Here is a 110073-nt window from a genome sequence, read left to right on the forward strand (position 1 = left end):
GATCTTCGTGGCGCGCTCGCGGCTGCTCGCGTTATTTGCGCTCGGTTATGTGGCGGTGTTCTTCCTGTCCGCTGGCGACAAGGTATATTTGTTCCTGTTGCTTTTGCTGTTGGCCTTCCAGTGGTTGCGCGGCGGCCGGCACGCAGTCGCGCAGATACTGTTCGCGTTCATCGCGCTGTTCTTCACGGCGGTGTTGCTGGACTCGCTGTGGCTCGGGTTCATCGTCAATCGCTTCGTGATTCTCCCGATCGATATCGCTTACCGCTACGCGTGGCATTTCGCCGGCCAGCAGTTGTGGTACGGCTACAGTTTCCTGTCCGCCTTCGTCAGCTATCCTTACGACGGCGCGCCGTCCCAGATCATCGGCGACATCTACTATCTGCGGGGCGATGGCGCCAACGTGAATTTTCTTGCGGATGGCTACGTCAACTTGGGCTGGCCCGCGTTGCTACCATTGCTGACATTCTTCGTGGGACTGAGGGCGGTGTTCCGCCGCTCCCGCTATTTGATCCTGCTCTGTCCACTGCTGATCCAGTTGATGAACGCGCCCTTGCCGACGGTCATGCAGACCGGGGGCGGCATTCTGATGGTGGCGGCATCCCTGCTGTTGTCCTGGCGGGGCGGGAAGGTTTCCGCGAGAGAAAAAGTGCTGGCATGAGCATGACGATCTCTCTTTTCACAGAATTACGATCAGGCCGTCAGGCAGTCTCGGAAGCCATGGACCATCCGCTCATCTCCGTTATCGTCCCGTGCTACAACCACGCCGCCTATGTCGACAAGGCGATCGACAGCGTATTGAAGCAAACCTATCTGAATGTCGAGTTGGTCGTCATCGATGACGGCTCGCGCGACGAGTCGGTACGCATTTTGGAGGCGCTGTCGGCGAGACACGGTTTCCGCTTTGTCTCGCAAACCAATCGCGGGGTATGCAAGACTTTGAACCGCGCTATCCAGGAATTTTCCACCGGCCAGTACATTGCACTACTGGCTTCGGACGATTACTGGGACGTGACCAAGCTGGCCAGGCAGATGGAGGCGCTCGCCATCCGCCCAGGTGCGGAATTCTGTTACACCCAGGCGCGTGAGTTTAGCGATCATGGGCAGACCGGGCCGGTGTTTCCGGCCCGACCGCCGTCCGGGAAGGTGACCGGACGGGTATTCCTACGGCAGGGTGTGCCCGCCGGCTCCATGCTGTTCTCGCGACGTCTTTATGACAAGCTTGGCGGATTCGATGAGAACCTGCGCGAGGAGGACTGGGACTTCGTGATCCGTTGTTCGGCGGAAACCGAATTCGTGGTGGTCCGGGACGCGCTGTTCCATTACCGCGCGCATCCTGGCAATACGATGCGAACGCGCGCCCGCGCAGAGATCTTCCGTCAGAAAGCACTTATTCTGTCGAAGAATTTTCATCTGGTCTCGCCGTACCGCTGGTTCCTCTCGCTTTTCATTCATTTTGCGCACGACATCGTGCTGTCGCGCTGGCTGGGTAAATAGCCCAAGGCTCCGACGACGTGCGCATACAACGCAAAGACAGGTGAATATGAAAGGCATCGTCCTCGCCGGAGGTTCCGGTACTCGCCTTTACCCGGCGACGCTTGGCGTCTCCAAGCAATTGCTGCCGGTCTATGACAAGCCGATGATCTACTACCCGATCTCGGTGCTGTTGCTCGCCGGTATCCGGGACATCCTGATTATCTCCACGCCGCTCGACCTGCCACAGTATCAGCGTGTGCTAGGGACGGGGGAGAAATTCGGCGTGCGTTTCAGTTATGCGGTACAGCCGAGCCCCGACGGCCTCGCGCAGGCGTTTTTAATTGGCGAGGATTTCATAGGAGGCGATGGTGTCTGCCTGGTTCTTGGCGACAATATCTTCTACGGACAGGGATTCCGCCCAATCCTGCATGCGGCGGCGGCGCGCACCGAAGGTGCAACCGTGTTCGGCTACAAGGTCAAGGACCCGGAACGCTTTGGTGTCGTGGAGTTCGACGAGGCTGGGCGGGCACTTTCGCTCGAGGAAAAGCCGGTGCGGCCAAGATCCCACTACGCGGTGACCGGGCTGTATTTTTATGACAATGCGGTCATCGATATCGCCAAGAGCGTCAAACCGTCGCCGCGCGGGGAGCTCGAGATAACGAGCGTCAACCAGGCGTACCTGGAGCGCAATCGCCTAAGCGTGGACGTGCTTGGGCGGGGGTTTGCCTGGCTCGATACGGGGACGCACGCGAGCCTGTTGGAGGCGGCACATTTCGTGGAGACCGTCGAAAACCGCCAGGGCTACAAGATCGCCTGTCTAGAGGAGATCGCCTGGCGCAACGGCTGGCTGGATTCCGATGCGCTCCGTGCGGCGGGCAACCAACTTCACAAGACCGACTATGGTGCCTATTTACTGGCGCTGGCGGAGGAATCATGAGTGTCTTCATTCATCACAGCGCCGACGTTGCGGCAGGCGCCGAGATTGGCGACGGCTCGCGCGTGTGGCAGTACGTGGTTATTCTCGCCGGCGCGAGAATTGGTCGAGAGGCCAATATCTGCTCGCATACGCTGATTGAATCCGACGTCATAGTGGGTGACCGTGTGACGGTCAAATCCGGCGTGCAGTTGTGGGACGGTCTGCGGCTCGAGGACGACGTGTTCATAGGGCCGAACGTCACCTTTACCAACGACATGTTTCCGCGCAGCAAGCACTACTTTGGCAGTTTCCTGCCGACAGTGATCCGGCAGGGCGCATCCATCGGCGGTGGCGCGGTGATCCTGCCCGGAGTGACTATTGGTGTCCGGGCCATGATCGGTGCCGGCGCGGTCGTGACACGTTCGGTACCCGACGAGGCGGTCGTGGTGGGTAATCCTGCTAGAATTGTCGGCACTGTGGCGGAGTATGCCGACCGTCAGTTGCCAAAAGAATGAAGATCGGGAGGCCGCGCCTGTTCGCGCCGGCCTGACGAGTTCCACATAAGATTTCGATGTCGATAGAACACTGCAGGACTATCTCGTTGCCGAGAATCGACGATTCGCGAGGCAGTCTCTCGTTCGTCGAAGGCGGTCACCATGTTCCGTTCGCGATTGAACGGATTTACTATCTCTACGAACTTCGTGAAGGAGCCGAGCGTGGCGCGCATGCCCACAGAGCACTTCAGCAATTGATGGTGCCGATAGCCGGCAGCTTCGAGGTCACGCTCGACGACGGTCATGCGCAACGCACGTTCGTTCTCGATAGACCCGAGAAGGCGCTGTATGTCTGTCCGATGATGTGGCGCGAACTCGGCAGTTTCTCCCCCGGTGCGGTATGCCTGGTGCTGGCTTCGGCCAAGTACGATGAGAAAGATTATTTCAGAAACTATGATGAGTTTCTGAGCGCGGTTATAGGTGAAAAGTAAATGGTGCAATTTCTCGATCTCAAGGCCATCGCACAGCAGCAGCGCGAGGAATTGTTGCAGGCGATGACGCGGGCGCTCGATTCGGGCTGGTACATCCTCGGTGAAGAACTGAAGGCGTTCGAGGCGTCATTCGCGGCTTATTGTGGGGCCACGCATTGCATAGGTGTGGCGAACGGTCTCGATGCGCTGACATTGACGCTGCGCGCCTGGAAAGAAATGGGCCGCCTCAAGGAGGGTGATGAGGTGATCGTGCCAGGAAACACCTATATCGCGAGCGTGCTGGCGATCACCGAGAATCGACTCGTACCGGTGCTGGTGGAGCCTTCCGACGAGACATTCAACCTCGACCCAAGCCGTATCGAAGCCGCCGTGACCTCGCGCACGCGTGTGATCCTGCCCGTGCACCTGTACGGCCGGCTGGCTGACATGCCGGAGATAATGGAACTGGCCTTGCGTCGCGACCTGCTGGTGCTCGAGGATGCCGCGCAGGCTCATGGCGCGGGCCTCCAGGGGCGTCGTGCCGGCAGTTGGGGCAATGCGGCGGGGTTTAGCTTCTATCCGGGCAAGAACCTTGGTGCGCTTGGCGATGGGGGCGCCGTGACAACCAGCGACGACGAACTCGCTGGCACGCTGCGAGCGTTGCGCAACTATGGCTCGCATGAGAAGTACAAAAACCTCTTCCGGGGCGTCAATAGCCGCCTCGATGAAGTGCAGGCAGCGGTACTCGGTGTGCGTTTGCGCCATCTCGATGCGCAAACGGCGCGGCGCCGTGCGGTGGCCGCTCAGTATCTCGAGGCGATCGACAATCCTCTTGTCACGCTCCCGAAGTTGGGTGCTCCTGAGCAGCACGTCTGGCATCTGTTTGTGGTGCGCTGCCCTGCGCGCGACGCGCTGCAGGCGCATCTGGCGTTGAACGGCGTGCAGACACTGGTGCACTATCCAATCCCGCCGCACCGACAGCAAGCTTATGCCGCGTATGCGGGGCAGCAACTGCCGATCACTGAACAAATGCACGACGAGGTCCTCAGCCTGCCGATCTCGCCGGTGATGACCGACGAGGAAGTCGAAATCGTGGTGAAGCAAGTCAACGCGTTCCAAGGATAAGCGCACCATTATGCAAAAGAAGGTCTGCCATTTCAGCTCCGTCCACCGGCTGAATGACATCCGTGTCTTCCACAAAGAATGCCGTACGCTCGCCGCGGGGCCATATGACGTGTCGCTGGTCGCGTGTCCGGCCGACACGCCGGCAGGGTCCGGCGTCTCGATCATTCCCCTGCATGCTACTGGGGGCCGGCTGCGGCGCATGGTGGCGCGTGCGCGTCAGGCCTATCGCATGGCAAGGTCGCAGAAGGCTGATGTCTATCATTTTCACGATCCCGAACTGCTGCCTTATGGTCTGTTGCTCAAGAAGCTGACCGGGGCGAAAGTCATTTACGATTCACACGAGTGCTATCCCGACGATATCCTGACCAAGGAGTGGATTCCGCTGCCGCTGCGCAAGATCGTTTCGGTGACGTTCCGCGTACTGGAGGATTTCGTTGTCAAGCGGCTCGACTTGGTTGTCACCGCTACTCCGCATATCGAGGAACGTTTCAAGCTGGTGGCGCGCCGGACCGTGACCATCAACAACTATCCACTGTTACAGGAATTCGTGCCGGCTACCAACGTCGAGGCGACGAAAGATGGCTTCTGCTACGTTGGTGCGATTAGCATGGTGCGCGGCGTTTTGCCACTGATGGACGCGCTCGAATACGTCGATCCCGATGTCCGCTTCTACCTCGCCGGCACCTTCGCCGGGGCCGACATCGAGGCTGCGGTCAAGAGCCATCGTTATTGGCACCGTGTCACATACCTGGGGCAGGTTAGCCGCAAGGAAATCTCTGAGATCTACGGCAAGTCGTTCGCCGGCATCGTTAATTTCCTGCCGGCACCCAACCATATCTTTTCCCAGCCCAACAAGTTGTTTGAGTACATGTCCGCAGGCATTCCGGTGATTTGCTCTGACTTCGAATTGTGGCGGCAGGTCGTGGATGCCGGAAAGGCAGGTATCTGCGTTAATCCTGGGTCTGCGCGACAGATCGCCGATGCTATCAACAGCATTCACCGCGACAGTGCGCTGTGGGAAACCTGCTCGCGCAACGGGCGCCGACTGATCGAGGAAAAATACTCGTGGGACCGCGAGGGTCAGAGGTTGCTGGCCTCGTATAAAGAGGTCCTGGCCCAATGAGGCTGGCGCCCGCCACGCAGGCCGATCTGGCGCACTTGGCTTCGGTGCATCGGCGCGCTTACTCCGACGCGCATTTCACGTCGCGCTTCCCGCACGATCTGCTGGAGCGCTACTACGGTCATTTTCTGGGCTCCGACTGCTTCATCACCAAAGCCGTGCCCAGCGAGGATCCAGCCGATGCGCCGGTCGGCTTCGTGGTGAGTGGCCTGCGCATCGGTGCCCGCATCGCGGTTTTCAAGCAAAACTGTCGCGGCGCGATCGTGCGGACCGTCCTGTCGCATCCGGCGGCCGCGGCGCGCAAGATCGTCTCCGACATTTACTTCCGATTCCTCGATGCGCCGCATGCTTTCGAAGAATGTCCTTATCTGATCCTGTCCATCGCCAGCGATCGGTCGCTTCCGGGCATCGGCGCGGCTCTGCTGGAATCGGCCCGGGCCTCGGCGAGCAAGATTGGCTGCGATGCCGTCGGTCTCTATGTGCGCGTAAGCAATATCAACGCGATCCGTTTTTACTTGGCTCACGGGTTCCTCGTCAAGGGATACGTGGCGGGCCAGTTCTATCTCGAGACTTCGACCTCATGAGCCAACAACCATCGTTCATCCCGTTCGCGCTGCCTCATATTGGCGATGAGGAAATTGCCGCCGTAACCGAGGCGCTTCGCTCTGGCTGGGTCACCACGGGACCCAAGACTAAGGCATTCGAGCAGGCTTTCAGCGAATACCTCGGCGGCGGCCTGGAGAGCATCGCCGTCAATTCTGCAACTGCCGGTCTGCACTTGGCGCTCGAGGCGCTGAAGATCGGCCCTGGCGACGAGGTGATTGCCCCGACGCTCACGTTCACCGCCACCACGGAAGTGGTGCGCTACATGGGGGCCGACCCGGTGCTAGTGGATGTGGATGCCTGCACGCTCAATATTGACCCGGCTAAGATCCGCGCTGCCATCACGCCGCGCACCAAGGCGATCATGCCCGTGCATTACGGCGGCTTGGCTTGCGACATGGAAGCGATATTCGCCATCGCGCAGGAGCATGGACTCAAGATTGTCGAGGATGCCGCGCATGCGCTGCCGACCACGGTTGGCGGGGTCAAGGTCGGACAATTGCGCTCCGACGCGGCGGTGTTCAGTTTCTATGCGAACAAGACCATGACGACCGGCGAGGGCGGCATGGTGGTGACGCGCGATCCCGAGTTGGCGCGTCGCATGAAGGTTATGCGCCTGCACGGCATCAACCGCGACGCATTCGACCGTTTTGTATCGAAGACGCCCGCCTGGTACTACGAGGTGGTCGCGCCCGGCTTCAAGTACAACCTGACCGATATCGCTTCTGCGCTCGGCCTCGTGCAGCTTACGCGCCTGCCAGCGTTCCTCGAGCGCCGTCAGGCGCTTGCCGCGCGCTATGCCGTGGAACTCGCGGACTTGCCGCTGGTGTTGCCGGCCGACGCACCGGCAGGTGACACTCATTCCTGGCACCTGTACGTGATTCGCCTGGCCGATGCTGCGGTGGCGCACGGCATCACGCGCGACGGTGTCATCCAGCAACTGTCGGAGCGTGGTATCGGCACCAGTGTCCACTATGTACCGCTGCACCGCCAGCCGTACTGGCGCGACCGCTATGAGCTGGAGCCGGAGATGTTCCCGATTGCCGACAAGGCATACCAGACGATGCTCAGCATTCCGCTGTACACGATGATGTCCGACGATGACCAAACGCGTGTCATTCTGGCCCTGCGTGAGATCCTGGCGTAGATGACGAAGCGTCTGTTCGATCTGATCTGCGCCGGGCTTGGCCTGGCAGTATTGTCGCCCCTATTGCTGCTGTTGGCGATCGCCATTCGCGCGGAGTCGACGGGTCCGGTTTTCTTTAGGCAAGAGCGTGTGGGGCGGTTCGGCAAGACGTTCCGTATCCACAAATTCCGCACGATGGTGATCGATGCCGAGCGGAAAGGTCCGCAGATCACCGTCGGCGCGGATCGCCGGGTCACGCGCGTCGGTCATCTGTTACGCAAGTACAAGTTCGACGAATTGCCCCAGTTGCTGGATGTACTGATTGGGGACATGAGCCTGGTCGGCCCGCGCCCGGAGGTGCCTCGCTACGTCGCACGGTATCCCGATGACCTGCGGGCGCGCGTGCTCTCGGTGCGTCCGGGTATCACTGATCGGGCCTCGATCGAGTTCAAGGATGAGAACCTGATTCTTGGCCGGGCCGCCGATCCGGAGCGTGCGTATATCGAAGAAGTGCTGCCCGTCAAGCTGCGGTATTACCTCGATTACGTCGAGAACCGCTCGCTGTGGGAAGACTTCAAGATCATATTGTCGACCTTCGTTGCGCTGGTCAGGTAAGCTGCCGGGCTGCGGGGCTCCACATCGCGGAAAAGGCCGGCTAGCGCAGGAGCTGCTCCCAAAGTCCGGCGGCGTAGCCAGGGTCCGCAGCACGCGCGTCGTCTCGTGCTTGTGCGCCCAACGTGTCGCGCAGCGTGGCATCGGACATCAGGTGATCCAATGCCCGGGCAAGTGCATCAGGATCGTTCACAGGTGCTAGCAGACCGTTTTCCTGATCACGGATCAGTTCGCGTGGACCGGTTTCACATGCGGTGGAAACTACGGCCAGGCCGAAGGCCATGGCCTCGATCAGTGCGAGCCCGAATCCCTCATAGCGCGAACTGAGGCAGAAGATGGTGCTGTCTCGGTAGACTGTCTCCATATCGGTAAGCACGCCAGGCAAGCTGACACAAGCATGCAGTCCGAGGCGTTTCACTTTTGCCTCGAGCGCGGCACGCTCTTCCCCTTCTCCGACGATCCGCAGGTGCCAGGAAGGATGGCGCATGTGCGCACGTGCCCAGGCATCGAGCAGAACGTCAAAGCCCTTTGCTGGAACCAGCCGGCCTACCGCAAGCACTGTGGCAGTATCGCGAGGCGCCGCCATCGTGGGCAGTGGGAAGGGCAAGGGGTTGCCGATGGTGACGAGCTTCGCGCGTTGGAAGAACACAGATTCCCATCGCACACGGTCTCGCGTGGTCAGCACCACAATGGCTTCGTTAGTGAGTGCCGCCAGCCGGCGGGCCACATGTCGCGCCTTGCTGCCGAGATCCTCCTCAAAATGGCAATGTTCCCAAGCGATCCGGCGTACCTCCATGCCGGTAGTGGCCGGCAGTGTGAACAACGTCAGCATCGTATCGACTTCGATCAGCGCATCCACTTGATGCTCGCGGACGAAGCGTCGAATGCCGCGCACCGTCGCCAGGTACTCGCGCTTGAACGACGGCCGCGCCGCGAACAAGGCATGATGCCGCACGTCGGGATGTAGTGGAAACACACTGGCTTCATCCCATAAACTGAGCACAAGCACCCGATACCCGCGCTCCGCCAACGCACTGGCGATCACCGCCGTCATGCGCTCGGCCCCGGCGAATTCGTTCAGCGTGCCGGTCAGGAAACAGACGCAGGGCAGGGGGGCGGTCATGCGGACACCATCTCCCGCACGGGTCGCTTGCGCCACCACAGCGCCATGCCGACGATCACCGCGACGCTGTTGCCCAGGACATAGCCAGCAATCGCGCCCCAGTTGCCGAACCGGGGGATGACCGCCAAATCGAAGGCGAGCGTCGTCGCCAGCACCAGCGCCCACTTCATCGCCACCCAGCGCGGCCGGCGCAGGTAGACCGCCAGCAGGGTCAGAGCGACGTCCGCGAAGACGAGCGCCGACGCCACGGCGGCCACCCGCAGCAGCGTCACCGTGGCCTCGAAGGCGCTGCCATAGAGCAGGCGGACGATCCACGGCGCGCACGCGGCAATCGCCAGGCCACCGACCAGCCCGAGCGCGCCCAGCGCCGCCGCAATCCGGCCGATGTTCGCGTGAGCCTCCGCAAACGCCGTGCGCGCATAGACGAAGCTGGGGGCGATGCCCGCTACGAGGATGGTCGCGAGCATCGAAAAATTATCCAGCAGCTGCATGCACGCCGCATAGGCGCCGAAGTCCGCCGCCGGCACCGTCGGTTGGAGCACGAGCTGGTCAACCCGGCGCGCGCCCATCATCAGGATGAAGCTGACCCAGAACAATGCGCCCGCCGAGAACAGCTCGTGCGCCTGACTCGCCTGCCACACGGGGCGTTGCCGGGGTGTCCGGGTCAGGTAGTAGGCCGCGAGCAGCGCGGCCAGAAGCACGGCCTCGAGCGCGAACGCCGTGGCGTAGCCCGGCACCGCGGTTATGCCCGTAGCGAACAGCCCGCCGACCAGCGCCGCCTTGACGGACAGCGCGGCGAGGCTCGCCAAGGCGCCGGGCCGATTGTTGGTATGGGCCTGCATCCAGGCATTGACCACGCCGAAGGGCTCGCGCAGCAGGATGGCCACGCCGAGCCACAGCGCCGCGTGCCAGACTTCCTGCGTGGGGGATGTCAGCGCCAGATACACGCACATCAGCAAGTACCCCGCCACACCGCCCGCAAGACGCAGCACAAACGCATGGTCGATGATGCGGGCCTGGGCCTCGGGCGCCGCCGCCACGAGCCGTGGCACCACCACCTCCGCACCGCACACCAGCGCCAGCGAAGCGGCAATCAGCACCACTGACTGGGCGTACTGGAAATGCGCGAACCCGGCTGGCCCGAGCGCGCGCGCCAGCATGGCCACCACGCCGATCCCGATGCCTACCTGCAGGCCGCGCTCGGCCAGCATCCACAGCACATTGCCCGCGATGCGCCGATGCATCACGCGGTTTCCGCCGGGATGACGCGCGCGGCGTGCGTCAGGCTGGTGTAGTGCGCCAGCCAGCGTCGGGCGATGGCGTCGATCGAGAACGCGGCCAGCACGCGCTCTCGACGCGCCGCTTCCTGCGCTGGGGTGCCGCGACCCGCGCGCAAGGCGTCGGCCATCGCGCCGGCAAGGGCCGCTGCGTCGCCGCGCGGCACGATGACGCCCTGATCGCGCAGGACTTCGGCCACGCCGGGCGCGTCGGTCGACACCACCGGGCATCCGCACGCCAGCGCCTCCACCAGCACCATGGGCAGCCCTTCGATATTCGATGACAGGACGAACAAGTCGGCCGCGTTGAGCAGGGCAGGGATGTCGTCACGTGGGCCGAGGAGGGTGACTGACGATGTGAGCCCCTGCGTTGCGATCTGCCGGGCCAGCGCCTCGGTGAGCGCGCCGCCGCCCGCGATCAGCAGGTGCGCCCGCGCGGCGGGCGGCAGCTGGCCAAACGCACGGATCAGTAGATCCTGGGCCTTCTCGGGTGCCAGCCGGCCAACGTTGAGCACCACCCGCGCATCGGGCGCAATGCCCAGACTGGCGCGCGCGGCGTCGCGCAGGGCTGGGTCCGGCCGAAATCGCTCGACATCGATCCCGTTGGGCATGACGACAATGCGGTCATCCGGCACGCCCCCGGCGGCGATCATGCCGGTGCGGCCGTCCTGGCTGACGTGGGTGGTCAGCGACGCCCATCGGTCGGTCAGCCGGTAGGCCAGCATCCGCATCGTGCCGCCTTCGCGGAAGCTGTGCGCGGTGCAGACCAGCGGCGGGCTATCGACCAGCCGCGTCAGCAGCCGGGCGAACAGGTTGGCGTGGACCATGTGGGCGTGCATGACGTCGGGGCGCCATGCCTTGACCAGCGCACGCGCCTGCGCCAACGCGGCGGCCATGCCGCCGGGCGTCTTCCGCATGTTCAGTTCGAAGACCTCGGCGCCGGCAGGCGTGTCGATCTCCCGCCCCGGTGACAGGCTCAGGATCGCCACCGCGTGCCCGAGCGCCAGGAAGGCCCGGGCCAGCGCCACGACCTGATGCTCGGCACCGCCCACCTTGAGGCCAGTGGTGATCAGCAGGATCCGCATGGTGGCCGGCGCCATTAGCGGGCCCCGTAGCCGGTTAGCAGCGTGCGCAGCGTCTTGACCACGATCAACAAATCGAGCGCGAACGAACAGTGCTTGACGTAGTACAAGTCGTAGCTCAACTTGGTGACGGTTTCCTCATGGGTGCCGACGTAGCCCTGCTGCACTTGCGCCCAGCCGGACAACCCCGGGCGCACGAGGTGCCGGTACGGATAGTAGGCGATCGTCTCGGCGAAGGTGTCGACCATCGGCACCTGCTCGGGGCGCGGGCCGATCAGGCTCATGTCGCCCATCAGCACGTTCCACAACTGCGGCAGCTCGTCCAGTCGATACTTGCGGATCACGCGGCCCACGCGCGTGACGCGGGCATCCTGGCGCGCCGCGAAGCGCGCCGTGGCATCGGACTGGACGCTCATGCTGCGGAACTTCAGCATCGTGAACGCCTCGCCGAAGCGGCCGACGCGGGCCTGCCGGAACAGCACCGGCCCCGGCTGCTCGAGGCGGATAGCCAGCGCGGTGAGCGCCGAAAGCGGCAGGGCGAGCGGCACAAGGCACAGCACGGCGGCAATGTCGAGCAGACGCTTCACAAAGCCGTATAGATAGTGGCGCGCGTAGTCGTCCAGGAAGTTTTCGTCGATATGGTCAAGCCCCACGCGGCCGGTCAGCATCTCGCCGATCCGCTCCACCGAATACAGGCGGACGTGGCTCATCTTCAGCCGCGCCAGCGTGCGCGTGCGCTCGGGGTCGGCGGTGCCCGAGCGGTCGAGCATCAGGCCGTCGCAAAACACGGCATCCTCGATCGAACGGATGAAATCGAAGCGGATCCGTGCCGGCGGACTGGCGCCGGGCATGGCGAGGATCGCCTCGAGCTGTTCCAGCGCGCGCGGGTCCGTGTAGCCGATCACCGGCACATAGTTCTGCACGAAGCGCCGGTAGCCGATGCCGCTCCAGACCAGCGTGGTGAGGTAGCCGAGCAGTAGCGCGCCGCGTGAGTACTCGATATGCCAGCCGGCGAAGACGAACAGCAACAGGGCAAACGGCAGCGTGGCCGAGATGCCGACCAGGCTGTTGCCCTCGATTGGCGGCAGATGAAGCGAGCGGTGCAGCAGCAGGAACGTGCACAGGTAGGGCACGATGCCCCAGAGCAGCGTACGCGTGAAGACGTAGGTGACGATGCCCGCGTGGTGTAGGGTCTCCGCCGCGATCGTGTTGAGCCCGAACAGCGCGAGCCCGAACGCGGCCCATGACAGCATGCGGCTGGCCCGGCGGATGGTCTCGGAGGCGCGGCTGGCCGTCGTGGCGCGCGACGCGCTGGCGAGTCGGGCGGCTTCCTTGTTTGCGCTCATGTCAGGCACGCTCCGTGGGCATGGGCTCGCTCACCCGCCGTCCCAGTGCCTGTCGATAGACCGCCCAGGTGGCGTCCGCCATGGGCGCGATCCCAAACGCCTGCTCCCATCGGGCGCGAGACAGCTGGCCGAGGGCGGCCCGGCGCGCGCTGTCGCCTGCCAGCATCGACAGATGCCGGGCCAGCGTGGCGTCATCGCCCTCAGCCATCAGCAACGCGTCTGGCATGTCTCCAAACTGCTCACGGATGCCGGGCAGGTCGGACGCCACCACCGGTAGGCCGGCCCGCATCGCTTCCAGTACAGAGAGCGGCAAGCCTTCGTGATCGGAGGCCAGTACGAATACCTGCGCTGATGCGAGCAAGGCGGGTATGTCTGCCACGTTGCCCGGGAGGCGTACCCGGCCGGGCGCGACGGCGTCGGCCAACGCCTGCATGGCGCCGCGCATCGGTCCCGCGCCGGCGATCACGAGTTCGCAATCGCCCAGCTTCGCCTGCCCGAAGGCCCGGATGACTGTATCGGGCCGCTTCGGCGCGGCCAGTCGCGCCACCATCACGATCCGCGTGAGCTGCGCTGCCGGCTGCGCCCGCGCGGCGGCGTCGGGGATACCGTTGTGAATCACGCTGATACGTGACGCGGGGATCGGCAGGCTGCGCGCCAGTTCTCGCTCCGCATCCGCCACGCAGATCAGGCGCGCGGCCAGCGGTGCCAGGCACCATTCGGCAACGCGCGATGCCAACCGGCGTGCCAGCGGCGCGGCGGGTTTGAATCCGAAACCGTGTACCGTGTAGACGACCGGGATGCCGAGCAGCCACCCGGCCAGCCTGCCGAGCGCGCCGGCCTTGGCGCTGTGAACGTGAATCAGGTCGGGTGCGGCATGGCGCAGCGCGGCCATCAGTTCGCGCAGGGTCTTCAGGGCGCGCAGCGGCGACATGGCGTTGTCGAGCAGGGCCAGCCGCGCCGTCTGTGCCCCGGCGGCCTGCGCGGTGGCGAAGAGTGGTCCCTCACCGCCCGCCAGCACCGTGGCGTCGATGCGGCCCCGCAGCGCGCGCACGAGGTCGGCGACGTGCGATTGGGCGCCGCCGATCTCGGAATTCGTGATGACAAAGGCGACGCGAGGCCGGGAAGGAGGCAAGTTCTGCACGAACGCGGAAGAGAGTTGGATGGGCGGCACGGAATCGCGCGAGAAATGCCGGTTTGCAGACGGTTTGCGGGTAGCCCGGTGATTATAAACTGGCGCGGTTTGCACAATCCGGCAAAATACACCTTTTTGGCGCCCTGCCCGCGCCCTGCCCAGGCCAGTCTCCGGGCGGTATCGCACCATGAACTCGTACACGGGAAGCCACATGAAACTTGACCCCTCAATCTTCAAGGCCTATGACATCCGCGGCATCGTCGGCAAGACGTTGACGCCCGAGGTCGCCCGCCAGATCGGCCTGTCCTTTGGCTCCGCCGCCGTCGAACTTGGCGAGAAAACCGTCGTCGTGGGCCGTGACGGGCGCTTGTCCGGCCCGGATCTGCTCGGCGGACTCGTGGAAGGGCTGCGCGCTGCCGGTGTCGATGTGATCGACCTCGGCATGGTTGCCACCCCGATGGTCTACTTCGGCACCAATATCGAGCTGGACGGCCGCCGCGCCGGGTCCGGCATCATGGTCACCGGCAGCCACAATCCGCCCGACTACAACGGTTTCAAGATGGTGCTCGGCGGCAAGGCCATCTACGGCGACCAGATCCAGGCGCTGCACCAGCGCATCGAGGCCGCCAAGTACACGCAGGGCAGTGGCGGATACAAACTAGTCGATATCCGACAACAGTACCTCGACCGTATCGTCAGCGACGTCAAGCTGGCCCGCCCGATGAAAATCGCCCTGGACGCCGGTAACGGCGTGGCTGGCGCCTTCGTCGGCGACCTGTTCCGGGCGCTCGGCTGCGAGGTCGTCGAGCTGTTTTGCGATGTCGACGGCCATTTCCCGAACCATCATCCGGACCCGGCCCACGTCGAGAACCTGCAGGACCTGATGCAGTGCCTGCGCGACACCGACTGCGAGCTGGGCCTGGCCTTCGACGGCGACGGCGACCGCCTCGGCGTGGTCACCAAGGATGGCGAGGTCATCTTCCCGGACCGCCAGCTGATGCTGTTCGCCGAGGAAATCCTCTCGCGCAACCCGGGCGCGCAGGTCATCTACGACGTCAAGTGCACCGGCAAGCTGGCGCCGTGGATTCGCGACCACGGCGGCGAGCCGCTGATGTGGAAGACCGGCCATTCGCTGGTCAAGGCCAAGCTCAAGGAAACCGGCGCGCCGATCGCCGGGGAGATGAGCGGCCACGTGTTCTTCAAGGACCGCTGGTACGGTTTCGACGATGGCCTCTACACGGGCGCGCGCCTGCTGGAAATCCTGTCGCGCCACGCCGACCCGAGCGCCGTGCTGAACGCGCTGCCGAACTCCAACTGCACGCCCGAATTGCAACTGAAGTGTGCCGAAGGCGAGGCGTTCACGCTGCTCGACAAGATCCGCGCCAATGCGAAGTTCGAGGGCGCGCGCGAAGTCATCACGATCGACGGCGTGCGCGTGGAGTACCCCGATGGCTTCGGCCTGGCGCGTCCGTCCAACACCACGCCGGTGGTTGTCATGCGTTTCGAAGCCGATAACGATGCCGCGCTGGCGCGCATCCAGGCCGAGTTCAAGCGCGTGATCCTGGCCGAGAAGCCGGATGCAAAGCTCCCGTTCTGAAGTGGGGCAGCCGGCCGGCGCCGCAACGTCGAACCAGGCCGCGCCGCTCGCCGTGGCCGCGCCGTTCGCGTTGCCGGCCCCGCCGCGCATCCTGGTCGTCAAGGTCTCGTCGCTGGGCGATGTGGTGCATAACATGCCCCTCATCCACGACCTGCGCGCGCGCTGGCCCGATGCCGAGATCGACTGGGTGGTGGAAGAGGGCTATGTCGATCTGGTGCGGCTGCTGCCGGACGTCCATCGCGTGATTCCGTTCGCGCTGCGGCGCTGGCGCAAGCGCTTCTGGCAGGGCGACACCTGGGCCGAAGTCGGCGCGCTGCGCGACGCGATCCGGGCGCGGCCCTATGACGCGGTGCTGGAGACCCAGGGCCTGCTGAAGACCGCCATCGTGGCGCGCACCGCCGCGCGCACGGCCGGCGCGCCCGTGATCGGGCTCGGCAATGCCACGCAGGGTTCCGGCTACGAGCCAGCATCACGCCTGTTCTATACCGCGCCGGTCAAGGTGCCGCGCCAGACCCATTCGGTGCGGCGCTCGCGCCTGCTTGGTGCCGCGCTCACGGGTGGCACGCCACCGGAGCCGCCGCGCTTCTTCGGTCCTGCGGCGACCTCGCTGCATGTCGATGATCCGCTCTGGGCTGGGCTGCCGCCTCGGTACGCGGTCTGTTTCCATGCCACGGCCGGCGCGAAGAAGCGCTGGCCCGTGGCGAACTGGCATGCCCTCGGTCAGAAGTTGCATGCCGAGGGCCTGACCGTGCTGCTGCCCTGGGGCAGCGAATCCGAACGCCGCGATGCCGAGGCGCTCGCCGCCGGCATGCCCGGCGCGCAGGTGCTGCCGCGCTTCTCGGTCATGCAGGGCTTCGGCCTGATCAATCGGGCCGAGGTCGTCATTGGCGTGGACACCGGCCTCGTGCACATCGCCGCCGCGCTGTGCCGGCCCACCGTCGAGATCTACACCGCCACCTGGCGCTGGAAGACCGAAGGCTACTGGTCCGACCGCATCGCCAATGTGGGCGACGACGGCATCGTGCCGTCCGTCGATGAGGTCTACGCCGCCGCCGTGCGGGTACGCGGAGTGCCTGCCTGATGCTTCGTCTGGTTTACACGTTGTTGTGGGGGGTGATCCTCCCACTGGCGCTGCTGCGTCTGGTCTGGCGGTCGCGCAAGGAACCTGGCTATCGCCGCCACATCGGGGAGCGGCTTGGCCGATATCGCGGGCTGCCGGCCAACGGGCCGTGGCTCTGGGTCCATGCGGTGTCCGTCGGCGAGACGCGCGCCGCGCAGCCGCTGCTCGACGCCTTGCTGGCCGCGTATCCCCGCCATCGTATTTTGCTGACCCATATGACGCCGACCGGCCGCCAGACTGGCCAGCAGCTCTATGGCGACAACCCACGCGTGCAGCAGTGCTACCTGCCGTACGACGTGCCGGCGCTGGTGCGCCGCTTCCTCGCGTATTTCCGGCCCGAGGCAGGGCTGATCATGGAGACCGAGGTCTGGCCCAATCTGGTCCACGTCACGCGCCGGGTAGGTGTGCCGCTGTTCCTGGTCAATGCCCGACTGTCGCCGCGCAGCTATCGACGGACGGCGCGCTTCGGCGGTGCGGCGGCCTCGCTATATAACGATTTCACGGCGGTGCTGGCCCAAACGGCTGGCGATGCCGAGCGCTATCGCGCGCTCGGCGTGAAAGCCGTGCAGGTGACCGGCAATCTCAAGTTCGACATGCAGCCGCCGGAGGCCGGCGTCACGCGTGGCCAGACCCTGCGCAGGGCGTTCGGCGCCCGCCACGTGCTGGCCGCCGCGAGCACGCGTGAAGGGGAGGAGCCGCTGATCCTGGAGGCCTTCGCGCGCTGGCCCGGCGCGGCGCGTCCCGCGCTACTGCTGGTACCGCGCCATCCGCAACGGTTCGACGAGGTGGCGGCGCTGGCCACACGCGCCGGCTTCAGCGTGCAGCGCCGCAGCCAGTTGGACGTGGAAACCCTGGACACGCCGATCACCGCCGACATCGTGCTCGGCGACTCCATGGGCGAGATGGCGATGTACTACGCCGCCTCGGATATCGCCTATATCGGCGGTAGCCTGATCCCGCTCGGCGGACAGAATTTGATCGAGTCCTGCGCCGTCGGCACGCCGGTGCTGATGGGCCTGCACACGTTCAACTTCGCCCAGGCCACGGAAGATGCCATCGCCGCCGGCGCCTGCCTGCGCGTGGCCGACGCCGACGCCCTGATGGCCGCCGCCTCGGCCGTGCTCGCCGATGAAGCGCGTCTGGCCGACATGCGCGCCCATGCGCTGACGTTCGCCGGCCTGCATCGGGGTGCCACGCAGCGCACATTGGCAGCCGTCGCGCCAGTGTTGCGCTGACATACAGCCGCCACGCGGGCGTCTACACTGGTTGCATAGTGAGGAAAGTGCAACATCCGCCGCTTAATCGCGGCATGCGCAACCAGGAGCTCGATCGATGCAACATCCCTTCTCCATGCGTGGTGTTTTCGCCACATTGATGCTGGGCGCCGTGGCGGCAATGGCCGGCTGCGCCACCGGCCCGGCGCCCGACCAGCCATCGGCCAGCGCCAGCCTCAACGAGACCCGCTCCGGCGGTCCGAGCCGCTGGGAACTGATCCGCTGGCAGAACGCCGATGGCACAGTCCGTGACATTCCGCATGGCGACAACGGCCAGCCGGTCATCTTCGAATTCAATGACGGCATTGATGCCTCCCAAGGCACCGTGAGCGGCACCAGCGGCTGTAACCGCTTCACCGGCGGCTATGGCAAGACCAGCGCCGGCATCCGCTTCGATCGCATCGCCGGCACGCGGATGGCCTGCACGGGCGTGCGGATGGAGGTGGAGGGCGCGCTGCTGAAGGCCATGCACTCGCCCTTTACGACGGTCGGCACGCAGCCGTCCGCCGGCGCCACGGGGCGCCAGATCATCTGGAAGACGGCTGACGGCGATCTGTTGCAATTCGTCGAACGGGAAGGCGTGGGCCGGCGCGGCGCCAAGGCGGACGCCGCAGCGGGGCACGAGAAGATCGTCTATATCGACTCCCAGCGCGTGGAGTGCTCGGGCGTGGGCCGCATGCAGTGCTACCGCTGGCGCGAAGCGCCCGATGCCCCGTGGCAGCTATGGTACGGGCCGATCGAGGGGCTGGACTTCGAATCCGGCGTGAGCTACAAGCTGCGCGTGCGCGAGTACCAGGTGCCGAATCCGCCCGCCGACGCGTCGGCCATCCGCTGGCAGCTGTTGAGCGTGGAGGAGCGCAAGCGCGGGGGTTGACCTAGTCGATCGTTTAGAATGCCGGGTTACTTCGTCGGCGGGCAGAGATCCGCGGCGGAGGTGCCAATGTCTTTTCGCAGGCTTTTTATGATTGATCGAAAGAATCGGTTGTGCACGATGGCCGACATCCTCGTGTTTGCATTTCCGGTGCTGATTCTGTGCGTGCCGCGCGGGGCCGGGGTGTTTCTTGCCGGGGTCGGGCTGTTGATGCTGGCTGGCTGGCGCCAGATGCTGCCGGCCTGGCGCGAGCATGCCCCAGTTTTGCGGCCGCTGGCCTTGTCCGTGCTCGCGTTCGTGGCCGTCTTTCTGGTCTCGAAATTTCTGCACGACACGCCGTGGGACGTGCTCGACAATCCCTCTCGTGTGATTCTTTCGGTACTTACGTGCTGGTTGATTGTCCGGACGGCTCCTAATCCCGCCATGCTTTGGCGGGGTATCACGATCGCGCTGGTCCTGGCCCTGCTGATCGTGGCTTACCAGAAGTTCGCGCTGGGCCAGCTTCGTCCGGCGGCCTGGACGCAGGCGATTGCGTTCGCCAATATGGTCGCTGCGATCGGCCTTGCCGGCTTCGCCCGCCCGGGTGAGAGCCGCCTCACGCATGCCACGGCATGGTTCAATGTGCTGTGCGCCACCGCCATCCTGATGCTCAACGGCACGCGCGGGGCGGTCGTGGCGATGCTCCTTACCGTGGTGCCGATGCTGATCATCCGGTATCGCCGCTTCACGACCCGCATGTTCGCCATCGCCATTGCCACCGTTGTGGTGCTGGCGGTCGGAGTGTATTCGATCCCTGGCAGTCCGGTTTCCCAGCGTGTTGACCAGGCTGTGGCCGAAATTCAGCAGTTCGAGCAAGGCAATATCGAAACCTCAGTCGGTGTCCGCCTGAAGATCTGGCACATCGGCATGCAGTACTTCAGCGAGCATCCGTGGACCGGCGCCGGGGTTGGGCAGTTCGCCCGCATCCTGCATGCCACGCCGTTCTGCAAGCAGACGAAATCGCTCGCCTGTGTGCTTGAACACGCACATAGCGACTTGGTCGAAGCCGCAGCGACAACTGGGCTGCCCGGCCTGCTGACGATGCTTGGGCTGTTTCTGGTGCCGGCGGGGCTTTTCTTTCGGGCAATGCTGGCGTGCAATGCCGCGCATAACGACCGGGGGGTCAGCCTGGCGGGCGCCGGGCTGGGAGTGGTCATGGCCTCCCTGATCTCGGGCATGACGCAGGTGACGATGGCGCATCAGGCCAACGTGGTGTTTTATGCGGGTTTCATCGGCCTGCTGCTGGGATTGGCGGCGCACGAAGCGTTCGAAAGCAAAAACGCTGTGAACACTCTCAAAAGTGCGCAAAGAATATCATCGGTCCTTTCAGACCAGTCCGAAACGCGAACAAAAGTTGCGCCAGTTTGAGGATGTTTCTCATGATGGCTGTCCTTGCGGCGATAGTGCGCATGATGGCTGTCCTTGCGGCGATAGTGCGCATGATAGCGACGTATCGGTACGGTGTTGGAGGGGAGGGCGGTGGCAGCTGACAAAAATCGGGAGCGACTGCGCGATTTTATTTTTTCGATTTGGCACGACGATTCATTCCTTGAATACGGCTTACCGATTTTTTCTGACCCAATTTGACTTTGTGAACAAGACGGCATACGCGGATCATTCGATGGTCTATTTGTGGTTCATGGATGTGCTCAACATGATCAGCGCCACTTTCCGGCATTGCTTGCCATGTTCAATCTGACCACGATCACCCAGGTGTCGGTTAACCCGGCGTACCCACAATTCGATCTTTCAACCGGTCGTGCAGGATGACGGGGGCGGCAAGAATGAAGAAGGTTGCAATTCTGCAGTCTAACTATATTCCTTGGAAGGGTTATTTCGAAATTATTGCTGCTGTCGACGAATTTATCCTCTACGACGACATGCAGTTTACCAAGAACGACTGGAGAAACCGCAACCGGATCAAGACGCCAACTGGTACGCAGTGGCTGAGTATTCCAGTGGGCAGCACTATTCGCCGTCGGATTCGCGATGTTCGGTTGCCTGCTTCCGCATGGGCGGAGCAACATTGGAAAACACTATCGTTCAATTATCGTGCCGCGCCATATTTTGACGAAATAGCGCAGTGGCTTGCACCGATATATCTGGAAAACCACTGCACTGATCTGTCGTCATTTAACCGGAGCTTAATAGAGGCGGTTTGCAGCTATCTTGGCATTGACACTGTGCTCCGCAATTCCTGGGACTACGCGCTATCGGAAGGCAAGACGGAGCGGTTGGTAGATCTTTGTCGTCAGGCCGGAGGTTCGGTATATGTGTCCGGTCCTTCTGCGTGCGGGTACCTGGATGAGTCCCTATTTCGGGCAGCGGGCATCTCAGTGGAATGGATGCGGTATGGACCTTACCCGGAGTACTCTCAATTGTGGGGGCCATTTTCCCACCAGGTATCAATAATCGACCTACTGTTCAATTGTGGCAGAGACGCTGCTCGATACATGAATTGCATTCGACCGTGAAACTCTCGATCGTCACTACCCTCTATCGATCCCGCACCTACTTGCGTGAGTTTTATGAACGCGCGACGGCGGCAGCGCAGGGTTTCGCATCGGACGACTACGAAATTGTCGTTGTCAACGATGGTTCTCCGGACGACAGCCTTGAACTTGCAATAGAAATGGCTGGCCACGACCCGCATCTGTTGGTTGTGGATCTCTCCCGCAATTTCGGACACCACAAGGCCATGATGACAGGCCTCGCCCACGCCAGTGGCCAGCTTGTTTTCTTGATTGACAGCGATCTAGAGGAGTCGCCTGAGTGGCTCGAAAACTTCGCAAGGCAACTGGAGGAGACGCAGTGTGACGTCGTCTATGGCGTGCAGGAACAGCGCAAAGGCGATTGGTTCGAGCGTATGTCCGGCCAGTGGTTCTGGACGCTTTTCAATGCCCTGACCGACATGTCACTTCCCGCGAATATCGTAACCGCCCGCCTGATGACGCGTCGGTATGTTGATGCGTTGCTGCAGCATCAGGAGCGCGAGGTCTTTATGGCCGGCCTGTGGCACATCACTGGATTTTGGCAAGTCGCGCAAACGGTGCGAAAGCTCAGCAATGCCACTTCGACCTACACGTTTCGTAGAAAGGTTTCGTTGTTCGTCAACTCCATTACCGCCTTCAGTAATACGCCGCTTATTGGAATATTCTACCTCGGGTTGTGCATCTCTCTACTGGCCCTTACTTACGTCTGCTGGCTGCTCGTGCACTGGTTGTTCTTTAATCGGCCTCCGACGGGTTGGACTTCTGTTATGGCATCAATCTGGCTGATAGGTGGGTTGCTGATGTCCTGCGTCGGCATTATTGGTATCTATCTTTCCAAAATATTCTCCGAGACAAAGCGCCGGCCCTACACGATCGTGCGACAAATCTATCGGCGCCAATCATGACGCAACGCATTGTTTTCTTGTGTTCGGGGGGGGGCGGAAACCTGCGCTTTATCGTGCAGGCGCTGGCCTTGGGGACATTGGATGCGGCGGTCTGCGCTGTTTTCACGGATCGAGAATGCCTTGCCAACCGATTTGCCCGCGAACACGGTATCACGACAGCCGTGCTGGATTTCGCGGGAGGGCAGGCAGCCGTGATTGCTGCGCTCAATGACGTTGGCGCGGACATCGTTGTGACCAACGTCCACAGGATCCTGTCGGAGCCGATAGTCGTTGCGTATCGTGGGCGCTTGGTGAATCTTCACTATTCACTGTTGCCCGCCTATGGTGGCGTGATTGGTACACGCCCGATCGAGATGGCGCTTGCCGATGGCGTCAAGTTCATCGGCGTCACATCGCACCACGTGGATGTGGCGGTCGACGCCGGTCGTCCTATTGCACAGGCGGTAATTCCGGTCGCTCCAGAAGACACGGTTGAAGACCTTATGGACACTGTCTTTCAAAGTGGCTGCCTCTCGCTGCTTGAGGCGCTACGGGCGGCCGCTGCGCCTGTTGCCGGCGGTTGCACGGAGAGCATGTGCATTCATGGTAGGGAAATTCGATTCAATCCGCCTTTATCATTCGACCTGGACGTGTTTGACCCAGGATTTTGGCGACGTTTGGCTGACTATCCCGCGCGGCCCGATGCGATGTCGGCTTTATCGTGAACTGGGATCCCATTGAAGTGGAATACGCCTGATGGCTCAGATTACTAGCGGAATACGTGCGGCCTTGTCCCACCCGATCATCTACTCGGCATTTCAGAGTTTCATGGGAGCGACCAGAGATCGTGATACCTACGTCAGCCAATTCCTGTTGCCGCAGACTGGCATGCGTATTCTGGATATTGGTTGCGGGCCGGCTGACATTCTGGTGCATTTGCCAGACGTGGAGTATTTTGGGTTCGACATCAGCGAACGGTACATTCAAAAGGCGCGCAGACAGTTTGTTGACCGCAATGCGCATTTCCGATGCAAGCTCATGTCGCCTGGCGACCTTGCGGTCCTGCCGCGATTCGATCGAATCATTGCCATCGGGCTGCTACATCATCTGAGCGATGAACAGGCTGTGGATGTGATGCACATGGTTTCTGCCCGACTGGCGCCAGGCGGTCGCATGGTCACACTCGACCCCTGTCTGAGCGTGGATCAAAATCCCATCGCCCGGTGGTTGGTGAAGAGTGATCGCGGTCAGAATGTGCGCACTTGCGAGGGCTACGCGTCGATTGCACGGTGCGCGTTCGACAGCGTCAGCGCGACGGTTCATCACAAAACCTGGATCCCTTATACCCATTGCTATGTCGTCTGTGAGAACAAAGATGTCACTGACAGCGAATTTGCCGGCAAGGCAGCGGAGAAACCATGATAAGCGATGATATCGAGTTCAATCGTCCATATATGACGGGCAAGGAGCTTCAGTACATCGGCGAAGCTAACCAGGGACACCGTCTCGCTGGCGATGGACCTTTTACGAAGCGTTGCCACCAATGGCTCGAGAGTCATACAGGCACGCGAAAGGCACTGTTAACTCATTCCTGTACCGCAGCGCTGGAAATGTCTGCGCTGTTGTTGGACATAGCACCCGGCGACGAGGTCATCATGCCCTCGTACACGTTTGTTTCCACAGCTAACGCGTTTGTGCTGCGGGGTGGCATACCCGTTTTTGTCGATATTCGCGATGACACTCTGAACCTTGATGAGACACTGGTCGAACAGGCCATCACGGCGCGCACGCGGGCCATTGTTCCGGTGCACTATGCTGGCGTGTCATGCGAAATGGATGCCATCATGGAAACTGCGAACAGGCATGGGATTGCGGTCGTGGAGGACGCGGCGCAGGGTGTCGAATCGACCTATAAAGGTCGTAAACTGGGTAGCATAGGAACATTAGGCGCCCTCAGTTTCCACGAAACCAAGAACGTCATTTCCGGCGAGGGCGGGGCACTGTTGGTCAACGATCCGGCATATGCCGCGAGAGCGGAGATCATTCGTGAGAAGGGGACGGATCGCAGCCAGTTCTTTCGGGGTGAGGTGGATAAATATACCTGGCAGGAGGTGGGATCCTCATTTCTGCCCGGTGAACTGATCGCAGCCTTTCTTTGGGCGCAATTCGAGCATTCGGACGGAATATTGGAGACTCGTCTCGCCACTTGGGCGCACTACCACGAGTTGCTCGCGCCGCTCGAAGCGAACGGCGTCTTGCGCAGACCGTACATTCCCGACCACTGCGGGCACAACGCGCATATGTACTACGTGCTGCTTTCGCCTGACATTGACCGACAAGCCGTGCTCGGCGCACTCAGGGCGAGTGGTGTCCAGTCCGTATTTCATTACGTTCCGCTGCATTCCTCTCCGGGAGGGCGCCGGTATGGCAAGATGCACGGTAGCCTGGAGGTCACGGATCGACAATCCGACAGGCTGGTTCGATTACCGCTTTGGGTCGGCCTAACCCCGGCGCAGCAGGAACGAATCGTCTCCGCCCTTTACGCGGCGTGTCGGGCCTAATGTTGCGATGATAACTTACCTGCTAATTTTTCCGGTAGCGACCCTCGTTGCCTACAGCCAACTGATGGTCAAGTGGCGCGCCGCGTCGACGCCCGTGCAAGCGAGCGTAACTGGCAAGCTCGCTGTGATGCTCGCGGACCCGATGATTTTGTCCGCATACGCTGCCGCGCTTGCCGCATCGATTGCGTGGCTCTTCGTCGTGACAAAACTGCCACTGACAGTTGCGTTCCCTGTGTACATTGGCGTTACGTTCGTGATGGTGGCTACGGGGGGCTCTTTGCTGCTGGGCGAACCCATGCCCCTCTCAAAACTCGTCGCGATTGCAATGATTCTTGCGGGTATCGCCATAGGCGTTTCGTCTAGCTCATGAACAAGCCCGTGGATCGCCGCTTAGGAATCGACAATTGGCTGGATGCCTTAGCAGAGCGTATTGATCGGGATGCGCCGGATTTGCGCTCGCTGTTCGATGTGTACGCCGAAGAAGCACGCTTTGGGCGCCAGTTCCTCTCCGACGAGTTGATGCGATTGCCGCATGGTGCTACCGTGCTCGAGGTCGGTGCAGGTGCATATTTGCTTAGTTGCCAGCTGGTACGTGAGGGTTTCGGTGTTACGGCACTGGAACCTATTGGCGACGGATTCTCACATTTTCACAGGATGCAAGCGATCGTCGTCCAACTCGCCGACGAGATGCATTGCTTGCCGCGCATCGTGGCGTTTCCGGCCGAAGAACTCAAAGAGCGGGGCGCTTTCGATTTCGCGTTCTCAATAAACGTGATGGAGCACGTCCGCGATGTTGGCGCCGTCATCAGTCGCGTGGCGGACAGCTTGCGGAGGGGGGCATCGTATCGTTTCACTTGCCCTAATTACGCATTTCCATACGAACCGCATTTCAACATGCCGACGCTGTTCAGCAAGCGACTGACTGAGCGGTGGATGGCTAAGCGCATATTCAACTGGGACAAGCTCGAAGATCCCGAGGGGACTTGGAGTTCACTGAACTGGATCGATGTCGGGCAGGTCAGGCGTGTCCTGCGAGCGCACCCCGAATTGCGCTTCCAGTTTGATCGCAGCGCGCTGACCAAAGCGCTGGAGCGGATGGTACGAGATCCGCAGTATGCGGCTCGCCGTCCGGCCGCCCTGCGTTTTTGCATCGACGGACTTGTACGTACGGGCCTGCACAAGCTTGCTTCCGCATTACCGCCTGCGGTGCTTCCAATTATCGACTGCCGAATCCAAAAGGTTGCGTAGCGCCAAGTCTCCCTCTTGAAGCGGTGCCTAAATCGGGCCGACCGTATGCAACTACCGGACGTTAGCGGTACGTCTGACAGGCGATATGTTCCTGAACCGACCTGATAGGTCGTATACGTTCCCCGAATTGCGAAGGAACTTAGCGCCGTCGGCATTGATGGAGAGGCCACCTTGATTCATAGGCTGTCTGTTCCTGGTCACGCTTGTCCGATCCCAGTTCCCAGCTCAGCCAGGTCTCATCTGGTCGATGCCAATCGGATTGGATACACACATCTGTCGATGTGTCCTGGATTCGCACATCGCTGGGGGCGGGTGGACAGTGATGCGGCACGCCGCGACAGAAAAATCACAAGCGGAAGAAGCACAATTGCCGAGATAGCGAGCAACCTTCCAATTTTCATTGTCACTTCTTTGCGGGACTTTCGGCACGCACAGAATACGGCCACTTTGGGATGGCCGCTGACAAGACGATGCGGCATGGTCAAGACGACGGCTTCGAGCCGGCGATGCCCATGGCACGTGGGTTGAGCTTGACGCGCGAAGGTGCAGCGGGCGAGATTATGCCGACGCTGTCTCGCGTTGGTAACTTATACATCGCCCCCGGCACCGACGTCAGCAGCGTATTGATCTGCACGACGTCTTCCTCGCTGAGCACCGCCGTCGATGCCTTCAAGCGCAGCCCGTTCATGATCGTGTCGTAGCGGGCCTTGGCCAGGTCGCGGCGGGTCGAGAACAGCTGCGCCTCGGCATTCAGCACATCGATATTGATGCGCACACCCACCTCGTAGCCCAACTGGTTCGATTCCACCGCGCTCTGTGCCGAGCGTTCGGCCGCTTCGAGCGCCTTGACCTGCGCCAGCCCGTTGGACACCCCCGAGTACGTCTGCCGCGCAGTCTGCGCAGCCGTGCGGCGCGCGAATTCGAGGTCGCTGGCGGCCTTGTCGGCCAGCGCCAGCGTCTCCCGCACGCGCGACTGGATCTGTCCGCCGGCGTAGATCGGAATGCTCAGTTGCACGCCCACCACGCCCGAGTTGTAGCGGCTGCCGACATTGCTGAGCTGGGTCGCCGTGCCCTGCGCATTGGTATAGCCATACGACGCGACGAGGTCGACGGACGGCAGGTGGCCGGCCCGGGCCTTGTTCGATTCCCGCTGGGCGGTCTCGAGGTTGTAGCCGGCAACGCCGACCTGAAGATTGGTCTGCTCCGCCTGCGAGGCCCAGGCGTTCACGTCGGCGGGCATCGGGCCCGGAATGGCGGCCTCGGCGCGCAGCCCCATCAATTCGTCGACCGGCTTGCCAGTGATCTGCTGCAACGACGCGCGTGCCACTTCGAGCGCGCTACGGGCCGAAATCTCGGTGGCCGTGGCCAGGTCGTACCGCGCCTGGGCGTCGTTGGCGTCGGTAATGGTGGCCGTGCCCACCTCGAAATTGCGCTTGGCCTGCTCGAGCTGCTCGCCGATGGCCTTCTTCTGGGCGCCGGCCAGGTACAGGTTGTCCTGCGCGGCCAGCACGTCGAAATAGGCCTGGGAGGCCCGCGTGATCAGGTCGAGCTGCGCCTGCTGGAACGTGACTTCGCCGGCCAGCGTGGCCAGTTCGCCCTGCTTGTACGTTTCCCAGCGATCCCAGCGGAACAGCGGCTGCGTCAGTTGCAGCGCCCAGGTGTTGGCGTTGAAGTAGCGCGTGACGTCCACGGGCGAGCTGTAGTCGGCCATGGTGCGCTGCACGCCGGCCGTGCCGAGCACCTGCGGCAGCAGGCCGGCGCGGGCCTGGGGCAGGCGCTCGCGCGTGGCCAGCAGTTGTGAGCGGGCGCTCGCGAACTGGGCGTCATTGGCTTGCGCATCGCGGTAGACCTGGAGCAGGTCCGCCCCCGCAGCGGCCGGAACATGCAGCAGGGCCAGCAGGGACACGGCGAGCGCCAGGGGTTTCCTGGCTGCACCGGGCACGGCGAGAAGCGCGAAACTCATGACATCTCCAGCTCGGCCAGCGCGCGCGCGGCCATCGTTCTTGTTGGTCTACGGGTGATACTGCTGAGGCGAGCGACTTCGGGACTTCGGGATTCAGCGTGACGGCGGGGCCCGGACATCGCCCGGGCCGCCTCCCTCAATACTGCGGAACGGACGGGTCCACCTGCGTGGACCACGCGTGGATGCCACCGGTCAGGTTGTAGACGTTGGCGTAGCCCTGGCGCTCCAGGAAGCTGGCCACCTGCATGCTGCGCGCACCGTGGTGGCAGATGCAGACGATCTGCGCTTCATCGTCGAGTTCGCCGAGGCGGGCCGGGATCTGGCCCATCGGGATGTGGGTGATGCCGGGCATCGCGGCGGTGCGGATCTCGAGATCCTCGCGCACATCGAGCAGCACCGGCTTGGCGCGGCCGGCGTCAGCCAGCCATTGCGCGAGTTCGGGGGCAGTAATGACCTGCATGGCGGCTCCCGGCGGCTCAGAACTGGAACCGCGACGGCTGGGCAGCGCCTTGCAGCGGCTTGACCAGCGTCTCGAACAGGTTCACCGACTGGTAGCCGGATTCCGAGGTGCGCGTGATGATGCGCGCTTCCATCACCGGCGCGTCACCGACGATGACCGCGATGCGGCCGCCCACCTTGACCTGCGACAGCAGCGCCTGCGGAATCTCGGGCACCGAGCCCGACACGCAGATCACATCGTACGGCGCGGCGGCAGCCCAGCCCTCCGCGCCATTGCCTTCGGCCACTTCGGCGTTGCTCACGCCGGCGGCGGCCAGGTTCTGGCGGGCCAGTTCGGCCAGCTCGGGCACGATTTCCACGGTCAGCACGTGGCGGGCGCGGTTGGCCAGCAGGGCGGCCATGTAGCCGGAGCCGGCGCCGATTTCCAGAACATTCTCATGCTTGCGCACGTTCAGGTCCTGCAGCAGGCGGGCTTCCACGCGCGGGGCCAGCATGTTCTGGCCGGCCGGCAGCGGGATCTCCATGTCGACGAAAGCCAGCGCGGCGTATGCCTGCGGCACGAACTGCTCGCGCTTGACCACGGCCAGCAGGTCCAGGATTTCCTGGTCCAGCACGTCCCACGGACGAATTTGCTGTTCGATCATGTTGAAGCGGGCTTTTTCGAGATCCATCTTGCCTTTTCCTTCCAATTCCAGTGCTTGCGGAGAGCCCGCCATTTTACCCCTGCGGACTGCCGCAGGATGTTTACAGATTATTGGCAACGACTTGCGCGGGGCCAGTTGTTGCGCGTTGGCACAGGGCCGGCGCTCAGCTGTCCTCGCCGCCAGCCCGGTCGGCCGCCTGGGCGGCCAGCATTTCATCCCGGATCTGTTCCCAGACCCAGGGGCCGGACTTCGCCGGCAGCGGCGTGTCCCGGGCCGGTCCCGTGGTCAGGCCGAACAGCAGCATCTGGATCAACTGGTCCACGAACGCCGCCGGATCGATCTCCTGCACCGCCACCTGGCTGAACGCGCGCTGCCACAGCATCAGGAAGACCAGCGGGGCGCAGATCAGCGTGGTGGCGGGGTTTGCCGGGGTCTCACGGAACTCCCCGCGCGCCGCGCCCCGGGCCAGCACACGGGCGAACAACTCGTCGCCGGGGCCCATCACTTCGTCCTGGTAAAACTGGGCGATGTCCGGAAAATTGCCCGATTCGGCCATGATCAGCTTGGTCAGCCCGGCGGCGCGCGTGGCGCCGATCAGGCCCCACCAGCCCAGCAGCAGTTCGCGCAACAGTTCGGGCGTGGACCCTTCGTAGGTCTCGACCAGATCGATTCCCCGGGCCAGCGCCGGCACCATGTTCTCGCGCACGACGGTCTTGAACAGCTCTTCCTTGTTCGCGAAGTACAGGTAAACAGTGCCTTTCGAGACACCTGCGGCGGCGGCAACGTCCTCGAGCCGGGTCGCGGCGTAGCCGCGCTCCACGAACAATTCCAGCGCGGCCGCCACCAGCTCCTGCGGGCGCGCGGCCTTGCGCCGGTGCCACCGGCGCGCGTCGGGATCTTTCTTGGGCGAGAGTTCGGTCACAGGGCAGGGATACGCGAGACGGCGGCGCACGTCCGCGTGGCGGCGCCGCATCGAAATTAAATAACTTGTGGGTCAGTAATGTAGAGGAGCGGTCTTGAGCGGTCAAGCCAGCACCATCCCGCATTGTGACGCATCCGGCGCAGGTTGCGCTTTGTTGCAGGTTGGACGGGACGGCTCAGGCAGAATGACGCCTTTCGCGTACCTTTCCCGATGTCTTGCATGACGACATCTGCGCCTGAACCTTGAGCATGGCCTGCCAGTCTGACTTTTCCTGCCGCGATGGTTGCGGCGCCTGCTGCATCGCGCCGTCCATCACGTCGCCCCTGCCGGGCATGCCGCACGGCAAGCCGGCGGGGCAGCCCTGCGCGCAGTTGCTGCCCGACATGCGCTGCGCGGTGTTCGGCCAGTCGGAGCGCCCGGCGTTCTGCGGCGGGCTGCGCCCTTCGGCCGAGATGTGTGGCAACTCCCGCGAGGCGGCGCTGCACTGGCTGACCCGGCTCGAGGCGCTGACCGCGCCATCCACCGTTGCCGCCTGACTGGCATCAGGCCGCAGCCCGTCTTTTGGAGGTTCTACGATGATCGCGATGACACGCCGGCGCTGGCTGGCGGCCGCAGGCATCGCCACGGCAACTGCCGCCACCGCCTGGCTGGCGGCCTGCAGCGGGTTCATGAACGAATACACGTTCTCGCAAAGCCAGCTTCAGTCGGCGCTTGAACGCAAGTTTCCGTTCAACAAGCGCTATATGGAGTTGTTCGATATCCAGCTCGCCAACCCGCAGTTGGCGCTGGACCCCACGCGCAACCGCGTGACCGTGCAGTTCGACGCCACCATCGACAACCGGCTGTTCTTCCGCCAGCCGCTGACCGGCCGTTTCGCGCTGGACAGCGCGTTGCGCTACGACCCGCCGTCACACTCGCTGGTGCTACAGGACCCCGAGGTGCGCCAGTTCGACGTGCAGGGCATGCCGGCACAGTTCTCGCGTCAGCTCAATGCGCTGGGCGGGATCCTGTCCGAGCAGCTGTTGCAGGGCTACCCGCTGTATACGTTCAAGCCGGAGCAGTTGCGGCTGGCTGGCGCGCCGGCGGAGCCCGGTACAATCACGGTCCTGCCGGACGGTATCAACGTCAAGATTAATCGTCCGTAAACACGGTTTCCCAATAATAATGCCGAGGGTTCGCGCATCCCCGCGCGGACCGAACCGCGCCTGACCTCTCCTGAATCCGCATGGATATCGCACTTGCCCTGAAAGCCGTGATCCTCGGCATCGTCGAAGGACTGACCGAGTTTCTCCCCATCTCCAGTACCGGCCACCTGATTCTTGCCGGCCAGTTGCTCGATTTCAACGACGAGAAGGGCAAGATCTTCGAAATCGTGATTCAGTTCGGTGCGATTCTGGCGGTGTGCTGGGAATTCCGGCGCAGGATTGGTGCGGTGGTCAGCGGCCTCGGTTCCGATCCGAAAGCCCAGCGGTTTGCGATCAACGTCATTGTGGCCAGCGTGCCGGCCATCGTGCTGGCGCTGATCTTCGGCAAGTGGATCAAGGCCCATTTGTTCAATCCGATGAGCGTGGCCATGGCGTTTATCGTCGGCGGCGTGGTGATTTTGCTCGCCGAATGGCGCGACGCACGCCGGGGTACGGTTTCGCATCCGCAGGGCAATGCGCTGCTGGAAGCGGCCAAGGCCGGGGCGCCGCGCATCGAATCGGTGGATGACCTGAACTGGCGCGACGCGCTGAAGGTCGGCCTGGCGCAGTGCTGCGCGCTGGTGCCCGGCACGTCCCGCTCCGGCGCTACGATTATCGGCGGCATGCTGTTTGGCCTGTCGCGCCAGGTGGCGACCGAGTTCTCGTTCTTCCTGGCCATTCCGGTGATTTTCGGCGCCACGGTCTACGAGCTGTACAAGGCACGCGCGCTGCTCTCCGCCGACGACCTGGGGATTTTCGGCATCGGCTTTGTCTTCGCGTTCCTGTCGGCGTTCCTGTGCGTGCGCTGGCTGTTGCGCTTCGTTGCCACGCACGATTTCAAGCCATTCGCGTGGTACCGGATTGTCTTCGGGATTATCGTGCTGGCCACGGCGTGGACCGGGATGGTGTCCTGGCACGCTTGAGGTAAGCGGAGCAAATAAAAAAGGCGTGGTCTCTATCGGCCACGCCTTTTTTGTTTCTGCTGGTGCCCCAGCGATCAACGCTTGCGGAACACCACGTCCCAGACGCCGTGTCCGAGCCGGACGCCGCGCTTCTCGAATTTGGTCACGGGCCGGTAATCGGGCCGCTCGGCAAAACCGCCCTCGGCCTGCGAGGTATTTTCCAGGGCCGGTTCGCCCGACAGTACTTCCACCATCTGGTAGGCATACTCCTCCCAGTCCGTGGCGCAGTGGAGATAACCACCGGGCTTCAGGCGGCTGGCCAGCAGCTTGACCAGCGGCGGCTGCACCAGCCGGCGCTTGTTGTGCTTCTTCTTGTGCCAGGGGTCGGGGAAGAAGATATGCACGCCATCGAGACAATTCTCAGTCAGCATGTGTGCGATGACCTCGACCGCATCGTGCTGCATGATGCGAACATTCTCAATGCCGCGCTCACCGGCCAGCTTCAGCAGGGCGCCAACGCCGGGCTCGTGCACCTCGCAGCCCAGGAAGTTGTCCTGCGGACGCAACTGGGCGATATGCGCGGTGGTCTCGCCCATGCCGAAGCCGATCTCGAGGATGGCCGGGCCCGAACGGCCGAAGGTGGCCGTCCAGTCGAGCGGCGTGGGCGCATAAGGCACGATGAAGCGCGGGCCAAGGTCGTCGATGGCGCGCTGCTGCCCGGTGGAGGTGCGCCCGGCGCGCCGCACGAACGAGCGGATGCGGCGCGGATGCGCAACGTCATCGCCGGGTTGGCGCGGGGCATCTGACGTGGCCTCGGCGTCGTCGGCCGGCTTCGGTTCGGTACTGGCGTCTTGGGGGAGCATGGCAACAAAAAGCCGCCGGGCGGAGTGCCGATCGGACTATCGACCGGGTGCCAGAGGCGGCTTGTTCAATCAGGGGTGGAGCGGGCGATGGGAATCGAACCCACGTCTTTAGCTTGGGAAGCTAAGGTAATGGCCATTATACGACGCCCGCTATGGCTACAGGGGCAGGATTGTAGCACGGTTGGGGGATTCGTCCTGCCTCCGGGTTGCTCCTGATGCGTTGGTGAGCATGTCGTGCCTGCCCCATCGACAGGCCAGACTGGCTGTTCGCCGCGCGTGCCAATTGATGGAAAAATAAGGGCAAGCCGCAAGGCCGAAATACCGAAGGAGAGCGAGGTAGAATGCGTCACTTTGGTAGTGGACGGTGATAAAGAAGAATGGATAAACAAACGCAGAAGTTGTTCCTTTTGGCGGTTTTCCTGGCATTTGTGGCGCGGGCGTCAGCATTTGTCAGTCCGACTTTCAATGTCGACGATTTGTGGTATTGGGCGAGAGATTTTGATTTCGTCACAAGTACGGTCGCATTTCGGGAAGGCCGTTTTTTCGGGCCCTGGCTGTATGAATTCCAATATGCGCTCGGCGTGAATGCGCCGCGCGCTTTCGCCTTTTCCGCAGCCTTTTTGACGGCATGCCTTGCCGTGACTTCCACAATGGTCTGCCGCATTTGGAAGATTGAAGGCAATGCCATGGCCTCTGTCCTGGCCGTGGCAGTCCTGACCTTGCATCCGTATCAGACCGACTTATATACATGGAAGCTCGCCATGCTGAGTGGCGGCATTCCATTCGTGATGACGATGTGGGCGCTAATCATCGCGCCCCGAGGTGCCCTGCAATTTGCCGGCGCGCTTTTCTTGATCGTATTGGCATTCGGGATCCATCAGATTCCGCTGGAATATGCCGCCGCCGCCCTGGTGTTGGCTGTGCCGATCCATTTGGCCCGAGGCAATTTCGTCTTGCGGGAATGGCTGCGAATGGTGGCAGCCCTGACGGTCGGGACGATCTTGTATGTCATCGTGGCCAAGCTCACGATTTACTACACCACCCATTTCGAGAGTGTCGGTCGGGATAGTTTGATTGTGCTGTCCGATCCGATGCTAGTGGTGGATCGTGTCGAAGAACTGGTAGGGATGTTCCTCCTGAATGACCCGCTCACCGGATGGCTGACGCGCGTCATTCTGGGCGTGCTGCTGTTGACGGGTTGCGTTGGCGTGTTCTGTGCGCCGGGAACGCCGATCGGCCGCAAATTTCTCGTACTGTTTTGTCTGATCGCAAGCCTTGCTATCGCTTTCCTATGCGTAGTTGCGTTGACGGTCGTGCCCACTGCCTGGATGCCCGCGTTTCGTAATTTGATGTCGGCCAATCTGCTCTGGGCTGCGGTTATTGTCGTTGCGTATCTATTGAGTGCCGTCCGTATCAGGAAGGTGGTTGTCGGATTGGTTTGCCTCGTGCTTTTCGGATTTATGGGAACAAACGGGGAAATCCTGAGCGATCAACAACGCGCGAACAGCCGCGATGTTGTGCTGATGAGCCGCATCAGCAGCGATATAGAGAAGCTGCCTGATTTCGCCAGGATCAAGGCGCTGGCCTTTGTCGGGACGAATACCGCGCCGCTCAAGAATCTCAGGACCGGCTCCGATTTCTCTGTCGGCTGGTATAACTACGGCACCACGCTGTCGGTCTTCTCGGTATGGTGGCCGGGTTATCTGGTGGCGCTCTACAACGAAGTGAATGGCTCAGGCATGGCGTACGTCCAGAGTGAAGCCGCCCTGACCACCGCCTATCAATATTGCGCAGCCAACAAGATATGGCCTGGACAAGGCGCAATCAAATCGATGGGGGACTGGGTGATCGTATGTGTGGGCCCTTACAGGGAACCCGAACCCGGGCGCTTTGAGCCAGAGTCAGAATCAGAATAAGCGTGATGCACGATCAACCGCCGCGCTCGCGGAAAGGCATCTCAATCAGGCGGTAGCGCAATGCCGCCAGGGGCGACACTGACGGGGCTTACCATCCCGTCAGACCAGGCGCAGAATGTCATCCATTATCCGCATCCGGATTTCGCCGTGCACCTCGCCCCCGCCCAGCGCTTCAATGCCGAATTCCTGCCGCGCATCATCGCGCGCATTCACGCGTTGTCTCGCGGCACGCTTCAGACCGAGGTGCGGCCGGCCGATCGCCCGCATTTGCCGGCCTGCCTGCGGGTCTCCGGGGCCGCGCGGGCCGGCGGCGGGCGCTATGCGCATCCGCTGGACATCACGCTGTCATGGGATGGCTACGAGGTGGAGCGGCTGTTCGAGATCGGCGGCGAAACGCGCTTTGCCGCCTACCTGGAGGCGCTGCCTGCCAAGCTCGATGCCTGGCAGGATGCCCGCCAGCTCGATCTGAACACCCGCACCCAGGCCGATCCGGCGGTGTTGATCGGCGGGCTCGATTTCGAGCATCTGGTTCGCTAGCCCGCGCGGGGGCTCAGATGACCAGCCGGCAGACGGCCGATTCGGCCTTGCCTGGCGCCAGCCACCGCAGCCCCTCTCCATGCCCGATCGCGTTGGGCAACCCCAGCCACGGCTCCACGCAGTAAAAGTCAGAATCTTCTCGCTCGGACCACGTCGTGATCGCGTGCCATGGCGCGCGCCCCGGGACGTTGAGAACGAAGTCGATCTCGCGCGCCGGCATTTGCAGCCGCAACGTGCCCGGCCCGCGCAGGATGTGGAAGGTGTCCTGCAGCCGGGCGTCATCCAGTCGATAGGTGCGCTCGGCCGGTTCGGCGCCGGTCAGGCCGCCGTCCGGGGTCTGTCGCACGCGGTCTGCGGGCGGCAGGGACAGGCGGGTTGCCGATCGCTGCGCGTGGGGCAGCGCGAAGTAGAAATGATGGCCGGCGTACCACGGCAGCGGCGCCGAGCCCGTGTTCCTGACTTCTAGCTCGACCTCCAGCCCTTCGGGCACGAGCCGGTAGGTGGCCGTGAAGACAAAGGCGAACGGATAGCCCGCCTGCGTCGCCTCGGACGATGTCAGCGTCATGCTCACCGCAGACTCGGAGAAATCCGATACCTCGAACGCCATGTCGCGGGCAAAGCCGTGCTGCGGAAGCTCGCGCACCACGCCGTCGGTATCGCGCCATTTCCCCGGTTCGCCGTCGACGAAATGCCGGCCGATGAATGGGAACAGCAGCGGGTTGCCGCCGCGCACCTTGGCCACGCGGGACCAGTCGGCATCGTCCGGCCAGTAAAGGATGTCCTGGCCGCGATGGACCCATCGCACCAGCCGGCCGCCATGCGCCGGTGCCAGCAGCAGGTAGTTGTCACCCGTGCCAATGCGCACCAGATCCTGCCCTTGAAAACGTTCCATGCCGACCTGCGCCATGCGTCTGTCTCCCGCCGAAATTCGGAAAACCACGAGGGTATCGCATCTTGCCGCCTGCTCACGCAGCGCCGCTATTCGGCCATGTAGATCGTCTCGCGCACCAGCGGATACACCTGCGACTCCCAGTGCTTGCCGTTGAACACGCCGTAGTGGCCCACGCCGGTCTGGATGTGATGCATCCGCATGTAGGGCCGCACGTTCGTGCACAACTCCTGCGCCGCCATGGTCTGGCCGATGGCGCAGATGTCGTCGCGCTCGCCCTCCACGGTGAGTAGCGCGGTGCGGCGGATGGCCTGCGTCGCCACGCGCCGGCCGGCCACGTCGAGCAGGCCCTGCGCGAGCAGAAATCGCTGGAATACGAGGCTCACGGTCTCAAGGTAGAACTCGGCCGTGAGGTCCATCGTGGCGAAGTACTCGGCGTAGAAGGTCTGGATGGCATCGGCCTTGTCGTGCTCGCCGCGTGCGCGCAGGTCGTAGAGATCGCGCAGGGCCTGCTCGTGGCGCTCCCGGTTCATGCTCATGAATGCGATCAACTGCACGAAGCCCGGATACACGCGGCGCGTGGCGCCCGGAAAGCGCCACGGCACGTAGCCGATCAGCGTCGATTCGAACCATTCGATGGGCCGGCTCATGGCCAACTCGTTGACCTTGGTCGGATTCACGCGCGCGTCGATCGGGCCGGCCATCAGCGTCAGGCTCGGCGGCTGCGCCGGGTCGCCGTCCTCGGCCATCAGCGCCACTGCGGCCAGCGCTGCCACGGTGGGCTGGCACACGGCCATCAGGTGGGTATGGCCGCCCAGCGCGTGCAGGAAGGTGATCAGGTGCTGCACGTATTCATCGAAGCCAAACCGTCCGTACAGCACCGGGACGTCGCGCGGGTTGTGCCAGTCCGTAATGTAGACGTCATGGTCGCGGAGCATGGTTTCCACCGTGCCGCGCAGCAGCGTGGCGAAGTGGCCGGACATCGGCGCCACCAGCAGCACGCGCGGCTGCGCGGGCGCGCCTTCGCGGCGGAAACGCAGCAGGGTGCAAAACGGCGTGCGCGTGACGATTTCCTCGACCACCGGTACCTCGCCGCCATTCACGCGCACGCTATGGATGGCGAATGGCGGCCGGTAGTGCGTCAGGCGGGCCAGCGCCAGCACCTCGCAGGCGGCGCGGACGGATCTCAATGGTTCGCATTCGTCGGCGCCCTGATAGCCGGCGATCAACGTGGCAGCGATATCGGCCAGGGAGCAGGCCGGCTGCATCATGTCCGCGTAGGTCTGGTAGGCCTGATAGAGCATTGCTCGTTTTCCTCCGCGGCATGGCGCCTCGCCTGATGTAAGCGTAGTGCGCCGCAATATATATGCCACCGATAATTGAACTTGGCACGCCGCTTGCGCGTGGCGAGTGGCATGACAAGCAGGAAGGAGGGAGTGCGGCAAGGGGCGCTTCCGCAGGCCATGCGCCACATCCGGTGGCGAGATACGGCCTCGGACTGGTGCCGCGCCGCGCACCGCACGGGTGCTTGGCGATGCGGCATCCGCCACCGATACTGCAAACGATGCATCGCGCACTGGCCCGGGGGGCCGAGGAGGCATGATGGCGAAGACGACGCTGACCATCAGCAGCAAGACCTATTCGTCCTGGTCGCTGCGCGGCTGGTTGCTGGCCCGGTTCGCGGGCCTGGAGTTCGAGGAAGTGCTGGTGTCGCCCGAAGATCCGGCGGCGCGTGCCGAAATCCTGCTGCTGTCGCCGTCGATCCTCGTACCCTGCCTGCGCCATCAGGGCGTGACGGTCTGGGACACGCTGGCGATCGCCGAATACCTCAATGAGATTCGTCCCAAGGCGGGACTATTGCCCGACGATCTCGTCGCGCGCGCCCACTGCCGCGCCATCTGCGGCGAGATGCATTCCGGTTTCGCGGCGATGCGCGCCGCCTTGCCGATGAACCTCAAGGGGCATTTCCCCGGGCTCAAGGTCTGGTCGCGCGCCCAGGCCGACATCGACCGGATCGTCGCGATCTGGACCGAGTGCCTGACCCGCTACGGCGGCCCATTCCTGTTCGGCGAGCGCCGCACGATGGCGGACGCGATGTACGCGCCCGTGGTCACGCGCTTCGTCACCTACGGCGTGATGCTCGATCCTGAGCCGGTGGCCTACTGCAAGGCCATCCTCGCCATGCCCGAGATGCAGGAGTGGATCAGCGCCGCGCGCGAGGAGCCCGACGAGATCAGCGAACTCGATGTCGAATTCTGACCCTCTCTGATCCTTCCCCTAGACCTAGGCGGCCGCCGTCCTCGCCAGATAGGTGGCCGCGTAGGCAAAGTACCAATCCAGGCAGTCCGGATTGGCCATCGCGTCGCGGTTGGCAATCTGCTCCGGCGGATGGCCGAGYAGCAGCTTCTTGATCGGCACCTCCATCTTCTTGCCGGACAGCGTGCGCGGCACGCCGGGCACCTGCACGATGTCATTCGGCACATGACGCGATGACAGCCCGGCGCGAATCCGCGCCCGCAGGGTATCGCGCAGCGCCTCATCGAGCACACTCCCCTCGCGCAGCACCACGAAGAGCGGCATGTACGACTCGCGGCCAAGGTATTCGAGGTCGACCACCATGCTGTCGAGTACCTCAGGCAGTTCCTCCACCACGCGATACAGCTCGCTGGTGCCCATGCGGATGCCATGCCGGTTGATCGTGGCGTCTGAGCGGCCGTAGATGATGGCGCCCCCGCGCGGCGTGATGCGGATCCAGTCGCCGTGGCGCCAGGCGTTCGGATAGGTGTCGAAGTAGCTGTCGCGGTAGCGCTTGCCGTCGGCATCGCCCCAGAGGTAGAGCGGCATCGACGGCATCGGCTCGGTACAGACCAGCTCGCCCACCGCGTCGATCACCGCCCGGCCTTCTTCGTCGAAGGCTTCCACCTTGGCGCCCAGGCAGCGGCACTGCATCTCGCCCGCGTACACCGGTAGCAGCGGACAGCCCGCCACGAACGAGCCGGCGAAGTCGGTGCCGCCGGACATCGGCGCGAGCCAGATGTCGGCGCGCACGTGGCGATAAATCCACTCATAGGCCTCTTCGGGCAGCGGCGAGCCGGTGGAGCCCAGCCCGCGCAGCCGGGACACATCGGCAAAGGCGGCCGGCTCCAGCCCGGCTTTCATGCAGTTGGTGAAAAACGCGGCGCCGGCGCCGAACATCGTCACGCGCGCTTCATCGACAAAGCGCCACAGCACGCCGGCGTCCGGCCAGGCGGGGTTGCCGTCGTAGAGCGCCACGGTGGTGCCGAGCAGCAGGCCGCCCACCTGCGCGTTCCACATGATCCAGCCGCTGCTGCTGTACCAGTGGAAGACGTCGTCCGGGCCGAGGTTGTTGTGGAACGCCAGGAGCTTGAGTTGCTCGATGACGATGCCGCCGTGGCCATGGACGATCGGCTTGGGCATGCCGGTGGTGCCGGACGAGTAGACGATCCACAGCGGATGGTCGAACGGCACCGGCTCGATCCGCAGCGGCACCGCGTGCGCCAGCACGTCCGCCCAGTCGTGGCGGCGGACCGGGCCGGCGGTGTCGATCTCACTGCCGATGGCCGGAATCAGCACGAGGTCGGTCAGCGAGGGCAGGGCGGCGACCAGGTCGGCGATCACCGGCGCGCGGTCGTAGGTCTTGCCGCCGTAGCGGTAGCCGTCGACGGCAATCAGCACCTTGGGCGCGATCTGGCGGAAGCGGTCGATCACGGCCACCTGGCCCATGTCCGGCGCGCAGCCGGACCAGACCGCGCCCACGCTGGCCGTGGCCAGGAAGGCGACGATCGTCGCCGGCACGTTGGGCAGGTAGCCGGCCACGCGGTCGCCCGGCGTCACGCCCATCGCGCGCAGGGCATGGGCGAGGGAGGCCACCTGGGCTTCCAGGGCATCCCAGCTCACATCGGCCAGCGGCTGGGCTTCGCCGGCATGGCGGATGGCCGGGCGCTGGCGCGCCTCACCGGTGCCGGCGTGGCGGAAGACCTGCTGGACGTAATTGAGCGTGGCGCCTTCGAACCAGCGCGCACCGGGCATGGTGCGGCGGTCCAGCACGCGCTCGGCGGGGGTATCGAAATGGACGTCGAAGTAGACGCGGATGGCGTCCCAGAACGCCTCGATGTCGGTGACCGACCAGCGCCAGAGGCTGTCGTAGTCATCGAAGGCGAGGCCGCGCTCGCGGCGCAGCCATGTGATGAAAGCGGCCAGCTGGCTGCTCTCGGCAAAGTTGGCGGACGGCGTCCACATCAGCTTTCCGGATGCCACGGTCATGCCTGTCTCCTCCTCGACCCGTCTGCGCGGGGGTTTGGGGTGCGCCGCGGGTTTGTCGCTGGTGCGTCGACAGAAGCCGGCGCGGCGCGATGCGAGGTCACATGATAACCGTCTCCGAGATCACCTGGCGGCGCCCCCCGATTCGAACAGCGTGCCCCACATTTCGTCCACGCGCGCCTTGACGGCGGGATCCATCGAGATGGTCCGGCCCCATTCGCGTGTGGTTTCGCCGGGCCACTTGTCGGTGGCGTCGATGCCCATCTTCGAGCCCAGGCCGGAGACCGGCGAGGCGAAGTCGAGATAGTCGATGGGCGTGTTGTCGACCAACACCGTGTCGCGGCTCGGATCGACCCGGGTGGTGATGGCCCAGATGACCTCCTTCCAGTCGCGCACGTCCACATCGTCATCGACCACGACGATGAACTTCGTATACATGAACTGGCGCAGGAAGCTCCAGACCCCAAACATCACCCGTTTGGCGTGGCCGGCGTACTGCTTCTTCATGCGCACCACCGCCATGCGGTAGCTGCACCCCTCGGGCGGCAGGTAGAAATCGGTGATTTCCGGGAACTGCTTCTGGAGCAGCGGCACGAAGACCTCGTTCAGCGCCACGCCCAGCACGGCGGGCTCATCGGGCGGCTTGCCGGTGTAGGTGGAGTGGTAGATCGGGTCGCGCCGCATGGTGATGCGGTCGATCGTGAAGACCGGGAACCAGTCCTGCTCGTTGTAGTAGCCGGTGTGGTCGCCGTAGGGCCCCTCCAGCGCATGCTGGTAGCCGGACGGGTGGGCCGGATCGGGCTGGATGTGGCCTTCGAGGATGATCTCTGCCGAGGCCGGCACGGACAATTCGGACAAGGTCGGCGTCAGGCAGCCGGCCAGCGCGGTGCGGCTGCCGCGCAGCAGGCCGGCGAACTGGTATTCGGAGAGCGTGTCGGGCACCGGCGTCACGGCGCCGAGGATGGTGGCCGGGTCGGCGCCCAGCGCCACGGCGATCGGGAAGGGCTTGCCGGGGTTGGCCAGCGCGTGCTCGCGGAAGTCCAGCGCGCCGCCGCGATGCGCCAGCCAGCGCATGATCACCTGATTGCGGCTGATGACCTGCTGGCGGTAGATGCCCAGGTTTTGGCGCTTCTTGTGCGGGCCCTTGGTGACCACCAGGCCCCAGGTGATCAGCGGGGCGGCGTCGCCGGGCCAGCAGGTCTGGATCGGCAGGCGGCCCAGGTCCACGTCGTTGCCTTCCCACACGATCTCCTGGCAGGACGGGCTGCTCACGCGCTTCGGCGCCATGTCCCACACGGACTTGGCCAGCGTGAACAGCTTGCCGGCCTCGCGCAGGCCGCGCGGCGGCTCGGGCTCCTTGAGCGCCGAGAGCACGCGGCCGATGTCGCGCAAGTCCTCGAGTGAGTTCGCGCCCATGCCCATCGCCACCCTGCGTGTCGTGCCGAACAGATTGGCGAGCACCGGCACCTTATAGATAGCGTCATGGCCCGCGCCTGCATCGTTCCGAGATTGCACGCTCGGTTTCTCGAAGAGCACGGCGGGACCTTCCGCGCGCAGCAGGCGGTCGCAAATCTCCGTCATTTCGAGATTGGGCGAGACCGGCGTGGCGATCCGTTTCAGCTCGCCAAGCTGCTCCAGTTGGCCGATGAAATCGCGCAAGTCTTTGTATTGCATAGTGAAATCTGTGAAGGTTGCCGCGCTGCGCCAATCCATGGCGTGCCTTGGCGAGGTGTGTGACGATACACATCAGCGTCCGGCGGTGCAAAAAAATCGTGTCGGAAGCGTACGAGAAATGTAAATTTTTTGCGGTGTAGACCGGTCCTCAAAGGAAGGGTAACCCTAGGCCAGTCCTACGATCCCGAGCCGCCGGGTGATGTAGCCGCCGCTTAAATAACGCCGTTACATATTTCTAAAAGTAGTGACTTGTACATTCGTTATGCTTGACGGGTTATAAAAGGGTTCCTACAATCCGGTCTGCTCTGTGGGGTGTTGCGCCGCAACATGGCTTGAGGCTTCTGTCAAGAGGCGCTCTTTAAAAAAGCCAGCGTGACCACACCTCCTTTGATCTTGATCGCGATACGTGTAGCAAGCGTGCGCGGCGGGGTCCTCCGGCGGGATGCCGGAGCGTGAGAGTCTTTTAGTGGCAGGGTGCGTTTCCCCAAGAGCGTACCCTGTTTCTCGTTGGGCGCATGGGGAGCGCCCGCCAACAGGTGCTGGACACCCCTGCTAGGTGGCGCAGCATCCTTACTTGAGTACGTTGAGATCGGGCACGCGTGGCAATTGGCACGCGCGCAGCGGGCAGCGGATGGAGGTAAGTATGAGCGGTTGGAAAACCCTTCATCTTCCCGGTGTCGGGCGGGCGTTGCAGGTCCGCTTTAGACAACCGGTTCCCGGTGTGAACCGCGCGCTGCAAATGCGCCTGGCCCACCCGGTGGCAGGTCGCGCCTTGCTGCGCGGCAGCCGTACCACCTTGAAGTACACCCTGAACAGCCTGGGCGTGCTTTCTGTGGCCGCAGCAGTCACCTTGACGGTCAGCCAGCAATGGCGGACGTCGCTCGCTGGGGCGCTGGCGGGCAAGGAAGCACCCACGGTACTGCTCGGCGCTGCCCTGCCGGCTACCACGGCCCATGCCAGCACTGGCGTGCCGCCGGTCTCGGCCGACGTGGCCGCCGCGCGTCTGGCGCATGCCACCAACGGCTTGCCGACGGTGTCTGGCGTGGACGAGTGGAGTGTGTCGGCCGCGGGCAAGGTCCCGTCGGTGGCGCACCTGGCCGCGCAGATCCCGGTGCAGCGCGTGGCGCTGGACGCCCGCAACACGACGGCGCTCGGCTCCGCACGTGAGCAGGCGGCCGTGGCGGACTACATCGCCCGCAAGTACCGCGTGGCGGCGCAGGCCACCGGGCAACTGGTGAAGGCCGCGTACATGACGGGCCGCGAGGTCGGCATCGACCCGCTGCTGATCCTCGGCGTGATCGCCATCGAGTCCAGCTTCAACCCGTACGCCGAAAGCGGCGTGGGTGCGCAGGGCCTGATGCAGGTCATGACCAAGGTCCACCAGGACAAGTACGAAGCCGTGGGCGGCGTGTCCGCCGCACTGAACCCGTACGCCAACATCAAGATCGGCGCGCTGGTGCTGAAGGATTGCATCGCCCGTGCCGGTTCGCTGGAAGGCGGCCTGAAGTACTACGTGGGTGCGGCCACGACCAACACCGATGGCGGCTACGGCGCCAAGGTGCTGGCCGAGCGCGCCCGCCTGCGCCAGTTGCTGGGCCTGCCCGCCAACGACGCGGGGAAGCCCGCCGACGCCAAGCCGACGACCGCCGAGAAGCTGGAAGCGGCCACGGCCACGGCCCAGGCGGCCTGATCGTCAGGCTGCGGAAGAAAAAGAGCACCCCTCGGGGTGCTCTTTTCGTTTGCGCTGTATCTATATAGATGGCGATGGCCGGCCCGGATCCTCAGCGCAGGAAATGGTGGAGCCGCTGCATCGCTTCCTCGATGTTCTCCATGGCCGTTGCGTACGAAATGCGGATGTAGTCGCGCGCCGTATGCGGGCCGAAGTCCGTGCCGGGCACCATCACCACACCGGCGTCATGCAGAATGGCCTGCGTCAGCTTGTCGGCATCGCCCGCATGGGGGTGGTTCACGTGGCGGCAGTCGGCATAGACATAGAAGGCACCGTCCGGCTTCACCGGCACGCGCAGCCCCAGCGCCTCCAGCGCCGGCACGATGGCGTCGCGGCGGCGGCGGAATTCGGCCTTGCGCTCGTCGTAGATCGCCAGCGCCTCGGGCGTGAAGCAGGCCAGCGCCGCGTGCTGCGCCACCGCCGACGCGCAGATGAACAGGTTCTGCGCGACCTTCTCGAAGGCCGGCACCAGCGCGTCCGGCACCACCAGCCAGCCCAGGCGCCATCCCGTCATATTGAAATACTTCGAGAAGCTGTTCACGGTGATCACGTTGTCGTCCAGCGACAGCGCGGACACCGGCGGGGCATCGTACGACAGGCCCTGGTAGATCTCGTCGAGGATGGCGAAGCCGTTGCGGCGGCGGACTTCGGCGAGGATGCCGCGCAGCTCGTCCGGCAGGATCGACGTGCCGGTGGGATTGCTCGGCGACGCCAGCAGCACCCCGCGCGTGTCCGGCCCCCAGTTGGCGGCCACCTGGGCGGCGGTGAGCTGGAAGCGCTCGGCCGGCCCGCTCGGCACCATGCGCGCCCGGCCGTCGAAGGCGGCCACGAAATGGCGATTGCAGGGGTAGCTCGGATCGGGCATCAGCACTTCGGCGCCAATCTCTACCAGTACCGCGCAGGCCAGCAGCAGCGCGCCGGAAGCGCCGGCGGTCACGATCACGCGGCGCTCGGGAATATCGATCCCATAGGCGGTCTTGTAGTAGCCAGCGATGGCCTCGCGCAGCGCGTGGATGCCCAGCGCCCCGGTGTACTGCGTCACGCCCCGGCGCATGGCCGCCTCCGCGGCATGCACGACCGGCGCGGCGGCGGTGAAGTCCGGCTCGCCAATCCCCATGTGGATGATGTGGCGCCCGGCCCGTTCGAGTTCGGCGGCCTGCTTGGCCAGTTCCATGACGTGGAAGGCGTCGATATTGGCGAGGCGGGAGGCAGTGGCAAGGCGCTGGAGGTCCATGGCGGTCAGGATGGGCAGAGGGCTGGGGTGGCTTGAGGGTAAGGGTAGGCAGCGCGGCGTGGATCCCAAAGGATCACGCGATGCGCGGAAATATGGCGCCGAAACAAAAACACCCGCCGGGGCGGGTGCTCTGGGCTGGTGTCAGCCAGCAGTGACGGGAGGCTTAGCGGCGCGCAGCGACTTCCGGCGCGCGAACCTGGGCGGCGAGCTTGTCCAGCACGCCATTGACGTACTTGTAGCCTTCCACGCCGCCGAAGGTCTTGGTCAGTTCCACGGCCTCGTTGATGACGACCTTGTAGGGAATGTCCAGACAATGCACGAGTTCGAAGCTGCCAACCAGCAGCGCGGCGCGCTCCACGGGCGACAGTTCGGCCACGGGGCGATCCAGGAACGGTTCGAACGCGGCGGTCAGGCGCGCTTCCTCGCGCACGGCGCCGTTGAGCAGGGCGTCGAAGTGCTCGCTGTCGGCCTTGTTGAAGCCTTGCGCGTCATGCAGGTGGGCTTGAATCGCACCAATATCGTTACGATTCAGCAGCCATTGATAGAGGCCCTGCAGTGCCAGCTCGCGCGACCGGCGGCGCGCGCTCTTCGGCGGGGCCTTGGGCTCGGTGCGGGCCGGCTTGGCGCCGCCCGGCTTGCCGGCGTCGCCGGTGTCGGTGGCGTCACTCGTCATGCTTCCTCGTCTTCATCTTCGTCGTTCTGGCCGCTGCGCAGGGAGTCCAGCGCGACTACCAGGTTCGCCATTTCCACGGCGGCGCGGGCGCAGTCGCGGCCCTTCTCGCGCGTGCGGGCGTGCGCTTGCGCGTCGGTATCCACGGTCAGGATGCCGTTGGCGATGGGCACGTTGAAGTCCAGGCCCACGCGCGTGATGCCGGCGCCGGACTCGTTCGAGACCAGCTCGAAGTGGTAGGTCTCGCCGCGCACCACGGCGCCGAGCGCGATCAGCGCGTCGAACTGGCCGCTTTCGGCCATCTTCTGCAGCGCCAGCGAAATTTCCAGCGCGCCGGGCACCGTCACGACCAGCGTGTCTTCGCCTTCCACGCCGAGTTTTTCGAGTTCGGCCACGCAGGCCTCGCGCAGCTCGTCGCAGACGGGCTCGTTGAAGCGACCCTGCACGATGCCGATGCGCAGGCCTTCACCTTCGAGGTTGCTGGGGTAGAAGCCGTGATCCATTGTCAGTTCTCCAATTGTTCGGGGAAGGGTGGCTGGCCGCGCCGGAAGGGCGCTGGCCGCCATCGATATTCGTGATTATTCGTTCGTCTTAGTCGCAGTTCGCTTCGCCGTGCATCGGCTGGCAGCCTGTCACTTCGAGATCGTAGCCGGTCATGCTCGGCATCTTCTGGGGCGAGCCCAGCACGCGCATCTTGCCCACGCCGAGGTCGCGCAGGATCTGGGCGCCCATGCCGTAGGTGCGCAGGTCCGGCTTGCGGCGCGGACGGTCTTGCGGGGCGTCCAGCGCGGCGAACTGCGAAAACAGCTGCTCGGGCGAATCGCCCACGTTCAGCAGCACCATCACGCCTTGCTCGGCGCCGTGCAGTACCTCCAGCGCGGCCGGCAGGCTCCACGAGTGCGTGGTGCGGGCCGATTCCAGCAGGTCGAGCACCGAAAGCGGCTCGTGCACGCGCACCAGCGTCTCGGTGTCCGGGCGCGGCTGGCCCTTGACCAGCGCCAGGTGGGCGCGGCCGGTGGGCTTGTCGCGGTAGATCACGCCCTGGAAGGTGCCCCACGGCGTCTGCATGGTGCGCTCGCCCGCACGCTCGATGATGCTTTCGGTGCGGCTGCGGTAGTGGATCAGGTCGGCGATGGTGCCGATCTTGAGATCGTGCTCGCGCGCGAACTCGACCAGATCCGGCAGGCGCGCCATGGTGCCGTCGTCCTTCATGATCTCGCAGATCACGGCCGCCGGCGTCAGGCCGGCCAGGGCGCCGAGGTCGCAACCGGCTTCGGTATGGCCGGCGCGGATCAGCACGCCGCCGGGCTGGGCCGTCAGCGGGAAGATGTGGCCGGGCTGCACGAGGTCGCTGGCCTTGGCGTCGCGGGCCACGGCGGCCTGCACGGTGCGCGAGCGGTCGGCGGCGGAGATGCCGGTGGTCACGCCTTCGGCGGCCTCGATCGACACCGTGAAGTTCGTGCCGTGCACCGTGCCGTTGCGCGACACCATCGGATACAGCTCCAACTGGCGGCAGCGTTCGGCGGTCAGCGTCAGACAGATCAGGCCGCGCCCGTACTTCGCCATGAAGTTGATGGCTTCCGGCGTGACGAAGTCGGCCGCCAGGACCAGGTCGCCTTCATTTTCGCGGTCTTCCTCGTCAACGAGGATGACCATGCGGCCGGCGCGAATGTCGGCAATGATGTCTTCGGTACGGGCGATAGTCATGGCTGGGGCAACGTCAGGGAATACAGCGGGTGGCAGTAGGCGGGCAGGGCCGGAGGCAGGTGCAACAAAGCCGGCGAAATCAAGCCCGCTATTGTACGCCAAGCGGCCGGGTTCGGTCCCGCACTAGGCTGGCTCTAATATGGCTCATTAGGCACTTATGGGCTGCGGTGTGACGGACGACAGTTACGGACGCGGCTGCCCGCTTATCATGTCACTCACTGGATACGTATCGGGAGCCTGCCGCATGACCTTGCCGCTGATGGGAATTCGTGTCGTTGAGTTCGAGGGGATTGGCCCCGGTCCGCTGGCGGGCCGGATGCTGGCCGACATGGGGGCGGAGGTCATCGTCATCGCGCGCCAGCAGAAAGTGGCCGTGGCGGCGCAACTTGGTGGCGATAAGGAGAGTCCGCTGCGGCGGGGCAAGACCATCGTGCCGCTCGACCTGAAGAACCCGGCGGGGCTGGCGGAAGCGCTCGCGCTGGTGGCCGGCGCCGATGCCTTGATCGAGGGCAACCGCCCCGGCGTGATGGAGCGGCTGGGACTTGGCCCCGCCGACTGCGCCGCGCGCAACCCGCGTCTGGTCTATGGCCGCATGACCGGTTGGGGGCAGGCCGGGCCGCTGGCCCAATCGGCCGGACATGATCTCAACTACGTGGCGCTCACGGGCATGCTGTCGCTGTCCGCGCGGCCCGGCGAGACGCCCGCCATCCCGCCGACCGTGGTGGGCGACGCCGGCGGGGCGCTGGGCCTCGCCTTCGGCATCGCCTGCGCGCTGGTCGATGCGCGCGCCAGCGGCCGGGGGCGCGTGGTGGACGGCGCCATCGTCGACATGGTGGCCATGCTGGGCGGTATCGCGCTATGGGTGCGCAACAACGGCCAGATCGACGGCCCCACGCCAAGCCCCTTCCATCAATCGCCGTTTTACGATGTTTATGCCTGCGCGGACGGTGGGCATATCACCATCGGCGCGCTGGAACCGCAGTTCTACGCGCTGCTGCTCGCCAAACTAGGCATGACCGATGTGGATCCCGCTGCGCAGTACGACCACACGACGTGGCCGACGCTGAAATCGCGATTCGCCGACTTGTTCCGCAGCCAGCCGCGTGCCCACTGGGATGCGCTGCTCGGCGGCACCGATGTCTGCTACGCGCCCGTGCTGAGCGTGGCGGAGGCCGCGAGGCATCCGCACAACGTCGCGCGCGGCATTTTCATCGAGCGCCCGGACGGCACGCTCGACGTGGCCGGAGCGCCGAGGTTCTCGGACGCGTCGCCGTCAGAGCAGTGAGACGGACTCGCCCTGCGAGGCCGACAGCATCCGCTCCACGTACCGCGCGATCAAGTCGATCTCGAGGTTGACGCGCGCGCCAGCCTTGAGTTCGTTCAGCGTGGTCACTTCCACAGTGTGCGGGATCAGGTTGATCGAGAACTCGCAGCCTTCGGCCACGTCGCTGACGCTGTTCACGGTCAGCGAGACGCCGTTCACCACGACCGAACCCTTGTAGGCCAGATAGCGGCCCAACTCGCGCGGGGCGCGGATGCGCAGCTCGTGCGATTCGCCCACCGGGGCAAAGCGCACGACATCGCCGAGCCCATCGACGTGACCGGACACGAGATGACCGCCCAGCCGGTCGGCCAGCCGCAGTGCCTTCTCGAGATTGACGCGGCCCGGCTTGTCGAGGCCCACGGTCTTGTCGAGTGATTCTCGGGAAACGTCTACGTCGAACTGGCCGTCCTGCAGGGCCACGACGGTCATGCAGGCGCCCTGGATGGCGATGCTGTCGCCGATGATCACATCGGTCAGGTCCAGTTCGCCAGCGGCGATGCGCAGGCGTACGCCGGCGTCGGCGTTGCCCAGCGGGGAGACGGTGTCGATGCGGCCAACGGCCGCCACAATGCCAGTAAACATGCTTGCCTCGGAATGCGTAGGGTCTGTCTGTTCAGGGGGATGTCAGTGCTTGCTGTCGCCACGGCGGGCAATCAGCCGGAGGTCGTCGCCGATCTGGCGCACCTCGTGCCAATGGAAGTCGACGGCGTCTTCGAGCCTGGCCAGCGGCGGCAGGTTGAACATGCCCTGCGCATCGCCCAGCAGCCGGGGCGCAAGGTAGATCAGCAGCTCGTCGGCGCAGCCCTCGCGGATCAGGGATCCGTTGAGCTTGAAGCCGGCTTCCACATGCAATTCGTTGATGCCGCGCTTGCCCAGTTCCTGCAACATGCGGCGAAGTTCGACCTTGCCGTGCGGATTGGGCAGCACCACCACCTCGGCGCCGCGCGCCTCCAGCGCACGCTGCCGCGCGGCGTCTTCCACGGCGCAGAAGACCAGCACGGGCTTGGCGAAATCCCCGGTGTCGCGGTTCAGGATCTGCGCGTCGAGCGATACCTCGAGGCGGGAGTCCACCAGCACGCGCTGCGGCTGGCGCGGCGTGGGAATGGCGCGCACGGTCAGCGCGGGATTGTCGTCCCGCACGGTGCCGATGCCGGTGAGGATGGCGCAGGCCCGGGCGCGCCAGGCGTGGCCATCGTCGCGCGCGGGTTTGCCGGTGATCCACTGGCTGGTGCCGTCATGCAGCGCGGTGCCGCCATCGAGGGAAGCGGCCACTTTCACGCGCACCCACGGCAGGCCGCGCGTCATGCGCGAGACGAAGCCGATGTTGAGATCGCGCGCTTCTTTTTCCAGCAGGCCGCAGCGTACGTCGATGCCGGCATCGCGCAGCCGTTGCAGGCCGCGCCCGGACACCGCCGGGTTGGGGTCTTCCATGGCGGCCACCACGCGGGCGATGCCCGCACGCACCAGCGCCTCTGCGCACGGCGGCGTGCGGCCGAAGTGGCTGCACGGCTCCAGCGTGACATAGGCGGTGGAGCCGGCGGGATCGTGGCCGCGCGAGAGGGCGTCCTTCATCGCCTGGATCTCGGCATGGTCCTGACCGGCCGGCTGGGTATAGCCCTGCCCGATGATCTCGCCATGCTTCATCAGCACGCAGCCAACGCGCGGGTTGGGCGTGGTGGTGAACATGCCCCGCGCGGCGAGCGCGAGGGCCAGTTCCATGGCGGTATGGTCGGAGTCGGAAAACATGGCGAGGCAGGCTGTGCCGTTAGGTGAGAAAGCAGGGCGATCAGTCGCAGTCGGCATCGGGGCCGGCGCCGCAGATCCGGATGCGCCCCTGGGCGCCGAGCCTGACCTGCCGCTGCGCACCGCGGCATCGCACATGGAACGTGGCCGCGTAGAAACCGCCGCGTTCCGATCGAGAGTATCCCACAGGTGTCAAGCGGAGCGCAGGCGGTCCCTTGGCGCCATCGGTGCCGCGCAGGGTCACGCGCAGGCAGGCGGCATCCAGCGCCGTCACGGCGATGGGCGGCCCGGTGGTCGCCTGGGGTGCCACCGGTGCGAGCTGCCATCCGCCATCGAGCGTGGTGGCGCCCGGCAAGGGCCCGAGCCGGATTTCGACGCGCCGGTTGGCCGCCGTGGTGCGTGCCATGGCCAGCGATGCCGCCAGCCGGTCTGCGGCGTAGGTCACGGTGTGCTCGGCCAGCATGTGGCGCAGGGCGGGCAGGGCGATGGCCGCGAGGATGGCGGCAACGGCCAGCGACACCAGGAGTTCGGTCAGCGTCATGCCGCTGCACCGGCGGACGTGCGCGATTGCGGTCTGTTGCATTTCAGCACCCTTCGGGCAGTCGAGCGGGCGGATTCGCCGCGGTGAGCAGGGAAAGCCACTCGCCCGTGCTCCGCAGCACGAGGGTGCCGCAGCGCGTATCGACAAAAGTGGGCGTGGCGCGGACTTCGACGCAGCGGGACAGGTCAAGTCCGGCGCAACTGGTGGCCGTCAGCAAGTGCCGGACCGGGGCGGGCGGCGCGGGCACGGGGCGGGGCCAATGGCCGGCCGGGGCGGTTGCGTCTAGGGCGCTCGCAAACGTCGACGCGCTGAGGGCATGCCGCTCGAGCGCCAGCATCGCGGTGACCGCTTCGGCACGTGCCTGCATGCGCCACGCCCGGTGGAAATGCTGCCGCCATGCCGGTAGCGCCATGGCGGCGAGGATCACGACGATCATCAGGGTGATCATCAACTCGACGAGGCTGAAGCCGCTGCTTTGGGTGCGCGGCAGGCAGGGTCGGTGCGTCATGGCGATGCTCATAGCGGTGTCCGGATCAGTTCGCGCCAGCCCAGCCGACCGCGCCGGCGTGTCAGGTAGGCGTGTTGTTGCAGGTAGGCGCCGTCGCCATCGACCTGCCACAGGGCAAGGGAATGGACATCGCGCCGGGAGATGCCGGGCGCCGGAGCGGCACCTTCGATGACCGGGGAGAGGCTGACGAACGGACCACCGAAGGCCGGATCGAACGGCAACCCTGTGATGGCGGCGCCGGGTTTGCCATCGGCCTGCAGGACGGTGACCGACTCCCCGGTAGCGGCGTCGATCAGGTAGCTCCGCGCGCGGCCATCGGGCGCCAGCGTGGTGAAGGCGAGATGGGCAGGGCTGGCGGCGTCCAGTGTCTCGATCTGTTCGCCCGGATGGGGCAGCGCAAGCGTCCATCCTGTCGTGCCGGGTGGGTCCGACGAGGGGACGGCACGCAGCACCACGCCGTTACCGCTCGGGATTGCGCGGATCTGGCGTGGGTTGGCTGGCTTTTCGGTGTGGTCCGGAATGGCGGACACGGCGTTGCCGGTGCCGTAGACAATAAGCGGGGAAGCACCGGTGTACGTGATCACGGGTGGTTCGACACTGCCACGTCTGCTGGCGGTCTGGCGATGCAGGCATGTTGCGGGTGGCGTATCGGCGCCAAGGGCGTCGAGGGGGAACCGCCAGAGGCGGCCTACATCGTCGATGGCGTACGCGGCGCGGGCGGCGCCACTGGCATCGCTCCGCACCGTGACGGCGAGGAGTTGCGTGGTGGCCGTCTTGCTGTCGCAGCCTTGTTCAGGTAGCGGCAGTCGCGGAACACGGCCGGTGGTCGCCCAGGCGCCTGCCGGCCGGTCCAGCGGAAGCAGCGCCAAGGCCGCCCGTGCACCCGCCGGCGTGCCCGGCGCGAGGATGCCGACGGCGAACCAGCGCCGCTCGTTGTGGACCCTGAGCATGGCGGCGCGTAGCGGGCCACTGCCGGTCAGTGGCAAGGCGTCGCTTCCCGTCACTTCCCAGATCAGTTGGATGGGTGTGTCGGCGTCCGGAGTGGATACGTCGAGGACGAATGCGGTGCCGGGCGTGCGCGCCGTAGCGGGTGTGGCGCAAAGGAGAAGGGTGCGCCAGCGGCCGTTTGGGTCAGCATCCACGCTATGGGGCCTTGGGCACGGCGGGGCCGGCACCCGCGTGCCCACGGCGGTTAGGGCGGCGGCTTCGGCCAGTGCGGCGCGCGGTAGGTAGCCCGTGAGTTCCTGTCCCGTGACCGCGTGGAAGCCGTGGAGGATGCCATCGCGCGTGCCCAGCCAGACGGTGGTTGGCCGCAGTGCGTGTGCGTTGCGGAAGGCGGTGTGGCCTGGTTGCATGGGCTGCCACGCGGGCGGCGCCACCACGTGCACACGCGCGCCGGTGGCGCTGGCAAGCCGGGTGTCGCGTGGGCGCATGGGTGGGATAAGGCGGTTGCCACGCAGCCAGGAGAGCCGGTCTGGGCCTTGGATGTCGGGTTGTCCGATGGTGGGATCGATGTTGAGGCTGTGCTTGGCCTCGGCATCGATGGCCTGCCACCGCAGGGGTGTCAGCCGCGCTCCGCCCAGATAGAGGCGACGCGTGTCCGTGGCGCGTTGGTCCAGTAAATCGCCCGCTTCCCAGAGGTGCAGTACCCCACGCCGGTTGGCATCGGCGGTGGTGCGGAAGCCGATGGCATGGAGGCGGCCCGTCCAAGGATAGGCGGCAGGTGCCACGCGGTAGCCCATCGGCAAATGGCCGGCCTCGCTGGCAACGGCGCTGGCGCACAGCCCTAGCACCATCGCCACGCACCCCATGACAAGGCGGATCATGGCTGGAACTCCGTCTGCAGCAGGACGCGCACGGACGGATCGCGTCCAAAACCGAGTGCGGTAATGCGGAAGCGCGGCCACTGGGCTGTGCCGGCCAGTGTCTGGAGGGTCTGGTGGTGGTCGAGGACTTCGATGAGGTAGCGGGGCGGATGCGTCGCCCCGGCAACGCCTTCGGGCAGATCGGGCAGGCGCACCCTGGTGAACGCGCCGATCGACAGGGCAGGCACGCTCTCGGGCGGGCTGCCCTCGATCCAAGGCCACCAGGCCGGCTGGCCGGTGCCCGTTCGACAGATGCCGCGCTGGGCCTCCACGCCGCAATGGCCCGGGTCCGGCCACGACGCCAGCCGAGCATGCGGCGACGCGGCAGCCGCGAGCAGATCCGCCTCCGCATCGAGCAAGGCCGCCTCCGCCGCGCGGAACGCGATCTCGCGGTCCAGTTGCAGCCCTGCCAGTTGACGGCCGGCGTGGAGGAAGTGCATCGCTGCGGCGCAGACGCTGGCCGTGAGCACCAGCATCGTCGTGACGAAAGCGAGAACGGCGATGCCATCCTGCGTGCGGCGGGTCAGCATAGGGCCTCCAGGCAGGGCGAAGGGTTGCGCAGGCGGAAGGTGGTGGTGAAGACGCGCCGGCGGACCGCATGCCGGGTCGCAGGGGGGAACGACAAGTCCTCGTCGGCGTCGCCATGGGTCAGAGCGGGCAGCAGGGTCAGCGGCTCTGGCCGGGTCGTCTGCCCGGTAGCGCGGTCGCCCCGGATCACCAGTGCGATCTGCACCGTGCGCACGCGATGCCAGCCGGCATCGCCCTGCGCCCGGATGTCGCGGGCGCGGAGATAGGTGTCCGCCTCGCCGTCGCCGTCCCGGTCGACGCCATAGCGCAGCTGCATGGCCTCCACGCCACGGACGAGCGTCCCCGAGGTGTAAGTGACGGCTTGCATCTGGCGCCCCTGCCGGCGCGGATAGCGGCACAGCAACTGCGGCACGCCATCACTGCCGAGGCCGATGTACAGCAGGTTCATCGCGGCGTGATGCGAGGTGGGCACGCCATCGACCGGTTGGGCGGTTGCCGCCAGCGCATGCCCGCCACAGTCGGTCATGGTGCCGTCGGGCCGCGTGGTCGCATCGCCGCTGCTGCTGCCGGAGAAGCGCAGGCGCAGGGCATCGCTCTGATGCCGGCCCCGGGTGCCGCACGGGGCAGATAGATCGACGGCGGGCTGGCCGCAGTCGTCGTGGCCCTCGAGCGGCGCGGTTGGCGCCGGATGCCCTGGGGTGAGCGAGGCCCGACCGGGAATCCAGCCCGCCTGACGCACCAGTTGAGCGACGATGCCCAGCGCCCGATGGCCGCGCTCCGCCATCATCACGCTGTCCGCGACGTTGGCGTATGCCTGCCGGACGACTTGGAACGTGGTGATGGCCAGTACGGATGCCAGCAGCCCGAGCACCATCCCCACCATCATCCCGGTGAGCGTGAACCCACGCTGGCGAGGGCGACGCGTCATGGCGCTACCCATAGCGCCACGTGGGCGGGAGGTGCCGTCATGCCGGGTGAGGCGTCCGCCGTAATGCGGCCCGGCCCGGCCAGCACAATGCGCGCACCGGGCGCGCAGAGCGGCCGAGCGCCGGCCCCGACGCCGAGCGCGCCACACAGCTGCGCGTGGCGCCCGCCGGGCGGCACCATCGAACCGGCACCGGCCGTTTCGGCGAACTCCGACGCCCACTGCGTGGTCTGCGCCAGACTCTCCTGCTCACCCGCCAGCCGGAGCCACAAGGGGCCGAGCACAGCGAGCGGCATGGCGCCAATGCCGATGACGGCAAGGCAGATCAGCGATTCGAGGAAGATGTAGCCGCGCGCGCGTTGCTTAGGGCAGCGGCCGGCAGGAGAGGGTGGAGCAAGGGACATGGCGCATCGGTTCGAACAGAACGGATGTCCACGATAGCCTCGGGCGAGGCCCTAAAACGTGTCCGGATGTGGAGGTTTTGTGGAAGTTTGTGTCCGAGGTCGACTCGGAACAGAGCCAGGCCGGAGACCCGGTTTGGCCCGCGCACGGGTCATGCGCGGGCCGGGGAAACGGCTACCAGCACTCCGCCAGGCTTGCCGTGCCCGTCTTGGTCTTGGTATTGAGGTTGTCGATGCCGAGGGTTCCGCACAGCGCGTCGGCCAGCTTTGGCGCGGCCGTGAGGGTGTAGCCGGTGGCATCGGCGCCGCCGGTCACGGCGATGGTGATCACATGGCTGCCTTGATCGCAGGTATCCCCGGACCCCGTAGTCTGGGCGGCGCAAGCCAGTACCTTGAGTTGGGCCGGGTCCGACGAATACTTGTTGTTCACCGTGAAATACCGCTCCTGGGCACCCTGCACGCGTGCCAGGGCGGCCTTGGCTTCGGTGCGGCGCGCCTTGGTCACGTACTGCCCGTACTGCGGGTAGGCAATGGCGGCCAGGATGCCGAGCACCATGACCGTGATCATCAGTTCGATCAGCGTGAAGCCTTGCATGCGCTGCCGCAGTCCTGTCCGGGTCATTGCCGTTCTCCGTCTTGTTTCATGTTGCACCGCCATCAGTGCAGGATCTCGCGCCACGACAGGCGACCGCTCGGCTTGTCGGCGCTTTCCGTGATGGTCTGCGTGCCGCCGCTCGAGCCGGACATCAGCTTGCACTCCTTGCCCGGGCCGCAGTCGATGATAGGCGGCTTCGGCGTGATACCCACCGTCGAGCCGACGCCGCTCACCACCACACCGTTGACCGTATCGTTTTGGTCGATCTTGCCGTCGCCGTTCAGGTCCACCGGCGATTCACTGAGACGCGCGCCGCTGAACGTGCCGACTTCGTAGATGAAGCTCGAGCCGCCGCTGTCGCAGACCTCGGTGGACGGCGTCATCGTGACCAGCACGACACGTTTGCCACGGATCAGGGCGTCCGTGACCACCCGCTCGCCGAGTTGGGCGTAGGTGGGGCCAACCAGAAGGTCCATGTACCAGCCCTGGACCCCTCCAGGCGTCAGTTGCACCTTTGTGTCGGTCGAGATCCGGTAGGTGAGGCCGTTGGAAACCCCAGCCGACAGCGTCTTCTGTTCCTGCAGCATGCTGCGCGTGATCGTGCCCTGCGCGGTAATGTTCTGGTCCCAGATGCCGTACAGCGACTGGGTCGAGAAGTTCGAAGGGTCGCTGTTGTCGACGTACCGGCCCGTGCCGAACACCACCATGTAGCCGCCGGTCGGGTTGCGCGCCACGTCCGGCTGGCCGGTGATCGGTTGACGGTTGCCGGCACTGTCCTTGGCGGTGAACATCAGCTTGCGCGTGGACTGCCACTTCGAATCGGTCTTGTCCGAGACGTCGAACTTCCAGAGGTTGCCGAGCAGGTCGCCAGCGTAGAGGAAGTCCACGGTACCGTCGCCGTTGACGTCCGCCGGGAGCACCGAGGCAATCCCGTTGGACGCCGTCGCGGTGGCATCGTCGAGCGTCAGCTTGAGATAGTCCGTGCCGGGCGTCCAGCGCTTCGAGCCCCGCACGCGGTCCAGGTAGACGATGAAGATGGAGCCACGGCCCGCCGTGCTGTTGTAGCCGTTTCCGAAGATCGCCACCCACTTGCCATTCGACATCTTGACGATTTTCGGCTGGCCCACCACGTGGCCGAGATCAGCGTCGGCCGAGCTCGGGAACTCCCACAGCACGGTGCTGCCTGCGGTGTTCTCGCTGACCGACTCCGGATCGGTGACGTCGAGCGCGAACACCCCACGGCCGCCGAGGCCGAGGCCGCTGACCAGCACGGTGCGCCAGTTGCTGTTGACCTTCGCATCCTTGACGGCGGGTGTCCCGTCGACCGTGTAGGTGTGGACGTAATCGAGGTTCGTCAGGGTGGGCAGCTTGCTGTACACCAGGGACGGCACGTAGGCGAACAGCTCCTTGCCGCCGTCTTCATCCTTGGCGGAGAACGCGTGCATCATGCCGTCGTTCGCGCCCACGTAGAGTACTGGCTTGCGGGACCGCTTGCTCAGCACGAACTCGGCGTAGTCGTTACCCGCGTAGCCGGCGTTGGGCGGGCCCACGTACTGCGGGCTGGAGTTCACGATGTCGCCCAGGATGGTGGTGGGGCGGGCGCGGAACTTGCCCGAGGCATCGCCCTCATTGCTCTTGTCTCCGCGCAGCCAGTTGACGCGCTTCGTGCCGTCCGCGCCGCCCGTATTCATGATGGTCTGGAAGTCGGGGGGCAGGCTGTCGTAGCGGAACGGAATGCCCGCGCCATCGGGATCCACACTGTTGTACGTGAGGATCGCGCGGTTGGTGGGTGCGATGCCGCGGAGCGTCTGGCCGGCGTCCCAGATGGCCGGGAGGACGGCCTCGCCCTTGGCATTCAATGCAAAGTTGAACAGCTGGCCTGACCAGTCGGAGCCGTTGAAGCGCGCCTGGTAGGACCGTGTGTTGACGTCCAGCCGCGACGAGCTTGCCGCGACGGAGGAGGACGACGAGGTGGCCAGGATCGAGATGAAGGCACGCTCCAGCGCCGCGCTCAGCGCGCCCGGGTTGGTGGCGTAGAAGTAGTTATCGGGCAGGCCATCCGAGCCGCCGTCGCCGTTGGACAGGCGGACATCCCATTCGGTCTGTTTGTTAGGGGTCTTGTCGCCGTCGCCGTCCTTGAAGCCGCCCCACTTGGCGGCGTACTGGAGCGGGTCGAGGAACTGCGAGCCCGCGTTGCCGGTTACGCTGTAGGTGACGCTCGTTTCCGCATCGCCCAGATTGCAGTTGCTGCAGCCTTTGACGCCGGTCGGGTCGGTGTAGTTGAAGCCGTAGATGCCGGAGTGGAAGTGCGGGCCGTCCTTGTCGGTGCCGGACACTACGTAGCCGAAGCCCTGCCCGTTGCTCGAGGAGCCGGACACCACCTTCGTCGACACCGTGATGTTGCCGCCGGTGACGGAGTAGCTCAAGATACCCCAGACGTCCTGGTCGTAGTCGCCACCGGCCACCGAATCTTCCCAGCTCACGTAGAAGCGGCCGCTGCTGGCGTCCTGCGAGATCACCTTGAAGTCGACCAGCGTGCCGGTGCTCGGGTCAACGTTGGTCGGGTGCAGCTGGTAGGACGGCATGATCGTCACGGTCTTGCCGTTGACGTTCACGTTGATCTTGGGCGTATTGGTCGCCAGCTGCACGGCGTAGGTGGAGACCTTCAGCGCGGCGTTGCGGGTGGTTTCATCGGCGGAAGTGACGTCGATGTCCGTCCGGATGCGGTTCATGTGCGCGAACAGCGCCGCGCCCGCGATCTGGAACGTGCCCTTCTGGGACGGTCCTTCCGGGCAGATCCCGAGCACGTTGCTGAGCGAGCCGACCTTCTTGGCCGAGCACACATTGTCGATGATGCCGCCGCTGACCCCGCCCGCGAACCAGTTGCCGTTGTCGATGCCTTCCCCGGTGCCAACCTTGTTGGTCCAGTCGCTGATTGTCGGCGATCCGGCCAGATCGCTCAGGCCGCCCAATTGGTCGTTGTCGTAGGAGGAAACGCTCGAGTTGAACACCAGCGCATTGAGCGGCGAGCAGTAGGGCGCACGCTTGGGGTTCGACGCCGGCAGGTTCATCGGGTTGGCCCACGTCGCGGTCGTCAGGCCGAGGGCTACGTCCTTGCCATTGGACTTGGGTGCGAAGTCGGTGTTGGCCGTCTTGCCGGCGAAGTAGCGGAGTGTCTCGACATAAATTTCCGAGATCGGATTGCCCCACGTGGAGCAATTCCCTTCGTTGGCCGGCTTGTTCTGGGCGTTCTGGCCGCCGCTCGGTTGAATGGCGGTTTGCTGATAGTTGCAGCTGTCTGCGCTGGTGTAACCCCCATCGCTATAGCTGTAGCCGTATGGGCGCAGCTTGTCGATGTTCCAGACAATGCCCTTGACCGGGGTGGCAGCGCGGTAGGTAAAGATGCCAGAGTCAGGGTTGATCTCGGTCGAGAAGTTCGTCACGTTCTGGCGCAGCACACCACCTGAGATGTTCTTGTCGTAGGTGCCCGTCATCAGCCCGAACAGCATCTGGCCGGTTTCGCCATACTTCTGCAGCAACCCGTACGGCTTGTACGCATTGCCGTACTGTTTGCACGATTCGCCACCAATCATCCCCGTTACGCAGGCCTGCACGCGTGCGTTGAACGTGCCCTTCCCCTGCCCCGTGCCGGTGCCCCGAACCGACTGCGACGGGTTCTCGGCCGACGCGTTGATGCCCGATGTTGCGGCGCGGTTGCCGTTCGAGGAGCCGGAGACAGTCTTGCCGTTGGTCTGAGGCAAAAAGCTGCTTTGGGTGTTGCTGGCCTCGCTGTACCAGTTGCACTGCCATTTCTCGCTGGCGCCCCAGGTGGCATAGTTACCTTTGACTACGCGCAATTGCGGGGCCTGCGTGTTGGCCTGTGAGTTGAGATTGCTGCTGTCTTTCGGGGTGACATTGCAGATGGTCAGGCCGCCGCGCGTGAGATTGGACACGGTCCACGACGAATAGCTGTTGCTTGCGCCGGCCGGCTTGGACACGCTGTCCGCGTAGATTGCCATCGTGATGGCGTTGCTATTGCCAATGCTGCTGATCCAGCCGGTCAGCGATGTGCCGGCCGGAGCGCTGCCGCGCGGAACCAGCCGAATCTGGTCGCCGATCTGCATCTTGGAGTTGTCGCTCACCGTCAGCGTCACCACGTCGGCGCGCAGCGTGATCTGGGTGGACGACGTCTGGGTCTCCACCTCGGAAGGCAGTTCCAGGTCTACCGGCACCAGTTTGCGCAGGTCGGTGCCGCCGTAGTACTTGGCCCAGGCGTGGGCGTCCATCGGCAGGAACGCGCGTTCCAGCACGGTGGTCGTAGCCGTGTCTACGGCGCGTGTGCCGCCGTAGAGGATCTTGCGCACTTCGTCGATGCGGCTCATCGACACCCAGTTCAGGAAGTTGCCGCTCCACTTGGTGCCGTCGCAGTATTTTGCGCTGTCAGCCATCGCGGCGGGCACGAAGCCCTGGATGCTGCTGCTGTCGTAGTTGTAGCACTTGGCGGAGTCGAAGTAGCCCGCGTAGGTGATGCGCGAGCTATACGTCGAGTCCAGGATGCCGTCGCCGTCCAGGTCGGAGTAGTCGTTGTACGCCTTCTGGTGAAGCGAATGATCCTTGGAGAGATCGATCATTACCATCGGCGAAACGCCGCCGCCTGCATAGAGGGGCTTGGTGGACAGGTTGAGCTGTGCCGCCGAGGCGGAGGCCACGGCGAGCAGGAACGATGCTGCAAGCAGTACGGCTTGCAGGCGGCTCGCGGGTCGGTGCAGAAGGAACGGTTTCATGGTGCGCCCAGCGGTTGGAGGGTTGCGCGACACGGTTCGGGAAGTATCAGAAACGCACGACTTCCTGGATCATCACCTTCGTGCTCGGGTTGGCCCCGTAGCCGATGGCGCTGACGCGGAAGACGTACTTGATGTTGCCGGCCTCGAGGCTGCCTTCGTTGATGTCGGGGATCGATTCGATCAGGTAGCGTGGCTGCCTCGAGACGCCGTTGGAGCCGGCGGCGGCCACGGTCGGCAGCTTCTGGTCGGCAGTCAGCAGCGTCACTTCGCCGAGTTCCACGGACCGGGCGGGATCCTCGAGGTACAGGTCCCATGCCGGCTTGCCCGTCACGGCGGGCAGGCAGAAGCCCTTGAAGCCGGCGACGTCGCAGGTCAGCGCCGCGCCGGTGACGCCGGAGATGAAGCGGATGTTGCGGATGTCGTTGCGGGCATCGCGCAGCGCTGCCTCGGCAGCCTGGAGCGCGATGTTCTGGTCGCGCGTGTTGCGCGCCATGCGCTCGGACGACAGGCTCGACATGCTCGCCGCCAGCCCAACCAGCGTGAGGATGATCAGGAACAGCAGCACCAGCACCAGCGAGATGCCGCGCTGCCCCTGGCGTCGATGCAGGCGGGCGCGCGGACGGGGAAGGATTCGCGTCATGTCGTGTCAGTTCAGGCGGTTGCGGAGGGCGATGAAGAACGTGGCGTGCTTGCGCAGGCGGCCGTCGTTGGCCATGTTCATGACGCTGCCGGCATCGCCGGCCGGGGCGGCGTCGTTCTGGGCATACGCCTTGCCGAAGTGGTTCAGGACCAGCGAGGTCGGCGCGGCGTTCGTGGTGCTCTTGCCGCGCAGCACCAGCGAGACACGCAGGGCGCGCACATTGGCCATGTTCGCCGCGCCGGGGCGGACGAAGCGGTTGACCGTCTGGTCGCCGTCGGTATCCTCGCCCAGCAGGATCTGGAACGCCTCGACGTTGGGGAACAGCGGCGTGGCGGCCCCGTTGACCGTGCACTGGAGCCAGGGCACGCCGGCCGCGTCGTTGATGATCGAAAACACCTCGGTCATCAGGATGTTGCCGTTCACATCGTTGCCGGCGCAGTCGATCATGGTGCCGTCCGGCGTCGGGGCCGTGGGCGTGCCTGGCACCGCCGCGGGGTCGGCCCCCGGCGGCGACGAGCCGAAGTAGCGCACGGTCAGTGTGTCGCTGGCATTGACGCCGGTATCGTTGGTGGCTTCGAGCGTCTCGTTGACACCGAAGCTGTTGTCCAGGAACGTGAAGTCGGAATAACCGGCCTGGCGGCCCTGCCGTTGCAGCAACTGCGCGATGGCGCGCGAGTTCTCCTGCACTTCGGCGAGGTCGCCCTGCGTGTTGTAGGAGCGCTGCTGCGCCAGGTAGAGTGAGATCACCACGATGACCAGCAGCATGCTGATCACCATGCCGACCATGAGTTCGACCAGGGTGAAACCCTGCGCGCGGCGCCTCGGTTTGCGGATGGACGTAGTCATGGCACGAAGGCGGTCACGAATCGTTGGGGGGTGTCCTGGCCGTCCTCGCGCCACCAGATCTTGATGACGTAGGGCGCACCGTTGACGTTCTGGCACTGCGGGTCCGCGGCGTCGCCGTCATTGGGGGAAGCGTCGATGCAGATCATGCCGCTGGCGGCGGGCAGCGCTTCCTTCAGATCGTCCAGCCAGGCCGCGAAGCTGGCCCCGGCCATGGCCGCCGGCGTGCACCCCTTGGCCGCGTAGCAATCGGCGTTCGGTACGCCATTCGGCTTGTCGAACGCGCCGGCCGTCATGGCGACCTCATTGCTGCGCATCTGGTCCGCCATGTTGTAGGCCATGGTGGTGGCGATGTTGCGCATGGACGCCGTGCGGGCATCGACCAGCGTGCGGAGCTGCAGCATGGCCAGCGCCAATACGCCGATGGCGAGCACGACGATCGTGATCAGTGACTCAATCAGCGTGAACCCGTCATGGCGCGCGCGCGTGGGCGTGCGCAGTCGAACCGGGCGGGCACGTCTCGGTAGGCCGTTCTGTGGGGAGGGCGACATGGCGTCAGATGCAGGGCGTCTGCTGCTGGGTTTGGGGGCGGCCGCTGCCGGTCATGCTGACGGTCTGGCCGGGCAGTTCGGAGTTGCGTTCACAGAACCGCCAGGTGGCCGTCGGGGAAGTGGAGGCGCCCGAGGACCGGAACCGCACCAAATCGGGTGTGGCGCCCAGGTTGCCGGCTTCCAGGGTCAGGGTCGGAGTCGGCTCGTCGCTGTAGCGCAGCACGTCGTCCGTGGGATCGACCACGCCGTCGCCGTTGAGATCGGCGAAGATCACGCGCCGCTGGTTCCAGTCGTCGGAGCAGGCGTTGCCGGTGCCCACGGGACAGATCGTGACGGTGCTGTTGCGCCGTGCCGCTTCGCTGCGGGCCGCTTCGATCTCGGTGAAGAACTTCGACGATTCCGTCGCGATGCGGCTGTTATGCAGGAAGGAACGGAAGTTGGGGATGGCCGCCGCCGCGAGGATGCCGAGGATCGTCACGGCAGTCAGCAACTCGATCAGCGTGAAACCGCCGATCAAGCGCGTCTGAGAGCGGTGGAGATGCCCGATGCGGGCGCGGCTGCGCGGCTGGCTGGCATGCCGCGGCGACTCCATGCCAGCGGGCATGGACGCAGGCCGAGCAGGCGTCAGCAAGCCCACTGCCCAAAGGCAGAAAGACTGACCCATTTGTGACTCCCGTCCAAAAAATCGAACTGTTCTTTTGCTTTTCTACGGGCGGCGCGTTGGAGTTTTGCTGCGCCGGAGCCTCTGTCGGGCCCCGTTTACGCCGTGCACGCGCTCGCCATCCGGCCTCCTTACCCGAAGGAGGTCAGTGCAGATTAGACAGCTTTTTTTACGAAGTAGCTACCCCTTTCGTGGGGTAAGCGGGGAAAATTCGTCGAGTACGTCGCGAAATTCCGACACATCTTCAAAACTGCGATAAACGGAAGCAAAGCGGATATAGGCAATTTTGTCGAGTTTGCGCAATTCGCGCATAACCAGTTCGCCCACCTGGCTGCTGGCGATCTCTTTCTCGCCCAGCGCCAGCAGTTTTTCTTCGATCCGGGTAATGGCCTGGTCGATGGCCTCGGCGGACACCGGCCGCTTGCGCAGGGCCAGCCGCATGGAGTCCTTGAGCTTGCCGCGCGTGTAGTCCACGCGGGAGCCGTTTTTCTTGACGATGGCAGGGAAGAAGAGCTCGATGCGCTCGTAGGTGGTGAAGCGGCGGTCGCAGGCTTCGCAACGCCGGCGGCGGCGCACCGTGTCGCCGTCCTCGGAGACGCGACTGTCAAGCACCTGGGTGTTGGAATGACCGCAGAAGGGGCATTTCATGCCGGACCACCTGAAGATATATGCCGGGCCGCATTATCGCTCGCGGTGTGCAAAAGGTAAAACGGCGCTGCCGGGGCAGCGCCGTTCGTCACGCGCACTATATAGATAGGCGCGATGCCGGTTGTGGGCCGGATATCAGCCGTAGACCGGGAAGCGGCGGGTCAGGGCGGACACCTGCTCGCGCACCTGGGCGATATTGGCTTCGTCGTGCGGGTTGTCCAGCACGTCGGCGATCAGGTTGCCCACCTGGCTGGCTTCGTCTTCCTTGAAGCCGCGCGTGGTCATGGCCGGCGAGCCCAGGCGCACGCCCGAGGTCACGAACGGCTTTTCCGGATCGTTCGGGATGGCGTTCTTGTTCACCGTGATATGGGCGTCGCCGAGGATCTTCTCGGCTTCCTTGCCGGTGATCTGCTTGGCGCGCAGGTCCACCAGCATCACGTGGCTCTCGGTCTTGCCGGACACGATGCGCAGGCCGCGCGCGATCAGGGTCTCGGCCAGCACGGCGGCGTTCTTCACCACCTGTTGCTGGTAGGCCTTGAACTCCGGCGTCAGCGCTTCCTTGAAGGCGACGGCCTTGCCAGCGATCACGTGCATCAGCGGGCCGCCCTGGATCCCCGGGAAGATGGCCGAGTTGATGGCCTTCTCGTGCTCGGCCTTCATCAGGATCACGCCACCACGCGGGCCGCGCAGGCTCTTGTGGGTGGTCGTGGTCACGAAGTCAGCGTGCGGCACCGGGTTCGGGTACACGCCGGCGGCGATCAGGCCGGCGTAGTGGGCCATGTCCACCATGAAGTAGGCGCCAACATCCTTGGCCACCTTGGCGATCCGCTCGAAGTCGATGCGCAGGGCGAAGGCCGAGGCGCCGGCGATGATCATCTTCGGCTTCTTCTCGTGGGCCAGCTTCTCCAGCGCGTCGTAGTCGATGTCTTCCTGCGCGTTCAGGCCATAGCTGACCACGTTGAACCACTTGCCGCTCATGTTCAGGGCCATGCCGTGGGTCAGGTGACCGCCTTCGGCCAGGCTCATGCCCATGATGGTGTCGCCCGGCTTGAGCATGGCGAAGAACACGCCCTGGTTGGCCTGCGAGCCCGAGTTCGGCTGCACGTTGGCGGCTTCAGCGCCGAAGAGCTGCTTCACGCGGTCGATGGCCAACTGCTCCACCACATCCACGTACTCGCAGCCACCGTAGTAGCGCTTGCCGGGATAGCCCTCGGCGTACTTGTTGGTCAGCTGCGAGCCCTGGGCGGCCATCACGGCCGGCGAGGTGTAGTTCTCGGACGCGATCAGCTCGATATGGTCTTCCTGGCGCTGGTTTTCCTTCTGGATCGCGGCGAAGACTTCGGGGTCGATCTGCTCGATGGTGAAACGGCTGCGTTCAAACATGGCGTGACTCGTCTGTAAAAAAGGGATGCCGATGCACTTTTCGGATACGAACAGGCAATCGGGATACATCTCGGGGGTTTCGCAGAACTTCGCGATTAGGGCGCGCGGGGAAGGCATCGGCGTCCCGCACCAGTGACCTCTATATATAGAGGTCGTCCGGTGCAGGGCGCACCCTGCTTCCCATTCGCTGCCCAGGCGAGCGGCAGGCGTTTGTGATTCACGCCAGATAACTTGCGCTTCCTCGTGGTAGTACCCACTGACTTCGCCAGTCGCGCAAGATGGAATGGTTGCCGCAGAGTTTACGCGAGGCCGCGCCGCGCCGCAAGGCGGTGCCAGAGGGGGTAACGCGGGGGCAGGGCAGGCCGGATGTGGCGGGCGGTGCATCGGGCCAGCTTCCCGCAAAGCCGCGCGGCGCCTGGCTCGCAACTTGCTGTTGCATTTCTCCTGCGGGTTTACCTGCGGCGGGCCGTTGCGGTCCGTTACAATGCCGGCCATGCCGAACTATGTCTGGCCGCTGCGCGTGTACTGGGAAGACACGGATGCCGGCGGCGTGGTGTTCTACGCCAACTACCTGAAATTCTTTGAACGGGCCCGGACCGAATGGCTGCGCTCGCTCGGGATCGGTCAGCAGGACCTTGCCGATACGTCCAATGTGGTCTTCGTGGTACGCAGTACTGCTGTGGAATACAATGCGCCCGCCCGGCTGGACGACCAGCTGGAAATCCGCACCGTGATTGAACGGGTGGGGCCTGCCTCGGTCCAATTCGCCCAAGAAGCGTGGCGCGACGACCTCCAGCTGGCCAGCGGCAAGATCCGGGTGGGATGTGTCGATAAAGACACATTTCGTCCGGCCCCGATTCCTGCTCCTGTTCTCGCAACTATAAGAAACGCTCGATGAATCCGGTGACCGTCACGCAAGACCTGTCGATTATCTCGCTGGTGCTGCACGCCAGCCTGCTGGCACAGGCCGTCATGGCGCTGCTGCTGGTGATGTCCCTCTTCTCGTGGACCTATATTTTCCGCAAGCACCTGGCGCTGCGCGCCGCGCGCAGCCAGACGGAAATCTTCGAGCGCGACTTCTGGGCCGGTGGCGATCTCCAGGCGCTTTATAACAGCGCCGTCAACAACCGCCACAACACCGGCGCGCTCGAACGCATCTTCGAGTCCGGCATGGGCGAGTTCCTGAAGGCCCGCGAGCGCAGCAACGACGCCGGCGCGCTGCTCGACGCCGCCCGCCGCGCCATGCGCGCCGCCTACCAGCGTGAGATGGATGTGCTCGAGTCGCACCTGCCGTTCCTGGCATCGGTAGGCTCGGTCAGCCCGTACATCGGCCTGTTCGGTACGGTGTGGGGGATCATGAACGCCTTCCGCGGCCTGTCGAATGTGCAGCAGGCGACGCTTGCATCCGTTGCGCCCGGTATTGCCGAAGCCCTTGTGGCCACGGCTATCGGTCTGTTTGCGGCGATTCCGGCCGTGATCGCCTACAACCGATATGCAACGGAGATCGATCGTCTGGCCATCCGCTTCGAGAGTTTCATGGAAGAGTTCCTGAACATTCTCCAGCGCCAGACCCGCTAATCCACCTCATTCATCGCATTCGGAGCACTAGCCATGGCAGCCATCCAGCGCCGCGGCGGCTCGCGCCGCCGGGCCAGCGCCGACATCAACGTCGTGCCGTATATCGACGTGATGCTCGTGCTGCTCGTCATCTTCATGGTGGCGGCCCCCATCGTGAATCCGGCCGTGGTCGACCTGCCTTCCGTGGCGCAGGCCACGCCGCAGCAGAAGGCGCCGCCCATCGTCGTGTCCGTGCATGAGGACGGCACCCTGACTGCGAGCGGCAAGGACAACGCCGGCAACGCCTTCGAGCGCAAGCTCGACAAGCGCGGCCTGCTGGATTTCGTCCACCAGCGCCAGAATGAAAACCCGGACCAGCCCGTGGTGATCGCCGCCGACCGTGCCGTGAAGTACGAGGCGGTGCTCGACGTGATGTCCGTACTGAAGGCCGACGGCGTGAAGCGCGTGGGCCTGATGGTCAAGTCCAAGTAAGCACCGCGACATCCAGTGGCCAGTCTCTCGTCACGTCATCCGCAAGCCCGGCCGCAGCGCCGGGCCCAGGCAGCCGCCTATCCCTACCAGCCGGTGAAGGAGCGCGGCACCACGCGCTCGTTCGTGATGGCCCTGTTCATGCACCTGCTGCTCGGGCTGGTGCTCTACTATGGCGTGCGCTGGCAGAGCAGCACGCCGGTGGGCGCCGAAGCCGAGCTGTGGGACGAAATTCCCGACACCACGCAGGCCCCGCCGCCGCGCCCCGTGGAGCTGCCGCGCCCGACGCCGCAGCCAGAGCCGGCCGTACGCAGCAAGGCCGAGGAAGACGCGGACATCGCCCTGGAACGCCAGAAGCGCAAGCAGGCCGAGGAGGCCGCCGAGCGCGAGGCCGCCCGCAAGGAACAGGAAAAACGCGACGCCCAGCGCAAGGAAGAGCAGCGCAAGGAAGACCTGCGCCAGCAACAGCAGCGCGACGAGGCGCAGCGCAAGGAAGACGCGAAGAAGAAGGCCGAGCTGGATCGCAAGGAGCAAGCCGAGCGCGACCGCAAGGAAGCCGCTGACGCGAAGGCCAAGTCCGACGCCAAGGCCCGCGCTGACGCGGAGCAGAAGGCGAAGGCCGCCGATGCCGAAGAGAAGGCCCGTGCGAAGGCGGATGCCGATGCGAAGGCCAAGCGCGAAGCTGCGGCCAACGCCCAGCGCAAGAGCGAGCTGGCGCGCCTGCAGGCCCTGGCTGGCGGCAACGCCACCTCCAGCGGCGGTGGCGTGGGCAGCGCGGCGGGCTCCGGCGCGGGTTCGGGCGGCAAGGCGTCGCCGGGCTACGCCGACCGCGTGCGCCGCAAGGTGAAGCCGAACATCAACTTCGGTGGCGATGTGGACGGCAATCCGGCAGCCGTGGTGTCGGTCTCGCTGGCGCCGGACGGCTCGCTGCTGTCCGCCCGCCTGAGCAAGTCCAGCGGCAATGCGGACTGGGACAACGCCGTGCTGCGTGCGGTACAGCGCTCCGACCCGCTGCCGACTGACGAGAACGGCAAGGCGCCTTCGAGCTTCACGATCACGTTCAAGCCGAAGGACTAGGCGCCTCATCTGCCATGTTTTGCAACATAATGCAACCTTCATCGATGGCGTCAGGTCGCATTGCTACCATGAACGGTTGCCTGACGCGGCCGGCAGCGTGCAATTGCACGCAGAACGGGCCATGCGCCAAGCGGCGCGTTGCCCGTCCTGCTGTAGTTGCTGTGCCCGCCGTACCGATGAATCCTGATATCGACTGAGGAGCAGCATGCGAAAGCTTTGGGCCCCCAACTGGCTGTCCGCAAGGCGGCACAACGCTCAATCCACATCGTCGCCCGCCACCCAGCCCACGCGTGAGCAAAGCCGCTACGCGCTGATGGCCTGGCTGGCGGCCGCACTGATGTCGGCCGGCGTCGCACACGCRCAATTGAATGTGGAAATCACCGGAGTTGGCTCGAACCAGTTCCCGGTGGCCACCGCCAACTTCCAGGGCGAGGCGCAGGCCCCACAGAACCTGACCGCCATCATCCGCAGTGACCTGGTCAACAGCGGCCGCTTCCGCAACGTGGATCCGGGCGGCGCCACCGTGGCCGAATCGGCCCAGGTGGATTTGGGTAGCTGGAAGTCGCGCGGCGCCGATGCCTTCGTGGCCGGCAGCGTCACCCCCGCCGGCAACGGCCAGTACGAGGTGCGTTTCCGCCTGTACGACACGGTCAAGGGCCAGAGCCTGGGCGGCCTGGCCTTCACGGTCGGCCAGAACCAGTTGCGCGTGACCGCGCACAAGATCGCCGACTACATCTACGAGAAGCTGCTCGGCGAGCGCGGCGTGTTTGCCACGCGCCTGTCGTACGTGTCGAAGGTGGGCAACCGCTACCAGCTGCTGATTTCCGATTCGGACGGCCAGAACGCGCAGATCGCGCTGACCAGCACCGAGCCGATCATCTCGCCGGCATGGTCGCCTGACGGCCGCCGCGTGGCCTACGTCTCCTTCGAGGCGCGCAAGCCGGTGGTCTACGTGCACGACCTGGCCACGGGCAAGCGCACGCTGGTGTCGAACCAGAAGGGCAACAACAGCGCGCCGTCGTGGTCGCCGGATGGCCAGCGTCTGGCGCTGGCGCTCTCGCGCGACGGCAACACGCAGGTGTACCTGGTCAATGCCGATGGTTCGGGCCTGCGCCGCATCTCGCGCAGCAGCGCCATCGACACCGAGCCGCAGTTCTCGCCGGACGGCCGGAGCATCTACTTCACGAGCGATCGCGGCGGTGCGCCGCAGATCTACCGCATGCCGGCCTCGGGCGAAGAGGGCGGCGCCGCGCAACGCGTGACGTTCAAGGGCAACTACAACGTCAGTCCGCGCCTCTCGCCGGACGGCAAGTACCTGGCCTTCATCTCGCGTTCGGGCGGCTTCAAGCTACAGCTGCAGGACCTCTCCAACGGTGACGTGACGTCCCTCACCGATACGTCCAATGACGAAGCCCCGAGCTTCGCCGCCAACGGCAAGTACATTCTCTACGCCACCCGCGTGGGCGGCCGCTCGGTGCTGGCGGCGGTGTCCACGGATGGCCGTACGAAGCAGGTGCTGTCTCTCCAGTCCGGCGAGGTTCGCGAGCCGTCCTGGGGTCCTTTCATGCAATAGTGCAATAGAAAAAAGAGGAGTTATTGCCATGTCCCAAATGATGACCAAGTCGCTCGCCCTCGCCGCCCTGCTCGCACTGGGCGCCTGCAGCTCCGGCGTGAAGCTGGATGACACCGCCAAGTCGGGTACCGGCACTGCGCCGACCACCGACCCGCGCGCCGTGGCGCCGGTGGACGTCTCGCGTGACCCGCTGAACGATCCGAACAGCCCGCTGGCCAAGCGCAGCGTGTACTTCGACTTCGACAGCTACAGCGTGAAGTCTGACTACCAGAGCCTGCTGCAGGCCCACTCGCAGTACCTGGGCGCCAACAAGGGTCGCAAGATCCTGATCCAGGGCAACACCGACGAACGCGGCACCAGCGAGTACAACCTCGCCCTGGGCCAGAAGCGTGCCGAGGCCGTGCGCCGTTCGCTGTCGTCGCTCGGCGTGCCCGAGTCGCAGATGGAAGCCGTGAGCCTGGGCAAGGAAAAGCCGAAGGCCACCGGTCACGACGAAGCCTCGTGGGCCGAGAACCGTCGCGCCGACATCGCCTACTGATCTACGGATAAGTCTTCATGAATGCTCGCGCATCCACCCTGTTGTGGCTGGCAGCCGTCTCAGGCGGCTTGCTGGCAGCCACGTCCGCACACGCCGGCGTCTTCGACGACGACGAGGCGCGCCGCGCCGTGATCACGTTGCGGGACCAGTTCAACGGTTTCCAGGCAACGGCTTCACAGCGCATCGACCAGAGCAGCAAGGCCCAGCTCGACATGCAGAACCAGCTCGAAGGTCTGCGGCAAGAGGTGGCCCGCCTGCGCGGTCAGAACGAGGTGCTCCAGAACGCGGTGGATACGCTGCAGAAGCAGCAGAAGGACTACTACGCTGACCTGGACGCGCGGCTCAAGAAGTTCGAGCCGCAACAGGTGACCGTGGACGGCCGGGAGGGCATGGCCCAACCGACCGAGAAGCCCGAGTACGACGCGGCGCTGAAGCAGTTCCAGTCGGGCGATTTCAAGGGTGCGGGCAATGCGTTCTCGGCGTTTGCCAAGAAGTATCCGCAAAGCCCCTACCTGCCGCTGGCGCAGTTCTGGCTCGGCAATTCGCTCTACGCGCAGCGTGACTACAAGGGCTCGACGACGGTCCTGCAGAGCATGGTGTCGGCCAACCCTTCACATCCGAAGGTGCCGGACGCCATGATCGCCATCGCCAACAACCAGCTTGAGTCCGGCCAGAAGGCCGCGGCGAAGAAGACGCTGGAGACGGTGGTGGCCAAGTATCCGGGCACGGAAGGGGCCCAGGCCGCGAGCAACCGGCTGAAGACCCTGAAGTAACCGGTACTGCCTGGCAGTACCGTTGCAGGAGGAAGCCCGCTGGAAATTCTGGCGGGCTTTTTCTTTTGGGGCTTTGCGACCATGGAAGGAAGCCGGGCGATGGGCGCCATCAGTCCAGCCTGATTGGGGGCGGCCCGCCGGCGCGCTAAAATACGCGCTTTCGCAGTCAGCGACCCCCATTCCGCGCCGTCCGCGCCCCCGATCATGACCAAACGCGCCATCGTCCTGCTTTCCGGCGGACTCGACTCCGCCACCGTCCTCGCCATGGCCAACGCCGCCGGGTTTGAAACCTACGCGCTGTCCATGCGCTACGGCCAGCGCCATTCGTCCGAGCTGGAGGCCGCCAAGCTGGTGGCGGCGGCGCTGGGCGCCAAGCGTCACGAGATCATCGACCTCGACCTGCGCCGCTTCGGCGGCTCCGCGCTGACCGACGATACCCTCGACGTGCCGACCGACGGCGCCACGGGCGGCATTCCGATTACCTACGTGCCGGCCCGCAACACCATCATGCTGTCGCTGGCCCTGGGCTGGGCCGAGGCGATCGGCGGCCGCGACCTGTTCTTCGGTGCTAACGCCGTGGACTACTCCGGCTATCCTGACTGCCGTCCCGAGTATGTGTCCGCCTACGAGGCGCTCGCCAACCTGGCCACCAAGGCTGGCGTGGAGGGCGACCGCTTCCACGTGCACGCGCCCATCATCGACATGACCAAGGCCGAGATCATCCGCGCGGGCGTGAAGCTGGGCGTGGACTACGGCCTGACCGTCTCCTGCTACAAGGCCGACGACGCAGGCCGCGCCTGTGGCGTGTGCGACTCCTGCCGCATCCGTCGCGCCGGCTTCGAGACGGCGGGCGTGCCCGACCCCACGCGCTACCAGGCCGCTGCCTGATCGATCCCCGCGCCAGCACATCATAAAAATACGAGTCACCCCCGGTCCACCATGCCTGACATCGACATCCCCGCGCTCTCCCACACCGTGCTGTGGAGCACGTTCGCCCTGACTTTCCTGTTCGGCGCCATTCTCCAGCGCACGCATTTCTGCACGATGGGCGCCATCTCGGACATCGTGAACATCGGCGACTGGAGCCGCATGCGCATGTGGGTCATGGCCATCGGCGTGGCGATGATCGGCACCGGCGCGCTGGCCTGGGCCGGCCAGATCGATCCGACCAAGACGATCTACACCTCCGCGAAGCTGGCCTGGCTGTCAGCGGCGGTGGGCGGGCTGATGTTCGGCTTCGGCATGGTGCTGGCCTCCGGCTGCGGCAGCAAGACGCTGGTGCGCATCGGCGCGGGCAACCTGAAGTCGCTGGTGGTGTTTGTGTTCCTGGGGCTCTCCGCCTATATGACGCTGCGCGGGCTGTTTGGCGTGGTTCGCGTGAACACGGTCGACACGGTGGCCGTGGCGCTGCCCGTCACGCAGGACCTGCCGTCGCTGGTGGCGCAGGGCAGTGGCATCGCGCGCGGCACGTTGCAACTGGTGCTGGGCGGGGCGATCGGCGCGGTGCTGGTGCTGTGGGCGTTGGCGGGACGCGGGTTCCGTAGCTTCGACAACGTGCTCGGCGGCCTTGGCGTGGGGCTGATCATCGTCGGCATGTGGTACGTGTCCGGCCATCTTGGCTATGTGTCGGAAGACCCGAACACGCTCGAGGAACTGTTCGTCAGCACGAATAGCGGCCGGATGGAAAGTCTGAGCTTCGTGGCGCCGTACGCCTACACGCTGGACTGGCTGATGATGTTCAGCGACAAGAGCAAGGTGCTGACCATCGGCATCGTCAGTGTGATTGGCGTGATTGCCGGCGCGGCGGTGTACGCGCTGGCCACGCGCACGTTTCGCTGGGAAGGCTTCGGCAATGCCGAGGATGTGGCCAACCACATGGTGGGCGGCATGCTGATGGGCGCGGGCGGGGTGACGGCACTGGGCTGCACGATCGGGCAGGGGCTCTCGGGCGTGTCGACGCTGGCCGTAGGCTCGTTCATCGCGCTCGCAGGCATCGTGGTCGGCGCATGGCTGGCCTTCAAGTACCAGATATGGCGGCTGGAGCGCATGGTCTGAGGGTTGACGCCTGACAGGTAGCTCTCTATAATCGCGGATTCGATTTTTGCGGGTCGTTAGCTCAGTCGGTAGAGCAGCGGACTTTTAATCCGTTGGTCGCGTGTTCGAGTCACGCACGACCCACCAGCATTGCAGAAGGGCCTGTGGCGCAAGTCACAGGCCCTTTTTGTTTTGTCTTTCCGCCTCCGGCGTTCGCCACCGCACAGAACTCCTGCGCCGCGCGTCCACAATCCATGGTTCATCCCGCGCGCCTCTGCCAGCGCGCGAACCCCTCATTTCGATGGCGATGAGACGACACGATGAACAGGCTTCTGGCTCGCCTGGCCGCGCTGCTGGCGTGGGGGCTGGTCGCGATGGGCGGCGCGCAGGCGTCTGACTTCGCCTGCCAACTGGCGCCGCAGTCCGCCGCGGTGCGCTGCGACGATCTGGTATCGCCCGGCCAGCGCTGCGGCAGCCCGGCGGACCGCCGCCCCGTGGCCCAGCGCATGATCTGCGAATACGCGATGCTCCACATGGGCTACGTGCGCATCGACGACGACCAGCGCCGCCAACTGCGCGCCGGCACCCTGCGCATGGGCGACTTGCAGGCGTGGCGACGCAAGCGCGATGCCTGTACTTCCGTGCCGTGCCTCGACGCCGTGTTCGCCGAGTGGTGGCGCCACCGCAGCGACCGGCTGTCCGCCGGGCGGCCGCCCGCGCAGCCGCCGGCCAGGCCGCTGCAGGCGCGGCCCGCGCAGGAATTCGCCATCCCGGCCCGCCCGGAGCTTCCGCCGGCGACCCTCGTTCCTGCCGCACCCTCCGCCGCCGCATCGCCCCCCATGTTGCCCGACGCCGAGCCGGTGCTGGCGATGACGATGGCGACCGCGCCTGACGCCCTCCCGCAGTCGTCGCTGCTTTCATCGGTGCACGACACCCGGCCGCCGCTGCCCAAGGAGGAGATCGGCGCCGCTTTCGCCACCTTCTCCACCCGGCATGCGATGGCCTGGGCCTGGCTGCTGTGGCTAGGGCTGCTGCTGGTGACAAGCGTCGGACTGGACTGGGTCCTGAAGCGCCGCGGACGGGCGCCGCAGGCGGAGGGCCAGCCGGAAGCCGCGGGCACGGCCGGTGTGGCCGGTGTGGCCCGACATCATCCGGCCATGTCCCGCGTGGCGATTGTGCTCGGCATGCTGCTGGTACTGAACGCGATCCTGCTGCTGGCGGTGTTCGTCAGCCGCTAGGGTCCAATTAACCAGTCTGAGTTAGAGACAGCCCCATTCCCGGTCATCGAAAATGCACTTGGCACGCTGCACGCCGGCGTGGCCATCGGTTCATTCGTCCAATGGGTGAGCGCCGCACGCCGGCGCGGGAAGTGTCTATGCAGCAAGGCGGTACTGCCCTCCCGGTCAATGAGCATGTTCTGCGCATCATCTGGCCGTTCCTGCCCGTGGTGGTGGCGCTCGCATTGTTCTGTCTGGCCAGCGTCGACATGTTGTCCGCCGCGCGCGGTTTCGTGGCGGGCGAGAGCCTGTGGTCGAAGGGGCAGAAAGATGCGGTGATGCATCTGCTGCGCTACACCGACTCGCGCGACCCTGCCGACTTCGCCGCCTACCGGCGTGCCATCGCCGTGCCCCTCGGCGACAAGCAGGCGCGTCTCGAACTCGAAAAACGTCCGGATTTCGATCGTCAGGTCGCCGTGGAAGGCCTGCTCGTCGGCGGCAACCACCCCGACGACATCCCCGGGATGATCCGGCTGTACCGCTATTTCCGGAATGTGACCGAAATCGACCAGGCGATTGCCGTCTGGGCCGCCGCCGACGTGGACATCGCCCGTCTGACCGTCGTGGCAGACAAGTTGCGAGAATGTGTCGGCGCGCGGGACGAAGCGGCCTGCCTGCCGCCGCTTCAACGCGAGATTGCCGAACTCGACGCGCGGCTCGGCCCGATGGAGATTGCGTTCTCGGCCACGCTCGGCCAGGCATCGCGGCGTGTGCGGGGCGTGCTGCTGTCCGGCACCGTCCTGCTGACGATCCTGTTGCTGGGCTGTGCCTCATGGCTGTCGATGCGCACCCAGCGCAAGGAGCGTGAGCTGCGCGCCGCGCTGGCCAAGAGCGAGCAGCGGCTGCAACTGGCCGTGGCGGGCAGCGACGATGGCCTCTGGGACTGGCATCCCCACCATGGCGAACTCTATTTCTCGCCGCGCTGCGCGGAGATGCTCGGCTTTGGCGCCGACGAGTTGCCGCACGCACGCGAAACCCTGCTGGCCCTGATGCATCCGGCCGACGTCGCCGAGTTCGACCGCCAGTTGGCCCGCCACGTGCGCGAGGGCACGCCGTACGACGTGGAGATCCGCCTGCGCCGCAAGCAGGGCGGCTACCTGTGGGTCCGCGCGCGCGGCCGCATGGTGCGCAGCCCGGTGGGCAAGGCGGTGCGGATGGCGGGCTCCCTGAGCGACATTTCCGACCGCAAGCGCTTCGAGGCGCAGTTGTTCGCCGAGAAGGAGCGGGCGCAGGTCACGCTGCGCGCCATCGGCGAGGCGGTGGTGACGACCGATGTCTGGGGCCGCATCGATTCGATGAACCCCGCCGCGGAGGGGCTGACCGGCTGGTCCGAGGCCGAGGCAGCCGGCTGCTTCCTGGCCCAGGTTTGCCCGCTGCTGGACGAATCGACCTGCACGCCGGTGACCGACCTGGTGCCGCGCGCGCTGGAAGACCGCTGGCCGAGCCAGTGCGTGATGCTGCTGGCGGGGCGTGCCGGCGGCGGCCCGGTGGTGGTCAAGCCATCGGTGGCGCTGATGCGGGACAAGGGCGGGCACGCCATCGGCGTGGTGTTGGTGCTGCACGACGTGAGCATGGAGCGCGCCCACGCCGCCCAGCTGGCGCACGAGGCCAGCCACGACGCGCTGACCGGGCTGGTCAACCGTGTCGAGTTCGAGCGCCGCGTGGCCACCGCCATCGCCCGCGTGCGGCAGGAGGGCGCCGCGCACACGCTGATGTACCTCGATCTCGACCAGTTCAAGGTGGTCAATGACACCTGCGGCCATGCCGCCGGCGACGAGCTGATCCGCCAGATGGCCGCCGTCATGCGCCAGCAACTGCGCAAGGGCGATACGCTGGCGCGGCTTGGCGGCGATGAGTTCGGCGTGCTGCTGGAACACTGCGATGCGGGCGATGGCGAACGCGTGGCCGAGGCCCTGCGTCGTGCCATCGCCACGTTCCGCTATGCGCATCGGCAGAGAATCTTCTCATTGGGTGTCAGCATCGGACTGGTACGAATCGATGCCGGTACCGGCAAGGTCGAGGAGGCGCTGAGCGCAGCTGATGCGGCGTGCTACATGGCGAAGGAGGGCGGCCGCAACCGCGTGCAGGTGTATCTGCCGAACGACAGTGTGGTGCGCGCCCGGCACGGCGAGATGGAGTGGGTCAGCCGGGTGCACGCGGCGCTGAGCGCGGGGCGTTTCTGTCTCTACGCGCAGGACATCGTGCCGTTGCAGCCGTCCGAATCGGATTCGGCAGGCGCGGCAGGGCGGCATATCGAAGTGCTGCTGCGCCTCGTGGACGAGCAGGGCCAGCTGGTGCCGCCGATGGCCTTCGTGCCAGCGTGCGAGCGCTTCAACCTCATGCCGATGATCGACCGATGGGTCGTGGAAACCGCGTTCGCGGCGCTGGCGCGGCTCCAAATCGAGCGGCCTGGCGAGATCGGCATGTGCTCCATCAACATGTCCGGTGCCTCGCTGGCCGACGCGCACTTCCCCGGCTTCGTGCGGCAGCAGGCCATCCGCCATGACATCGCTTTGTCCGGCATCTGTTTCGAAATCACGGAAACGGCGGCGATCAACAACCTGGCGCAGGCGGCGGCCTTTATCGAGCAACTGCAGGGCATGGGCTGCGTCTTCGCGCTCGACGACTTCGGCGCGGGCATGTCGTCATTCGCCTATTTGAAACACCTGCCAGCGGCTTACCTGAAGATCGACGGCAGCTTCGTGCGCGAGATGCTCGATGACCCGGTCAATGCGGTGATGGTGGAGGTGATCCAGCGGATCGGGCACGCGATGGGCAAGAAGACCATCGCCGAATTCGTCGAGTCGGAAGCCATGCGGGAGCGGCTGCAGGCGTTGGGCGTGGACTACGCCCAGGGGCAGCTGATCGGCGCGCCGCTGCCCTTCGCGCGCGGCAACGCCGTGGTGGTGGACGGCGCCGAGCGGTTCGCCGTCACCCTCTAAGGCAGGTTCAGGGCAGGTTCAGGGCAGGTTCAGGGCTGGGCCGGCGGCGGTGCGTCCGGCGTGGGGGACGGTACCAGCGGATCCCGGAAGCCGGTATCGAACGCCTTCGCGGCCACGACCTCGGCCGCGCTGGCCGGGGCTTTCGTGTCCTGCCAGGTCTTGTAGGCCCAGTATCCGGCGCCAGCGACCATGCCGTATTTCGACAGCTTCCAGGCCACGCGGCCGATGGCGGTCCGGCGCAACAGCGGCATCGCCAGGGTGATGGCGGTACTCAGCATCGGGTATTCGCGCGTCACGCCCAGCATCTTGAGCCAGCCCGAGGGCCGGGTCAGCCGGGGCAGCCAGGAGCCCAGGTTGGTCATGCGGCGTGCGCCGCCGCGTACCTGGCGCAGCGCCTGCACGGCGTCGTAGCGTTCCAGTGCCGCGCGGGTGATCAGCAGTTCCTTGCGGACGGCCAGCGGCAGCTGTACCTCGCGCGAGAATCGCACCGGGCGCGGATGCTCGGCGCGGCGTTCGTCCATGGAGTCGTCGTCGGGCGTGGTCATCGGCGCAGCATCTCCCGGTCCTTGTCGAGTTCGGCGAGCGTGTCCGCGAACAGCGGCGGGGCGTTGCGCACCATGCGGCGCGCGGTAAGCAGGCAGGCGGCCATGCAGACCAGATAAATCACGACGATCGCGCCGATGGCCTGCCAGCGGTAGGTTTCCCAGAACAGGATGGCGACGAGAATCGTAAACGTCATTAGCGCCATGCCGAAAAATACCAGCCCGAAGCAGGCCAGCAGGGCGACTTTCATCAGCCGGGTGCGTTCCTCGGCCAGTTCCACGCTGGCAAGTTCCAGGCGCGTCTGGACCATCGACACCATCGAACCGGTCAGGTTGCGCAGGGAGTCCAGGAACTTGGGGGAAGGGGATTCGCTCATGCGGCTCCGGCGAAGAATCGATGCGCCAAGATTGGCGGCATCCTCGATGAGCGGACCGGGCGGCGGCATGGCGCCGCGCCTCCCGGGCCTTCGGCGCGGGCCGGCGCGGGCGCGGGGCCCGGATGCCGGCCGGCTTGCGCCTGTCTTACTTGCGGTTCAGCAGCAGGCCGATCAGCAGGCCCACGCCGGCCGCCACGCCCACGGCCTTCCACGGGTGGTCATGCACGTAGTCGTCGGTGGCACGCGCGGCGGCCTTGCTCTTGGTGACCACGGCGTCCTGCAGATCCTGGGCTTTTTCCTTGGCCTGCTTCAGCAGGCCCATGCCGCGCTCGCGCAACTCGGCAGCCTTCTCGCCGGTGGTCGAGGCCGCTTGCTTAAGCAGTTCTTCGGCATCGGACAGAACGGTCTTCACATCGCTCATCAGTTTCTCCTGTTTGCGGGCGGTTGGTTCGAATGGTGACATTTTGCCTTGCTCGCTATCGCTTGTGGCGCTTTCTGTCTTCCACTTAGGATATGTGGCGGCAACCCATCGTTTCAAGGCAAGCCGCTCACCCGACCGTCTTTATGACTTCGAGTGATTTTATAGTGACTTTATATTCGTTTCGGTTGGATCGCAATCCAACTAAGCTGGTTCCTTCAACCTTCCCCCTGGAGATTTTCAACAATGGCACTGCGTCTTGGCGACATCGCCCCGGACTTCGAGCAAGAATCGAGCGAGGGCCGCATCCGCTTCCACGATTGGCTGGGCGACGGCTGGGGCGTGCTGTTCTCGCACCCGGCGGACTACACCCCGGTCTGCACCACCGAGCTGGGCCTGACCGCCAAGCTGAAAGGCGAGTTCGAGAAGCGTAATGTCAAGGCCATTGCCCTGTCCGTGGACAGCGTGGAGTCCCATAAAGGCTGGATTGGCGATATCAACGACACCCAGTCGACCTCGGTGAATTTCCCGATTCTGGCCGATGCGGACCGCAAAGTGTCTGAGCTTTACGACATGATTCACCCGAACGCCAACGAAACGCTGACCGTCCGTTCGCTGTTCGTGATCGATCCGAAGAAGAAGGTAAGACTGATCATTACCTACCCGGCCAGTACCGGTAGAAATTTCAACGAAATCCTCCGCGTCATCGATTCCCTGCAACTGACCGACCACCACAGCGTGGCCACGCCGGGCAACTGGCAGGACGGCGACGACGTGGTGATCGTGCCGTCGCTGAAGGACGAGGAGATCATCCGCCAGAAATTCCCGAAGGGCTACAAGGCGGTTCGCCCCTACCTGCGCCTGACGCCCCAGCCGAACAAGTAAGCCGGCCGGCAGGCAGGCAGGCAAGTGTAAAAAAGCCCGGCTTGCCGGGCTCTTTTACATCGTCTTCCGCTGAAAAACCGCGATCAGAAGAAGGCTTGCAGGCCGGTCTGGGCGCGGCCCAGGATCAGCGCGTGGATGTCGTGGGTGCCTTCGTAGGTGTTGACCACCTCGAGGTTGACCACATGGCGGATCACGCCGAATTCGTCCGAGATGCCGTTGCCGCCGAGCATGTCGCGGGCTACGCGGGCGATGTCGAGCGACTTGCCGCACGAATTCCGCTTCATGATCGACGTGATTTCCACGGCGGCCGTGCCTTCGTCCTTCATGCGGCCCAGGCGCAGGCAGCCTTGCAGGCCCAGCGTGATCTCGGTCTGCATGTCGGCCAGCTTCTTCTGCACCAGCTGCGTGGCGGCCAGCGGGCGGCCGAACTGCTTGCGGTCCAGCGTGTACTGGCGGGCGGTGTGCCAGCAGAACTCGGCGGCGCCGAGCGCGCCCCAGGCAATGCCGTAGCGGGCCGAATTCAGGCAGGTGAACGGGCCCTTGAGGCCGCTCACGCCCGGCATCAGGTTCTCTTCCGGCACGAAGACCTGGTCGAGCACGATCTCGCCCGTGATCGACGTGCGCAGGCCCACCTTGCCGTGGATGGCCGGCGCGGACAGGCCCTTCCAGCCTTTTTCGAGGATAAAGCCGCGGATGGCGTCCTTGCCGTCGTCGCCGACCAGCTTGGCCCAGACCACGAAGACATCGGCGATCGGCGAGTTGGTGATCCACATCTTGGCGCCGGACAGCTCGTAGCCGCCGTCCACCTTCTTGGCACGGGTGATCATCGAGCCCGGGTCGGAGCCGTGATTCGGCTCGGTCAGGCCGAAGCAGCCAATCCATTCGCCGGTAGCCAGCTTGGGCAGGTATTTCTGCTTCTGGGCTTCCGTGCCGAATTCATAGATCGGCACCATCACCAGCGACGACTGCACGCTCATCATCGAGCGATAGCCGGAATCCACGCGCTCCACTTCCCGTGCGATCAGGCCGTAGCTGACGTAGTTCAGGCCCGGGCCGCCGTATTGCTCGGGAATGGTCGGTCCCAGCAGGCCCAGTTCGCCCATCTCGCGGAAGATCTCGATGTCGGTCTTCTCGTTGCGGAAGGACTGGAGCACACGCGGCATCAGCTTGTCCTGCGAGTACGCGGCGGCGGCATCGCGCACCATGCGTTCTTCGTCGGTCAGTTGCTGGTCCAGCAGCAGGGGGTCGATCCAGTTGAATTCGGCATTGGCAGCCATGGAGGTCTCCTTCTTTGGTGGCGCGCCGAGGGGCGGGGGGCACCCTCGAACAAGTGTAGTGAAGTTCCGCATTGCGGAACCTTGTTCCGATGAGCTAGTATAGCCGAACCGATCCGCAGTGCAACAGGGGGGGTGGACCCGATCCCGCCCTGCCGCATGACAGGTGGATCATTCTTCTCATGGAGCCACGCCTTGGCCACTTCCTCATTGCCCGCCCCGGCGGCAAACGCCGATACCGAGCGCCCCGCGCGCGAAAGCGATCCGAACTTCGTGACGGCGCTGGCGCGCGGCCTGGAACTGCTCCGTTGCTTCCGCACCGGCGAGGCGATGCTCGGCAATCAGGATTTCGTGCGCCGCACCGGTTTTCCGAAGGCGACGGTCAGCCGGCTGGCCGGCACGCTGGTGCAGCTGGGCTACCTGCGCTATGACGACAGCCTGGGCAAATACGCGCTCGATGCCGGCGTGCTGGCGCTCGGTTTCTCGTATTTATCCGCCTCGGACGTGGTGGCGCTGGCGCGTCCCCACATGCTGGCGTTCGCGCAGGCGTATGGCGTGTCGGTGTCGCTCGGCAAGCGCGAGCGGATGGAGGTGATCTATCTCGAATCGATACGAAATGACGCCGGCGTGATGCTCGGCCTCGGCGTGGGGTCGCGGCTCTCGCTGATGTCGAGTTCGATGGGGCGCGCCTATCTGGCCGCGCTGCCGGCCGCGCGACGCGAGCGCGTGCTGGGCGAATTCGCACTGGCCTATCCGGAGCAGTGGAAGCAGCAGGAGGCGCCGATGCGCGCCGCGCTGGCCGAGGCTGAGCGGCTGGGTTATTCGGCCTCGTTCCGGGACTGGCATCCCGCTATCCACGCCTGCGCCGTGGCGTTCCGGCCGGTGGGGGAGAAGGACCTGCACATGATTAGCTGCAGCGCGTCGTATGGCACGGTGGCCGAGCAGGTGTTCCACGAGACCCTGGCCCCGGCGCTGCAGGCGCTGGGCGCGCGGCTGTCCGACCCCGGCGCGCGCTGATCGAACGCGGGGTATTTGCCATCAAAGGTCCGTGCGCAGCTTCCACAGTTCCGGGAACAGCACCACGTCGAGCATCTTGCGCAGGTAGCCGACGCCCTCGGTGCCGCCGGTGCCGCGCTTGAAGCCGATCACGCGCTCCACCGTGGTCACATGGCGGAAACGCCATTGCCGGAAAGCATCTTCGAGGTCGACGAACTTCTCGCCCAGCTCGTAAAGCTCCCAGTATTTGGACGGATTGCGATACACCTCGAGCCAGGCTGTCTCCACGGACGCGTTGTAGGTCGTCGGCTGGGTCCAGTCGCGCTCCACCACCTCGGCGTCGATCTGGAACCCGCGCCGCGCCATCAGGCGGATCGCCTCGTCATACATCGACGGCGTGTGCAGCGCGGCATCCACCAGCGCCAGATGCTCGGGCCGGTGCGCGTGCGGGCGCAGCAGCGCCGCGTTCTTGTTGCCGAGGATGAACTCGATCTCGCGATACTGGTACGACTGGAACCCCGATGACGCGCCCAGGTAGGGCCGCATCGCCGAATACTCGGGCGGCGTCATCGTCGCCAGCACGTTCCACGCCTGCACCAGCTGGTCCATGATGCGCGACACGCGCGCGAGCATCTTGAAGGCCGGGCGCAGTTCGTCGTTGCGCACGCCATCACGCGCGGCGCGCAGCTCGTGCAGCATCAGCTTCATCCACAGTTCCGTGGTCTGGTGCTGGACGATGAACAGCATTTCGTTGTGGTCCGGCGAGCGCGGATGCTGGGCGCTCAGGATCTGGTCCAGACCCAGGTAGTCGCCGTAGCTCATGTCCTGCGCGAAGTCCATCTGCGCGCCGTGCCACTTGTCGTCCGCCGCATCGCCGGTGTTGGCCGATGCGCCGTGTCCCATCGGACATCCCTTGAATTCGCTCATGGTCCGCTCCGCTCAGGTCACTGCCGTCCGCACGGCGAAGCGCGCGTCGCGATAGGCGCCGCTGTCGAGCACGTCTCGCAGAATCTCCACGGCGTCCCAGACTTCCGTGAAGCTTGTGTAGAGCGGCGTGAAGCCGAAACGGGCGATGCCGGGCTCGCGATAGTCGCCAATCACGCCACGTTCGATCAGCGCCGCGACCAGCGCGTAGCCGTCCGGATGGACGAAGCTGACCTGGCTGCCGCGCCGGGCGTGCTCGCGCGGCGTGACCAGGGTCAGCGGGTGCGTGGCGCAACGCGCCTCCACCAGCGCGATAAACGCATCGGTCAGTTTCAGGGACTTCGCGCGCAGCGCGGTCATGCTGGTCTGGGCGAAGATGTCCAGCCCGCATTCGACCATCGCCAGCGAGGTCACCGGCTGCGTGCCGCACAAGAAGCGGCCGATGCCCTCGGTGGGGCGGTACTGCGGCGACATCGCGAACGGCGCCTGATGGCCCCACCAGCCGGACAGCGGTTGCCAGAACGCGTCGCGCAGCGCCGGCGCCACCCAGACGAAGGCCGGCGAGCCGGGGCCACCGTTCAGGTACTTGTAGGTGCAGCCAATGGCGTAGTCGGCGCCGGCCGCGGTCAGGTTCACCGGCACCGCCCCGGCCGAGTGGGCGAGATCCCACACCGTCAGCGCGCCGCGCGCGTGGGCCAGTTCGGTCAGTCCGGCCATGTCGAGCATCTCGCCGGTCTTGTAGTTGACGTGCGTCAGCATCAGCACAGCGGTGTCGGGGCCCACGGCGGCTTCGATCTCGGCCGGGCTGTCCACCAGGCGCACCGAGTAGCCTTGCTGGAGCAGGTCGGCCAAGCCCTGGGCGATGTAGAGGTCGGTCGGGAAGTTGCTGGCCTCGGAGACGATCACGCGGCGTGCCGGGTCGCGTTGCTGCTGCACGCGCAGCGCGGCGGCCAGCACCTTGAACAGGTTGATCGAGGTCGTGTCGGTGACCACCACCTCGTCGTGCCCGGCGCCGATCAGCGGGGCCAGCCGGTTGCCGAGCCGGCGCGGCAGATCGAACCAGCCCGCCGAATTCCAGCTACGGATCAGGCCCTCGCCCCATTCGGCGGACACCACTTCGGCGGCGCGCGCGGCGGCGGCACGCGGACGGGCGCCGAGCGAATTGCCATCGAGATAGATCACGCCGGCAGGCAGCGCGAACTGCTCGCGCAGGCCGCGCAGGGGGTCGTCACGGTCGAGCGCGACGCAGTATTCACGGGTCAAATTCATGGGCTGGAAATCAGACGATTCTGAAAAAGGTCAGGCGAGGGCGCGCAGGATGGCGCGTACCGGGCTGGCATCGAGCGTGGCAAGGCGCAGCGGCAGGGCGATCAGTTCGTAATCACCCGCCGGCACGTCGTCGAGCACGATGCCTTCGAGAATGGCAAGCCGGTGGTCGCGCACGGCGTGGTGCGCGTCCATCGTCTTCGAGTCCTGGGGGTCTAGCGAGGGGGTGTCGATGCCGACCAGCTTCACGCCGTGGCGGGCCAGCAGCGCGATCGTCTCGGCGGCCACCGCGCAGAAGTCCGCATCCCACGTGCCCTGCGGCGCCGTGGCGTAGGTGCGCAGCAGCACGCGCGGCGGCGTGCCGGCCAGCGCGGCTTCCACGTGGCGCGGCAACACGTGCCGGCCGGCGCCGATGCAGTCGATCACGCGGCACGGGCCGAGGTAGGCGTCGAGCGGCACCGCCCCAATCGGCGCGCCATCGGCCACGTAGTGGAGCGGGGCATCCGCATGGGCGCCCGTATGGGGCGACATCGTCATCCGGCCGACATTGACCGGGCACTGGCCATCCATCACCCAGGCGGGGTCGTGCTGGAACGGAGTGTCGCCGGGCCACACCGGCGTGGCCGGTGAGACGGGTGGGGTGATGTCCCAAATACGGCGGGCATCGTGAAAATCGGGGGCGTGGGGCATGGGGGCGGCAGGGATCATGAAGATCGTCGCGTCGATGACCGCATCATAGTCAAAAGCGCCCAGAAGAGGCTTGCGAAATGCCCCGTCTGGCGGGGCATGTTTCGCATAGAATTGTGTAGATTGAATTGAAATTCGCAGATTCTGCGACAAAGACCGCAATGACCCTCGACCCCATCGATTTGCGCATCCTCACCTGCCTGCAGGAGAACGGCCGCATCAGCAATCAGGATCTGGCCGACAAAGTGGCGTTATCACCCTCCGCGTGCCTGCGGCGCGTGCGCTTGCTGGAGGAGCAGGGGGTGATCGGCGGCTATCGCGCGTGGTTCGATGCCGAGCGGCTGGGGCTGGAGATCGAGGCCATCGTGCAGGTGTCGATGCGCCACGACCTCGAAGGCTGGCACGACACCTTCAACGCGGCCGTGCAGGCGTGGCCGGAAGTGCTGACCGCCTATGTGATTACCGGCGACAGCAACTACATCCTGCGCGTGCAGGCGCGCAACCTGAAGCACTACTCGGATTTCATCGTCAACCGGCTCTACCGCACGCCGGGGGTGATGGATATCCGCTCGAACATCGTGCTCCAGCGGATCAAAACGGATGGTTCGCCGCTGGCGGCGCTGCATGCCGACCAGGGCGGGAAAGCGTAGGGGAGGGAGGGGGACGGCTTAGCGGTCCAGTGGCGAGACCGTGGAGAACTGGCCGCCCTGGAACACCAGCGGCTGGCCGCCGCAGTCCTGCAGACCGCAGCGCTCCACTTCGCCGACGAAGATCACGTGGTCGCCTTCGTCGTAGCGGCTGCGGTTATGGCATTCGAACCAGGCCAGCGCGTTGGCGAGGATCGGCAGGCCGGTTTCGGAGAGGCGGTAGTCCACGCCGGCGAAGCGGTCGCCCTTGAGCGAGGCGAAGCGCTGGCATAGATCCATTTGCGACGCGCAGAGCACATTGATGATGTAGTGCGTCCCATCGCGGAACATCGGCAGGCTGTTGGCGCGGTTGGCCATGCTCCAGAGCACCAGCGGCGGGTCCAGCGAGACCGAGTTGAACGAGCTGGCTGTGATGCCGACGAACGGCGCGCCGTTGGCGTACGGATGCCCCGCCGCGCGCGTGGTGATGACGGTCACGCCGGTGGCGAACTGCGACAGCGTCCGCTTGAAATGCTGCGAATCGAAGTCGGGCGAGGCGGCCTTGCGGCCCGTGATGGGGTCGTCGTCCTCGGCAGGCATGCCCATGTCTCGGGCTCCACACAAATCCATGATTTTCATTGCATCGTCAGCCGGTACGCCTTGTACGGATGTCACCTTGCGCCGCGCGCAGGGGCGCGTCGGTGGGATTTCGTACAAAACGGGCCGGAATCGCGGCGGCCGAAACCCGGCGCCGATCGTCCCCCGATTGTAGCGGAGTCCGGACATTTGCCCGACGGTAGGGTCTTTCGCGCCGGCTGGCCCGATACGCGTTCAGAGCCGGTCCGCGATGGCCTCGGCCAGCCGCGCGATGCTCAGCGGCGCGCAGCCTTCGGCGTTGTTGCTGACGATCACGTAGGCCGGCTGGCCCGTGCGCAGCGTGCGCGCCACCACATCGGCAATGGCGTCGCGCGTCTCCGGGTCAGGTTCGACGATCTTGTCGAATGGACCGTAGGCCTTCTCGGCCATCGCATAGGAGCGGCCTTCGCGCAGCATCCAGCGCAGCACCAGCGGGCCGGGCGCGCCCTCGTCCATCAACGCCTGCGCGGCGGACTGGCGGGCCACGGGYGGCAGGCGGTCGCGCGCGGCGAGGCAGAAGCGCACGCCACGGTCCCGCAGCAGGCGGATGTAGCGCGGCGTGAGCAGGGCCGCGTCGCGGATCTCCACCGCGTAGCAGGCGTGCGGGGTCAGGGTGGGGTCCAGCGGCGGCAGCGCGGCCAGGAAGGCGTCCAGCCGGGCGAGGAGGGCGGGGCCGTCATCGCCCACGCCCGCCAGCGGCGACAGTTGGAACAGCAGCGGCCCGCAATGCTGGCCGAGCCCGCCTGTGGCCGGCACGATGCAGTCCCGGATCGCGATCTCGGGATTGAGGAAGCCCGCGTTCGGCAACCGCCCGGCGCCATCGGGCCCGCGCAACCAAGCATCGCAAACGCTGGCCGGCGCCTTGACGAGGAAGCGGAAGCCCTCGGGCACCTGTGCCGCATACTGCATATAGTCGGTCAGCGGGATCGGCCCGTAGAAGCCCCGGTCGATCCCCGCCGCGCGCAGCAGCGGATGCTGGCCGCAGGCGCGCAGCCCCTTGCGCGAGAGCAGGCTCTCGCTGTACTGGCCATCGTAGACCAGCCCGTGCCAGCCCGGATATGACCACGACGAGGTGCCGAAATGGAGGTTGGGCGGCAGCCGCTGGCCGAGCGCGACCAGCGCGGCGTCGGGCGTCCACGGCGCGACGACCTTGCCGGCGGGCTTCTTCTTGGGCAGTTCGCCAGCCGCAGGATCGGCGGCTGGCGAGGGTTCGGAGGAGGCGGGGAGCGGCGATGCGGGTGCATCGCCGAACAGGTCAAGCGTATCGTTCAATCGATTCTGACGGCATTGCCGATCGTGGCGTCATAGATATAGCGTCGCGACCAAGGCAGGGTGTCGGCCGGGCGGCGCGCCTTGTGGCACACCACCTGGTAGATCGACATCTGGTCGGTCGTGAACGCGTGGGCGGTACCGGCCAGGTAGATGCGCCAGATGCGGTATTTCTTCTCGCCGACCATCTTCCGGATCGTCTCGCCGTTGGCCTCGAAGTTGTTGGCCCAGTGGAACAGCGTCTGGGCGTAGTGCCGGCGCAGCAATTCTACGTCGAAGCCTTCGAGCCCGCCCTGCTGCAGGGTCTGGAGCACCATGCCGATGTGCGGCAGCTCCCCCTGCGGGAACACGTAGCGATCCATGAAGCCCGAGCCGTCCATCGGCACCTCGCCGCTGTGCGGGTCGGTGGAGGTGATGCCGTGGTTCATGGCCACGCCGTCGTCCGCCAGCAAGTCGCGAATGCGGCCGAAATAGGCCGGCAGGTTGGCCTTGCCCACGTGCTCGAACATGCCGACGCTGGTAATGCGGTCGAACTGGCCGGCGGTGTCGCGGTAGTCCTKGAGGCGGATCTCGATGCGGTCAGACAGCCCGGCGGCGCGTACACGTTCGGTGGCGAGGTCGAACTGGTTCTGCGAGAGCGTGATGCCCACGCAGCGCGCGCCGAACTTCTGCGCGGCGCGCAGCACCAGCGCGCCCCAGCCGCAGCCGATATCGAGCAGGGTCTGGTCCGGCTGGAGCCGGATCTTGGTCAGGATGTGGTCGATCTTCTTCAGCTGCGCGGTGGCGAGGTCTTCATTGCCGTGCTCGAAGTACGCGCACGAATAGACCATGTTCGGATCGAGCCAGAGCTTGTAGAAGTCGTTCGAGACGTCGTAGTGATACTGGATCGACGCCTGGTCTTCCTGCTTGGTATGGGTGAAGTGTTCGGCCACACGGGCGAGGGCGCCGCCGGCACTGCGCGCGGCTGCGGCGGAGAAGCCGAAGGCGACGTTGATGATGTCGGCCAGGCGGCCTTCGAGGTCGATCTTTTCCTGGACATACGCCTCGCCGAGGTTGTCCAGGCTGGGTACCAGCAGCAGCGGCAGGGCGGTGGCCTCGCGTACCGTCAGGGTGACGTCGGGCTTCTCGAAATGGCCGAGCGGGTACTCTTTGCCATTCCAGAGCCGGAGCTTCACCGGCAGGTTGGCGTGCTCGCGCACGTCGGCGATCCAGCTGTCGAGCTGCTTGTCCAGGGCTTGTTTGAAAAACATGCGGCTTCCTCCCGAATTGGTTGCGGCACACCTCTCGTACGACCCTAAAACTTTACGCCAAAAGTTTGGATTGTGCAGTGCGCGTCCCCGGACGCCGCTGTCTGCCGCGTACTTGTCTGAACAGGCAGACAAGTACGCGGCGCGGGATTCAGGGCGACAGCCGCACGATATTCCAGCTGCCGTCGTCTTGCTTGCGATAGCCGATGCGGTCGTGCAGGCGCGACGGGCGGCCCTGCCAGAACTCGATCCAGGTGGGCGCCACGCGATAGCCGCCCCAGTGCGCGGGGCGCGGCGGGTTCTCGCCGAACTTGCTGCGGAAGTCGGCCTCGCGGGCCTCGAGCACGTCGCGGCCGGGCACCTCGCGGCTTTGCTCGGACGCCCACGCGCCCAGCCGGGAGCCAAGCGGGCGCGAGGCATAATACGCGTCGCTCTCGGCCTCATCCACCTTTTCCACGATGCCTTCCACGCGCACCTGCCGCTCGAGCTGTACCCAGTGGAACAGCAGCGCCGCGCGCGGGTTGGCCTGCAGGTCGAGCCCCTTGCGGCTCTCGTAGTTGGTGAAGAACGTGAAGCCGTTGGCGTCCATGCCCTTCAACAGCACGATGCGCGCGGACGGCTGGCCGTCGGCATGAACCGTGGCCAGCGTCATGGCATTCGGCTCGGGCAGCTTGGCCTGGAGCGCCTCGTCGAACCAGGTCTGGAACTGGCGGATCGGGTCGGCGGCCACGTCGGATTCGGAAAGCGCGCTCAGCATGTAGTTGCGGCGCAGGTCGGCTAGTTGGGTCATGTCGCGATCACGAAGGAAGATGCACTTCGAGTATAGCGAATGCGCCGCGCAGCGCATTTGCGGTGTCGCAAATCGCCGCGCTTGTTTTAAGCTTTATTCGATCTCCGCCACTCGCGGCTTGCGGGACTGGTTGCGGGAGTAATAGCCCGCCATGCCCATCGCGCCTGCCATCGAGAGGAAGATCGGCAACATGCCGAGCGCCGTGCCGACCACACCGAAGGTCAGCGGCCACACCACCTGGCTGGTGTTGAGCACGGCCGAGCGCAGCCCGAGGGCCTCCCCGGCGCGGCCCGAGGGCGAGGCGGTATGGAGGATGTTCATCACATTGGGCTGTGCGCTGCCGAGCGCGAGGCCCAGCACGAAGGCCAGCCCGCACATCAGCCAGAATTCGGCGACGAAGGGGTAGACGAGGTAGGCCATGGCGCCCACCATCAGCGCGGTCCGAATGATCTTCCATTCAGACAAATGGCGCGACACCAGCGGCATGGCAATGCGGATGGCCAGCGTGGCGAGGGCGAACGCGCCGAGCACCCAGCCGATGGACGACGGCGACAGGCCGATGCGCGAGCCCTGGATCGGGATCAGGAACGCGTGCAGGTCCCACGCGGCCGAGAGCACCGCGCTGGCGATAAACACCGCGCGCAGTTCGGGATGCTGGAGCAGGTCCAGCGTGGAGCGGCGGCTGCCGTCCTCCACCGCGATCCGCCCGGCGTTGCCGCCCGTGGCCGGCAGGCGCGGCCGCACGTACTGGAGCCCGGCCTGGCCGAGCAGCGCAACCACCACCAGCACGCAGAACGCGGGCCGGAAGCCAGCGTGTTCGATGACATAACCCATGACCACCGGGCCGAGCGTGCCGGACACGGACAGCCCGAGCGCGTGATAGGTGTAGTTGCGCAGCCGCGTGTCGGGCGTGGAGACCTGCCCGATCAACAACTGCATGGCCACCTGGACCAGCATGAAGCCGACGCCGATCAGCGCGCACGCGACGTAGAGCGCGCCGATTTCCGGCCAGATCGCCGGCAGCAGCGTGCCGCCCACCACCATCAGCGAGCCCGCCGTCATCGGCAGGCGTGGGCCGATCTCGTCGATACGGCGCCCGGCGCGGATCGCCAGGAACATCGGCAGCAGCGCATAGAGCGCCATCAGCATGCCGAGCGTGACCGTGGAGGCTTTGAGCGAGATTGCAAACAGGGAAACGACGACGCGACTGGCGTTGAACGCCACGTGATTGCACACCGTCAGGGCGATCAGCCAGCTGATCGGCGGAACGGCGGCGTGAGGCAACGTCATGGGACGGGGCAGGTAGGGGGGAACTGCGTGGATCGCGCCGCCGGCAAGGTCTCCGTCCGGGTCGAAAAGTGCGCGAGAAAAAATAAGTGCGGCCGTGGCCGCACCTCACAAGGGCACCGTCACCGGACTGGAACCGGCAGCGACGACCGATGCATGCCATTCTGTTCAATGCTTTGCTTGTAAATGGCCGTTTAATTATGCGACCGTCCCGGGTCCGGACACAATGGTCATGTGGGGGGAAGTGCAAATCCGCAACACCCGGGGCCGATAGATACGGATCGGATGTTGCGGATTTCGTCGAATGACGAGGTGAGGAGGGCCTTATCCGCCCTGATAAAGCTGCGCGTCGTTGGACGGCTGCATCGGCTTCTGCTGGACCGATGGCGTGGGCTTGCGCGGCTCGGTCGGCGCCGGGCCCGGCTGGCCCTGCGCGGCGGCCGACTTCGACGGCGACTCGGGAATCGCCGGGCCGGCGGCCTGCTTGCCGGCGCCGCCGGTGGCCGGGTCCTGATAGCTCTTGCCCGGCGGTGGGGCGGTCGGGCGCTTCTTCAGCTCGGCCAGCAGGCGGGCGCACTGGCTTTCGTCGCCGCCGGGCGAGAGGTCCAGCAGGGGCACCACCAGCGCCACCGGCGCGGTCAGCGCCAGCGCCAGCGCGCCGCCCGCCCGCAGGGCCAGCACGGCGATGTTCGGGCTCACCGTTGGGTTCTTGAACGTGCCGCCCACATACAGCGGCGACCGCAGCGAGATGATCCGCAAGCCCTTGGAATCGGGATGGATGGTCAACGCCAGCCGCTCCTCGCCGAAGTCGATCGCGCCATCGGTGGTGATCACGGCGTCCTGGGTGTCGAGCACGAAGGTGCGGGCCCGGGCGATGCCGTCCTTGACCGCGAAGTCGCTCACGCCGCAGTTGATCTGCACGGGTTTGTCGCCGAACAGCTTGGAAACCACCACGCTGCCCACGTTCAGGCCGATGGCCTCCAGGATGAACTTGCTGACCGTGCCGTTTTCCACCAGCAGCTTGGCCTCGCCGTTCGACGAACCCATCAGCGCGGCGACCGAGTTGCCGGTGCCGGACAGCTTGGCGCTGCCATTCACCTCACCAACGCTGGCGCGCATCGAGTCCGCCTTCGGGAACAGTTGCTTGAGCTTCAGGTGGCGCGCGGTCATGTCGACCATGGCGCCCATCGGCTCGCGCTTGCCGTCCAGCCGGATCGTGGAGACGAGGTTGCCGCCGGCCACGCCGAAGTTGAGCGGGTCGAGCAGCAGCACGCCATCGGTCAGCTTCAGGTGGGTCTTCAGGTCGGTGATCGGCAGGTCTTCGTCGCGGACGATGCGCTTGCCGGTGAACGTCACGTCGGCGTCGATCTCATCCCAGCGCTCGGTGCGGAACGGCGCCACCGGCAGCGCCTTGTTGGCTGGCTGCTTGACCGGGCTCTCGGAGGCAGCCTGGCCGGGCTTGGCATCGGCGCCGATCAGCGGCGCGAGGTCGGCGAACAGCAGTTGCTTGGACACCAGCTCGCCAGACAGCAGCGGGCGCGGCGAGCGCTGGGCGAAGGTGAGCGTACCGCCCAGGTCGCTGCCGCCGACCTTGCCGGTGAAGTCCCGATACGTATAGGACGACGCCCCTTTCTTGAGCGTGGCCACAAGCCGGCCGCGCGTTTCATACGGTGGGGTGGAGGGCAGCACGATGCCGGTCAGCGCGTAGAGCTTGGCCATGTTGTCGCCGGACAGCATCAGGTTGACGTCGAGCGCGCCCAGGTGGGCCGGGTTGGTCAGCGTGCCTTCGATGACCGCGCGGGTGGCGCCCACGCGCACATCGGCCTGCACGGGATAGGGCGTGTTGACGTCGCGCAGGCTCAGTACCGTGCCGGCCTTGCCGCTGGCGTTGATGGTGGCCTGGTTGTAATGCCCGACTGCCTTCCAGCGGATGCCGTAGCGGCTGTCGGGCGCGGTGTCCTTGGTGTCTTTGGTGTCCTTCGCGTCCTTGCTGTCCTTGGCGATGGGGGCCGAGGCATCGACGGCCGATGCATCGGTCGGCGGCACCAGCGCGCCATCGCGGGCCTTGTCGTAGAGCGCCTGGTCGCCCACGGTGTCCAGCGTGGCCTGCATGTCGATCTTCTCGGCGGCATCGGCCAGTGCCAGATTGCCGCGCTGCAGCACGACCTCGCCAATATCGAGTTCCCAGCTCGACTTGCCGGTCTTGGGCCCGGTGTCGAAGGTCCAGTTGTTGCGCTTGTCGGCCAGCCGCTCGAGCCAGACGGCCGGGCTGTCCACGACGATGGTCGGCACGGCGATCTGGTGCGCCAGCAGCGGCAGCGGGCGCAGTATGAAGATGACCTCCCGCACGGTGGCCATATTGGGCGCTTTGGCCCAGTCGGGGTTGCCCACGGTAATGTCCCGGGCCGACAGACGCGGCCACGGCACCAGCGTGCGCCAGCCGGCCTCACCCTGCGCGCGCTTCCAGGTGACGACGAGGTCGCCATTGATCGCAAACGGGCGGCCGATGGCCAGCGACACCTTGTCGTTGAGCCAGGGCTTGAGACGATTCCAATCGAAAGTCAGGATGACGATGACCAGGATCGCAATCAGGGCGAGCGGGGTGAACACGCTCCAGAGAATGATTTTTTGTCGGCGCGAGGCGGGCATGAGGTCGGACTCCTGTTGGCGCGCAGGGCCGGGCCGGCGTGGATAAGCCTGGCCTGCCATGCGGCGGATCAACCACTGCACATCCAATTTTAGGGGAGCGCGCCGCGCCGGCTTGTCGGCCTTGCGCTGACATTGCGGTCGCCGGACCGCCGATTTTTGGCGCCAGCCGGGCCGGCCGGGGTGACATAAAATAGCGAAATTCGCGATTTTTCCGCTTTGCGCGCTCCTCCCCCTGTCATGACCATTGCCGAGCTTTCCGGGCTGCCCGAGCCCCTGACCCACGAGACCCCCGAGGACGACGACTACCACCGGCGTTTCGGCGGCGTGGCGCGGCTGTACGGGCCGGATGGCATGGCCCGGCTGGAGGCGGCCAGCGTCTGCGTGATCGGCATCGGCGGCGTGGGCAGCTGGGCGGCCGAGGCGCTGGCGCGCAACGCCGTGGGCCGCATCACGCTGATCGACCTCGACCACATCGCCCCGTCGAACACCAACCGCCAGATCCATGCGCTGGGCGATGCCTATGGCCGCGCCAAGGTGGAGGCGATGGGCGAGCGCATCGTGGCGATCAACCCGCGCTGCCGCGTCTCGCAGATCGACGATTTCGTGACTGAGGAGAACGTCGCCGAACTGCTGAGCGGCTTCGACTACGTGATCGATGCCATCGACGCCGTGAAGATCAAGACCGCCATCCTCGGCTGGACGCGGGGGTCCGGGCGCGGCGCGCGCATCCTCACGTGCGGCGGAGCAGGCGGGCAGCTCGATCCCACGCGGGTGCGGCTCGAGGATCTTTCCCGGACCGTGCAGGACCCGCTGCTGGCCAAGGTGCGCGGCAACCTGCGCCGCCAGCACGGTTTCCCGCGCAACCCGAAGCGGAAGTTCAACATCCTGGCCGTGTATTCCGACGAACCGGTGCGCTATCCGGAGCCCGAACAGCAGGCTTGCGAGATCGACGAGGCCCCGCCCGCGCCGCGCGAGGCCCCGCAAGGGCTGGCCTGCGCCGGGTATGGCTCGTCGGTGGCAGTGACGGCGGTGTTCGGCTTCGTGGCGGCGTCGGCCGTGATCGGCGCGATTGTGGCCGGCAACGATGCCCGGCCGGCGACCGACGCAGCGGACGAGGACTGAGGATTGAGGACTGAGGATTGAGCGCTGAGCGCTAGCTCGCCAGGGTGCGCAGCAGGCCGTCCAGTGCGGCGGCGTCCGGGGCCAGGTTGTCGAAGAAGATCAGTTCGGGATACTCGGCGGGGTCCGGCATGAAGCGGCGTGTCCGATACGCCTCCCAGTGGGTGAGCTTGTAGGCATCGTTGGGATTACCGCGCCGGACAATGCGCGCGTGCGCCTCGTCCTCGGGCAGGTGCACCCAGACCACCTCCGTGCGCGTGCCGGCCGGCATGTGCAGCCAATCCGGATCGGTCAACTGGTGGGCGCGCACTTCGCGCGAGAGCGGCCCCACCACCAGCACGCTGATGCCGAGCATCAGGTTCTCGCGCGCGGTGTCGAGCAGGCCCTGGTATTCGGGGTCGCGCAGGTTATCCAGATAGGCTGGGCTGTCGCGGTCGTTCGGGTCGCCGGTGATGGCGCCCATCGCCGCCGCGCTGTAGCGCCCATAGAGCGTGTCCTTGTCGAGGATGCAGAACGGCTCGCCGGTGGCCTGCATCAGCGGGCCGATCAGCTTGTGGGACAGCGAGGTCTTGCCGGTGCCGGCGTGGCCGCAGAAGAAAATCAGTCTTGGCATGGCGGGAAGGGGCGCGTCGGCCACAGCGGGGGTGCGAACGGCAAGGATACCCCGCATCGGTCCGATAACGACTTGTAGATTTGCGGAAAATCAGATCGACGCGGCGGGAAATCGGTATCCTTGCCGCGTTACCGACTTGCTCCTTGCCCGCCACATGTCCGCCGCCGCACTCGACACGCAAGATCCCTATCAAGGACTGTCGTCCGAGGGCCTGCCCGAAGCGCTACGCCTCGGGGAGCCCGTGACCGACGCCACCCACGCCGAATTCCTCCAATTGCTCGATGCGGCCGCCCGCGCCGACGACGCCGGCTTCCTGGAAGCCTATGACGCGTGGATCGACCATACGCGCCATCATTTCGCGCAGGAAGAACAGTGGATGGAGGCGATGGGCTTCGGCCCGCGCCATTGCCATGCGGGCGAGCACCAGCAGGTGCTGGCCGTTGCGCAGGCCGTGCGCGACAAGGTGGCGGAGGAGGGGGTGGTGAGCCTGGGACGCCGGCTCGTGGGTGAGCTGTCCGGCTGGTTCGACCAGCACGTGAAGTCGATGGACGCCATGATGGTCGAACACATGCAGGCCAACGGCTTCACGCTGATCGAAGGCCCCCAGGACTGAAGCCGGGGGGCTCCTAGCTCAATTCAGCGCCGCGCTAAGCTGGCGGCGCCAGCGCGAGACCACGTCGGGCCGGCCGGCAAGCAGGTCGAACACCGACAGCATGGTCTTGCGTCCGATGTCTTCCTCGAAGCCGCGGTCGCGGCGCACGATTTCCAGCAGTTGTTCCAAGGCGGGCTCGTACTCGCGGCGCGCGATCAGCGCGTTCGCCAGGTCGAGCTTCGCGCCCAGATCGGCCGGATTGGCCTGCACGCGGGCGATCAGCGCGGAGGCGTCGGGCAGGTCGTCCACGTGCCGCAGCGCCTCCAACTGAGTCTGCACGGCGGCGTAGCCTTCCTCCTGCGGGGCGCGCGGCGATAGCCGGGAGAACTCGGCCTCGGCGGCGTCGACCTCGTTGTGATCGAGCAGGAAGCTGGTATAGGCCAGCCGTGCATCGTCGGCGCCCGGATCGAAGGCCAGCGCGGCCTGGAAGGCGGCGCGCGCCCCCTCGGCATCGCCAGCGGCCACCAGTTCGCGGGCCTCGTGCAGCGCCTGCTCGCCCGGGTTCGGGGTCAGGCGGTCCAGGAATTCACGCAGGCCCGACTCCGGCAGCACGCCGACGAACTGGTCTACGGCCTGCCCATCGGCAATCGCCACCACATGGGGAATGCTGCGCACGCCGAAGTGCGCGGCCAGCTCCTGGTTCTCGTCCACATTGACCTTGGCGAGCTTCCACTTGCCGCCGGATTCGGCTTCCAACTTCTCCAGCATTGGCCCCAGCGTGCGGCATGGGCCACACCAGGGCGCCCAGAAATCGACCAGCACGGGCACCTGCCGCGACAGTTCGATCACATCGGCCTCGAAATTCTGCAGGGTGACGTCGCTCATGTTCTGCCTTTCGGAATGGTGGAGGCCGGATAGCGGCCGGACCTCCCTATTGTGAGGGCGAAGCCGCGGAAAGCAACCTTTGGCCGACCCCGATCGGGAAAACCTCCGCTTGAAAATAGAACGGTCGTTCAGTTATATTGCCCCTCTGTTGACGAAACCAAAAAGCCGGTCGCAAAGACCCAGGAGACAAGATGACCACCACGCCCGCGCGCCCGCATTTCCAGTTCTGGCCGAAGCGTCTGCCCACGCAGATCGTGCTGCCCGAGACCTCGCTCTGGTACAACCTCGAAGTCTCCGCGCACCGCTACGCCGAGAAGCCGGCGATCCGCTACTTCGGCAATGCCATCACGTTCCGCACGCTGGAGGCGCAGGCCACGGCGCTGGCGGGCTGGCTCCAGCAGAAGGCCGGCGTGAAGAAGGGAGACCGCGTGCTGCTGTATATGCAGAACTGCCCGCAGTTCATCGTCAGCTACTACGCGATCCTGCGTGCCGACGCGGTGGTGGTGCCCGTCAACCCGATGAACCGTGCCGAGGAGTTCAAGCACTACGTGAGCGATGGCCAGGCGCGCGTGGCGATCTGCACGGCAGATCTCGCCGCCGGCGTGGCCCAGGCCAACGCCGAACTGCCGGCCGACCAGCAGCTCCAGCACGTGCTGGCCACGCAGTACGCGGACGCGCTGCCGGCCTCCTACGAACATCCCGAAGACGCGCCGCCCGCGTGGATCACCGCCGAGCATCCGCTGCCGGCAGGTGCCACACCGTGGGCCGAGGCGCTCGGCGCCGGCCTGCAGCCGGGCCCGCACACCGCCGGCCCGGACGACATGGCCGTGATGCCCTACACCTCGGGCACCACAGGCTTCCCCAAGGGCTGCATCCACACCCATCGCTCGGTCATGCATAACGTGATCGGCGGCGGCACGTGGTCGGGCAGTGGCGCGGAATCGGTGATCCTGTCGGTCCTGCCGCTGTTCCACGTGACCGGCATGCAGTACGGCATGAACGGGCCGATCTACAGCGGCGCCACCGTGGTCATGCTGCCGCGCTGGGACCGCGAAGTGGCCGGCCGCCTGATCTCGCGCTACCAGGTCACGCACTGGACCAACATCCCGACCATGGTGATCGACTTCCTGGGCAGCCCGAACCTGGCCGCCTTCGACATGACCAGCCTGCGCTACATCGGCGGCGGCGGCGCGGCCATGCCGCAGGCGGTGGCCGAGCGGCTCAAGGAACAGTTCGGCCTCAGCTACCTGGAGGGCTATGGCCTCTCCGAGACCATGGCGCCGACGCACAGCAACCCGGCCGAACGCGCCAAGCTCCAGTGCCTGGGCGTGCCGACCTTCAACACCGAGGCACGCGTGATCGACCCCGTCACGCTGCAGGAACTGCCGCCGAACGAAGTGGGCGAGATCATCGTGCGCGGCCCGCAGGTCTTCAAGGGTTACTGGGGCAAGCCCGATGCCACGCGCGACGCCTTCATCGAGTTCGAAGGCCGGACCTGGTTCCGCACCGGCGACCTGGGCCGCATGGACGATGACGGCTACTTCTTCATCACCGACCGCCTCAAGCGCATGATCAACGCGTCCGGCTTCAAGGTCTGGCCGGCCGAGGTGGAAAACCTGCTCTACAAGCATCCGGCCGTGCAGGAGGCGTGCATCATCGGCACGCGCGACGCCTATCGCGGCGAGACCGTGAAGGCCGTAGTGGTGCTGCGCACCGCCGCCAAGGGAAATACCACGCCGGAAGACATCATCGAATGGGCGAAGGAGAACATGGCCGCGTACAAGTATCCGCGCGTGGTCGAGTTCGTCGATGCATTGCCGAAGTCCGGCACCGGCAAGGTGATGTGGCGCCAGCTGCAGGAGAGCGAGAACGCGCGCACCAGCGCGTAATTCGCCTGCCGATCAGTGCCCGCGGGCGCGCATCAGCATCCTGACCATGGTCTTGTAGCCGCGCTCGCGTGCATGGCGGGTGGGCGTGACGCCTTCACGGTCGGCGAGGTTGGCGTCCGCGCCCGCATCGAGCAGCAGTTGCACCACTTCCTCGTAGCGCGCGCTGCCGTCGCCGAGCACCACGGCCTCGAGCAGCGCAGTCCAGCCGAGCTGGTTCACGTGGTCCACGCTGAGCCCGGCCTTCAGTAGCAATTTCACGATTTCGACATTGCCGTGCTGGCTCGCGGCGATCAGCGCCGTGCCGTCGTAGCGGTCGGTGCTGCGCGGGTCGGCGCCGTGTGACAGCGCCAGCCGCAAAATGTCGATCTGTCCCGTGGCAGCCGCCACCAGGAACGGGCTGTTCGACTCCCCATCCTTGCGATTCACATCGGCGCCGGCCATGATCAGCGTGCGCGCCACCTCGTTGCGCCGCATGTAGACGGCGGCCAGCAGCGCGCTGCGGCCGCGTTCGTCCACGGCCTGCATCGACGCCCCGGCAGCGAGTAGCCGATTGACGAGTTCCGAGTCGCCAATGCTGGCGGCGGTGATCAGGTTGCGGTCCAGCGCGGCCATGCCGTCGCTGCGCGGTGGCAGGGCGGGGGAATCGACCGGACGCGGCGAGCGCGGCCCCTGCGCGAGCATGGAGCCGTTGCCGATGCCAGTCAGGGTGCGCGCCAGCGTCTGGCCGCCCTGGCCGGCGAGCAGGCCGCCGCCCATCAACAATCCCAACAACCCGAGCATTTCGGCGATGGCCTGGCGGCGGGGGCGGGTCTGGGAGCGCGTCATGGGGAGGGCGTGTAGGGCGCTGGGTGGCTCAGACGGTTTCGTGCGGCGCGTCGGCGGCGGCGATGCCGTCCGTGCCGTCGGCCTGCATGACGGGCGGCCGGTGGCGGTGCGGGTCGTCCCCGGCCGGGTGCGCGGCATCGGCGACGTCGCTGTCCTGCAGCAGGCGCCAGAGGCGGCCCAGGTAAGGATCGTCCACGCCGTTGGTGGCCAGGCCCAGCAGCGTCTGCTGGAGATATTCGCGCGCCGGGCCGTACAGGCCGCAGGCGTGGCGCAGGCAGTCCACCACGCGGTTATCGGGCAGGCGGCCCGCGTAGGCGGGATGTTCGCGGTTCATCACAAAGGCCAGCGCGCGGGCCTCCGGGGCGTCCGGGTCATTGTCGAGTTTCACGCGCAGCCAGCGCGGATGATAGGCGCCGGTCAGCATCTCGCGGCGCCAGAGCAAGCGGAATTCCTGCTCGATCACATGGGCCGGGATGCGGAACACCATGCCGGTGCAGCAGCCGCCCCGGTCCAGGCCGAGCACGAGTCCGGGGTTGTCCCAGGTGCCCCGATTGATCCGGGAATAGAGGTAGAAGCCGCGATGGTAGCCATGCACGGTGGCCAGGCGCCGGTCCGTGTGGACCACCATCGGATTCCAGATCAGCGAGCCGTAGCCGAACAGCCAGACATCGCCGTGCATGGCATCGCCGTCAGGCCGGGCGGCCAGCGTGTCATGGAGCGATTGCTCGATATCGGCCTCAGGCAGCAGCGAGGACGCGACCGGGGTGCTGCACAGCGATGCGCGCAGCCTGTCCGCTTCGAGGTCCTGTCTGGTGATGGCCATGGATGCAAGGATAATCCAAAGCGTATTGATCCGTCGCAAGGAAGCCACAGACGGGGAGTGGGGTGTGTGTCACAGGCAACGGTTTGCCATGCGCCCGCCGGGCCGGCAAGTCTCTACAATGAGGGCCTGACTTCTTGGAGAACCGGTCATGGCGCGTACGCTTACCGTGGTGTTCGGCAGTGGGAAGGAATTCGATTTCACGCTTGGCGATGCCGAGCTGGCGGCCGTGACCGAGGAGGCCGCGTGGCGCTGGTTCGACCGCGAATATGCCGAACTGGACTGCCAGGCATCGAGCCCGGTGGGCAAGGTGCTCGTCATCGACAAGATCTTGAACGTGGCCAAGTTCTCGGGCGAGAACCGCTTCAGTGGCAATGCCGAGTGGGCACAGGACTTCGCACGGCACGCCGGCCGGCTGCTGGACCGCGACAAGGTCCGCGTGGACGTGGGGAATGCGGCGATCGGGTTCTGAACCCTCGAGTTTCAGATTCCACGATGTAAAAACGGACGCCGAGGCGTCCGTTTTTATTGGGTCAGGTCAGGCCGAGGCTCAGACCGACAGCAGTTCCACTTCGAACAGCAGCGTGGCGTTCGGCGGAATCACGCCACCGGCGCCACGGGCACCGTAGCCCAGGTCGGCCGGGATCACCAGACGGCGCGTGCCGCCCACCTTCATGCCCTGCACGCCTTCGTCCCAGCCACGGATCACGTGGCCGGCGCCCAGCGGGAACACGAACGGGTCGTTGCGGTCCTTGCTCGAATCGAACTTGCGGCCAGCCTGGTCGTTCTCGTACAGCCAGCCGGTGTAGTGCACGGTCACGTGCTGGCCTGCGCGGGCTTCGTCGCCAGCGCCGACAACGGTGTCTTCGAATTGCAGGCCGGAGGGAGTGGTTTGCATCGCAATCTTCCTGTTTTTGGTTGATGAAGCGTTATCTGGGGCTCGGGCGGCGACCCGCTCAGCCGGCGGCGCGCTGGAGCACGTCGAGCGTCAGCTGCACGTTGTGGTCGTCGTCGCTGACCCAGATCTCGGCGTCCTGGATGGTCACGGACAGGCGCATGGCGCGCTGCGCCATGCCGGCCAGTGCCTCCACGGCTTCCGACGGCACATTGTAAATGGTCACGTTGCGCAGCTTGCTGGCCTTGCCAGCCATGCCCTTCCACCATTCGCGCGCGCTGGCGCTCTGATAGGTATAGACGGTGACGCGGTCCGCGCGGGACGAGGCGCGCCGCAGCCGGGATTCGTCGGGCTGGCCGAGTTCCACCCAGTGGGCGATCTCGCCGGTCAGCGTCTTGTCCCAGAGGTCGGGTTCGTCGGGCTCGTCGAGGCCGCGCGTGAAGGTGAGGGACTCGGACGCCTCGCAGGCGAAGGCCAGCAGGCGCACCATCATCCGCGCGTCGTTCTCGGACGGATGCTGGGCGATGGTCAGCGTATGGCTGCCGTAGTAGGGCCGATCCATGTCCGATACGGACAGTTCGGCCTTGAAGATGGTGGACTTGAGCGCCATGGAATCACGGGAAATGCGGGCTCGCGCCGGCCACGGGATGCCATCCGGCACGGCGCGCGAAGGCCGCATCATACGTGATCCGCGTGGGCAGGCGATGGAAAACCATCGCCCGAAGGTGCGTTGGCGCGCGGAGCCCGGGCGGGCCTTCGCTCAGGACTTGCGCTTGTGGCTGACCCAGAAGCGCAGCACCGCCGACACCAGCACGAGCGCCAGGAACGCGGCGGCCGCCACCAGCGCGAGGCCGGCCTTGCTGTTGATCTGGCCTTCGAGCACCACGCTGACCAGCAGCGTGCCGACCATGACGGCTAGCAGCGGCAGCAGCAGGGCGCCACGGCCATAGGTCTGGTAGGCCCAGAGCGGGAATTTGCGGACGGTTTGGGCAGGGACGCTGCAGGCCAGGCAGGCGCCGGCTGCGGCCAGGGACGCCGCAACGACGTCTCCGACGTGAATAGTGATCATCTCGACTCGCGAATCGCCGGATACGCTGGGGGCGGAACGCGGCAGGATGGGAACGGGCAAGGCGCTGATTTTACTGAAATTTTTCCCGGCAAAGGTGACGCGGGGTCGTCATCGGGATCGATATCGGCGATCGATTTCCCCTATTCAGGATGGCGGCGCGCTGCCGTCCGCCCCAGGCTACTGCACGGGCGTCGCTTCGACGGAAATGTGGAGCGTCACGGTATCGCCGACGTCGGGCAGGAACCGCGTCATGCCGAAGGCACTTCTGGGCAGGCTGGCGTGGAAATCTCCGCCGCAGACGTCCCGGCCCACGCCGAACAGCACCACGCGCCCGCAGCTGAAGCGGTCCGCCTCCAGCCGCAGCGGCCGGGTCACGCCCAGCAGCGACACCTGACCCTCCACGGCCACGAGCTTGCCGCCTTCCACGACGAACTGATGGCCCTGGAAGCGCGCGACCGGAAAATTCTGGGCATCGAAGAATTGTGGCGAACGCAGCACGCCATCGAGGCTGCGATTGCCGGTGTCGACCGACTCGGTATCCACCGTGAAGTCGATTGACCCCGCCCCGGTGGCCGGGTCATAGACGATGCGGCCATCCAGCTTGTTGAAGCGGCCGCGCACCGTGGTGCGGTCGAAATGGCTCGCGCCGAAGTAGACCGCGGTGTGGGTGGGATCGACGTTGTAGTTCACGGGCGCCGCCCAGGCCGGGAGGCTGGCACCTGCCAGGGCGCCAACGAGGGCAGCGATCAGCAGGGGCCGCATGTCAGTGGACGAACACCGGCAGCAGGAACAGCCCGATCACCGTCAGCAAGCCGATGGTCCAGCACAGCGTGCGCAGCGTGGCCCGGTCGGTCAGGTAGCAGACCGTATAGAGAATGCGGGCGACGACGAACACCACCGCCAGTTCGTCGATCCGAGCCTGCGGCGCGCTCATGTGCGTAGCAATCAACACGCCGGCCGCGAAGAACGGGAAGGCCTCGAAGTGGTTACGGTGGGCGAGGTCGGCGCGCCGCGCCCGCCCACTCTGCTTCTCCAGCCAGCCTCGCGGGTCGTGGTTGTCGAAGCCGCCACGCCCGCCTGCCTTGGCGATGGCCACCGTCAGTACGGGCAGCAATCCCGCCACCAGCACACACCAGAACGCAATCGGCATATCGGTCCTTTGTGTCCCTTCGGTTCTCGGGTTCTATATCAGGCGGCCACCACCTTGATGCGCACGCCGGCCATGGTCACCACCTGCCCGGCGCGGATCTTGGCGGTCTTGCGCGACTCGGCCGCGCCATCCACCGAGACCTCGCCGGCCGCCACCAGCGCCTTGCCGGCGCCGCCGCTGTCACAGACGCCGGCCAGCTTCAGCAGGTCGTTCAGGGCGATGAACTCGCCCTCGAGCGGAAATTTGATCGTTTGCGTCGTCATCGTCACTTGCCCCAGCTATCTTTCAGGCCAACCGTGCGATTGAAGACGGGCTTGCCCGGCTGCGAATCGGTACGGTCTGCCACGAAGTAGCCGTGACGCTCGAACTGGAAGCGGTCTTCCGGCTTGGCGTCGCGCAGGCCCGGCTCCAGGTAGGCCTTGACCACCTTCTTGGAATCCGGGTTCAGCGCCTCGAGGAAGTTCTTGCCGCCGGCGTCGGGGTTCGGGTCGTTGAACAGGCGGTCGTACAGGCGCACTTCGGCTTCGACCGCATGCGGCGCGCTGACCCAGTGGATGTTGCCCTTGACCTTGACGCTGTCCGCGCCCGGCGTGCCGCTCTTGGTTTCCGGCAGGTAGTTCGCGTGCACGGCCACCACATTGCCGTCCGCGTCCTTGTCCACGCCCGTGCACTCGATCACGTAGCCGTAGCGCAGGCGCACCTTGTTGCCCGGGAACAGGCGGAAGTAGCCCTTGGGTGGCGTCTCGGTAAAGTCGTCGCGCTCGATCCACAGTTCGCGCGAGATGGGGAACACGCGGCGGCCCAGTTCGGGCTGCTTGGGGTGCACCGGCGCCGAGCATTCCTCGGTCTGGCCTTCCGGGTAGTTGTCCAGGATCAGCTTGACCGGGTCCAGCACGCCCACGCTGCGCGGCGCGCGCGCGTCAAGGTCGTCGCGCACGGCGCCTTCCAGCGTGCTCATGTCGATCCAGCTATCGGCCTTCGACACGCCCACGCGGTCGCAGAACAGCTGGATCGATTCCGGCGTATAGCCCCGGCGGCGGATGCCGACGATGGTGGGCATGCGCGGATCGTCCCAGCCGTCCACGCGGTTTTCGTCCACCAGCTGCTTGAGCTTGCGCTTGCTGGTGATGGCGTAGGTCAGGTTCAGGCGCGCGAACTCGTACTGGTGCGGCAGCGGGTCGCGGAACACGCCGGCTTCGCGCAGGTGCTGGAGCACCCAGTCGTACAGCGGGCGGTTGTTCTCGAACTCCAGCGTGCACAGCGAATGCGTGATGTTCTCGATCGCGTCCGAGATGCAGTGCGTGAAGTCGTACATCGGGTAGATGCACCACGCATCGCCGGTACGGTGGTGATGGGCGTGGCGGATGCGGTAGAGCACCGGGTCGCGCAACACGATGTTCGGTGCGGTCATGTCGATCTTGGCGCGCAGCACGTGCTCGCCATCGCCGTACTTGCCGGCGCGCATGTCGCGGAACAGCGCGAGGTTCTCTTCCACTGTGCGGTCGCGGAACGGCGAGGGCTTGCCCGGCTCGGAGAAGTTGCCACGCGTGGCGGCGATCTGCTCGGCGGTCTGGCTGTCCACATAGGCGGCGCCGCGCTCGATCAGCGTTTCTGCAAAGGCGTACAGTTGCTCGAAGTAGTCGCTGGCGTAGTACAGGTGCGGCTTGCCGCCCGGCGCTTTGGCGTCCCACGAGAAGCCGAGCCAGTGCACGGCGTCGATGATCGAGTCGACGTACTCGGTGTCTTCCTTGACCGGATTGGTGTCATCGAAGCGCAGGTGGCACTGGCCGGCGTAGTCGCGCGCCAGGCCGAAGTTCACACAGATGCTCTTGGCGTGGCCGATGTGCAGGTAGCCGTTCGGCTCCGGCGGGAAGCGCGTGATGACCGGCGGCAGCGCGGCGCCCTGGGTGTCCGTCCGCCCGGCGTAGGTGCCCGCGGCCAGATCCTGGTCGATGATGCTGCGCAGGAAGTTCGAGGAGGCCGGGTTGTCGGTCTTGTCGGTAGGCTTGTTGTCTTGGCTCATGGTGGCGCCGCGTCGCACGCGGCCAATGGCATGGTGTGGGGCCCCGGGACGTGCTCCGGCTCCCCTTGTTCGGTGGAATGGCGGGATTTTACCGTGCCTGCGGGGCAACCCGGCGGTGCGCCGCTATTTTCAGAATCGGCTCACAGCACGGTGGCCACAAGTGGTGCAGAATCCACGGCAGGTCATCGCATGCCGCCATCGTGGCATGAAAAGGTTGGGCCATGTTGCGGGAACACAACCCATGAACACTGCTTCCTCTCCTGATTCGTCCGTCCCGGCCATTTCGGCCGGTTCGTCAGCCTCGGCCACCTTGCCGGCGGACGCCCTGGCCGGTCTCTGGCACGGCGCCGGCCTGCCGCCCGAGGCGCTTGCGCACCTGGCGCTGACCGGTGCGGACCCCATCCTGCCATCGAGCTTCGCCGTGGGCACGGCGGCGCAGGCCAGCCTCGGGGCGTCCGCGCTGGCTGCGGCGGCGCTCTGGGCGCAGCGCACGGACCGCTGGCAGGACGTGGCGGTGGACATGCGCCACGCGCTGGCGGAATTCCGCAGCGAGCGCTACCTGCGCGTGAACGGCGGGCCGGCGCCCGAACTCTGGGACAAGATCGCTGGCCTGTACCCGTGTGGCGACGGGCGCTGGGTCCGGCTGCACACCAATTTCCCCCACCACCGCGACGGCGTGCTGCGCCTGCTCCAGTGCGCGCACAGCAAGGATGCGGTGCGCGCGGCGCTGGGCCGATGGGAGGCCGAGGCGTTCGAGTCCGCCGCGTCGGACGCCGGGCTCGTGGTGGCCGCCATGCGGCCCTATGACACCTGGCGCGCGCACCCGCAGGCGCAGGCCATTGCCGGGCTGCCGCCGGTGACGATCGAGAAGATCGGCGAGGCGCCGCCCCAGCCCCTGCCGCCGCTGGCGGACCATGCCGAGATCAATGTCGATGCCCGCCCGCTGACCGGCGTGCGCGTGCTCGATTTCACGCGGATCATCGCCGGCCCGGTGGCGGGGCGCACGCTGGCCGCGCATGGCGCCGATGTGCTGCTGGTGACGGCCGCGCACCTGCCGGCCATCGCGCCGCTGGTGATCGACACCGGGCGCGGCAAGCGCTCCTGCCAGCTCGATCTGCGCGACCCGGACGACAAGCGCACGCTGCACAAGCTGCTGCATGGCGCCGATGTGGTGGTGCAGGGCTATCGCCCGGGCGGGCTGGCCGAACTGGGCGCCGGCCCGGAGGCCGCGGCGCGGGCGCGGCCCGGCATCGTCTATGTGTCGTTGTCGGCCTACGGGCACGTGGGGCCGTGGGCGGGCAAGCGCGGCTTCGATTCGCTCGTGCAGACGGCCACCGGCTTCAACGACGACGAGGCGCGGGCGGCTGGCAGTGCCGAGCCGAAGCCACTGCCGGCCCAGGTGCTCGACCACGCGGCGGGCTACCTGCTGGCGTTCGGCGCGATGGCCGCGCTGCACCGGCGCGCGGTGGAGGGCGGAAGCTGGCACGTGCGGGTGTCGCTGGCGCAGGTGGGGCAATGGCTGCGTGGGCTGGGCCGCGTGCCGGAGGGCTGGCGCGTGCCGGACCCGCATTTCGACGAGATGTCGGACCTGCTGGAGGTAGAGGAGTCGGGGTTTGGCGAGCTGACCGTGGTGCGCCATGCCGCCCGGCTGTCCGAGACGCCCGCGCACTGGGCGCTGCCCTCGGTGCCGCTCGGCACCCACGCGCCGGAGTGGCTGCGGCGTGGGTGAATTTTCTCCCCTCTCCCTTTGGGAGAGGGGAGCAAGACAACGGACCGTCAGTTCGCGCCGGTCAGCCTTGCCATCCAGTCGGCCATGTCCTGCTCGATGGCGGAGCCGGCGCGCTGGGCTTCCAGGATCCGGGCGCGGTCGGTGGCGGGGCGGTTCTGGCTCAGCTTGAACTTGCCTTCCACGCGCGTCGGCACCAGCCGCAGCCCGACGATGGCGCCTAGCATCTTCTGCTGGAAATCCTCGGGCAGGTCGCGCCACTGCTGGGCGTAGCCCGGCTCGTTGCGGCCGATCAGCCGCTTGAGCAGGGCGTCCTTGTCAGTGGCGTCGTGGACCGTGGTGATCTCGCCGTAGACATGCACGGCCACGTAGTTCCAGGTCGGCACGGACAGCTTCTGGTCATAGAGCGACGGCGACACGTAGCCATGCGGTCCCTGGAACACGAGCAGCGCGCGCGGGGTCTGCTCGAGCCACTTCCAGTGCGGATTTGCACGTGCGACGTGCCCCTCGATGCGCCAGCCGCCCTCGGACGCCCGCTCCGCCACCACGGGCAGGTGCGTGGCGAACGGCAGGCCATCCGCATCGGTGCCGACCAGCGTGGCGAAGGCGTAGCGGCGCATGACCTCGTCGATCAGGTCAGGGTTGTCGCTGGCGAAGTGGGACGGCATGTACATGGCAGATTCTCTTTTTGTGGAGGTGGGGCAGGCCGTGAGTACCGGCTAGTACAGCGTCTTGCGCATGCGCTCGGGCAGTTCGCGGTCGTACGTGGCGCCGTCGATGGCGTTCTTGCTCAGTTCGGCGACCATGGTGCCCGTGCTCGGCAGGCGCTCGCGCGGAATCTGGGTCTCGGGCGACCACAGCGCCGAGCGCACGAGGGCGCGGGCGCATTGGAAGAATACCGAGCGGATCGAGATCACCAGCACCGTGGTCGGCGCCTTGCCGTCATGCACGCAGCGCGCGATCAGCGCGGGGTCGGTCGAGATCTTCGCCACGCCGCTTACACGCAGCGTTTCGTTGACGCCCGGCACGAGGAACAGCAGGCCCACGCGCGGGTCGTTGACGATATTGCGCAGGCTGTCGATGCGGTTGTTGCCGCGCCGGTCCGGCAGCAGCAGCGTGCGGTCGTCCAGCACCTGCACGAAGCCGGGCTGGTCGCCCCGCGGCGAGCAGTCGCCGCCGTGCGCGTTCATCGTGGACAGCAGGCAGAACGGCGAGGCGTCCACGAAGGCGCGGTAATGCGGGTGCAGGTAGTCGACTTCCTTGGCCAGCGAGGCGCCGGCCGGCTCCGCGTACAGCGTTTCGAGGTCGGCGAGCGCGGCAATGTCGTGTGAGGTCATGGCGGAGAGGGGGAGGGAGGCGGGGGATCGAATCGTGTCAGATCGTAATAGTGCCACGTCCGATCTCGACCACGCGGCCGCCCACGCGGATCGCGCCATCGGTGGTCACGGCGAGGTCCAGCCGGCAGCGGCGGTCGACCTGTTCGCCCTGATCCACCTCGTACGTGGCCGGCAGCGCGTGACCCGTGGCCAGCAGCCAGCCGCCGAGATTGGCGCAGGCCGAGCCGGTGCCCGGGTCTTCGGCCACGCCGCCGCCCTGCTTGGTGAAGAAGTAGCGCACGAGCACCTTGCCGGGCTGCGTCGGGTCGAAGGCGAACACATAGGCGGTCTTGCGGCCCAGGCTGCTCTGCGGCCACTGGTCGAGCCGGCTGCTGTCGGGTGCGGCGCGGCGCACGGCGTCCGGCGTCTTCAGCGGCACCAGCAACTGGTCGGCGCCGGTATCCACCCACATCGGCGAGCCGGCCAGATCGTCGGCGGACAGGCCCAGCAGGGAGGCCATGTCGGCATCGGGCAGGCCAGCCGGTGCGGTGCGCGGGGCGCCCTCGTGCGGCGCGGTCAGGGTCCAGCGGTCGCCGGCGGCGGTCACCGGTACCAGGCCGGCCTTGAATTCGAGGGTGAGCGCATCCCCGGTTTTTGCGAGGTCGCGCACCACGTGGGCCGTGCCCAGCGTCGGGTGACCGGCGAAACGCATCTCGTAGCCCGGGGTGAAGATCCGCACGGCCGCCGTCGCGCGCTCGGACGGCAGCACGAAGGTGGTCTCGGAGAGGTTGAATTGCAGCGCCAGCGCCTGCATCGTGGCGTCGTCCAGGCCGCGCGCGTCCTCGAACACACAGAGGGGATTGCCGCCAAGCGTGGTCTCGGCGAAGACGTTGACGATGCGGAAGGCGTAGGAGGCCATGGCGGGAACGGGCAGGAAATTGGACGAATTGCCAGTGTAGTGCGCACGGCGCGGCGCACCATGCACAGTTCCACGCGCCGCGAACAGAACAGTTGGCGCGCCGCCCGGCCGCCGGCCATGAAAAAAGGCGCCAGGGTTGCCCCTTGGCGCCTTGCAGGACGGCTACTGCGGTACGGCGGTACTGCGGTGCTTCTCTATATATATAGTGCGGTCGATCAGAAGCCCACGGCCTGGCCGTCGCGGCGGCTGTCGCTGGCGGCCACGTAGCCCTGTTCGGCATCGTCGGACAGGCGCCAGATGAACTGGCCGGAGCCGAAGTCCATGTACGGGTCGTTCACGGACTTGAGCTGGTGGCCACGGTCCTTCAGGCCGGCCACGGTGGTCGGGTCCATCGTGCCTTCCACGTCGAGCGTGAAGTCACGGTTGACCTTCCAGCGCGGCGCGCAGCAGGCGGCCTGCGGTTGCTGGTCGTAGTCGAGCATGCGCACCACGGTCTGCACGTGGCCCTGCGGCTGCATGTCGCCGCCCATCACGCCGAAGCTCATCACCGGCTGGCCATCCTTGGTCAGGAAGGCCGGGATGATGGTGTGGAACGGGCGC

Annotated in this window: 111 protein-coding genes, 2 tRNA genes and 1 riboswitch (2 of these 114 running past the window's edge); of the genes, 50 read left to right on the plus strand and 63 right to left on the minus strand. The window is 65.7% G+C overall.

Going from position 1 to position 110073, the window contains the following annotated elements; translation table 11 throughout:
• The 10 genes from AC1DP9_RS00525 to AC1DP9_RS00570 all read left to right on the plus strand — a co-directional run.
• Nucleotides 1-658, plus strand: partial view of a hypothetical protein gene (locus AC1DP9_RS00525; RefSeq protein WP_477106329.1) — the 3' portion only. The gene continues 605 nt to the left of window position 1, outside the view; only the last 658 of its 1263 coding nucleotides appear in the window; its start codon lies beyond the left edge, outside the window; the stop codon is at nucleotides 656-658.
• Nucleotides 655-1494: a glycosyltransferase family 2 protein gene (locus AC1DP9_RS00530; RefSeq protein WP_477106330.1), complete on the plus strand. Its 840-nt coding sequence runs from the start codon at nucleotides 655-657 to the stop codon at nucleotides 1492-1494. Before AC1DP9_RS00525 ends, AC1DP9_RS00530 begins: the two co-directional genes overlap by 4 nt.
• Nucleotides 1495-1540: 46 nt before the next feature.
• Complete coding sequence (gene rfbA, locus AC1DP9_RS00535; RefSeq protein ID WP_477106331.1) at nucleotides 1541-2410, plus strand: glucose-1-phosphate thymidylyltransferase RfbA; 870 nt, start codon at nucleotides 1541-1543, stop codon at nucleotides 2408-2410.
• Entirely contained in the window at nucleotides 2407-2904 is a 498-nt protein-coding gene (locus AC1DP9_RS00540) for an acyltransferase (protein ID WP_477106332.1), read from the plus strand. The genes rfbA and AC1DP9_RS00540 overlap by 4 nt, the downstream gene beginning before the upstream one ends.
• A gap of 86 nt (nucleotides 2905-2990) precedes the next feature.
• Nucleotides 2991-3374, plus strand: coding sequence for a sugar 3,4-ketoisomerase (locus AC1DP9_RS00545; protein ID WP_477106333.1), 384 nt, complete (start codon nucleotides 2991-2993; stop codon nucleotides 3372-3374).
• The gene (locus tag AC1DP9_RS00550; protein ID WP_477106334.1) at nucleotides 3375-4478 is read left to right on the plus strand and encodes a DegT/DnrJ/EryC1/StrS family aminotransferase; all 1104 of its coding nucleotides are present in this window, start codon (nucleotides 3375-3377) and stop codon (nucleotides 4476-4478) included.
• Between the two features lie 10 nt (nucleotides 4479-4488).
• On the plus strand, nucleotides 4489-5601 hold the full coding sequence (locus tag AC1DP9_RS00555; RefSeq protein WP_477106335.1) for a glycosyltransferase family 4 protein: 1113 nt from the start codon (nucleotides 4489-4491) through the stop codon (nucleotides 5599-5601).
• The gene (locus tag AC1DP9_RS00560; RefSeq protein WP_477106336.1) at nucleotides 5598-6182 is read left to right on the plus strand and encodes a GNAT family N-acetyltransferase; all 585 of its coding nucleotides are present in this window, start codon (nucleotides 5598-5600) and stop codon (nucleotides 6180-6182) included. The genes AC1DP9_RS00555 and AC1DP9_RS00560 overlap by 4 nt, the downstream gene beginning before the upstream one ends.
• Nucleotides 6179-7348, plus strand: a complete 1170-nt coding sequence (locus tag AC1DP9_RS00565; protein ID WP_477106337.1) for a DegT/DnrJ/EryC1/StrS family aminotransferase — start codon at nucleotides 6179-6181, stop codon at nucleotides 7346-7348. The genes AC1DP9_RS00560 and AC1DP9_RS00565 overlap by 4 nt, the downstream gene beginning before the upstream one ends.
• The gene (locus AC1DP9_RS00570; protein ID WP_477106338.1) at nucleotides 7349-7942 is read left to right on the plus strand and encodes a sugar transferase; all 594 of its coding nucleotides are present in this window, start codon (nucleotides 7349-7351) and stop codon (nucleotides 7940-7942) included.
• A 40-nt stretch (nucleotides 7943-7982) separates the two neighbouring features.
• Here AC1DP9_RS00570 and AC1DP9_RS00575 read toward each other — a convergent pair whose 3' ends face one another.
• Genes AC1DP9_RS00575 through AC1DP9_RS00595 form a run of 5 tightly spaced genes read right to left on the minus strand, consistent with a single transcriptional unit; the run spans nucleotide 7983 to nucleotide 14112 of the window.
• A complete protein-coding gene (locus AC1DP9_RS00575) occupies nucleotides 7983-9062 on the minus strand; it encodes a glycosyltransferase family 4 protein (RefSeq protein WP_477106339.1) in 1080 nt (359 codons plus the stop codon).
• Nucleotides 9059-10306 (minus strand): lipopolysaccharide biosynthesis protein, encoded by a 1248-nt coding sequence (locus AC1DP9_RS00580; protein ID WP_477106340.1) that lies wholly within the window; start codon nucleotides 10304-10306, stop codon nucleotides 9059-9061. The genes AC1DP9_RS00575 and AC1DP9_RS00580 overlap by 4 nt, the downstream gene beginning before the upstream one ends.
• Nucleotides 10306-11424, minus strand: a complete 1119-nt coding sequence (locus tag AC1DP9_RS00585; RefSeq protein WP_477106341.1) for a glycosyltransferase — start codon at nucleotides 11422-11424, stop codon at nucleotides 10306-10308. Before AC1DP9_RS00585 ends, AC1DP9_RS00580 begins: the two co-directional genes overlap by 1 nt.
• 14 nt (nucleotides 11425-11438) lie before the next feature.
• A complete protein-coding gene (locus tag AC1DP9_RS00590) occupies nucleotides 11439-12767 on the minus strand; it encodes a sugar transferase (protein ID WP_477106342.1) in 1329 nt (442 codons plus the stop codon).
• Between the two features lies 1 nt (nucleotide 12768).
• On the minus strand, nucleotides 12769-14112 hold the full coding sequence (locus tag AC1DP9_RS00595; RefSeq protein ID WP_477106343.1) for a glycosyltransferase: 1344 nt from the start codon (nucleotides 14110-14112) through the stop codon (nucleotides 12769-12771).
• On the opposite strand from AC1DP9_RS00595, the gene AC1DP9_RS00600 reads away from it, so the two are divergent.
• From AC1DP9_RS00600 to AC1DP9_RS00655, 12 genes are all read left to right on the plus strand, one after another.
• On the plus strand, nucleotides 14111-15496 hold the full coding sequence (locus AC1DP9_RS00600) for a phosphomannomutase/phosphoglucomutase (protein WP_477106344.1): 1386 nt from the start codon (nucleotides 14111-14113) through the stop codon (nucleotides 15494-15496). The genes AC1DP9_RS00595 and AC1DP9_RS00600 overlap by 2 nt on opposite strands.
• Nucleotides 15477-16577: a lipopolysaccharide heptosyltransferase I gene (waaC, locus tag AC1DP9_RS00605; protein WP_441645186.1), complete on the plus strand. Its 1101-nt coding sequence runs from the start codon at nucleotides 15477-15479 to the stop codon at nucleotides 16575-16577. Before AC1DP9_RS00600 ends, waaC begins: the two co-directional genes overlap by 20 nt.
• A complete protein-coding gene (gene waaA, locus AC1DP9_RS00610) occupies nucleotides 16577-17851 on the plus strand; it encodes a lipid IV(A) 3-deoxy-D-manno-octulosonic acid transferase (RefSeq protein WP_477106345.1) in 1275 nt (424 codons plus the stop codon). The genes waaC and waaA overlap by 1 nt, the downstream gene beginning before the upstream one ends.
• Nucleotides 17852-17966: 115 nt before the next feature.
• Complete coding sequence (locus AC1DP9_RS00615) at nucleotides 17967-18764, plus strand: DUF4377 domain-containing protein (protein ID WP_477106575.1); 798 nt, start codon at nucleotides 17967-17969, stop codon at nucleotides 18762-18764.
• A 117-nt stretch (nucleotides 18765-18881) separates the two neighbouring features.
• Nucleotides 18882-20168 (plus strand): O-antigen ligase family protein, encoded by a 1287-nt coding sequence (locus tag AC1DP9_RS00620; protein WP_477106346.1) that lies wholly within the window; start codon nucleotides 18882-18884, stop codon nucleotides 20166-20168.
• A 416-nt stretch (nucleotides 20169-20584) separates the two neighbouring features.
• Nucleotides 20585-21274: a WbqC family protein gene (locus AC1DP9_RS00625; RefSeq protein ID WP_477106347.1), complete on the plus strand. Its 690-nt coding sequence runs from the start codon at nucleotides 20585-20587 to the stop codon at nucleotides 21272-21274.
• Complete coding sequence (locus AC1DP9_RS00630) at nucleotides 21271-22197, plus strand: glycosyltransferase family 2 protein (protein ID WP_477106348.1); 927 nt, start codon at nucleotides 21271-21273, stop codon at nucleotides 22195-22197. The genes AC1DP9_RS00625 and AC1DP9_RS00630 overlap by 4 nt, the downstream gene beginning before the upstream one ends.
• Nucleotides 22194-22901: a formyltransferase family protein gene (locus tag AC1DP9_RS00635; protein WP_477106349.1), complete on the plus strand. Its 708-nt coding sequence runs from the start codon at nucleotides 22194-22196 to the stop codon at nucleotides 22899-22901. Before AC1DP9_RS00630 ends, AC1DP9_RS00635 begins: the two co-directional genes overlap by 4 nt.
• A 31-nt stretch (nucleotides 22902-22932) precedes the next feature.
• Nucleotides 22933-23598 carry a class I SAM-dependent methyltransferase gene (locus tag AC1DP9_RS00640; RefSeq protein WP_477106350.1) on the plus strand — a complete coding sequence of 222 codons (666 nt, stop codon included), beginning with the start codon at nucleotides 22933-22935 and terminating at the stop codon, nucleotides 23596-23598.
• Nucleotides 23595-24737: a dTDP-4-amino-4,6-dideoxygalactose transaminase gene (gene rffA / locus AC1DP9_RS00645; protein ID WP_477106351.1), complete on the plus strand. Its 1143-nt coding sequence runs from the start codon at nucleotides 23595-23597 to the stop codon at nucleotides 24735-24737. The genes AC1DP9_RS00640 and rffA overlap by 4 nt, the downstream gene beginning before the upstream one ends.
• Nucleotides 24738-24744: 7 nt before the next feature.
• Nucleotides 24745-25107: a DMT family transporter gene (locus AC1DP9_RS00650; protein ID WP_477106352.1), complete on the plus strand. Its 363-nt coding sequence runs from the start codon at nucleotides 24745-24747 to the stop codon at nucleotides 25105-25107.
• Entirely contained in the window at nucleotides 25104-25985 is an 882-nt protein-coding gene (locus AC1DP9_RS00655; RefSeq protein WP_477106353.1) for a class I SAM-dependent methyltransferase, read from the plus strand. Before AC1DP9_RS00650 ends, AC1DP9_RS00655 begins: the two co-directional genes overlap by 4 nt.
• Before the next feature lie 481 nt (nucleotides 25986-26466).
• On the opposite strand, the gene AC1DP9_RS00660 is transcribed toward AC1DP9_RS00655, so the two are convergent.
• The 4 genes from AC1DP9_RS00660 to AC1DP9_RS00675 form a co-directional block, all read right to left on the minus strand.
• Nucleotides 26467-27948, minus strand: a complete 1482-nt coding sequence (locus tag AC1DP9_RS00660) for a TolC family outer membrane protein (RefSeq protein ID WP_477106354.1) — start codon at nucleotides 27946-27948, stop codon at nucleotides 26467-26469.
• Nucleotides 27949-28084: 136 nt separating this feature from the next.
• The gene (locus AC1DP9_RS00665; RefSeq protein WP_092290575.1) at nucleotides 28085-28408 is read right to left on the minus strand and encodes a rhodanese-like domain-containing protein; all 324 of its coding nucleotides are present in this window, start codon (nucleotides 28406-28408) and stop codon (nucleotides 28085-28087) included.
• A gap of 16 nt (nucleotides 28409-28424) precedes the next feature.
• Nucleotides 28425-29078, minus strand: coding sequence for a protein-L-isoaspartate O-methyltransferase family protein (locus AC1DP9_RS00670; RefSeq protein ID WP_092290573.1), 654 nt, complete (start codon nucleotides 29076-29078; stop codon nucleotides 28425-28427).
• A gap of 136 nt (nucleotides 29079-29214) precedes the next feature.
• A complete protein-coding gene (locus AC1DP9_RS00675) occupies nucleotides 29215-29973 on the minus strand; it encodes a TetR/AcrR family transcriptional regulator (protein WP_477106355.1) in 759 nt (252 codons plus the stop codon).
• A 248-nt stretch (nucleotides 29974-30221) separates the two neighbouring features.
• On the opposite strand from AC1DP9_RS00675, the gene AC1DP9_RS00680 reads away from it, so the two are divergent.
• The 3 genes from AC1DP9_RS00680 to AC1DP9_RS00690 all read left to right on the plus strand — a co-directional run bounded on the left by AC1DP9_RS00680 (nucleotide 30222) and on the right by AC1DP9_RS00690 (nucleotide 32080).
• A complete protein-coding gene (locus AC1DP9_RS00680; protein ID WP_454757256.1) occupies nucleotides 30222-30509 on the plus strand; it encodes a YkgJ family cysteine cluster protein in 288 nt (95 codons plus the stop codon).
• A 39-nt stretch (nucleotides 30510-30548) separates the two neighbouring features.
• Nucleotides 30549-31118, plus strand: coding sequence for a DUF1439 domain-containing protein (locus tag AC1DP9_RS00685; RefSeq protein WP_092290567.1), 570 nt, complete (start codon nucleotides 30549-30551; stop codon nucleotides 31116-31118).
• Between the two features lie 80 nt (nucleotides 31119-31198).
• Complete coding sequence (locus AC1DP9_RS00690) at nucleotides 31199-32080, plus strand: undecaprenyl-diphosphate phosphatase (protein WP_441590643.1); 882 nt, start codon at nucleotides 31199-31201, stop codon at nucleotides 32078-32080.
• A 74-nt stretch (nucleotides 32081-32154) separates the two neighbouring features.
• On the opposite strand, the gene trmB is transcribed toward AC1DP9_RS00690, so the two are convergent.
• Nucleotides 32155-32922, minus strand: coding sequence for a tRNA (guanosine(46)-N7)-methyltransferase TrmB (gene trmB, locus AC1DP9_RS00695; RefSeq protein WP_477106356.1), 768 nt, complete (start codon nucleotides 32920-32922; stop codon nucleotides 32155-32157).
• A 76-nt stretch (nucleotides 32923-32998) separates the two neighbouring features.
• Nucleotides 32999-33073, minus strand: a tRNA-Gly gene (locus AC1DP9_RS00700).
• Between the two features lie 226 nt (nucleotides 33074-33299).
• On the opposite strand from AC1DP9_RS00700, the gene AC1DP9_RS00705 reads away from it, so the two are divergent.
• Nucleotides 33300-34838 carry a hypothetical protein gene (locus AC1DP9_RS00705; protein ID WP_477106357.1) on the plus strand — a complete coding sequence of 513 codons (1539 nt, stop codon included), beginning with the start codon at nucleotides 33300-33302 and terminating at the stop codon, nucleotides 34836-34838.
• Between the two features lie 147 nt (nucleotides 34839-34985).
• Entirely contained in the window at nucleotides 34986-35375 is a 390-nt protein-coding gene (locus AC1DP9_RS00710) for a DUF5594 family protein (RefSeq protein ID WP_092290561.1), read from the plus strand.
• 13 nt (nucleotides 35376-35388) lie between these two features.
• Here the strand turns inward: AC1DP9_RS00710 and AC1DP9_RS00715 are convergent, their stop codons facing one another.
• Complete coding sequence (locus tag AC1DP9_RS00715) at nucleotides 35389-36267, minus strand: aldose epimerase family protein (RefSeq protein WP_477106358.1); 879 nt, start codon at nucleotides 36265-36267, stop codon at nucleotides 35389-35391.
• An 86-nt stretch (nucleotides 36268-36353) separates the two neighbouring features.
• The gene (locus AC1DP9_RS00720; RefSeq protein WP_477106359.1) at nucleotides 36354-37568 is read right to left on the minus strand and encodes a polyhydroxyalkanoate depolymerase; all 1215 of its coding nucleotides are present in this window, start codon (nucleotides 37566-37568) and stop codon (nucleotides 36354-36356) included.
• A gap of 298 nt (nucleotides 37569-37866) precedes the next feature.
• On the opposite strand from AC1DP9_RS00720, the gene AC1DP9_RS00725 reads away from it, so the two are divergent.
• Nucleotides 37867-38523, plus strand: coding sequence for a glutathione S-transferase family protein (locus AC1DP9_RS00725; protein WP_092290555.1), 657 nt, complete (start codon nucleotides 37867-37869; stop codon nucleotides 38521-38523).
• A gap of 24 nt (nucleotides 38524-38547) precedes the next feature.
• On the opposite strand, the gene AC1DP9_RS00730 is transcribed toward AC1DP9_RS00725, so the two are convergent.
• Together AC1DP9_RS00730 and ubiD are read right to left on the minus strand one after the other, a co-directional pair.
• The gene (locus AC1DP9_RS00730; RefSeq protein WP_477106360.1) at nucleotides 38548-40548 is read right to left on the minus strand and encodes an acetoacetate--CoA ligase; all 2001 of its coding nucleotides are present in this window, start codon (nucleotides 40546-40548) and stop codon (nucleotides 38548-38550) included.
• Nucleotides 40549-40668: 120 nt separating this feature from the next.
• Nucleotides 40669-42219: a 4-hydroxy-3-polyprenylbenzoate decarboxylase gene (ubiD, locus tag AC1DP9_RS00735; RefSeq protein ID WP_477106361.1), complete on the minus strand. Its 1551-nt coding sequence runs from the start codon at nucleotides 42217-42219 to the stop codon at nucleotides 40669-40671.
• Between the two features lie 643 nt (nucleotides 42220-42862).
• Between ubiD and AC1DP9_RS00740 the strand changes: the two genes are divergently transcribed.
• A complete protein-coding gene (locus AC1DP9_RS00740; protein ID WP_477106362.1) occupies nucleotides 42863-43909 on the plus strand; it encodes a transglycosylase SLT domain-containing protein in 1047 nt (348 codons plus the stop codon).
• A gap of 91 nt (nucleotides 43910-44000) precedes the next feature.
• Here the strand turns inward: AC1DP9_RS00740 and AC1DP9_RS00745 are convergent, their stop codons facing one another.
• The 4 genes from AC1DP9_RS00745 to ribBA all read right to left on the minus strand — a co-directional run bounded on the left by AC1DP9_RS00745 (nucleotide 44001) and on the right by ribBA (nucleotide 47559).
• Nucleotides 44001-45182 (minus strand): pyridoxal phosphate-dependent aminotransferase, encoded by a 1182-nt coding sequence (locus AC1DP9_RS00745; RefSeq protein WP_477106363.1) that lies wholly within the window; start codon nucleotides 45180-45182, stop codon nucleotides 44001-44003.
• Nucleotides 45183-45345: 163 nt separating this feature from the next.
• Entirely contained in the window at nucleotides 45346-45855 is a 510-nt protein-coding gene (nusB, locus tag AC1DP9_RS00750) for a transcription antitermination factor NusB (protein WP_477106364.1), read from the minus strand.
• Complete coding sequence (ribH, locus tag AC1DP9_RS00755) at nucleotides 45852-46355, minus strand: 6,7-dimethyl-8-ribityllumazine synthase (RefSeq protein ID WP_092290543.1); 504 nt, start codon at nucleotides 46353-46355, stop codon at nucleotides 45852-45854. The genes nusB and ribH overlap by 4 nt, the downstream gene beginning before the upstream one ends.
• Nucleotides 46356-46443: 88 nt before the next feature.
• On the minus strand, nucleotides 46444-47559 hold the full coding sequence (gene ribBA / locus AC1DP9_RS00760) for a bifunctional 3,4-dihydroxy-2-butanone-4-phosphate synthase/GTP cyclohydrolase II (RefSeq protein WP_092290541.1): 1116 nt from the start codon (nucleotides 47557-47559) through the stop codon (nucleotides 46444-46446).
• Between the two features lie 244 nt (nucleotides 47560-47803).
• On the opposite strand from ribBA, the gene AC1DP9_RS00765 reads away from it, so the two are divergent.
• A complete protein-coding gene (locus tag AC1DP9_RS00765; RefSeq protein ID WP_477106365.1) occupies nucleotides 47804-48844 on the plus strand; it encodes a CaiB/BaiF CoA transferase family protein in 1041 nt (346 codons plus the stop codon).
• On the opposite strand, the gene AC1DP9_RS00770 is transcribed toward AC1DP9_RS00765, so the two are convergent.
• The 16 genes from AC1DP9_RS00770 to glyA all read right to left on the minus strand — a co-directional run bounded on the left by AC1DP9_RS00770 (nucleotide 48833) and on the right by glyA (nucleotide 65499).
• The gene (locus AC1DP9_RS00770) at nucleotides 48833-49465 is read right to left on the minus strand and encodes a riboflavin synthase (RefSeq protein ID WP_144198031.1); all 633 of its coding nucleotides are present in this window, start codon (nucleotides 49463-49465) and stop codon (nucleotides 48833-48835) included. The two genes, AC1DP9_RS00765 and AC1DP9_RS00770, sit on opposite strands and share 12 nt — an antisense overlap.
• Before the next feature lie 42 nt (nucleotides 49466-49507).
• Nucleotides 49508-50629: a bifunctional diaminohydroxyphosphoribosylaminopyrimidine deaminase/5-amino-6-(5-phosphoribosylamino)uracil reductase RibD gene (ribD, locus tag AC1DP9_RS00775; RefSeq protein ID WP_092290535.1), complete on the minus strand. Its 1122-nt coding sequence runs from the start codon at nucleotides 50627-50629 to the stop codon at nucleotides 49508-49510.
• A 40-nt stretch (nucleotides 50630-50669) separates the two neighbouring features.
• Nucleotides 50670-51209 carry a GspH/FimT family pseudopilin gene (locus AC1DP9_RS00780; RefSeq protein WP_477106366.1) on the minus strand — a complete coding sequence of 180 codons (540 nt, stop codon included), beginning with the start codon at nucleotides 51207-51209 and terminating at the stop codon, nucleotides 50670-50672.
• Between the two features lies 1 nt (nucleotide 51210).
• Complete coding sequence (locus tag AC1DP9_RS00785; protein WP_477106367.1) at nucleotides 51211-51687, minus strand: type IV pilin protein; 477 nt, start codon at nucleotides 51685-51687, stop codon at nucleotides 51211-51213.
• Complete coding sequence (locus AC1DP9_RS00790) at nucleotides 51684-53501, minus strand: pilus assembly protein (protein WP_477106368.1); 1818 nt, start codon at nucleotides 53499-53501, stop codon at nucleotides 51684-51686. Before AC1DP9_RS00790 ends, AC1DP9_RS00785 begins: the two co-directional genes overlap by 4 nt.
• Entirely contained in the window at nucleotides 53498-54070 is a 573-nt protein-coding gene (locus tag AC1DP9_RS00795; protein ID WP_477106369.1) for a pilus assembly protein, read from the minus strand. The genes AC1DP9_RS00790 and AC1DP9_RS00795 overlap by 4 nt, the downstream gene beginning before the upstream one ends.
• A complete protein-coding gene (locus tag AC1DP9_RS00800; RefSeq protein ID WP_477106370.1) occupies nucleotides 54064-54996 on the minus strand; it encodes a PilW family protein in 933 nt (310 codons plus the stop codon). Before AC1DP9_RS00800 ends, AC1DP9_RS00795 begins: the two co-directional genes overlap by 7 nt.
• On the minus strand, nucleotides 54993-55397 hold the full coding sequence (locus AC1DP9_RS00805) for a hypothetical protein (protein ID WP_477106371.1): 405 nt from the start codon (nucleotides 55395-55397) through the stop codon (nucleotides 54993-54995). The genes AC1DP9_RS00800 and AC1DP9_RS00805 overlap by 4 nt, the downstream gene beginning before the upstream one ends.
• 172 nt (nucleotides 55398-55569) lie before the next feature.
• Nucleotides 55570-56016, minus strand: a complete 447-nt coding sequence (locus tag AC1DP9_RS00810; RefSeq protein ID WP_177219838.1) for a type IV pilin protein — start codon at nucleotides 56014-56016, stop codon at nucleotides 55570-55572.
• Nucleotides 56017-56051: 35 nt separating this feature from the next.
• The gene (locus AC1DP9_RS00815; protein ID WP_477106372.1) at nucleotides 56052-60773 is read right to left on the minus strand and encodes a pilus assembly protein; all 4722 of its coding nucleotides are present in this window, start codon (nucleotides 60771-60773) and stop codon (nucleotides 56052-56054) included.
• Between the two features lie 46 nt (nucleotides 60774-60819).
• Entirely contained in the window at nucleotides 60820-61413 is a 594-nt protein-coding gene (locus AC1DP9_RS00820) for a pilus assembly PilX family protein (protein ID WP_092290522.1), read from the minus strand.
• A 6-nt stretch (nucleotides 61414-61419) separates the two neighbouring features.
• The gene (locus AC1DP9_RS00825) at nucleotides 61420-62259 is read right to left on the minus strand and encodes a PilW family protein (RefSeq protein WP_092290885.1); all 840 of its coding nucleotides are present in this window, start codon (nucleotides 62257-62259) and stop codon (nucleotides 61420-61422) included.
• The gene (gene pilV, locus AC1DP9_RS00830) at nucleotides 62256-62807 is read right to left on the minus strand and encodes a type IV pilus modification protein PilV (protein WP_092290520.1); all 552 of its coding nucleotides are present in this window, start codon (nucleotides 62805-62807) and stop codon (nucleotides 62256-62258) included. The genes AC1DP9_RS00825 and pilV overlap by 4 nt, the downstream gene beginning before the upstream one ends.
• A gap of 4 nt (nucleotides 62808-62811) precedes the next feature.
• Nucleotides 62812-63411, minus strand: a complete 600-nt coding sequence (locus AC1DP9_RS00835; protein ID WP_477106373.1) for a GspH/FimT family pseudopilin — start codon at nucleotides 63409-63411, stop codon at nucleotides 62812-62814.
• 237 nt (nucleotides 63412-63648) lie between these two features.
• Nucleotides 63649-64116 carry a transcriptional regulator NrdR gene (gene nrdR, locus AC1DP9_RS00840; protein WP_477106374.1) on the minus strand — a complete coding sequence of 156 codons (468 nt, stop codon included), beginning with the start codon at nucleotides 64114-64116 and terminating at the stop codon, nucleotides 63649-63651.
• A 135-nt stretch (nucleotides 64117-64251) separates the two neighbouring features.
• Complete coding sequence (glyA, locus tag AC1DP9_RS00845; RefSeq protein WP_477106375.1) at nucleotides 64252-65499, minus strand: serine hydroxymethyltransferase; 1248 nt, start codon at nucleotides 65497-65499, stop codon at nucleotides 64252-64254.
• Between the two features lie 182 nt (nucleotides 65500-65681).
• Nucleotides 65682-65782: riboswitch (ZMP/ZTP riboswitch) on the minus strand.
• Between the two features lie 210 nt (nucleotides 65783-65992).
• Between glyA and ybgC the strand changes: the two genes are divergently transcribed.
• The 12 genes from ybgC to AC1DP9_RS00905 all read left to right on the plus strand — a co-directional run bounded on the left by ybgC (nucleotide 65993) and on the right by AC1DP9_RS00905 (nucleotide 77759).
• Nucleotides 65993-66397, plus strand: a complete 405-nt coding sequence (gene ybgC, locus AC1DP9_RS00850; RefSeq protein ID WP_092290881.1) for a tol-pal system-associated acyl-CoA thioesterase — start codon at nucleotides 65993-65995, stop codon at nucleotides 66395-66397.
• Entirely contained in the window at nucleotides 66394-67077 is a 684-nt protein-coding gene (gene tolQ / locus AC1DP9_RS00855) for a protein TolQ (RefSeq protein ID WP_177219836.1), read from the plus strand. Before ybgC ends, tolQ begins: the two co-directional genes overlap by 4 nt.
• 33 nt (nucleotides 67078-67110) lie before the next feature.
• The gene (gene tolR, locus AC1DP9_RS00860; protein ID WP_092290512.1) at nucleotides 67111-67548 is read left to right on the plus strand and encodes a protein TolR; all 438 of its coding nucleotides are present in this window, start codon (nucleotides 67111-67113) and stop codon (nucleotides 67546-67548) included.
• A gap of 15 nt (nucleotides 67549-67563) precedes the next feature.
• Complete coding sequence (gene tolA, locus AC1DP9_RS00865; protein ID WP_477106376.1) at nucleotides 67564-68622, plus strand: cell envelope integrity protein TolA; 1059 nt, start codon at nucleotides 67564-67566, stop codon at nucleotides 68620-68622.
• Between the two features lie 205 nt (nucleotides 68623-68827).
• Nucleotides 68828-70195, plus strand: coding sequence for a Tol-Pal system beta propeller repeat protein TolB (gene tolB / locus AC1DP9_RS00870; protein ID WP_092290508.1), 1368 nt, complete (start codon nucleotides 68828-68830; stop codon nucleotides 70193-70195).
• Between the two features lie 28 nt (nucleotides 70196-70223).
• On the plus strand, nucleotides 70224-70733 hold the full coding sequence (gene pal, locus AC1DP9_RS00875) for a peptidoglycan-associated lipoprotein Pal (protein WP_177219835.1): 510 nt from the start codon (nucleotides 70224-70226) through the stop codon (nucleotides 70731-70733).
• A 17-nt stretch (nucleotides 70734-70750) separates the two neighbouring features.
• The gene (ybgF, locus tag AC1DP9_RS00880) at nucleotides 70751-71506 is read left to right on the plus strand and encodes a tol-pal system protein YbgF (protein ID WP_441644008.1); all 756 of its coding nucleotides are present in this window, start codon (nucleotides 70751-70753) and stop codon (nucleotides 71504-71506) included.
• 204 nt (nucleotides 71507-71710) lie between these two features.
• Nucleotides 71711-72394: a 7-cyano-7-deazaguanine synthase QueC gene (queC, locus tag AC1DP9_RS00885; protein WP_092290504.1), complete on the plus strand. Its 684-nt coding sequence runs from the start codon at nucleotides 71711-71713 to the stop codon at nucleotides 72392-72394.
• A 51-nt stretch (nucleotides 72395-72445) separates the two neighbouring features.
• Nucleotides 72446-73561 carry a YeeE/YedE family protein gene (locus AC1DP9_RS00890; RefSeq protein ID WP_477106377.1) on the plus strand — a complete coding sequence of 372 codons (1116 nt, stop codon included), beginning with the start codon at nucleotides 72446-72448 and terminating at the stop codon, nucleotides 73559-73561.
• A gap of 50 nt (nucleotides 73562-73611) precedes the next feature.
• Nucleotides 73612-73687, plus strand: a tRNA-Lys gene (locus AC1DP9_RS00895).
• A gap of 173 nt (nucleotides 73688-73860) precedes the next feature.
• Nucleotides 73861-74778, plus strand: coding sequence for a hypothetical protein (locus AC1DP9_RS00900; protein ID WP_477106378.1), 918 nt, complete (start codon nucleotides 73861-73863; stop codon nucleotides 74776-74778).
• Nucleotides 74779-74915: 137 nt separating this feature from the next.
• Complete coding sequence (locus AC1DP9_RS00905; protein WP_092290498.1) at nucleotides 74916-77759, plus strand: EAL domain-containing protein; 2844 nt, start codon at nucleotides 74916-74918, stop codon at nucleotides 77757-77759.
• A gap of 29 nt (nucleotides 77760-77788) precedes the next feature.
• Here AC1DP9_RS00905 and AC1DP9_RS00910 read toward each other — a convergent pair whose 3' ends face one another.
• From AC1DP9_RS00910 to AC1DP9_RS00920, 3 genes are all read right to left on the minus strand, one after another.
• The gene (locus AC1DP9_RS00910; protein WP_092290495.1) at nucleotides 77789-78304 is read right to left on the minus strand and encodes a DUF3318 domain-containing protein; all 516 of its coding nucleotides are present in this window, start codon (nucleotides 78302-78304) and stop codon (nucleotides 77789-77791) included.
• The gene (locus AC1DP9_RS00915) at nucleotides 78301-78678 is read right to left on the minus strand and encodes a phage holin family protein (RefSeq protein WP_092290877.1); all 378 of its coding nucleotides are present in this window, start codon (nucleotides 78676-78678) and stop codon (nucleotides 78301-78303) included. The genes AC1DP9_RS00910 and AC1DP9_RS00915 overlap by 4 nt, the downstream gene beginning before the upstream one ends.
• 145 nt (nucleotides 78679-78823) lie before the next feature.
• The gene (locus AC1DP9_RS00920; protein ID WP_313818631.1) at nucleotides 78824-79141 is read right to left on the minus strand and encodes an ElaB/YgaM/YqjD family protein; all 318 of its coding nucleotides are present in this window, start codon (nucleotides 79139-79141) and stop codon (nucleotides 78824-78826) included.
• A 201-nt stretch (nucleotides 79142-79342) separates the two neighbouring features.
• Here AC1DP9_RS00920 and AC1DP9_RS00925 point away from each other — a divergent pair, with 201 nt between their 5' ends.
• The gene (locus tag AC1DP9_RS00925; protein ID WP_092290490.1) at nucleotides 79343-79981 is read left to right on the plus strand and encodes a peroxiredoxin; all 639 of its coding nucleotides are present in this window, start codon (nucleotides 79343-79345) and stop codon (nucleotides 79979-79981) included.
• Nucleotides 79982-80064: 83 nt separating this feature from the next.
• Here AC1DP9_RS00925 and AC1DP9_RS00930 read toward each other — a convergent pair whose 3' ends face one another.
• On the minus strand, nucleotides 80065-81258 hold the full coding sequence (locus AC1DP9_RS00930) for an acyl-CoA dehydrogenase (RefSeq protein ID WP_092290488.1): 1194 nt from the start codon (nucleotides 81256-81258) through the stop codon (nucleotides 80065-80067).
• 192 nt (nucleotides 81259-81450) lie between these two features.
• On the opposite strand from AC1DP9_RS00930, the gene AC1DP9_RS00935 reads away from it, so the two are divergent.
• Nucleotides 81451-82272 carry an IclR family transcriptional regulator gene (locus AC1DP9_RS00935; protein ID WP_092290486.1) on the plus strand — a complete coding sequence of 274 codons (822 nt, stop codon included), beginning with the start codon at nucleotides 81451-81453 and terminating at the stop codon, nucleotides 82270-82272.
• 21 nt (nucleotides 82273-82293) lie between these two features.
• Here AC1DP9_RS00935 and kynA read toward each other — a convergent pair whose 3' ends face one another.
• The 3 genes from kynA to kynB are packed head-to-tail and all read right to left on the minus strand — an operon-like array spanning nucleotide 82294 to nucleotide 85131.
• Entirely contained in the window at nucleotides 82294-83178 is an 885-nt protein-coding gene (gene kynA / locus AC1DP9_RS00940; protein WP_477106379.1) for a tryptophan 2,3-dioxygenase, read from the minus strand.
• A gap of 12 nt (nucleotides 83179-83190) precedes the next feature.
• Nucleotides 83191-84444 (minus strand): kynureninase, encoded by a 1254-nt coding sequence (kynU, locus tag AC1DP9_RS00945; protein WP_477106380.1) that lies wholly within the window; start codon nucleotides 84442-84444, stop codon nucleotides 83191-83193.
• Nucleotides 84445-84474: 30 nt separating this feature from the next.
• The gene (kynB, locus tag AC1DP9_RS00950; protein WP_477106381.1) at nucleotides 84475-85131 is read right to left on the minus strand and encodes an arylformamidase; all 657 of its coding nucleotides are present in this window, start codon (nucleotides 85129-85131) and stop codon (nucleotides 84475-84477) included.
• 158 nt (nucleotides 85132-85289) lie between these two features.
• On the opposite strand from kynB, the gene AC1DP9_RS00955 reads away from it, so the two are divergent.
• Nucleotides 85290-85778: an Lrp/AsnC family transcriptional regulator gene (locus AC1DP9_RS00955; RefSeq protein ID WP_092290478.1), complete on the plus strand. Its 489-nt coding sequence runs from the start codon at nucleotides 85290-85292 to the stop codon at nucleotides 85776-85778.
• Between the two features lie 18 nt (nucleotides 85779-85796).
• Here the strand turns inward: AC1DP9_RS00955 and AC1DP9_RS00960 are convergent, their stop codons facing one another.
• The 6 genes from AC1DP9_RS00960 to AC1DP9_RS00985 all read right to left on the minus strand — a co-directional run bounded on the left by AC1DP9_RS00960 (nucleotide 85797) and on the right by AC1DP9_RS00985 (nucleotide 93632).
• Complete coding sequence (locus AC1DP9_RS00960; protein ID WP_092290476.1) at nucleotides 85797-86360, minus strand: flavin reductase family protein; 564 nt, start codon at nucleotides 86358-86360, stop codon at nucleotides 85797-85799.
• Between the two features lie 225 nt (nucleotides 86361-86585).
• Entirely contained in the window at nucleotides 86586-87662 is a 1077-nt protein-coding gene (locus AC1DP9_RS00965; protein ID WP_477106382.1) for a DUF72 domain-containing protein, read from the minus strand.
• Complete coding sequence (locus tag AC1DP9_RS00970) at nucleotides 87659-88909, minus strand: class I SAM-dependent methyltransferase (RefSeq protein WP_477106383.1); 1251 nt, start codon at nucleotides 88907-88909, stop codon at nucleotides 87659-87661. The genes AC1DP9_RS00965 and AC1DP9_RS00970 overlap by 4 nt, the downstream gene beginning before the upstream one ends.
• Nucleotides 88910-89057: 148 nt before the next feature.
• Complete coding sequence (gene pdxH, locus AC1DP9_RS00975) at nucleotides 89058-89696, minus strand: pyridoxamine 5'-phosphate oxidase (protein WP_092290875.1); 639 nt, start codon at nucleotides 89694-89696, stop codon at nucleotides 89058-89060.
• A gap of 93 nt (nucleotides 89697-89789) precedes the next feature.
• A complete protein-coding gene (locus AC1DP9_RS00980; protein WP_092290470.1) occupies nucleotides 89790-90986 on the minus strand; it encodes an MFS transporter in 1197 nt (398 codons plus the stop codon).
• 321 nt (nucleotides 90987-91307) lie between these two features.
• Nucleotides 91308-93632, minus strand: coding sequence for an AsmA family protein (locus tag AC1DP9_RS00985; protein ID WP_441590607.1), 2325 nt, complete (start codon nucleotides 93630-93632; stop codon nucleotides 91308-91310).
• Between the two features lie 237 nt (nucleotides 93633-93869).
• On the opposite strand from AC1DP9_RS00985, the gene AC1DP9_RS00990 reads away from it, so the two are divergent.
• Nucleotides 93870-94754: a tRNA threonylcarbamoyladenosine dehydratase gene (locus tag AC1DP9_RS00990; protein WP_477106384.1), complete on the plus strand. Its 885-nt coding sequence runs from the start codon at nucleotides 93870-93872 to the stop codon at nucleotides 94752-94754.
• A gap of 31 nt (nucleotides 94755-94785) precedes the next feature.
• On the opposite strand, the gene AC1DP9_RS00995 is transcribed toward AC1DP9_RS00990, so the two are convergent.
• A complete protein-coding gene (locus tag AC1DP9_RS00995) occupies nucleotides 94786-95364 on the minus strand; it encodes a P-loop nucleotide/nucleoside kinase family protein (protein WP_092290463.1) in 579 nt (192 codons plus the stop codon).
• A gap of 154 nt (nucleotides 95365-95518) precedes the next feature.
• Here AC1DP9_RS00995 and AC1DP9_RS01000 point away from each other — a divergent pair, with 154 nt between their 5' ends.
• The gene (locus AC1DP9_RS01000) at nucleotides 95519-95977 is read left to right on the plus strand and encodes a bacteriohemerythrin (protein ID WP_092290461.1); all 459 of its coding nucleotides are present in this window, start codon (nucleotides 95519-95521) and stop codon (nucleotides 95975-95977) included.
• 18 nt (nucleotides 95978-95995) lie between these two features.
• On the opposite strand, the gene trxA is transcribed toward AC1DP9_RS01000, so the two are convergent.
• Nucleotides 95996-96841: a thioredoxin gene (gene trxA / locus AC1DP9_RS01005; RefSeq protein ID WP_092290459.1), complete on the minus strand. Its 846-nt coding sequence runs from the start codon at nucleotides 96839-96841 to the stop codon at nucleotides 95996-95998.
• Between the two features lie 191 nt (nucleotides 96842-97032).
• Between trxA and AC1DP9_RS01010 the strand changes: the two genes are divergently transcribed.
• Complete coding sequence (locus AC1DP9_RS01010; protein ID WP_477106385.1) at nucleotides 97033-98730, plus strand: long-chain fatty acid--CoA ligase; 1698 nt, start codon at nucleotides 97033-97035, stop codon at nucleotides 98728-98730.
• Nucleotides 98731-98742: 12 nt separating this feature from the next.
• On the opposite strand, the gene AC1DP9_RS01015 is transcribed toward AC1DP9_RS01010, so the two are convergent.
• Both AC1DP9_RS01015 and AC1DP9_RS01020 read right to left on the minus strand, forming a co-directional pair.
• The gene (locus tag AC1DP9_RS01015; protein WP_092290455.1) at nucleotides 98743-99555 is read right to left on the minus strand and encodes an ankyrin repeat domain-containing protein; all 813 of its coding nucleotides are present in this window, start codon (nucleotides 99553-99555) and stop codon (nucleotides 98743-98745) included.
• Nucleotides 99556-99583: 28 nt separating this feature from the next.
• The gene (locus AC1DP9_RS01020) at nucleotides 99584-100378 is read right to left on the minus strand and encodes a gamma-glutamylcyclotransferase (protein ID WP_477106386.1); all 795 of its coding nucleotides are present in this window, start codon (nucleotides 100376-100378) and stop codon (nucleotides 99584-99586) included.
• A gap of 148 nt (nucleotides 100379-100526) precedes the next feature.
• Here AC1DP9_RS01020 and AC1DP9_RS01025 point away from each other — a divergent pair, with 148 nt between their 5' ends.
• Nucleotides 100527-100847, plus strand: coding sequence for a hypothetical protein (locus AC1DP9_RS01025; RefSeq protein WP_092290450.1), 321 nt, complete (start codon nucleotides 100527-100529; stop codon nucleotides 100845-100847).
• A 78-nt stretch (nucleotides 100848-100925) separates the two neighbouring features.
• On the opposite strand, the gene AC1DP9_RS01030 is transcribed toward AC1DP9_RS01025, so the two are convergent.
• From AC1DP9_RS01030 to AC1DP9_RS01060, 7 genes are all read right to left on the minus strand, one after another.
• A complete protein-coding gene (locus AC1DP9_RS01030) occupies nucleotides 100926-101273 on the minus strand; it encodes an FKBP-type peptidyl-prolyl cis-trans isomerase (protein WP_092290448.1) in 348 nt (115 codons plus the stop codon).
• Between the two features lie 58 nt (nucleotides 101274-101331).
• Nucleotides 101332-101880 (minus strand): YaeQ family protein, encoded by a 549-nt coding sequence (locus AC1DP9_RS01035; protein WP_092290873.1) that lies wholly within the window; start codon nucleotides 101878-101880, stop codon nucleotides 101332-101334.
• Nucleotides 101881-102030: 150 nt separating this feature from the next.
• Nucleotides 102031-102339: a hypothetical protein gene (locus AC1DP9_RS01040; RefSeq protein WP_477106387.1), complete on the minus strand. Its 309-nt coding sequence runs from the start codon at nucleotides 102337-102339 to the stop codon at nucleotides 102031-102033.
• Nucleotides 102340-102516: 177 nt separating this feature from the next.
• A complete protein-coding gene (locus AC1DP9_RS01045) occupies nucleotides 102517-103101 on the minus strand; it encodes a YceI family protein (RefSeq protein WP_477106388.1) in 585 nt (194 codons plus the stop codon).
• A gap of 1 nt (nucleotide 103102) precedes the next feature.
• Nucleotides 103103-103489 carry an MAPEG family protein gene (locus tag AC1DP9_RS01050; RefSeq protein ID WP_092290442.1) on the minus strand — a complete coding sequence of 129 codons (387 nt, stop codon included), beginning with the start codon at nucleotides 103487-103489 and terminating at the stop codon, nucleotides 103103-103105.
• A 38-nt stretch (nucleotides 103490-103527) separates the two neighbouring features.
• A complete protein-coding gene (locus AC1DP9_RS01055; RefSeq protein ID WP_092290440.1) occupies nucleotides 103528-103752 on the minus strand; it encodes an RNA-binding S4 domain-containing protein in 225 nt (74 codons plus the stop codon).
• A 2-nt stretch (nucleotides 103753-103754) separates the two neighbouring features.
• Nucleotides 103755-105512 carry a glutamine--tRNA ligase/YqeY domain fusion protein gene (locus AC1DP9_RS01060; protein ID WP_092290438.1) on the minus strand — a complete coding sequence of 586 codons (1758 nt, stop codon included), beginning with the start codon at nucleotides 105510-105512 and terminating at the stop codon, nucleotides 103755-103757.
• A gap of 241 nt (nucleotides 105513-105753) precedes the next feature.
• On the opposite strand from AC1DP9_RS01060, the gene AC1DP9_RS01065 reads away from it, so the two are divergent.
• Nucleotides 105754-107241: a CoA transferase gene (locus AC1DP9_RS01065; RefSeq protein ID WP_477106389.1), complete on the plus strand. Its 1488-nt coding sequence runs from the start codon at nucleotides 105754-105756 to the stop codon at nucleotides 107239-107241.
• A 47-nt stretch (nucleotides 107242-107288) separates the two neighbouring features.
• Here AC1DP9_RS01065 and AC1DP9_RS01070 read toward each other — a convergent pair whose 3' ends face one another.
• From AC1DP9_RS01070 to ggt, 4 genes are all read right to left on the minus strand, one after another.
• On the minus strand, nucleotides 107289-107912 hold the full coding sequence (locus tag AC1DP9_RS01070; protein ID WP_454757235.1) for an FMN-binding negative transcriptional regulator: 624 nt from the start codon (nucleotides 107910-107912) through the stop codon (nucleotides 107289-107291).
• A gap of 45 nt (nucleotides 107913-107957) precedes the next feature.
• Nucleotides 107958-108575 (minus strand): pyridoxamine 5'-phosphate oxidase family protein, encoded by a 618-nt coding sequence (locus AC1DP9_RS01075; RefSeq protein WP_092290432.1) that lies wholly within the window; start codon nucleotides 108573-108575, stop codon nucleotides 107958-107960.
• A 37-nt stretch (nucleotides 108576-108612) separates the two neighbouring features.
• Nucleotides 108613-109473 (minus strand): PhzF family phenazine biosynthesis protein, encoded by an 861-nt coding sequence (locus AC1DP9_RS01080; protein ID WP_092290430.1) that lies wholly within the window; start codon nucleotides 109471-109473, stop codon nucleotides 108613-108615.
• 215 nt (nucleotides 109474-109688) lie between these two features.
• Nucleotides 109689-110073: the 3' end of a gamma-glutamyltransferase gene (gene ggt / locus AC1DP9_RS01085; protein ID WP_441590593.1), read on the minus strand. 1241 nt of this gene lie beyond the right edge of the window; 385 of the gene's 1626 nt are visible here — the last part of the coding sequence; its start codon lies off the right edge, out of view; the stop codon is at nucleotides 109689-109691.

This window comes from Cupriavidus sp. 01L43 (genome assembly GCF_056399925.1).

What these genes read in the sequence shown, in the direction of transcription:
- AC1DP9_RS00530 (WP_477106330.1), top strand. Translation starts at nt 655, where the DNA reads ATGAGCATGACGATCTCTCTTTTCACAGAATTACGATCAGGCCGTCAG.
- rfbA (WP_477106331.1), top strand. Translation starts at nt 1,541, where the DNA reads ATGAAAGGCATCGTCCTCGCCGGAGGTTCCGGTACTCGCCTTTACCCG.
- AC1DP9_RS00540 (WP_477106332.1), top strand. Translation starts at nt 2,407, where the DNA reads ATGAGTGTCTTCATTCATCACAGCGCCGACGTTGCGGCAGGCGCCGAG.
- AC1DP9_RS00550 (WP_477106334.1), top strand. Translation starts at nt 3,375, where the DNA reads ATGGTGCAATTTCTCGATCTCAAGGCCATCGCACAGCAGCAGCGCGAG.
- AC1DP9_RS00555 (WP_477106335.1), top strand. Translation starts at nt 4,489, where the DNA reads ATGCAAAAGAAGGTCTGCCATTTCAGCTCCGTCCACCGGCTGAATGAC.
- AC1DP9_RS00560 (WP_477106336.1), top strand. Translation starts at nt 5,598, where the DNA reads ATGAGGCTGGCGCCCGCCACGCAGGCCGATCTGGCGCACTTGGCTTCG.
- AC1DP9_RS00565 (WP_477106337.1), top strand. Translation starts at nt 6,179, where the DNA reads ATGAGCCAACAACCATCGTTCATCCCGTTCGCGCTGCCTCATATTGGC.
- AC1DP9_RS00570 (WP_477106338.1), top strand. Translation starts at nt 7,349, where the DNA reads ATGACGAAGCGTCTGTTCGATCTGATCTGCGCCGGGCTTGGCCTGGCA.
- AC1DP9_RS00575 (WP_477106339.1), bottom strand. Translation starts at nt 9,062, where the DNA reads ATGACCGCCCCCCTGCCCTGCGTCTGTTTCCTGACCGGCACGCTGAAC.
- AC1DP9_RS00580 (WP_477106340.1), bottom strand. Translation starts at nt 10,306, where the DNA reads ATGCATCGGCGCATCGCGGGCAATGTGCTGTGGATGCTGGCCGAGCGC.
- AC1DP9_RS00585 (WP_477106341.1), bottom strand. Translation starts at nt 11,424, where the DNA reads ATGCGGATCCTGCTGATCACCACTGGCCTCAAGGTGGGCGGTGCCGAG.
- AC1DP9_RS00590 (WP_477106342.1), bottom strand. Translation starts at nt 12,767, where the DNA reads ATGAGCGCAAACAAGGAAGCCGCCCGACTCGCCAGCGCGTCGCGCGCC.
- AC1DP9_RS00600 (WP_477106344.1), top strand. Translation starts at nt 14,111, where the DNA reads ATGAAACTTGACCCCTCAATCTTCAAGGCCTATGACATCCGCGGCATC.
- AC1DP9_RS00595 (WP_477106343.1), bottom strand. Translation starts at nt 14,112, where the DNA reads ATGTGGCTTCCCGTGTACGAGTTCATGGTGCGATACCGCCCGGAGACT.
- waaC (WP_441645186.1), top strand. Translation starts at nt 15,477, where the DNA reads ATGCAAAGCTCCCGTTCTGAAGTGGGGCAGCCGGCCGGCGCCGCAACG.
- waaA (WP_477106345.1), top strand. Translation starts at nt 16,577, where the DNA reads ATGCTTCGTCTGGTTTACACGTTGTTGTGGGGGGTGATCCTCCCACTG.
- AC1DP9_RS00615 (WP_477106575.1), top strand. Translation starts at nt 17,967, where the DNA reads ATGCGTGGTGTTTTCGCCACATTGATGCTGGGCGCCGTGGCGGCAATG.
- AC1DP9_RS00620 (WP_477106346.1), top strand. Translation starts at nt 18,882, where the DNA reads ATGGCCGACATCCTCGTGTTTGCATTTCCGGTGCTGATTCTGTGCGTG.
- AC1DP9_RS00625 (WP_477106347.1), top strand. Translation starts at nt 20,585, where the DNA reads ATGAAGAAGGTTGCAATTCTGCAGTCTAACTATATTCCTTGGAAGGGT.
- AC1DP9_RS00635 (WP_477106349.1), top strand. Translation starts at nt 22,194, where the DNA reads ATGACGCAACGCATTGTTTTCTTGTGTTCGGGGGGGGGCGGAAACCTG.
- AC1DP9_RS00640 (WP_477106350.1), top strand. Translation starts at nt 22,933, where the DNA reads ATGGCTCAGATTACTAGCGGAATACGTGCGGCCTTGTCCCACCCGATC.
- rffA (WP_477106351.1), top strand. Translation starts at nt 23,595, where the DNA reads ATGATAAGCGATGATATCGAGTTCAATCGTCCATATATGACGGGCAAG.
- AC1DP9_RS00650 (WP_477106352.1), top strand. Translation starts at nt 24,745, where the DNA reads ATGATAACTTACCTGCTAATTTTTCCGGTAGCGACCCTCGTTGCCTAC.
- AC1DP9_RS00655 (WP_477106353.1), top strand. Translation starts at nt 25,104, where the DNA reads ATGAACAAGCCCGTGGATCGCCGCTTAGGAATCGACAATTGGCTGGAT.
- AC1DP9_RS00660 (WP_477106354.1), bottom strand. Translation starts at nt 27,948, where the DNA reads ATGAGTTTCGCGCTTCTCGCCGTGCCCGGTGCAGCCAGGAAACCCCTG.
- AC1DP9_RS00665 (WP_092290575.1), bottom strand. Translation starts at nt 28,408, where the DNA reads ATGCAGGTCATTACTGCCCCCGAACTCGCGCAATGGCTGGCTGACGCC.
- AC1DP9_RS00670 (WP_092290573.1), bottom strand. Translation starts at nt 29,078, where the DNA reads ATGGATCTCGAAAAAGCCCGCTTCAACATGATCGAACAGCAAATTCGT.
- AC1DP9_RS00680 (WP_454757256.1), top strand. Translation starts at nt 30,222, where the DNA reads ATGGCCTGCCAGTCTGACTTTTCCTGCCGCGATGGTTGCGGCGCCTGC.
- AC1DP9_RS00685 (WP_092290567.1), top strand. Translation starts at nt 30,549, where the DNA reads ATGATCGCGATGACACGCCGGCGCTGGCTGGCGGCCGCAGGCATCGCC.
- AC1DP9_RS00690 (WP_441590643.1), top strand. Translation starts at nt 31,199, where the DNA reads ATGGATATCGCACTTGCCCTGAAAGCCGTGATCCTCGGCATCGTCGAA.
- trmB (WP_477106356.1), bottom strand. Translation starts at nt 32,922, where the DNA reads ATGCTCCCCCAAGACGCCAGTACCGAACCGAAGCCGGCCGACGACGCC.
- AC1DP9_RS00705 (WP_477106357.1), top strand. Translation starts at nt 33,300, where the DNA reads ATGGATAAACAAACGCAGAAGTTGTTCCTTTTGGCGGTTTTCCTGGCA.
- AC1DP9_RS00715 (WP_477106358.1), bottom strand. Translation starts at nt 36,267, where the DNA reads ATGGAACGTTTTCAAGGGCAGGATCTGGTGCGCATTGGCACGGGTGAC.
- AC1DP9_RS00720 (WP_477106359.1), bottom strand. Translation starts at nt 37,568, where the DNA reads ATGCTCTATCAGGCCTACCAGACCTACGCGGACATGATGCAGCCGGCC.
- AC1DP9_RS00725 (WP_092290555.1), top strand. Translation starts at nt 37,867, where the DNA reads ATGGCGAAGACGACGCTGACCATCAGCAGCAAGACCTATTCGTCCTGG.
- ubiD (WP_477106361.1), bottom strand. Translation starts at nt 42,219, where the DNA reads ATGCAATACAAAGACTTGCGCGATTTCATCGGCCAACTGGAGCAGCTT.
- AC1DP9_RS00740 (WP_477106362.1), top strand. Translation starts at nt 42,863, where the DNA reads ATGAGCGGTTGGAAAACCCTTCATCTTCCCGGTGTCGGGCGGGCGTTG.
- AC1DP9_RS00745 (WP_477106363.1), bottom strand. Translation starts at nt 45,182, where the DNA reads ATGGACCTCCAGCGCCTTGCCACTGCCTCCCGCCTCGCCAATATCGAC.
- nusB (WP_477106364.1), bottom strand. Translation starts at nt 45,855, where the DNA reads ATGACGAGTGACGCCACCGACACCGGCGACGCCGGCAAGCCGGGCGGC.
- ribH (WP_092290543.1), bottom strand. Translation starts at nt 46,355, where the DNA reads ATGGATCACGGCTTCTACCCCAGCAACCTCGAAGGTGAAGGCCTGCGC.
- ribBA (WP_092290541.1), bottom strand. Translation starts at nt 47,559, where the DNA reads ATGACTATCGCCCGTACCGAAGACATCATTGCCGACATTCGCGCCGGC.
- AC1DP9_RS00765 (WP_477106365.1), top strand. Translation starts at nt 47,804, where the DNA reads ATGACCTTGCCGCTGATGGGAATTCGTGTCGTTGAGTTCGAGGGGATT.
- AC1DP9_RS00770 (WP_144198031.1), bottom strand. Translation starts at nt 49,465, where the DNA reads ATGTTTACTGGCATTGTGGCGGCCGTTGGCCGCATCGACACCGTCTCC.
- ribD (WP_092290535.1), bottom strand. Translation starts at nt 50,629, where the DNA reads ATGTTTTCCGACTCCGACCATACCGCCATGGAACTGGCCCTCGCGCTC.
- AC1DP9_RS00780 (WP_477106366.1), bottom strand. Translation starts at nt 51,209, where the DNA reads ATGCAACAGACCGCAATCGCGCACGTCCGCCGGTGCAGCGGCATGACG.
- AC1DP9_RS00785 (WP_477106367.1), bottom strand. Translation starts at nt 51,687, where the DNA reads ATGAGCATCGCCATGACGCACCGACCCTGCCTGCCGCGCACCCAAAGC.
- AC1DP9_RS00790 (WP_477106368.1), bottom strand. Translation starts at nt 53,501, where the DNA reads ATGATCCGCCTTGTCATGGGGTGCGTGGCGATGGTGCTAGGGCTGTGC.
- AC1DP9_RS00795 (WP_477106369.1), bottom strand. Translation starts at nt 54,070, where the DNA reads ATGCTGACCCGCCGCACGCAGGATGGCATCGCCGTTCTCGCTTTCGTC.
- AC1DP9_RS00800 (WP_477106370.1), bottom strand. Translation starts at nt 54,996, where the DNA reads ATGACGCGTCGCCCTCGCCAGCGTGGGTTCACGCTCACCGGGATGATG.
- AC1DP9_RS00805 (WP_477106371.1), bottom strand. Translation starts at nt 55,397, where the DNA reads ATGTCCCTTGCTCCACCCTCTCCTGCCGGCCGCTGCCCTAAGCAACGC.
- AC1DP9_RS00810 (WP_177219838.1), bottom strand. Translation starts at nt 56,016, where the DNA reads ATGACCCGGACAGGACTGCGGCAGCGCATGCAAGGCTTCACGCTGATC.
- AC1DP9_RS00815 (WP_477106372.1), bottom strand. Translation starts at nt 60,773, where the DNA reads ATGAAACCGTTCCTTCTGCACCGACCCGCGAGCCGCCTGCAAGCCGTA.
- AC1DP9_RS00820 (WP_092290522.1), bottom strand. Translation starts at nt 61,413, where the DNA reads ATGACGCGAATCCTTCCCCGTCCGCGCGCCCGCCTGCATCGACGCCAG.
- AC1DP9_RS00825 (WP_092290885.1), bottom strand. Translation starts at nt 62,259, where the DNA reads ATGACTACGTCCATCCGCAAACCGAGGCGCCGCGCGCAGGGTTTCACC.
- pilV (WP_092290520.1), bottom strand. Translation starts at nt 62,807, where the DNA reads ATGTCGCCCTCCCCACAGAACGGCCTACCGAGACGTGCCCGCCCGGTT.
- AC1DP9_RS00835 (WP_477106373.1), bottom strand. Translation starts at nt 63,411, where the DNA reads ATGCCCGCTGGCATGGAGTCGCCGCGGCATGCCAGCCAGCCGCGCAGC.
- nrdR (WP_477106374.1), bottom strand. Translation starts at nt 64,116, where the DNA reads ATGAAATGCCCCTTCTGCGGTCATTCCAACACCCAGGTGCTTGACAGT.
- glyA (WP_477106375.1), bottom strand. Translation starts at nt 65,499, where the DNA reads ATGTTTGAACGCAGCCGTTTCACCATCGAGCAGATCGACCCCGAAGTC.
- ybgC (WP_092290881.1), top strand. Translation starts at nt 65,993, where the DNA reads ATGCCGAACTATGTCTGGCCGCTGCGCGTGTACTGGGAAGACACGGAT.
- tolQ (WP_177219836.1), top strand. Translation starts at nt 66,394, where the DNA reads ATGAATCCGGTGACCGTCACGCAAGACCTGTCGATTATCTCGCTGGTG.
- tolR (WP_092290512.1), top strand. Translation starts at nt 67,111, where the DNA reads ATGGCAGCCATCCAGCGCCGCGGCGGCTCGCGCCGCCGGGCCAGCGCC.
- pal (WP_177219835.1), top strand. Translation starts at nt 70,224, where the DNA reads ATGTCCCAAATGATGACCAAGTCGCTCGCCCTCGCCGCCCTGCTCGCA.
- ybgF (WP_441644008.1), top strand. Translation starts at nt 70,751, where the DNA reads ATGAATGCTCGCGCATCCACCCTGTTGTGGCTGGCAGCCGTCTCAGGC.
- queC (WP_092290504.1), top strand. Translation starts at nt 71,711, where the DNA reads ATGACCAAACGCGCCATCGTCCTGCTTTCCGGCGGACTCGACTCCGCC.
- AC1DP9_RS00890 (WP_477106377.1), top strand. Translation starts at nt 72,446, where the DNA reads ATGCCTGACATCGACATCCCCGCGCTCTCCCACACCGTGCTGTGGAGC.
- AC1DP9_RS00900 (WP_477106378.1), top strand. Translation starts at nt 73,861, where the DNA reads ATGAACAGGCTTCTGGCTCGCCTGGCCGCGCTGCTGGCGTGGGGGCTG.
- AC1DP9_RS00905 (WP_092290498.1), top strand. Translation starts at nt 74,916, where the DNA reads ATGCAGCAAGGCGGTACTGCCCTCCCGGTCAATGAGCATGTTCTGCGC.
- AC1DP9_RS00910 (WP_092290495.1), bottom strand. Translation starts at nt 78,304, where the DNA reads ATGACCACGCCCGACGACGACTCCATGGACGAACGCCGCGCCGAGCAT.
- AC1DP9_RS00915 (WP_092290877.1), bottom strand. Translation starts at nt 78,678, where the DNA reads ATGAGCGAATCCCCTTCCCCCAAGTTCCTGGACTCCCTGCGCAACCTG.
- AC1DP9_RS00920 (WP_313818631.1), bottom strand. Translation starts at nt 79,141, where the DNA reads ATGTCACCATTCGAACCAACCGCCCGCAAACAGGAGAAACTGATGAGC.
- AC1DP9_RS00925 (WP_092290490.1), top strand. Translation starts at nt 79,343, where the DNA reads ATGGCACTGCGTCTTGGCGACATCGCCCCGGACTTCGAGCAAGAATCG.
- AC1DP9_RS00930 (WP_092290488.1), bottom strand. Translation starts at nt 81,258, where the DNA reads ATGGCTGCCAATGCCGAATTCAACTGGATCGACCCCCTGCTGCTGGAC.
- kynA (WP_477106379.1), bottom strand. Translation starts at nt 83,178, where the DNA reads ATGAGCGAATTCAAGGGATGTCCGATGGGACACGGCGCATCGGCCAAC.
- kynU (WP_477106380.1), bottom strand. Translation starts at nt 84,444, where the DNA reads ATGAATTTGACCCGTGAATACTGCGTCGCGCTCGACCGTGACGACCCC.
- kynB (WP_477106381.1), bottom strand. Translation starts at nt 85,131, where the DNA reads ATGCCCCACGCCCCCGATTTTCACGATGCCCGCCGTATTTGGGACATC.
- AC1DP9_RS00955 (WP_092290478.1), top strand. Translation starts at nt 85,290, where the DNA reads ATGACCCTCGACCCCATCGATTTGCGCATCCTCACCTGCCTGCAGGAG.
- AC1DP9_RS00960 (WP_092290476.1), bottom strand. Translation starts at nt 86,360, where the DNA reads ATGGGCATGCCTGCCGAGGACGACGACCCCATCACGGGCCGCAAGGCC.
- pdxH (WP_092290875.1), bottom strand. Translation starts at nt 89,696, where the DNA reads ATGACCCAACTAGCCGACCTGCGCCGCAACTACATGCTGAGCGCGCTT.
- AC1DP9_RS00980 (WP_092290470.1), bottom strand. Translation starts at nt 90,986, where the DNA reads ATGACGTTGCCTCACGCCGCCGTTCCGCCGATCAGCTGGCTGATCGCC.
- AC1DP9_RS00985 (WP_441590607.1), bottom strand. Translation starts at nt 93,632, where the DNA reads ATGCCCGCCTCGCGCCGACAAAAAATCATTCTCTGGAGCGTGTTCACC.
- AC1DP9_RS00990 (WP_477106384.1), top strand. Translation starts at nt 93,870, where the DNA reads ATGACCATTGCCGAGCTTTCCGGGCTGCCCGAGCCCCTGACCCACGAG.
- AC1DP9_RS00995 (WP_092290463.1), bottom strand. Translation starts at nt 95,364, where the DNA reads ATGCCAAGACTGATTTTCTTCTGCGGCCACGCCGGCACCGGCAAGACC.
- AC1DP9_RS01000 (WP_092290461.1), top strand. Translation starts at nt 95,519, where the DNA reads ATGTCCGCCGCCGCACTCGACACGCAAGATCCCTATCAAGGACTGTCG.
- trxA (WP_092290459.1), bottom strand. Translation starts at nt 96,841, where the DNA reads ATGAGCGACGTCACCCTGCAGAATTTCGAGGCCGATGTGATCGAACTG.
- AC1DP9_RS01010 (WP_477106385.1), top strand. Translation starts at nt 97,033, where the DNA reads ATGACCACCACGCCCGCGCGCCCGCATTTCCAGTTCTGGCCGAAGCGT.
- AC1DP9_RS01015 (WP_092290455.1), bottom strand. Translation starts at nt 99,555, where the DNA reads ATGACGCGCTCCCAGACCCGCCCCCGCCGCCAGGCCATCGCCGAAATG.
- AC1DP9_RS01020 (WP_477106386.1), bottom strand. Translation starts at nt 100,378, where the DNA reads ATGGCCATCACCAGACAGGACCTCGAAGCGGACAGGCTGCGCGCATCG.
- AC1DP9_RS01025 (WP_092290450.1), top strand. Translation starts at nt 100,527, where the DNA reads ATGGCGCGTACGCTTACCGTGGTGTTCGGCAGTGGGAAGGAATTCGAT.
- AC1DP9_RS01030 (WP_092290448.1), bottom strand. Translation starts at nt 101,273, where the DNA reads ATGCAAACCACTCCCTCCGGCCTGCAATTCGAAGACACCGTTGTCGGC.
- AC1DP9_RS01035 (WP_092290873.1), bottom strand. Translation starts at nt 101,880, where the DNA reads ATGGCGCTCAAGTCCACCATCTTCAAGGCCGAACTGTCCGTATCGGAC.
- AC1DP9_RS01040 (WP_477106387.1), bottom strand. Translation starts at nt 102,339, where the DNA reads ATGATCACTATTCACGTCGGAGACGTCGTTGCGGCGTCCCTGGCCGCA.
- AC1DP9_RS01045 (WP_477106388.1), bottom strand. Translation starts at nt 103,101, where the DNA reads ATGCGGCCCCTGCTGATCGCTGCCCTCGTTGGCGCCCTGGCAGGTGCC.
- AC1DP9_RS01050 (WP_092290442.1), bottom strand. Translation starts at nt 103,489, where the DNA reads ATGCCGATTGCGTTCTGGTGTGTGCTGGTGGCGGGATTGCTGCCCGTA.
- AC1DP9_RS01055 (WP_092290440.1), bottom strand. Translation starts at nt 103,752, where the DNA reads ATGACGACGCAAACGATCAAATTTCCGCTCGAGGGCGAGTTCATCGCC.
- AC1DP9_RS01060 (WP_092290438.1), bottom strand. Translation starts at nt 105,512, where the DNA reads ATGAGCCAAGACAACAAGCCTACCGACAAGACCGACAACCCGGCCTCC.
- AC1DP9_RS01065 (WP_477106389.1), top strand. Translation starts at nt 105,754, where the DNA reads ATGAACACTGCTTCCTCTCCTGATTCGTCCGTCCCGGCCATTTCGGCC.
- AC1DP9_RS01070 (WP_454757235.1), bottom strand. Translation starts at nt 107,912, where the DNA reads ATGTACATGCCGTCCCACTTCGCCAGCGACAACCCTGACCTGATCGAC.
- AC1DP9_RS01075 (WP_092290432.1), bottom strand. Translation starts at nt 108,575, where the DNA reads ATGACCTCACACGACATTGCCGCGCTCGCCGACCTCGAAACGCTGTAC.
- AC1DP9_RS01080 (WP_092290430.1), bottom strand. Translation starts at nt 109,473, where the DNA reads ATGGCCTCCTACGCCTTCCGCATCGTCAACGTCTTCGCCGAGACCACG.